General features: G+C 53.0%; 129 protein-coding genes and 1 riboswitch (2 of these 130 cut by a window edge). Of the genes, 111 read left to right on the top strand and 18 right to left on the bottom strand.

What is annotated here, in order from left to right; translation table 11 throughout:
- The 11 genes from recD2 to mtnN form a co-directional block, all read left to right on the top strand.
- Positions 1-1,950 carry the 3' portion of an SF1B family DNA helicase RecD2 gene (gene recD2 / locus QWT68_RS06045; RefSeq protein ID WP_290150181.1) on the top strand. Its footprint begins 519 nt before the window's first position, so 1,950 of the gene's 2,469 nt are visible here — the last part of the coding sequence; the start codon falls outside the window, past its left edge; it ends in the stop codon at positions 1,948-1,950.
- Positions 1,951-2,271: 321 nt separating this feature from the next.
- Positions 2,272-4,902 (top strand): alanine--tRNA ligase, encoded by a 2,631-nt coding sequence (gene alaS, locus QWT68_RS06040; protein ID WP_290150180.1) that lies wholly within the window; start codon positions 2,272-2,274, stop codon positions 4,900-4,902.
- 82 nt (positions 4,903-4,984) lie between these two features.
- Complete coding sequence (locus QWT68_RS06035) at positions 4,985-5,257, top strand: IreB family regulatory phosphoprotein (RefSeq protein ID WP_040286680.1); 273 nt, start codon at positions 4,985-4,987, stop codon at positions 5,255-5,257.
- Complete coding sequence (gene ruvX, locus QWT68_RS06030; protein ID WP_040286679.1) at positions 5,254-5,670, top strand: Holliday junction resolvase RuvX; 417 nt, start codon at positions 5,254-5,256, stop codon at positions 5,668-5,670. The genes QWT68_RS06035 and ruvX overlap by 4 nt, the downstream gene beginning before the upstream one ends.
- A gap of 13 nt (positions 5,671-5,683) precedes the next feature.
- On the top strand, positions 5,684-5,980 hold the full coding sequence (locus tag QWT68_RS06025; protein ID WP_290150179.1) for a DUF1292 domain-containing protein: 297 nt from the start codon (positions 5,684-5,686) through the stop codon (positions 5,978-5,980).
- A gap of 107 nt (positions 5,981-6,087) precedes the next feature.
- Entirely contained in the window at positions 6,088-7,212 is a 1,125-nt protein-coding gene (gene mltG, locus QWT68_RS06020) for an endolytic transglycosylase MltG (protein ID WP_040286677.1), read from the top strand.
- Positions 7,213-7,235: 23 nt separating this feature from the next.
- A complete protein-coding gene (locus tag QWT68_RS06015; protein ID WP_040286676.1) occupies positions 7,236-7,871 on the top strand; it encodes an O-methyltransferase in 636 nt (211 codons plus the stop codon).
- A gap of 38 nt (positions 7,872-7,909) precedes the next feature.
- Positions 7,910-8,548: a uridine kinase gene (udk, locus tag QWT68_RS06010; protein WP_040286675.1), complete on the top strand. Its 639-nt coding sequence runs from the start codon at positions 7,910-7,912 to the stop codon at positions 8,546-8,548.
- A 102-nt stretch (positions 8,549-8,650) separates the two neighbouring features.
- Entirely contained in the window at positions 8,651-9,124 is a 474-nt protein-coding gene (greA, locus tag QWT68_RS06005; protein WP_040286674.1) for a transcription elongation factor GreA, read from the top strand.
- Positions 9,125-9,226: 102 nt separating this feature from the next.
- On the top strand, positions 9,227-9,946 hold the full coding sequence (locus QWT68_RS06000; protein WP_290150177.1) for a YrrS family protein: 720 nt from the start codon (positions 9,227-9,229) through the stop codon (positions 9,944-9,946).
- Positions 9,947-9,974: 28 nt separating this feature from the next.
- Positions 9,975-10,670 (top strand): 5'-methylthioadenosine/S-adenosylhomocysteine nucleosidase, encoded by a 696-nt coding sequence (mtnN, locus tag QWT68_RS05995; protein ID WP_040286672.1) that lies wholly within the window; start codon positions 9,975-9,977, stop codon positions 10,668-10,670.
- A 211-nt stretch (positions 10,671-10,881) separates the two neighbouring features.
- On the opposite strand, the gene sigK is transcribed toward mtnN, so the two are convergent.
- Positions 10,882-11,586, bottom strand: a complete 705-nt coding sequence (sigK, locus tag QWT68_RS05990; RefSeq protein ID WP_040286671.1) for an RNA polymerase sporulation sigma factor SigK — start codon at positions 11,584-11,586, stop codon at positions 10,882-10,884.
- 176 nt (positions 11,587-11,762) lie between these two features.
- Here sigK and QWT68_RS05985 point away from each other — a divergent pair, with 176 nt between their 5' ends.
- The 11 genes from QWT68_RS05985 (at position 11,763) to QWT68_RS05935 (ending at position 20,404) form a co-directional block, all read left to right on the top strand.
- Positions 11,763-12,281 carry a YqeG family HAD IIIA-type phosphatase gene (locus QWT68_RS05985; protein ID WP_040287257.1) on the top strand — a complete coding sequence of 173 codons (519 nt, stop codon included), beginning with the start codon at positions 11,763-11,765 and terminating at the stop codon, positions 12,279-12,281.
- Entirely contained in the window at positions 12,278-13,381 is a 1,104-nt protein-coding gene (yqeH, locus tag QWT68_RS05980; protein ID WP_040286670.1) for a ribosome biogenesis GTPase YqeH, read from the top strand. Before QWT68_RS05985 ends, yqeH begins: the two co-directional genes overlap by 4 nt.
- Before the next feature lie 15 nt (positions 13,382-13,396).
- On the top strand, positions 13,397-14,239 hold the full coding sequence (aroE, locus tag QWT68_RS05975) for a shikimate dehydrogenase (RefSeq protein WP_290150175.1): 843 nt from the start codon (positions 13,397-13,399) through the stop codon (positions 14,237-14,239).
- Complete coding sequence (gene yhbY, locus QWT68_RS05970) at positions 14,226-14,516, top strand: ribosome assembly RNA-binding protein YhbY (protein ID WP_290150174.1); 291 nt, start codon at positions 14,226-14,228, stop codon at positions 14,514-14,516. The genes aroE and yhbY overlap by 14 nt, the downstream gene beginning before the upstream one ends.
- Positions 14,513-15,109 carry a nicotinate-nucleotide adenylyltransferase gene (locus QWT68_RS05965; protein ID WP_290150172.1) on the top strand — a complete coding sequence of 199 codons (597 nt, stop codon included), beginning with the start codon at positions 14,513-14,515 and terminating at the stop codon, positions 15,107-15,109. The genes yhbY and QWT68_RS05965 overlap by 4 nt, the downstream gene beginning before the upstream one ends.
- Positions 15,087-15,641 carry a bis(5'-nucleosyl)-tetraphosphatase (symmetrical) YqeK gene (yqeK, locus tag QWT68_RS05960; protein ID WP_040286666.1) on the top strand — a complete coding sequence of 185 codons (555 nt, stop codon included), beginning with the start codon at positions 15,087-15,089 and terminating at the stop codon, positions 15,639-15,641. The genes QWT68_RS05965 and yqeK overlap by 23 nt, the downstream gene beginning before the upstream one ends.
- 15 nt (positions 15,642-15,656) lie before the next feature.
- Positions 15,657-16,007 (top strand): ribosome silencing factor, encoded by a 351-nt coding sequence (gene rsfS, locus QWT68_RS05955; protein WP_040286665.1) that lies wholly within the window; start codon positions 15,657-15,659, stop codon positions 16,005-16,007.
- Entirely contained in the window at positions 16,004-16,738 is a 735-nt protein-coding gene (locus QWT68_RS05950; protein ID WP_290150171.1) for a class I SAM-dependent DNA methyltransferase, read from the top strand. The genes rsfS and QWT68_RS05950 overlap by 4 nt, the downstream gene beginning before the upstream one ends.
- Positions 16,739-16,811: 73 nt before the next feature.
- Positions 16,812-17,483: a helix-hairpin-helix domain-containing protein gene (locus QWT68_RS05945; protein WP_290150170.1), complete on the top strand. Its 672-nt coding sequence runs from the start codon at positions 16,812-16,814 to the stop codon at positions 17,481-17,483.
- 30 nt (positions 17,484-17,513) lie between these two features.
- Positions 17,514-18,077: a ComE operon protein 2 gene (locus QWT68_RS05940; protein ID WP_040286663.1), complete on the top strand. Its 564-nt coding sequence runs from the start codon at positions 17,514-17,516 to the stop codon at positions 18,075-18,077.
- 248 nt (positions 18,078-18,325) lie between these two features.
- Complete coding sequence (locus tag QWT68_RS05935) at positions 18,326-20,404, top strand: DNA internalization-related competence protein ComEC/Rec2 (protein ID WP_290150169.1); 2,079 nt, start codon at positions 18,326-18,328, stop codon at positions 20,402-20,404.
- A 33-nt stretch (positions 20,405-20,437) separates the two neighbouring features.
- On the opposite strand, the gene QWT68_RS05930 is transcribed toward QWT68_RS05935, so the two are convergent.
- Entirely contained in the window at positions 20,438-20,572 is a 135-nt protein-coding gene (locus QWT68_RS05930) for a YqzM family protein (protein WP_025784809.1), read from the bottom strand.
- A 154-nt stretch (positions 20,573-20,726) separates the two neighbouring features.
- Here QWT68_RS05930 and holA point away from each other — a divergent pair, with 154 nt between their 5' ends.
- Positions 20,727-21,737 carry a DNA polymerase III subunit delta gene (gene holA, locus QWT68_RS05925; protein WP_290150168.1) on the top strand — a complete coding sequence of 337 codons (1,011 nt, stop codon included), beginning with the start codon at positions 20,727-20,729 and terminating at the stop codon, positions 21,735-21,737.
- Positions 21,738-21,776: 39 nt separating this feature from the next.
- Here the strand turns inward: holA and rpsT are convergent, their stop codons facing one another.
- Positions 21,777-22,028, bottom strand: a complete 252-nt coding sequence (rpsT, locus tag QWT68_RS05920) for a 30S ribosomal protein S20 (RefSeq protein WP_040286661.1) — start codon at positions 22,026-22,028, stop codon at positions 21,777-21,779.
- A gap of 190 nt (positions 22,029-22,218) precedes the next feature.
- Between rpsT and gpr the strand changes: the two genes are divergently transcribed.
- The 25 genes from gpr (at position 22,219) to recO (ending at position 46,932) form a co-directional block, all read left to right on the top strand.
- A complete protein-coding gene (gpr, locus tag QWT68_RS05915; protein ID WP_040286660.1) occupies positions 22,219-23,262 on the top strand; it encodes a GPR endopeptidase in 1,044 nt (347 codons plus the stop codon).
- Positions 23,263-23,307: 45 nt separating this feature from the next.
- Positions 23,308-24,114: a stage II sporulation protein P gene (gene spoIIP, locus QWT68_RS05910; RefSeq protein ID WP_040286659.1), complete on the top strand. Its 807-nt coding sequence runs from the start codon at positions 23,308-23,310 to the stop codon at positions 24,112-24,114.
- 161 nt (positions 24,115-24,275) lie between these two features.
- Entirely contained in the window at positions 24,276-26,099 is a 1,824-nt protein-coding gene (gene lepA / locus QWT68_RS05905) for a translation elongation factor 4 (protein WP_040287254.1), read from the top strand.
- Between the two features lie 67 nt (positions 26,100-26,166).
- Entirely contained in the window at positions 26,167-27,300 is a 1,134-nt protein-coding gene (gene hemW, locus QWT68_RS05900; RefSeq protein WP_290150166.1) for a radical SAM family heme chaperone HemW, read from the top strand.
- 95 nt (positions 27,301-27,395) lie between these two features.
- Positions 27,396-28,448: a heat-inducible transcriptional repressor HrcA gene (gene hrcA / locus QWT68_RS05895; RefSeq protein WP_040286657.1), complete on the top strand. Its 1,053-nt coding sequence runs from the start codon at positions 27,396-27,398 to the stop codon at positions 28,446-28,448.
- Entirely contained in the window at positions 28,445-29,035 is a 591-nt protein-coding gene (gene grpE / locus QWT68_RS05890) for a nucleotide exchange factor GrpE (protein WP_290150164.1), read from the top strand. The genes hrcA and grpE overlap by 4 nt, the downstream gene beginning before the upstream one ends.
- A 50-nt stretch (positions 29,036-29,085) precedes the next feature.
- On the top strand, positions 29,086-30,915 hold the full coding sequence (gene dnaK, locus QWT68_RS05885; protein WP_040286655.1) for a molecular chaperone DnaK: 1,830 nt from the start codon (positions 29,086-29,088) through the stop codon (positions 30,913-30,915).
- A 129-nt stretch (positions 30,916-31,044) separates the two neighbouring features.
- Positions 31,045-32,178 carry a molecular chaperone DnaJ gene (gene dnaJ, locus QWT68_RS05880; protein WP_040286654.1) on the top strand — a complete coding sequence of 378 codons (1,134 nt, stop codon included), beginning with the start codon at positions 31,045-31,047 and terminating at the stop codon, positions 32,176-32,178.
- 15 nt (positions 32,179-32,193) lie between these two features.
- Complete coding sequence (gene prmA / locus QWT68_RS05875; protein WP_290150162.1) at positions 32,194-33,138, top strand: 50S ribosomal protein L11 methyltransferase; 945 nt, start codon at positions 32,194-32,196, stop codon at positions 33,136-33,138.
- A gap of 2 nt (positions 33,139-33,140) precedes the next feature.
- A complete protein-coding gene (locus tag QWT68_RS05870) occupies positions 33,141-33,881 on the top strand; it encodes a 16S rRNA (uracil(1498)-N(3))-methyltransferase (protein ID WP_040286652.1) in 741 nt (246 codons plus the stop codon).
- Positions 33,882-33,897: 16 nt separating this feature from the next.
- Entirely contained in the window at positions 33,898-35,241 is a 1,344-nt protein-coding gene (mtaB, locus tag QWT68_RS05865) for a tRNA (N(6)-L-threonylcarbamoyladenosine(37)-C(2))-methylthiotransferase MtaB (RefSeq protein ID WP_040286651.1), read from the top strand.
- A 95-nt stretch (positions 35,242-35,336) separates the two neighbouring features.
- Positions 35,337-36,011: a deoxyribose-phosphate aldolase gene (gene deoC / locus QWT68_RS05860; protein WP_040286650.1), complete on the top strand. Its 675-nt coding sequence runs from the start codon at positions 35,337-35,339 to the stop codon at positions 36,009-36,011.
- Positions 36,012-36,111: 100 nt separating this feature from the next.
- Entirely contained in the window at positions 36,112-36,285 is a 174-nt protein-coding gene (rpsU, locus tag QWT68_RS05855) for a 30S ribosomal protein S21 (RefSeq protein WP_025784794.1), read from the top strand.
- Positions 36,286-36,506: 221 nt separating this feature from the next.
- The gene (locus tag QWT68_RS05850; protein WP_040286649.1) at positions 36,507-37,850 is read left to right on the top strand and encodes an NfeD family protein; all 1,344 of its coding nucleotides are present in this window, start codon (positions 36,507-36,509) and stop codon (positions 37,848-37,850) included.
- Positions 37,847-38,851, top strand: coding sequence for a flotillin-like protein FloA (gene floA / locus QWT68_RS05845; RefSeq protein ID WP_290150158.1), 1,005 nt, complete (start codon positions 37,847-37,849; stop codon positions 38,849-38,851). Before QWT68_RS05850 ends, floA begins: the two co-directional genes overlap by 4 nt.
- A 36-nt stretch (positions 38,852-38,887) precedes the next feature.
- Complete coding sequence (locus tag QWT68_RS05840; protein ID WP_040286647.1) at positions 38,888-39,391, top strand: hypothetical protein; 504 nt, start codon at positions 38,888-38,890, stop codon at positions 39,389-39,391.
- 53 nt (positions 39,392-39,444) lie between these two features.
- Positions 39,445-39,711 carry a hypothetical protein gene (locus tag QWT68_RS05835; RefSeq protein ID WP_040286646.1) on the top strand — a complete coding sequence of 89 codons (267 nt, stop codon included), beginning with the start codon at positions 39,445-39,447 and terminating at the stop codon, positions 39,709-39,711.
- The gene (locus QWT68_RS05830; RefSeq protein ID WP_290150156.1) at positions 39,692-40,783 is read left to right on the top strand and encodes a sporulation protein YqfD; all 1,092 of its coding nucleotides are present in this window, start codon (positions 39,692-39,694) and stop codon (positions 40,781-40,783) included. The genes QWT68_RS05835 and QWT68_RS05830 overlap by 20 nt, the downstream gene beginning before the upstream one ends.
- Entirely contained in the window at positions 40,784-41,740 is a 957-nt protein-coding gene (locus QWT68_RS05825; RefSeq protein WP_290150154.1) for a PhoH family protein, read from the top strand.
- Positions 41,741-41,814: 74 nt separating this feature from the next.
- On the top strand, positions 41,815-43,932 hold the full coding sequence (locus tag QWT68_RS05820; RefSeq protein WP_040286643.1) for an HD family phosphohydrolase: 2,118 nt from the start codon (positions 41,815-41,817) through the stop codon (positions 43,930-43,932).
- A 39-nt stretch (positions 43,933-43,971) separates the two neighbouring features.
- On the top strand, positions 43,972-44,424 hold the full coding sequence (gene ybeY, locus QWT68_RS05815) for an rRNA maturation RNase YbeY (RefSeq protein ID WP_290150457.1): 453 nt from the start codon (positions 43,972-43,974) through the stop codon (positions 44,422-44,424).
- 7 nt (positions 44,425-44,431) lie between these two features.
- Positions 44,432-44,782 (top strand): diacylglycerol kinase family protein, encoded by a 351-nt coding sequence (locus QWT68_RS05810; RefSeq protein ID WP_040286642.1) that lies wholly within the window; start codon positions 44,432-44,434, stop codon positions 44,780-44,782.
- Between the two features lie 31 nt (positions 44,783-44,813).
- A complete protein-coding gene (locus tag QWT68_RS05805; protein WP_040286641.1) occupies positions 44,814-45,221 on the top strand; it encodes a cytidine deaminase in 408 nt (135 codons plus the stop codon).
- Entirely contained in the window at positions 45,208-46,116 is a 909-nt protein-coding gene (gene era / locus QWT68_RS05800; protein WP_040286640.1) for a GTPase Era, read from the top strand. Before QWT68_RS05805 ends, era begins: the two co-directional genes overlap by 14 nt.
- A 30-nt stretch (positions 46,117-46,146) precedes the next feature.
- Complete coding sequence (gene recO / locus QWT68_RS05795) at positions 46,147-46,932, top strand: DNA repair protein RecO (RefSeq protein WP_040286639.1); 786 nt, start codon at positions 46,147-46,149, stop codon at positions 46,930-46,932.
- Positions 46,933-46,960: 28 nt separating this feature from the next.
- Here the strand turns inward: recO and QWT68_RS05790 are convergent, their stop codons facing one another.
- Positions 46,961-48,340, bottom strand: a complete 1,380-nt coding sequence (locus QWT68_RS05790) for a glycine--tRNA ligase (protein WP_040286638.1) — start codon at positions 48,338-48,340, stop codon at positions 46,961-46,963.
- 326 nt (positions 48,341-48,666) lie between these two features.
- On the opposite strand from QWT68_RS05790, the gene ccpN reads away from it, so the two are divergent.
- The 9 genes from ccpN to QWT68_RS05745 all read left to right on the top strand — a co-directional run bounded on the left by ccpN (position 48,667) and on the right by QWT68_RS05745 (position 57,289).
- On the top strand, positions 48,667-49,296 hold the full coding sequence (gene ccpN, locus QWT68_RS05785; RefSeq protein ID WP_040286637.1) for a transcriptional regulator CcpN: 630 nt from the start codon (positions 48,667-48,669) through the stop codon (positions 49,294-49,296).
- A 13-nt stretch (positions 49,297-49,309) separates the two neighbouring features.
- Positions 49,310-50,149, top strand: coding sequence for a pyruvate, water dikinase regulatory protein (locus QWT68_RS05780; RefSeq protein WP_290150147.1), 840 nt, complete (start codon positions 49,310-49,312; stop codon positions 50,147-50,149).
- A gap of 176 nt (positions 50,150-50,325) precedes the next feature.
- A complete protein-coding gene (gene dnaG / locus QWT68_RS05775) occupies positions 50,326-52,137 on the top strand; it encodes a DNA primase (protein ID WP_040286635.1) in 1,812 nt (603 codons plus the stop codon).
- Between the two features lie 33 nt (positions 52,138-52,170).
- On the top strand, positions 52,171-53,289 hold the full coding sequence (gene rpoD, locus QWT68_RS05770) for an RNA polymerase sigma factor RpoD (protein ID WP_040286634.1): 1,119 nt from the start codon (positions 52,171-52,173) through the stop codon (positions 53,287-53,289).
- Between the two features lie 57 nt (positions 53,290-53,346).
- Positions 53,347-53,904, top strand: a complete 558-nt coding sequence (locus QWT68_RS05765; RefSeq protein WP_040286633.1) for a hypothetical protein — start codon at positions 53,347-53,349, stop codon at positions 53,902-53,904.
- Positions 53,905-53,985: 81 nt separating this feature from the next.
- The gene (locus QWT68_RS05760; RefSeq protein ID WP_290150144.1) at positions 53,986-55,128 is read left to right on the top strand and encodes an acyl-CoA dehydrogenase family protein; all 1,143 of its coding nucleotides are present in this window, start codon (positions 53,986-53,988) and stop codon (positions 55,126-55,128) included.
- Between the two features lie 139 nt (positions 55,129-55,267).
- Positions 55,268-55,642 (top strand): cytochrome c550, encoded by a 375-nt coding sequence (gene cccA, locus QWT68_RS05755; RefSeq protein WP_040286631.1) that lies wholly within the window; start codon positions 55,268-55,270, stop codon positions 55,640-55,642.
- A 142-nt stretch (positions 55,643-55,784) separates the two neighbouring features.
- Positions 55,785-56,483 (top strand): tRNA (adenine(22)-N(1))-methyltransferase, encoded by a 699-nt coding sequence (locus QWT68_RS05750; protein WP_290150142.1) that lies wholly within the window; start codon positions 55,785-55,787, stop codon positions 56,481-56,483.
- Positions 56,480-57,289 (top strand): Nif3-like dinuclear metal center hexameric protein, encoded by an 810-nt coding sequence (locus tag QWT68_RS05745; RefSeq protein WP_290150139.1) that lies wholly within the window; start codon positions 56,480-56,482, stop codon positions 57,287-57,289. Before QWT68_RS05750 ends, QWT68_RS05745 begins: the two co-directional genes overlap by 4 nt.
- 81 nt (positions 57,290-57,370) lie before the next feature.
- Here QWT68_RS05745 and QWT68_RS05740 read toward each other — a convergent pair whose 3' ends face one another.
- Together QWT68_RS05740 and vrrA are read right to left on the bottom strand one after the other, a co-directional pair.
- Entirely contained in the window at positions 57,371-58,342 is a 972-nt protein-coding gene (locus QWT68_RS05740; RefSeq protein ID WP_040286628.1) for a 4-hydroxy-3-methylbut-2-enyl diphosphate reductase, read from the bottom strand.
- Between the two features lie 66 nt (positions 58,343-58,408).
- Positions 58,409-58,891 (bottom strand): VrrA/YqfQ family protein, encoded by a 483-nt coding sequence (gene vrrA, locus QWT68_RS05735; RefSeq protein ID WP_290150136.1) that lies wholly within the window; start codon positions 58,889-58,891, stop codon positions 58,409-58,411.
- Between the two features lie 110 nt (positions 58,892-59,001).
- Here vrrA and QWT68_RS05730 point away from each other — a divergent pair, with 110 nt between their 5' ends.
- Both QWT68_RS05730 and QWT68_RS05725 read left to right on the top strand, forming a co-directional pair.
- Positions 59,002-60,297, top strand: a complete 1,296-nt coding sequence (locus QWT68_RS05730) for a DEAD/DEAH box helicase (protein ID WP_290150134.1) — start codon at positions 59,002-59,004, stop codon at positions 60,295-60,297.
- Complete coding sequence (locus QWT68_RS05725; RefSeq protein WP_179860770.1) at positions 60,294-61,211, top strand: deoxyribonuclease IV; 918 nt, start codon at positions 60,294-60,296, stop codon at positions 61,209-61,211. Before QWT68_RS05730 ends, QWT68_RS05725 begins: the two co-directional genes overlap by 4 nt.
- A gap of 48 nt (positions 61,212-61,259) precedes the next feature.
- On the opposite strand, the gene QWT68_RS05720 is transcribed toward QWT68_RS05725, so the two are convergent.
- A complete protein-coding gene (locus QWT68_RS05720; protein ID WP_040286626.1) occupies positions 61,260-61,508 on the bottom strand; it encodes a hypothetical protein in 249 nt (82 codons plus the stop codon).
- A gap of 99 nt (positions 61,509-61,607) precedes the next feature.
- Between QWT68_RS05720 and QWT68_RS05715 the strand changes: the two genes are divergently transcribed.
- The 3 genes from QWT68_RS05715 to QWT68_RS05705 are packed head-to-tail and all read left to right on the top strand — an operon-like array spanning position 61,608 to position 63,644.
- A complete protein-coding gene (locus QWT68_RS05715) occupies positions 61,608-62,381 on the top strand; it encodes a metal ABC transporter ATP-binding protein (RefSeq protein WP_040286625.1) in 774 nt (257 codons plus the stop codon).
- Positions 62,374-63,237, top strand: coding sequence for a metal ABC transporter permease (locus QWT68_RS05710; RefSeq protein ID WP_040286624.1), 864 nt, complete (start codon positions 62,374-62,376; stop codon positions 63,235-63,237). The genes QWT68_RS05715 and QWT68_RS05710 overlap by 8 nt, the downstream gene beginning before the upstream one ends.
- Positions 63,234-63,644: a Fur family transcriptional regulator gene (locus tag QWT68_RS05705; protein ID WP_040286623.1), complete on the top strand. Its 411-nt coding sequence runs from the start codon at positions 63,234-63,236 to the stop codon at positions 63,642-63,644. Before QWT68_RS05710 ends, QWT68_RS05705 begins: the two co-directional genes overlap by 4 nt.
- Positions 63,645-63,704: 60 nt before the next feature.
- Here QWT68_RS05705 and QWT68_RS05700 read toward each other — a convergent pair whose 3' ends face one another.
- The 4 genes from QWT68_RS05700 to QWT68_RS05685 form a co-directional block, all read right to left on the bottom strand.
- Entirely contained in the window at positions 63,705-64,289 is a 585-nt protein-coding gene (locus QWT68_RS05700; protein WP_040286622.1) for a 5' nucleotidase, NT5C type, read from the bottom strand.
- Entirely contained in the window at positions 64,286-65,410 is a 1,125-nt protein-coding gene (ispG, locus tag QWT68_RS05695) for a flavodoxin-dependent (E)-4-hydroxy-3-methylbut-2-enyl-diphosphate synthase (protein WP_290150129.1), read from the bottom strand. Before ispG ends, QWT68_RS05700 begins: the two co-directional genes overlap by 4 nt.
- 82 nt (positions 65,411-65,492) lie before the next feature.
- Positions 65,493-65,828 (bottom strand): hypothetical protein, encoded by a 336-nt coding sequence (locus tag QWT68_RS05690; protein ID WP_040286620.1) that lies wholly within the window; start codon positions 65,826-65,828, stop codon positions 65,493-65,495.
- Between the two features lie 52 nt (positions 65,829-65,880).
- On the bottom strand, positions 65,881-66,396 hold the full coding sequence (locus QWT68_RS05685) for a DUF1189 family protein (protein WP_290150125.1): 516 nt from the start codon (positions 66,394-66,396) through the stop codon (positions 65,881-65,883).
- Positions 66,397-66,592: 196 nt separating this feature from the next.
- Here QWT68_RS05685 and QWT68_RS05680 point away from each other — a divergent pair, with 196 nt between their 5' ends.
- The 4 genes from QWT68_RS05680 (at position 66,593) to QWT68_RS05665 (ending at position 71,721) form a co-directional block, all read left to right on the top strand.
- The gene (locus QWT68_RS05680; RefSeq protein ID WP_290150124.1) at positions 66,593-68,224 is read left to right on the top strand and encodes a Na/Pi cotransporter family protein; all 1,632 of its coding nucleotides are present in this window, start codon (positions 66,593-66,595) and stop codon (positions 68,222-68,224) included.
- 22 nt (positions 68,225-68,246) lie between these two features.
- Entirely contained in the window at positions 68,247-68,729 is a 483-nt protein-coding gene (locus QWT68_RS05675) for a DUF456 domain-containing protein (protein WP_290150123.1), read from the top strand.
- Positions 68,730-68,811: 82 nt separating this feature from the next.
- Positions 68,812-69,420, top strand: a complete 609-nt coding sequence (sodA, locus tag QWT68_RS05670) for a superoxide dismutase SodA (protein WP_040286616.1) — start codon at positions 68,812-68,814, stop codon at positions 69,418-69,420.
- A gap of 171 nt (positions 69,421-69,591) precedes the next feature.
- Complete coding sequence (locus QWT68_RS05665; RefSeq protein ID WP_082023385.1) at positions 69,592-71,721, top strand: peptidoglycan D,D-transpeptidase FtsI family protein; 2,130 nt, start codon at positions 69,592-69,594, stop codon at positions 71,719-71,721.
- Positions 71,722-71,764: 43 nt separating this feature from the next.
- On the opposite strand, the gene QWT68_RS05660 is transcribed toward QWT68_RS05665, so the two are convergent.
- Both QWT68_RS05660 and QWT68_RS05655 read right to left on the bottom strand, forming a co-directional pair.
- Complete coding sequence (locus QWT68_RS05660; RefSeq protein ID WP_052461778.1) at positions 71,765-72,262, bottom strand: MltG/YceG/YrrL family protein; 498 nt, start codon at positions 72,260-72,262, stop codon at positions 71,765-71,767.
- Positions 72,259-72,618 carry a hypothetical protein gene (locus QWT68_RS05655; RefSeq protein WP_040286614.1) on the bottom strand — a complete coding sequence of 120 codons (360 nt, stop codon included), beginning with the start codon at positions 72,616-72,618 and terminating at the stop codon, positions 72,259-72,261. The genes QWT68_RS05660 and QWT68_RS05655 overlap by 4 nt, the downstream gene beginning before the upstream one ends.
- Before the next feature lie 166 nt (positions 72,619-72,784).
- On the opposite strand from QWT68_RS05655, the gene rpmG reads away from it, so the two are divergent.
- From rpmG to QWT68_RS05635, 4 genes are all read left to right on the top strand, one after another.
- Positions 72,785-72,934 (top strand): 50S ribosomal protein L33, encoded by a 150-nt coding sequence (gene rpmG, locus QWT68_RS05650; RefSeq protein WP_082023335.1) that lies wholly within the window; start codon positions 72,785-72,787, stop codon positions 72,932-72,934.
- 66 nt (positions 72,935-73,000) lie between these two features.
- Positions 73,001-73,573, top strand: coding sequence for a 5-formyltetrahydrofolate cyclo-ligase (locus tag QWT68_RS05645; protein WP_040286613.1), 573 nt, complete (start codon positions 73,001-73,003; stop codon positions 73,571-73,573).
- On the top strand, positions 73,555-73,761 hold the full coding sequence (locus QWT68_RS05640) for a YqgQ family protein (protein ID WP_040286612.1): 207 nt from the start codon (positions 73,555-73,557) through the stop codon (positions 73,759-73,761). The genes QWT68_RS05645 and QWT68_RS05640 overlap by 19 nt, the downstream gene beginning before the upstream one ends.
- Before the next feature lie 136 nt (positions 73,762-73,897).
- Positions 73,898-75,799 carry an LTA synthase family protein gene (locus QWT68_RS05635; protein WP_290150114.1) on the top strand — a complete coding sequence of 634 codons (1,902 nt, stop codon included), beginning with the start codon at positions 73,898-73,900 and terminating at the stop codon, positions 75,797-75,799.
- Between the two features lie 112 nt (positions 75,800-75,911).
- On the opposite strand, the gene QWT68_RS05630 is transcribed toward QWT68_RS05635, so the two are convergent.
- Complete coding sequence (locus QWT68_RS05630) at positions 75,912-76,091, bottom strand: DUF2759 domain-containing protein (RefSeq protein WP_025784750.1); 180 nt, start codon at positions 76,089-76,091, stop codon at positions 75,912-75,914.
- Between the two features lie 160 nt (positions 76,092-76,251).
- On the opposite strand from QWT68_RS05630, the gene QWT68_RS05625 reads away from it, so the two are divergent.
- Entirely contained in the window at positions 76,252-76,887 is a 636-nt protein-coding gene (locus QWT68_RS05625) for an MBL fold metallo-hydrolase (protein ID WP_290150109.1), read from the top strand.
- 28 nt (positions 76,888-76,915) lie between these two features.
- On the opposite strand, the gene QWT68_RS05620 is transcribed toward QWT68_RS05625, so the two are convergent.
- On the bottom strand, positions 76,916-77,158 hold the full coding sequence (locus QWT68_RS05620) for a DUF2626 domain-containing protein (protein ID WP_040286609.1): 243 nt from the start codon (positions 77,156-77,158) through the stop codon (positions 76,916-76,918).
- A gap of 263 nt (positions 77,159-77,421) precedes the next feature.
- Here QWT68_RS05620 and comGA point away from each other — a divergent pair, with 263 nt between their 5' ends.
- The 11 genes from comGA (at position 77,422) to gcvPB (ending at position 85,958) form a co-directional block, all read left to right on the top strand.
- A complete protein-coding gene (gene comGA / locus QWT68_RS05615; RefSeq protein ID WP_290150107.1) occupies positions 77,422-78,423 on the top strand; it encodes a competence type IV pilus ATPase ComGA in 1,002 nt (333 codons plus the stop codon).
- Positions 78,386-79,471 carry a competence type IV pilus assembly protein ComGB gene (gene comGB, locus QWT68_RS05610; RefSeq protein ID WP_290150105.1) on the top strand — a complete coding sequence of 362 codons (1,086 nt, stop codon included), beginning with the start codon at positions 78,386-78,388 and terminating at the stop codon, positions 79,469-79,471. The genes comGA and comGB overlap by 38 nt, the downstream gene beginning before the upstream one ends.
- A 12-nt stretch (positions 79,472-79,483) precedes the next feature.
- Complete coding sequence (comGC, locus tag QWT68_RS05605) at positions 79,484-79,810, top strand: competence type IV pilus major pilin ComGC (protein WP_040286606.1); 327 nt, start codon at positions 79,484-79,486, stop codon at positions 79,808-79,810.
- Complete coding sequence (gene comGD / locus QWT68_RS05600; protein ID WP_040286605.1) at positions 79,811-80,248, top strand: competence type IV pilus minor pilin ComGD; 438 nt, start codon at positions 79,811-79,813, stop codon at positions 80,246-80,248.
- A complete protein-coding gene (locus QWT68_RS05595) occupies positions 80,241-80,537 on the top strand; it encodes a hypothetical protein (protein WP_290150100.1) in 297 nt (98 codons plus the stop codon). Before comGD ends, QWT68_RS05595 begins: the two co-directional genes overlap by 8 nt.
- Positions 80,534-80,977: a competence type IV pilus minor pilin ComGF gene (gene comGF / locus QWT68_RS05590; protein WP_290150097.1), complete on the top strand. Its 444-nt coding sequence runs from the start codon at positions 80,534-80,536 to the stop codon at positions 80,975-80,977. Before QWT68_RS05595 ends, comGF begins: the two co-directional genes overlap by 4 nt.
- On the top strand, positions 80,958-81,134 hold the full coding sequence (locus tag QWT68_RS05585; RefSeq protein WP_179860769.1) for a hypothetical protein: 177 nt from the start codon (positions 80,958-80,960) through the stop codon (positions 81,132-81,134). Before comGF ends, QWT68_RS05585 begins: the two co-directional genes overlap by 20 nt.
- Positions 81,135-81,139: 5 nt before the next feature.
- Positions 81,140-81,658 carry a shikimate kinase gene (locus tag QWT68_RS05580; RefSeq protein ID WP_040286602.1) on the top strand — a complete coding sequence of 173 codons (519 nt, stop codon included), beginning with the start codon at positions 81,140-81,142 and terminating at the stop codon, positions 81,656-81,658.
- Between the two features lie 132 nt (positions 81,659-81,790).
- A riboswitch (glycine riboswitch) is annotated at positions 81,791-81,882 on the top strand.
- Between the two features lie 87 nt (positions 81,883-81,969).
- Entirely contained in the window at positions 81,970-83,085 is a 1,116-nt protein-coding gene (gene gcvT / locus QWT68_RS05575; RefSeq protein WP_040286601.1) for a glycine cleavage system aminomethyltransferase GcvT, read from the top strand.
- A gap of 49 nt (positions 83,086-83,134) precedes the next feature.
- Entirely contained in the window at positions 83,135-84,481 is a 1,347-nt protein-coding gene (gene gcvPA, locus QWT68_RS05570) for an aminomethyl-transferring glycine dehydrogenase subunit GcvPA (RefSeq protein WP_040286600.1), read from the top strand.
- Positions 84,474-85,958 (top strand): aminomethyl-transferring glycine dehydrogenase subunit GcvPB, encoded by a 1,485-nt coding sequence (gcvPB, locus tag QWT68_RS05565; RefSeq protein ID WP_040286599.1) that lies wholly within the window; start codon positions 84,474-84,476, stop codon positions 85,956-85,958. Before gcvPA ends, gcvPB begins: the two co-directional genes overlap by 8 nt.
- 37 nt (positions 85,959-85,995) lie before the next feature.
- Here gcvPB and QWT68_RS05560 read toward each other — a convergent pair whose 3' ends face one another.
- On the bottom strand, positions 85,996-86,361 hold the full coding sequence (locus QWT68_RS05560) for a rhodanese-like domain-containing protein (protein ID WP_425313930.1): 366 nt from the start codon (positions 86,359-86,361) through the stop codon (positions 85,996-85,998).
- Positions 86,362-86,483: 122 nt separating this feature from the next.
- Here QWT68_RS05560 and QWT68_RS05555 point away from each other — a divergent pair, with 122 nt between their 5' ends.
- Positions 86,484-87,317 (top strand): lipoate--protein ligase family protein, encoded by an 834-nt coding sequence (locus QWT68_RS05555; protein ID WP_040286597.1) that lies wholly within the window; start codon positions 86,484-86,486, stop codon positions 87,315-87,317.
- 46 nt (positions 87,318-87,363) lie between these two features.
- Here QWT68_RS05555 and QWT68_RS05550 read toward each other — a convergent pair whose 3' ends face one another.
- Entirely contained in the window at positions 87,364-88,344 is a 981-nt protein-coding gene (locus QWT68_RS05550; protein ID WP_290150093.1) for a DUF1385 domain-containing protein, read from the bottom strand.
- A 285-nt stretch (positions 88,345-88,629) separates the two neighbouring features.
- Between QWT68_RS05550 and QWT68_RS05545 the strand changes: the two genes are divergently transcribed.
- From QWT68_RS05545 to QWT68_RS05420, 26 genes are all read left to right on the top strand, one after another.
- On the top strand, positions 88,630-88,908 hold the full coding sequence (locus QWT68_RS05545; RefSeq protein ID WP_040286596.1) for a hypothetical protein: 279 nt from the start codon (positions 88,630-88,632) through the stop codon (positions 88,906-88,908).
- A gap of 60 nt (positions 88,909-88,968) precedes the next feature.
- Positions 88,969-89,418, top strand: coding sequence for a type II 3-dehydroquinate dehydratase (aroQ, locus tag QWT68_RS05540; protein WP_040286595.1), 450 nt, complete (start codon positions 88,969-88,971; stop codon positions 89,416-89,418).
- The gene (locus tag QWT68_RS05535) at positions 89,415-90,473 is read left to right on the top strand and encodes a M24 family metallopeptidase (protein ID WP_040286594.1); all 1,059 of its coding nucleotides are present in this window, start codon (positions 89,415-89,417) and stop codon (positions 90,471-90,473) included. The genes aroQ and QWT68_RS05535 overlap by 4 nt, the downstream gene beginning before the upstream one ends.
- Before the next feature lie 20 nt (positions 90,474-90,493).
- Positions 90,494-91,051: an elongation factor P gene (efp, locus tag QWT68_RS05530; RefSeq protein ID WP_040286593.1), complete on the top strand. Its 558-nt coding sequence runs from the start codon at positions 90,494-90,496 to the stop codon at positions 91,049-91,051.
- 111 nt (positions 91,052-91,162) lie between these two features.
- Positions 91,163-91,372, top strand: coding sequence for a SpoIIIAC/SpoIIIAD family protein (locus tag QWT68_RS05525; protein WP_040286592.1), 210 nt, complete (start codon positions 91,163-91,165; stop codon positions 91,370-91,372).
- Positions 91,372-91,749: a SpoIIIAC/SpoIIIAD family protein gene (locus QWT68_RS05520; protein ID WP_040286591.1), complete on the top strand. Its 378-nt coding sequence runs from the start codon at positions 91,372-91,374 to the stop codon at positions 91,747-91,749. The genes QWT68_RS05525 and QWT68_RS05520 overlap by 1 nt, the downstream gene beginning before the upstream one ends.
- A 9-nt stretch (positions 91,750-91,758) precedes the next feature.
- Complete coding sequence (locus QWT68_RS05515) at positions 91,759-92,661, top strand: stage III sporulation protein AE (RefSeq protein ID WP_052461775.1); 903 nt, start codon at positions 91,759-91,761, stop codon at positions 92,659-92,661.
- 28 nt (positions 92,662-92,689) lie between these two features.
- Positions 92,690-92,836, top strand: a complete 147-nt coding sequence (locus QWT68_RS05510; protein WP_179860768.1) for a hypothetical protein — start codon at positions 92,690-92,692, stop codon at positions 92,834-92,836.
- Between the two features lie 75 nt (positions 92,837-92,911).
- Positions 92,912-93,331 carry a hypothetical protein gene (locus QWT68_RS05505; RefSeq protein ID WP_040286590.1) on the top strand — a complete coding sequence of 140 codons (420 nt, stop codon included), beginning with the start codon at positions 92,912-92,914 and terminating at the stop codon, positions 93,329-93,331.
- Entirely contained in the window at positions 93,318-93,863 is a 546-nt protein-coding gene (locus QWT68_RS05500; RefSeq protein WP_040286589.1) for a SpoIIIAH-like family protein, read from the top strand. Before QWT68_RS05505 ends, QWT68_RS05500 begins: the two co-directional genes overlap by 14 nt.
- Before the next feature lie 150 nt (positions 93,864-94,013).
- Positions 94,014-94,556, top strand: coding sequence for an acetyl-CoA carboxylase biotin carboxyl carrier protein (gene accB / locus QWT68_RS05495; protein WP_040286588.1), 543 nt, complete (start codon positions 94,014-94,016; stop codon positions 94,554-94,556).
- 15 nt (positions 94,557-94,571) lie between these two features.
- Positions 94,572-95,924: an acetyl-CoA carboxylase biotin carboxylase subunit gene (gene accC / locus QWT68_RS05490; RefSeq protein WP_290150084.1), complete on the top strand. Its 1,353-nt coding sequence runs from the start codon at positions 94,572-94,574 to the stop codon at positions 95,922-95,924.
- A 16-nt stretch (positions 95,925-95,940) separates the two neighbouring features.
- Complete coding sequence (locus QWT68_RS05485) at positions 95,941-96,330, top strand: Asp23/Gls24 family envelope stress response protein (protein ID WP_040286586.1); 390 nt, start codon at positions 95,941-95,943, stop codon at positions 96,328-96,330.
- A 121-nt stretch (positions 96,331-96,451) separates the two neighbouring features.
- Positions 96,452-96,823, top strand: a complete 372-nt coding sequence (nusB, locus tag QWT68_RS05480) for a transcription antitermination factor NusB (RefSeq protein WP_040286585.1) — start codon at positions 96,452-96,454, stop codon at positions 96,821-96,823.
- 24 nt (positions 96,824-96,847) lie between these two features.
- The gene (gene folD, locus QWT68_RS05475) at positions 96,848-97,717 is read left to right on the top strand and encodes a bifunctional methylenetetrahydrofolate dehydrogenase/methenyltetrahydrofolate cyclohydrolase FolD (RefSeq protein ID WP_290150080.1); all 870 of its coding nucleotides are present in this window, start codon (positions 96,848-96,850) and stop codon (positions 97,715-97,717) included.
- A gap of 76 nt (positions 97,718-97,793) precedes the next feature.
- On the top strand, positions 97,794-99,146 hold the full coding sequence (gene xseA, locus QWT68_RS05470) for an exodeoxyribonuclease VII large subunit (RefSeq protein ID WP_290150078.1): 1,353 nt from the start codon (positions 97,794-97,796) through the stop codon (positions 99,144-99,146).
- Positions 99,147-99,389: an exodeoxyribonuclease VII small subunit gene (locus QWT68_RS05465; RefSeq protein WP_290150077.1), complete on the top strand. Its 243-nt coding sequence runs from the start codon at positions 99,147-99,149 to the stop codon at positions 99,387-99,389.
- A complete protein-coding gene (locus QWT68_RS05460) occupies positions 99,382-100,269 on the top strand; it encodes a polyprenyl synthetase family protein (protein WP_098060127.1) in 888 nt (295 codons plus the stop codon). Before QWT68_RS05465 ends, QWT68_RS05460 begins: the two co-directional genes overlap by 8 nt.
- Before the next feature lie 97 nt (positions 100,270-100,366).
- Positions 100,367-102,265 carry a 1-deoxy-D-xylulose-5-phosphate synthase gene (dxs, locus tag QWT68_RS05455; RefSeq protein ID WP_290150073.1) on the top strand — a complete coding sequence of 633 codons (1,899 nt, stop codon included), beginning with the start codon at positions 100,367-100,369 and terminating at the stop codon, positions 102,263-102,265.
- On the top strand, positions 102,262-103,086 hold the full coding sequence (locus QWT68_RS05450; RefSeq protein ID WP_040286580.1) for a TlyA family RNA methyltransferase: 825 nt from the start codon (positions 102,262-102,264) through the stop codon (positions 103,084-103,086). The genes dxs and QWT68_RS05450 overlap by 4 nt, the downstream gene beginning before the upstream one ends.
- 121 nt (positions 103,087-103,207) lie before the next feature.
- Complete coding sequence (gene ahrC, locus QWT68_RS05445; RefSeq protein ID WP_040286579.1) at positions 103,208-103,657, top strand: transcriptional regulator AhrC/ArgR; 450 nt, start codon at positions 103,208-103,210, stop codon at positions 103,655-103,657.
- Between the two features lie 17 nt (positions 103,658-103,674).
- A complete protein-coding gene (gene recN / locus QWT68_RS05440; protein WP_040286578.1) occupies positions 103,675-105,369 on the top strand; it encodes a DNA repair protein RecN in 1,695 nt (564 codons plus the stop codon).
- A 129-nt stretch (positions 105,370-105,498) separates the two neighbouring features.
- Positions 105,499-106,470 carry a SpoIVB peptidase S55 domain-containing protein gene (locus QWT68_RS05435; RefSeq protein WP_290150069.1) on the top strand — a complete coding sequence of 324 codons (972 nt, stop codon included), beginning with the start codon at positions 105,499-105,501 and terminating at the stop codon, positions 106,468-106,470.
- Positions 106,471-106,659: 189 nt separating this feature from the next.
- Positions 106,660-107,454, top strand: coding sequence for a sporulation transcription factor Spo0A (gene spo0A / locus QWT68_RS05430; RefSeq protein WP_290150067.1), 795 nt, complete (start codon positions 106,660-106,662; stop codon positions 107,452-107,454).
- Positions 107,455-107,699: 245 nt separating this feature from the next.
- Positions 107,700-109,262, top strand: coding sequence for a flagellar assembly protein A (locus QWT68_RS05425; RefSeq protein ID WP_290150456.1), 1,563 nt, complete (start codon positions 107,700-107,702; stop codon positions 109,260-109,262).
- 27 nt (positions 109,263-109,289) lie between these two features.
- On the top strand, positions 109,290-110,006 hold the full coding sequence (locus QWT68_RS05420) for a glycerophosphodiester phosphodiesterase (protein ID WP_290150066.1): 717 nt from the start codon (positions 109,290-109,292) through the stop codon (positions 110,004-110,006).
- Positions 110,007-110,075: 69 nt separating this feature from the next.
- On the opposite strand, the gene QWT68_RS05415 is transcribed toward QWT68_RS05420, so the two are convergent.
- The gene (locus QWT68_RS05415; RefSeq protein ID WP_040286573.1) at positions 110,076-110,306 is read right to left on the bottom strand and encodes a DUF2627 domain-containing protein; all 231 of its coding nucleotides are present in this window, start codon (positions 110,304-110,306) and stop codon (positions 110,076-110,078) included.
- Between the two features lie 117 nt (positions 110,307-110,423).
- Here QWT68_RS05415 and QWT68_RS05410 point away from each other — a divergent pair, with 117 nt between their 5' ends.
- Positions 110,424-112,418: a sigma 54-interacting transcriptional regulator gene (locus QWT68_RS05410; RefSeq protein ID WP_290150064.1), complete on the top strand. Its 1,995-nt coding sequence runs from the start codon at positions 110,424-110,426 to the stop codon at positions 112,416-112,418.
- 18 nt (positions 112,419-112,436) lie between these two features.
- Positions 112,437-113,134 carry the 5' portion of a bifunctional enoyl-CoA hydratase/phosphate acetyltransferase gene (locus QWT68_RS05405; RefSeq protein WP_290150062.1) on the top strand. Its footprint extends 235 nt past the window's final position, so the window shows 698 of its 933 coding nt (coding positions 1-698); it begins with the start codon at positions 112,437-112,439; the stop codon falls past the right edge of the window.

Below are 113,134 nucleotides of genomic sequence, written 5' to 3'. Positions count from 1 at the left end.
CAGATTGCGATGCGGATCTATCAGACGTATCAGGAAGATACGATCGAGAAGCTGACCGAAAACCCGTACCGTCTGATCGAAGACGTCGAAGGGGTCGGGTTCCAGAGGGCGGACGAACTCGGCAGGCAGCTCGGCATCACAGGAACGCATACGGCCAGAATCCAGGCGGCGGTCCTCCATACGATCAGCACAGCAACGCTGTCATCGGGCCATGTCTACCTGGATGCCGCACAAGTGATGCCCGAATCGAAAAAACTGCTCGAGATGAGCCAACCTTTCGAAATACCGTTTAAGCTCCTTTCCGAAGCGATCATCATGCTTGTGGAAGAAGGGCGTCTCAGCGCGGAACAGCGCCGGCTATACATGCCGTCCCTTTATTTTTCGGAACTTGGCATCGCTGCAAAGATGGCCATGCTGCTGGATCAGGACAGGGACGGGGCGTTCCCCTCCTCGGAAATACGCAAAGCGATCGGTGAAACGGAAGAGCGTATCGGCGTCAGTTATGCGGAGACACAGGCGGATGCAATCGAGAAGGCGCTCAACTCACCTGTCATGATCTTGACCGGCGGGCCGGGAACCGGCAAGACGACAGTCGTACGGGGTCTGGTTGAAGTGTATGCCGAACTGCACGGACTGTCGCTCGATCCGAAGGAATATGCCAAGAAAGAAGAACCGTTCCCGATCGTCCTCGCCGCTCCGACCGGCCGGGCGGCAAAACGTCTTTCCGAATCGACTGGCCTCCCTGCGATGACCATCCATCGTCTGCTCGGTTTCACAGGACAGGAGAAGGAAGAAGAGACGGAGCGGGAAATCGAGGCAGGTCTGGTCATTATCGACGAAGCCTCCATGCTCGATACGTGGCTGGCCCATCAGCTTTTGAAAGCGGTCGGCAAAGGGGCGCAGCTGCTGTTCGTCGGCGACCAGGATCAGCTGCCATCCGTCGGTCCGGGGCAAGTGCTCCGTGATCTGCTCACTTCAGGTGTCATTCCGGTCGTCGAGCTGACGGAAATTTACCGTCAGAGCGCGGGATCGACGATCATCGAACTCGCCCATGCCATCAAACAGTCCGAACCGCTTGGGGATATCACCGGCAAGACAGGGGACCGTTCCTTCATCCGGACAGATGCCGAACAGGTGACGGCCGTCGTCAGCCAGATCGTCAAGAATGCGATGAAAAAAGGTCAGGCCATCAAGGACGTCCAGGTCCTCGCTCCGATGTACAAGGGTCCGGCAGGCATCGACGCGCTGAACAGGGTCATCCAGGAGATGGTGAACCCGCCTGCCGCAGGGCGCAAGGAAGTGACGTTCGGTGATGTGACCTACCGGATCGGCGACCGGGTGCTGCAGCTGGTCAACCAGCCGGAGAGCAACGTATTCAATGGGGACATGGGCGAAGTGACCGCCATTCTGAAAGCGAAAGAGACGGTGGAAAAGAAGGATCTGATGGTCGTCTCATTCGACGGTATCGAAGTTTCGTACGAGCGGCCGGATCTGAACCAGCTGACGCTGGCCTACTGCTGTTCCATCCACAAATCCCAGGGAAGCGAGTTTCCGACGGTGATCATGCCCGTCGTGCGCAGCCACCGCAAAATGCTGCGGCGCAACCTGCTGTACACCGGCATCACCCGCGCCAAGAACTTCCTGATCCTCTGCGGCAGCCCGCAGGAATTCGCCGAAGGCATCGCCAGAGTGGACGAGAGGGAGCGGCAGACGACGCTGAAAGAACGGCTGAACGGCGAGACACCGCCTGCCCAGCCGGCAGAGGAACCGCAGAAAGCCGGCCTGGATATGGATCGGGCGCCTGAACAGGCACAACCGGCCGGAGATGAAACGGAAAGCACACCGGAAGTCCTGCCGGAAGAACTGACAGCGGAAACCGTCCTGCATGTCGACCCGATGATCGGTATGCAGGGTGTAAGTCCGTATGATTTTCTTGAAACCGCGGATTGACAACGTGCGGATGCTTCCTTATAATCCAAGTAGACATGTAAGACCAACACGTTGATGGAGGAAGTAGGCATTCGCCTGCATGACCAGAAAGGCATCCCCTGGCTGAAAGGATGCTCATGCGGCATTTGCTGAAAGCTGCTCCGGAGTGCAGGGGGAAAACCCTGCCGTCTGCTGCGTTAAAGCAACTCAAGATACCGCCAGTCACGACCGGCGGCAACGAGGGTGGTACCGCGAATCGAGCTTCGCCCCTTTCCAGGGGGCGGAGTTTTTTGTTTTTTGCGGATTTACAGCCGAACAGCATATCTTTTAGGAGGAATACAGATGAAATCATTGACCGCTTCGGAAATACGAAACCTGTTCTTGGAGTACTTCCAGTCGAAAGGCCACGCCGTGGAGCCATCCGCCCCGCTCGTGCCGATCGACGATGCTTCCCTGCTATGGATCAACAGCGGAGTCGCAACTCTGAAGAAATATTTTGACGGCCGGGTCGTACCGGCCAATCCGAGGATTGTCAACGCACAGAAATCGATCCGTACGAATGATATCGAGAATGTCGGGAAGACAGCCCGTCACCATACATTCTTTGAAATGCTCGGAAACTTTTCCATCGGAGACTATTTCAAGAAGGAAGCGATCCTGTACGCATGGGAATTCCTGACACATCCTGACTGGATCGGTTTCGACAGCAGTCTGCTGTCCGTCACGGTCCATCCCGAGGACGAGGAGGCATACTCCATCTGGAAAGACGAAGTCGGCATCCCTGAAGAGCGGATCATCCGGCTCGAAGGGAACTTCTGGGATATCGGGGAAGGACCGAGCGGACCGAACTCCGAGATCTTCTACGACAGAGGTCCGTCCTATGGAGACGATTTCTCGGATCCGGAACTGTATCCGGGCGGCGAGAACGACCGCTACCTTGAAATCTGGAATCTCGTGTTCTCGGAATTCAATCACAACCCGGACAACACATATACCCCGCTTCCGAAGAAAAACATCGATACGGGAATGGGGCTCGAGCGGATGGCGTCCGTCATACAGGGCGTGCCGACCAACTTCGACACGGATCTGTTCCTGCCGATCATCCATGCTGTGGAGAAGGTTTCCGGTGAAAAATACGGCGAGACGGCAGAAAAAGACACGGCATTCAAAGTGATCGCCGACCACATCCGTACTGTGGCGTTCGCCATCGGGGACGGTGCGCTGCCGTCCAACGAAGGAAGGGGCTACGTGCTGCGCCGCCTGCTGCGCCGTGCAGTCCGCTTCGCCAAGCAGCTTGGCATCGACCGGCCATTCATGTATGACCTTGTACCGATCGTGGCGGGCAAAATGGCCGACTTCTATCCGCAAGTGAAAGAAAAACAGGAATTCATCATGAAAGTCGTGAAAAACGAGGAAGACCGCTTCCACGAAACACTGAACGAAGGGCTCAGCATGCTGAACGGTATTCTGGCGGAAGCAAAAAAATCTGAGCATCCGATAGTGTCAGGGACAGATGCATTCCGGCTGTACGACACATACGGATTCCCGTTTGAACTGACTGAGGAGTTCGCAGAAGAAGCCGGTATCGCGGTGGATGAGGAAGGGTTCCGCAGCGAGATGGAAGCGCAGAGGGACCGGGCGAGGAAAGCCCGGCAGGATGTCGATTCGATGCATGTCCAGTCGGGAGTCCTCGGAGAAATCCAGGAGCCGAGTGAATTCGTCGGCTACGAACAACTCGAAAGCGAATCGAAGATCATCGTCCTGCTGAAAGACGGCCAGCTTACGCAGCAGGCTTCCGAAGGGGATGAATTCCAATTCATCCTCGACCGGACACCGTTCTACGCAGAGAGCGGCGGTCAGATCGCGGACAAGGGGACCATCATGAATGACTCGTTCACAGCAGACGTCACATCAGTGAAGAAAGCGCCGAATGGACAGCATCTCCACACAGCGGTCGTGCGTTCTGGTGAAGCGTCACCGATGACGTTCGTCCGTGCACAGGTGAATCGTGCAGATCGTGCGCTGACTGTGAAGAACCACACGGCGACCCACCTGCTGCACCGCGCGCTGAAAACCGTATTGGGTGAGCACGTCAATCAGGCAGGCTCCTACGTCGGACCTGACCGGCTGCGGTTCGACTTCTCCCACTTCGGACAGGTCACGAAAGAGGAGCTCGAGCAGATTGAACGCATGGTCAATGAAAAGATCTGGGAAGATATCGCTGTGACGATCGAACAGAAAGGGATCGAAGAAGCGAAAAACATGGGAGCGATGGCTCTCTTCGGCGAGAAGTACGGCGACGTCGTGCGGGTTGTTTCAGTCGGTGATTATTCTCTGGAACTATGCGGCGGCTGCCACGTCCATTCGAGCGGGGAGATCGGTGTCTTCAAAATCGAATCGGAAGGCGGCATCGGGGCAGGCACCAGACGGATTGAAGCGGTCACAGCCAAGCAGGCCTACCGTTCATTCAAAGAGGAGGCGGCAGTGCTCTCTCAGGCGGCGGCCCTCTTGAAGGCAAACCCGAAAGAACTGGCAGGCAAAGCCGAAGCGCTTATGGCGGATATGAAAGAGCTGCAGCGGGAAAACGACTCCCTGACTGCGAAGCTCGGCAACAGTCAGCTGACCGACGTTCTGGCGAATGCAAAGCAGATCGATGACATGACCGTCATCGCTTCCCGTGTGGACGCGAAAGACAACAATTCACTCCGCCAGATGATCGATGAACTGAAACAGAAAGTGGAAAAAGGTGTCATCGTCCTCGGAGCGGCGGCCGACGGCAAAGTGATGCTTGCTGCCGGTGTCACGGACGATCTGAAAGGACAGCAGCACGCCGGTAAAATCGTCAGCCACACCGCATCACTGTGCGGCGGGAAAGGCGGCGGCCGTCCGGATATGGCGATGGCTGGCGCAAAAGATGCCTCTAAACTTGATGAAGCGCTGCTTTCCGTGTATGATTATGTCAAATCTGTTTAACTGATTTCGGCTGCCGTCCCAGCGGCCCGCAACATGCTGGGGCGTCCGGCGGATCGGATGAATTGAAAGCGGGGTGTCGATTGTGAATTCATATGACAAAACGATGAAGTTCAATTTTCCTGAGGAATCGATGGAGCAGGAAGTGCAGCAGGTCATGCTCCATGTTTACAGAGCATTAGAGGAAAAAGGATACAATCCCATCAATCAGCTTGTTGGCTATTTGCTTTCAGGCGATCCTGCTTACATTCCGCGTCATGAGGATGCTCGCAACATGATCCGCAAATTGGAACGGGATGAGATACTGGAGGAACTGGTCAAGTTCTATATCCGTGAAAACGGAGGCGGTGCGAAGTGAAGGTGATGGGGCTGGACGTAGGCTCCAAAACCGTCGGTGTGGCGGTCAGTGACGCCATGGGCTGGACTGCCCAGGGCATCGAGACCATCAAGATCGATGAAAGCATCGGAAACTTCGGCATGAAACGGATAAAGGAGCTTGTGAAGGAGCATGATATCAGTTCCTTCGTCGTCGGCTATCCGAAGAATATGAACAACACGGCAGGCCCGCGTGCTGAGGCATCCGAACGGTATGCAAAGGCACTCGAAGAGAAGTTCGGGCTGCCGGCCATATTGTGGGACGAGCGTATGACGACGATGGCTGCGGAACGGATGCTGATCGAAGCGGATGTCAGCCGGAAGAAACGCAAGACAGTCATCGATAAGATGGCAGCTGTCATGATTCTGCAAGGATATCTTGACTCAAAAAACTAGATGAGGTGATCGCATGGAACACGGAATGGAAACAATGACTATTGTCGATGAAAACGGAACGGAGCATGTGTGCGAAGTGATTTTCACATTTGAATCCGAAGATTATGGAAAATCATATGTCCTGTACCACGTACTCGGTGACGAGCCGAAAGATGACGACGAGGAGATCGAAATCTTCGCTTCCAGCTTCGTCCCTTCAGAAGACGGGGAAGACGGCGATCTGATGCCTGTCGAAACCGACGAAGAGTGGGAAATGATCGAAGAAGTTTTCGGTACATTCCTTGACGAGCAGGACGAAGAAGACGAGTAAGCCATATGCGCACGTACGGAACGGTGCACACCGTTCCGTTTTTTTCTTTGCTGGCAAGCTGCTGATCGCAACTGCAAGTGATCCAACAAGAAAGAGGTGACACCCGGATGGCGAAAGGGTCAAAAAAGGAAGTCATGTTCGAACGAATGCAAGAGCAGAAGAGAGAAGTCCGCACTGTCCGCAAGATCGTATTGTGGATTGCTCTGGCGATTATTCTGGTTACCGCCATAACAGGATTTTTCGGATACCGATACATAAAAAGTGCACTGCAGCCGATGGATGAAAACACCGAGAAGACCGTGCAGGTGGAAATCCCCATAGGATCAGGGCTCGATACGATCTCCGATATACTGGAGGAAAAAGGGCTGGTCAAAAACTCCAGGATCTTCAAGTATTATGCGAAAGTGAATAACGAAGCGGATTTCCAGGCCGGTACGTACGAGCTCTCGGCTGCAATGACGCCGGATGAGCTGCTGCAGAGTCTGAAGACAGGGAAAGTCTACCGGACTCCTGTATTCACGATGACAATCCCTGAAGGCCTGACGGTCGATCAGATCGCGGAACGGGTAGCAGCGAAAACGGATATCACGGCTGAGGAATTCATGGATTATGTCGATGCGGATGCGACGATCGAGAACTTGCAGGCCGCCTATCCTGAAATCATCACGGACGAGGTCAAGAACGAAGAGATCCGGCATCCGCTTGAAGGCTATCTGTTCCCGGCGACCTATCCGTTCTACGAGGAAAAGCCGACCGTCCAGACGATCGTGGAGACAATGGTCGACGGCACGCAGGCGAATGTGACGCCATATCTTGCCACTCTTGAAGAGCAGAAGAAATCCGTCCACTGGCTTCTGACATTCGCCTCCCTGCTGGAGAGGGAAGCGACAGCGCAGGCGGACCGGCAGACGATTGCAAGTGTGTTCAACAACCGTCTGGAGGCCGAGATGCCGCTGCAGACGGATCCGACCGTCCTGTATTCACTCGGTGAGCATAAGGACAAAGTGACCCATAAGGACCTCGAAGTGAAGAACGCTTACAATACGTATCAGAACAAAGGACTTCCGCCCGGTCCGATCGCCGCTCCGGGGGCTGAATCGATCGAAGCGGTCATCGATCCGTCCGATACGGGCTATTTCTACTTCCTGGCTGACAAGACAGGGAAGAACCATTTTGCCAAGACGTATGACGACCACCTGAAACTGAAAGCGAAATATATCGACGGCAAGTAATTGCATGGAATGGAGTGCGCAGCATGTCCGATTATGTAACATACCGGAAACGGTTTGATAATGAAACCGATCCCCTGATCGGGGAGATGGAAACGTATGCGGAAGAGAATCGTGTCCCCATCATGGATCGGGAAGGTCTCGACACGTTCATCGGTCTCCTGACGATCCAGCAGCCTGGACGGCTGCTGGAAATCGGCAGTGCGATCGGGTACTCGGCAATACGCCTTGCCCGCGCAGTCCCCGGACTGCATGTCTCGACGATCGAGAGGGACAGCGATCGGCATGCAAAAGCTGCCGAATATATCACCCGGGCAGGTCTGTCCGGCAGCATCCGTCTTTTCCTGGATGATGCCTTGCTGTTCGATGACTCCGAGTTGCCGTTCCGCCAGTACGACGCCCTTTTCATCGACGCGGCCAAAGGCCAGTACAAGCGTTTCTTTGAAAAGTACACGCCGGCTGTCCGTGAAGGCGGGATCATCTACTGTGACAATATGTTCATGCACGGGCTGGCGTTCCTCGAAGATGGAGAGATCCCGAAGCGCAGCAGGACAATGATCCGCAACTTGAAGTCGTTCACCGAATGGATCATGGCAAATCCGGCATTCGCCACATCGCTGATCCCGGTCGGCGATGGTATTTTAATTGCCCGCAAGCTGTAAACTTGCCGAACGGGCCGGCAGAGGAGGAAACTGTACAGATGGGAACACAGAAACCGCTAGTCATCGGCATCGCAGGCGGCTCAGGGTCTGGGAAAACAAGTGTTACGAAAAAGATCCACAACGTCTTCAAGGAGCATTCCGTCGTCGTGATCGAACAGGATTTCTATTACAAGGACCAGTCGCACCTCCGATTTGAGGAGCGGCTTGCAACAAACTATGATCACCCGCTCGCATTCGATACGGATCTGCTGATAGAGGATATCGAAAAACTTCTCGTCCGGCAGCCGATCGAGAAACCGGTCTATGATTACGAGCTCCATACACGCGCAGCGGAGACGATCGCAATCGCCCCGAAAGATGTCATCATCTTGGAAGGTATCCTCATTTTGGAGGATCAGCGGCTCCGAAATCTCATGGACATCAAACTGTTCGTCGATACGGATGCGGATCTGAGGATCATCCGGCGGATCCTGCGGGACATCAACGAACGCGGACGGACAATCGAATCTGTCATCGATCAGTACATGAATGTCGTGCGGCCGATGCATAACCAGTTCATCGAACCGACGAAGCGTTATGCTGATATAATCATCCCGGAAGGCGGACATAACGAAGTCGCAATTGACCTCATGGTAACGAAAATAAAAACAATTCTTGATTCTGGCAATGATTTGTAATATGATGTTGTCAGATATTCATATAATAGACGCTATGTCGCATACCTTTTCCTAGGTGCGACATATTATTTTGATGATTTTGCAAATTGAGGAGTGAGATAAATGGTTTCTGAAAAAAAATATCCGATGACAGTTGCGGGGAAACAGAAATTACAAGAAGAACTTGAGCTGCTGAAGACGGTCAAGCGTAAGGAAGTCGTCGAACGCATCAAGATTGCAAGAAGCTACGGGGACCTCTCTGAGAACTCGGAGTATGATTCCGCGAAAGAGGACCAGGCGTTCATCGAAGGGAAGATCTCGTCTCTTGAGTCGATGATCCGGAATGCGGTCATCATCTCGGAGGACACGGTGACAGACGAAGTGCAGCTGGGCAGCACAGTGACCTTCAAGGAAATACCTGAAGGCGATACTGAAACGTATACGATCGTAGGATCTGCTGAGGCGGATCCGCTGGAAGGGCTCATCTCCAATGACTCACCGATCGCAAAAGGGCTTCTTGGCCATAAAAAGGGCGACCAAGTGAAAATCACGACACCGGGCGGCGAAATGCAAGTTGAAATAACAGAAGTGAAGTAATATAGAGATGCCGCCTTCTCACCAAGGCGGCTTTTTACGTGAAACATCGGATGCCGCCGGACGTCCAATCGGATAGGCGGACAGGAATGGAGTTGAAGACAGATGAGTGAGCAGAAGCCGGAATTCTCGAGAGTGCGCCGCAAGCGGCAGAACAGCAAAGCGAATAAAATGCTCAATTGGATGATTGCGATTGTTGTCCTGCTGATCGTTCTGGTCGGTGTCAAGATCATCACAGGCGGAAATGCACCTGATGACAATCAGGCCGCCGTCATAGATGATTCTCCTGAAGAGAACACCGTGCTGGACGATCAGGATGGGCTGGCTGAATCGGATTCAGGCGAGACTGATGACGGCGATGAGGAAACTGCGGACAATCAGGAAGAAGGGTCCGACACGGCAGAAGGCACAGTGAAGGATGAGTCCGAAGATGGTGAACAGGACGCAGAAAGCTCAAAGGACGAGAAACACGAAGGAACGGTTACATACAGCGCAAGTGAAGATGCGGTAGTCGATGAGACGATGACCAATACATCATGGGAGCCGATCGGCACATCACAGACCGGAAACCATGTATCCCGGTATGACGGCAGTTCTGCCGACTGGAAGGAAAAACAGAAGGCGCTTGCGTATGCAACCGGGGTCCCGGAAAGCGATCTGATCTTCTGGAAGATCAAAAACGGCGGCAGCCCGCAAAAGTCGATCGGCATCGTCTCGACAAAAGACAAGTCGAAGAAATACAGAGTCTATCTGGAGTGGGTGGACGGAGAAGGATGGAAGCCGACGCAGATGGACATCTTGAATACGTTGGATTTCAATTATTAAAGAGCCGGACAGGACGGAGGACATAACTATGAAGATAGGGATCATCGGCGCGATGGAGGAAGAGGTCGCGATATTGAAAGACCGGATGGGGCAGCCCGCAGAAACAGTGATTGCAGGCTGCAGATTTTATGAGGGAGATATTGCCGGCTGCAAAACAGTCCTGGTACAGAGCGGGATCGGAAAAGTGAATGCTGCAGTGGCGGCAACGCTTCTCATCCAGCTGTTCAAGCCGGATGCTGTGCTGAACACCGGTTCGGCAGGCGGTATCGGTGAGAACCTGGAAGTCGGCACAGTTGTGCTTTCGAGTGATGTCACGCACCATGATGCCGATGTGACAGCGTTCGGGTACGCACGGGGTCAAATACCGGGCGGACCGGTCACATACAAAGCCGACGAGCGGCTCCTGGCAATTGCAACAGAAGCTGTCGGAACGGTCGGCAAGCATCCGTCCGCAACAGGTCTGATCGCCTCAGGTGACGTATTCATGAGCGACCCGGCACGCGTGTTCAAAGTGAAGGAGCAGTTCCCTGAACTGATTGCAACAGAGATGGAAGCGGCCGCAGTGGCGCAAGTCTGCCATGAGTTCGGTGTCCCGTTCGTCGTCATCAGGGCGCTGTCCGATATCGCCGGCAGGGAATCATCCGTATCGTTCGATGAATTCCTGCCTGCAGCGGCACTGCATTCATCTGAAGTTGTGGAAGAAGTCCTCTCGAAACTTTCCTGATTTCGTGGTAGACTGGTATCAGAGAGAACACAATTATTCCTTAGCGCAAGGAGGAAACCTGAATGCTGTATCTGATGTTAGGAGTTTTTGTCGTCATGTCCGCGATTGCCGGCGTGATCATGTGGGAAGTCAAAGCCAACTGAGCCAATCAGTGAAGACGTCTCCAGCGAGGGTACGACCGCTGGAGACGTCTTTTTCTCATGCTGGCTGTTCAGTCGGCGGGCTGTTCCCGTTTGAACAGCTGATACAGCTTCACGATTGCCCGTTTTTCAATTCGCGAAACGTAACTTCTTGAAATGTTCAGCTGCTCTGCAATCTCTTTCTGTGTCATCGGTGTGTCATCACGGAGGCCGAATCGTTTCTCAATGATCTCCATTTCACGGGCATCCAATTTGTCCAGGTGGCGGTAGAGCCGCTCTTTCTGCTCGTTGAACTCTGCATGCTCGAAAGGCGTCTCCTCGTCAGTCTCCAGCAGATCGCCGATTTCAAGTGACTGCCCCTCGCTGTCGGTACCGATCGGCTCATGCAGGGAGATATCCTTCTGCGTTTTTTTCTGCGTCCGGAGGAACATCAGGATTTCGTTCTCGATACAGCGTGCAGCGTACGTGGCAAGCTTCGTCTTCCGGTCCGGTGTGTAACTGGAAATAGCTTTCATGAGACCGATCGTGCCGATTGAAATATAATCATCCAGCTGCTCATGCTTCGGATGGAATTTCTTGACGATATGTGCGACCAGCCGCATGTTATGCTCGATCAGTTCGTCACGGGCGTCCTCATCCCCCTCGGAGAGCCGCCGCAGGCAGTCCGCTTCCTGCTCTTTGGAAAGGGGACGTTTAAAAGCCTGGCCGCGGATGTATCCGAGCATCGCGGGGATCTCCAGCCAAAATTGGACAAACGCCATCACCAAGCCGCTCAAATGATCCACCTCCTGTGTCGTTGTCTGACATCCTATGCACCGGAAACTTGGCGTATCACCGGTCATTTTGACGGACGAGCAGTTTTCGGATCCAGCGGCTGGTGCCGGCCGGTCTTAGAAGGTTCATGCAAGATTATGATATAATGAGTGCGAAACTGCACAGTAACGGAGTGGATATGATGTACAACTATTTCCTGCCTGACGAATACATTAAAGACGTTTATCAGCTGTCGGCTGAGGCGCTTAAAGAAAAAGGTATCAAAGGGATCATCACGGATCTGGACAACACACTGGTTGCGTGGGACCGTGCTGACGCAACCCCTGAAATCGCTACGTGGATAAAGGACATGCAGGAAGCCGGTCTCCAGGTCACCATCCTGTCCAATAACAACGAACTCCGTGTTAAGTCATTTTGTGATCCGATCGGGACGCCGTTCATCTTTTCTGCAAGAAAACCGATGAAGAAGGCGTTCAGGAAGGCGATCAATCAGATGGGCCTGAAAAAGGAGGAAGTCGTCATGATCGGTGACCAGCTGATGACGGATGTCCTCGGCGGCAACCGGTTCGGACTCCATACGATCCTTGTCGTGCCTGTCGCAGGCTCGGATGCCAAGATGACAAAATTCAACCGGCAGATCGAAAGACGCATCATGAACAAGCTCAAGCAAAAAGGGCTCATATCTTGGGAGGAATGAATTTGGAACTTACGTGTATTGGCTGCGGTATTGCAATCCAGACCGAGCAGCCCGGCAAAGAAGGTTATGCACCGCCAGCATCCCTGGAGAAAGAAGAAGTCATCTGCCAGCGCTGTTTCCGGCTGCGGAATTATAACGAGCTGCAGCCTGTGTCATTATCAGGGGATGACTTCCTGGCAATTCTGAACGGTATCGGCGACAGGAGCGGTCTCGTCGTCCTGGTTGTCGACATCTTCGACTTTAATGGAAGCTGGATCCACGGCCTGCAGCGATTCGTCGGGAAGAAGGATATCCTGCTGATCGGCAACAAAGCCGATGTGCTGCCGAAGTCCGTCAAACGGACGAAGCTGATCAATTGGATGAAGGAAGCGGCCGCGAAACTCGGACTGAAGCCCGCCGATGTCCTGCTGGTGTCCGCGGCGAAAGGCCAGGGCGTTCCAGAGGCGCTGGAGCGCATCGAGGAACTGCGGCGCGGCAAAGATGTCTATGTCGTCGGCTGCACAAATGTCGGCAAGTCGACATTCATCAACCGGATCATCAAAAATGCAACAGGCACAGGCGAAGTGATCACCACTTCCCACTTCCCGGGGACTACACTCGATCTTGTGGAAATCCCGCTTGATGACGGAAAGGCGATCTATGACACACCAGGTATTATCAACGACCATCAGATGGCCCATTACCTGGACCCGAGCGAATTGAAGGCGATCACGCCGAAAAAGGAACTGAAGCCGACAGTGTTCCAGCTGAATGCCGAACAGACGCTGTTCATCGGAGGTCTTGCGAGGTTCGATTTCCTGCAGGGCGGACGCTCTTCCTTCAACATCTACGCGGCGAATGGCCTGAACGTTCACCGGACAAAACTCGAAAATGCTGATGAACTGTACGCATCGCATCTTGGAGAGCTTCTCTCTCCCCCGGGACCACAGTCGCTTGAACGCTTTCCCGAACTCGTACGGCATGAATTCTCCATCAAGAAACCGAAGACCGATCTGGTCATTTCGGGTCTCGGCTGGATCACAGTTCAGCATGCGGACGTCGTGGTGGCTGTTCACGCGCCTCGCGGTGTCGATGTTGTCGTGCGCAATTCGCTGATCTGACAAGGAGGGATCTTGATGAAGAAATGGTTCGCAGTTATCGGAGATCCTGTTGCGCAGTCGCTTTCGCCATTCATGCATGAGGAATGGTTCCGGGAAAACGGCATCGATGCCGCCTACATCCCGATTGCGGTTCCGCGCGGACAGATCGCTGAAGGGATCCGGAGCCTCCAGTTTCTCGGCTGCAGCGGCTGGAATGTAACCGTACCCCATAAAAGCAGCGTTCTGCCGACTCTCGGGCATATCGACAGCCTCGCAGAGCAGATGGGCGCCGTCAATACCGTCTCGGTCGGTCCGGCTGGTGTACTTACCGGCTTCAACACAGATGGTGAAGGATTTGTGCGGGCGCTTGAAGAAACATTCGGCAGCGATCGTAAAACCGATGAAATCCTGCTGATCGGCGCGGGCGGCGCCGCCCGGGGCATTGCGCTGGCGCTTGAACAAAATGGCTATGGACCGATCACCGTTGCGAACCGGACTGTTGAACGGGCGGCCGGCGTAAGCGGGTTGCTGAAACAGGCATCGCCAGTCTCCCTCGAAGACATCTCCGGGAAGCTCGGCCGCTTCGGCATCATCATCCAGACAACAACAGTCGGCATGTCGTTCGCGGAAGAGGGAACGCCCCTCGCTCTCGAAGGACTGCAGCCCGGCACAGCAGTCATCGATATAATCTACAATCCGCTGGAAACGGAGTTTCTCGCGGAGGCCGCAAAGCGCGGTGCTGTTACAGCGAATGGAATCGGTATGTTCGTCCATCAGGGCGCGCTCGCGTTCGAGAAATGGACGGGCATCAAACCGGATACAGCAGGCATGATCCGGCGACTAACTCAATTATTGGAGGAAGACCATGTTAACAAGTAAACAAAAAAGTTTTCTGCGCAGTCAAGCGCACCACTTACAGCCGATATTCCAGATTGGGAAAAGCGGCTTGACCGATCCAATCATCAAGCAGATCGAAGAGGCGCTGGAGGCGAGGGAACTCATCAAAGTATCCGTCCTCCAGAACTGCGAACAGGACAAAGATGAGGTTGCAGAAATCCTCAGTGAGCAGGAAGGAATCGACGTCGTCCAGGTGATCGGCAAGACAATCGTGCTCTATAAGGAATCGAAAGAGAAAAAGAAGATCGTTCTTCCATGAAGGACACCGTTAGGAAGAAAGTCGGAATTCTTGGCGGGACATTCAATCCGCCGCATATCGGCCATCTCATTATGGCGGACGGGATCTGCGATGCACTCTCCCTCGACGAAGTGCGGCTGATGCCGACTGCAATCCCTCCCCATAAAGTCATGACAGACACGGCGACGCCCGAACAGCGTCTCGCGATGTGCGAGCTTGCCGTGCAGGGGAATGCGAAGCTTGCCGTATGTGATGCAGAAGTGCGCGCAGGCGGCGTCTCCTATACAGTCGATACGATGGAGCGGCTAACAGCGGCTGAACCCGACGTGGATTTCTGCTTCATCATCGGCGGAGATATGATCGATTCCCTTCATACATGGCACGAAATTGACCGGTTGCTCGGACTTGTCCGGTTTGTCGGTGTCCGGCGTCCCGGTACCAGCAGCCAGACCCGCTATCCTGTCGACCTCGTCGAAACGCCGCTCGTCGAGGTCTCCTCGACAATGCTGCGCATGAAGTACAGAATCGGGAGGTCGACAGCCTATCTTGTCCCGCGGAAGGTCGATGAGTATATCCAGAAGGAGGGTCTATATGGAGCCCGCACAGCTGATTGAGGAATTGAAGAGCAGGTTGTCCATACAGCGTTTCCAGCACGTCCTCCGTGTTACGGAAACGGCAAAAGCGCTGGCCATGCTGAATGGAGTACCTGTGGAAAAAGCGGAGGCGGCAGCGCTCTTCCATGATATTGCAAAAAACATGGATGCAGAGTCGCTGCAGGACCTGCTCGTCTCGCACGGAGCCGGCGGGGAAGTGCTCGGTTATAATAAAGAACTGTGGCATGCCCCTGCTGGAGCGATCATTGCCGAAGAGCAGTTCGGCATCGCGGACAGTGACATCCTGAATGCCATCCGGTTCCACACGACAGGAAGACCTGACATGTCACCGCTCGAGATGGTCATCTACGTAGCGGATATGACAGAGCCTGCAAGGGATTTCCCAGGTGCGGACGGACTTCGCCTGAAGGCGGAAGGGCCGGTCCGTGACGCCATGAAGGAATGCATCATCCATTCCGTGGAGCACCTCATCAGCAAGCGTGTGCCCGTGCATCCCGACTCCATCAGGTGCTATAATTACTTTGTAAAATGAAAGGAAAGTGACAGAATGCCAACACTACTTGAAACAACTTTCAAAGCTGCGGATGATAAACGGGCTGAAGATATTGTCGTATTGAATATGGAAGGTGTCTCCCTTGTGGCTGATTTCTTCGTCATCTGCCACGCGAATTCCGAGCGCCAAGTACAGGCGATCGCCCGCGAGATTGCGGACAAAGCATCCGAAGGCGGTCATGATGTTAAACGGATCGAGGGCATGGATGCCGGCAGATGGGTTCTCGTCGACCTGGGTGACGTTATTGCGCATGTCTTCCATAAGGATGAGCGCGGATTCTATAACCTTGAAAAACTATGGGGAGATGCCCCGTCGATCGAAGTGGCAGAAGACTCTGCCCGATGATGTATGCACGATTTGCATCCGTCTACGATGAACTGATGTCAGACATCCCTTATGGAGCGTACATCAGTCTTCTGGAAACGGCAGTGGGCCCTATTGGTAACAAGAAAATCCTGGATGTCGCTTGCGGCACTGGGATTCTCTCCGTCCTGCTGGCAGAACGCGGAGCGGATGTAACCGGGATCGACCTGTCCGAAGAAATGCTCGATATTGCCAGGAGACGGTTGGAAGACAGGCGGCTTTCAGCAGTCTTCCTCCATCAGGCGATGCAGGATCTGGATGCCGGTACGGGTTTCGACGCGGCGATCATTCCGATCGATTCACTGAACTACCTGGAAAGCGAGCACGATGTCAGCAGGACGTTCCAGGGGATCCACAAAGCCTTGAAACCCGGCGGGACCCTGCTGTTCGATGTCCACTCGACCTTCAAGACGGACATCCTGTTCCCGGAGGGCCCCTTCACGTATGACAGTCCCGGGATTTCATACATATGGGAAACCGAGCCCGGCGCGGAAATGCACTCCGTCCATTCGGAACTTGCATTTTTCGTCAAGGGAGATGACGGACGATACGATCGTTTCGACGAAGTCCATTATCAGAGGACATTTCCAATCATGACGTACGCGGAGCTGCTTGAAAAAGCAGGCTTCTCAATCGAACGCATCTTTGCGGATTGGGAAGAGGAAGCGCCGGAAGAGGAAAGTGAAAGAGTCTTTTTCCAAGTGAGAAAATAGCGGTTCCTCTTCATAGGGAAATGAGGTATAGTGGAGGGGGCTCGTCAAGGCGAGCCAAGCTATACAGAAAGGGATGACGCCTCTGTTTTCTGAATTGCTTTTCGGAAAATGGCGGAAAGTCACCACTCCTCTCGCGATAGCAGCGGTGATTTCGGCAATCCTGTTCTTTCCCCGAGGACAGGCGGATACCGGGCTGCTCCCTCAAAATGATAATTTCAACACACCCCAGGCTGCCCTGCCTGAAGACGGCAGACCGGAAGATCCCGCCGAAACAGCGGAGGATGCAGAACCCCTTGTCCCTCCGCCTGTGATGGTGGATGTCAAGGGTGCTGTCCTGCACCCGAATGTCTATACCTTCGAAGAAGGCCAGCGGGTCATCGATGCCATCACAGCAGCAGGCGGCTATGCAGAGTCTGCGGACAGCCGGCTGCTCAATCATGCACAGCTGCTGGCCGACCAGATGGTGATCTATGTTCCGGCAGAAGGTGAAGAGATGCCGGTGTTTGAATCTGCAGGCATATCGGAAACGGTCCAGGGCAGCGGGTCTTCTGCACTCATCAACATCAACACGGCGGACGAAACCGAGCTGATGACGCTGAACGGCATCGGTCCTGCCAAAGCGTCCGCCATCATCGCCTACAGGACCGACAACGGAACTTTCCAGACTGCGGAAGACCTGATGAAAGTTTCAGGAATCGGGCAGAAGACGTTCGATGCACTGGCGGATGCCATCACGGTGAAGTAGACCATTCCAATAGAGAAGGGAGATGGAAGCATGGACCGAATCACCTGGGAACAGTTTTTCATGGCGCAGTGCAGTCTGCTTGCCGTCCGGAGCACCTGCACGAGACTCGCAGTCGGCGCAGTCATCGTACGTGACAACCGGATCATCGCAGGCGGTTATAACGGATCTGTGTCCGGCGGAGATCATTGCATCGACCAAGGCTGCTACGTTGTCGATAATCATTGCATCCGAACAATCCATGCAGAGATGAATGCCCTACTGCAATGCGGGAAGTTCGGGATCCCGGCGGCGGGCTCCACGCTGTATGTGACACATTTCCCGTGTCTGCAATGCTCCAAAGCCATCATCCAGGCCGGTATTTCAAAAGTGTTCTTTGGCCAGGATTACCGGAACAATGAGTATGCGATCGAACTGTTCCGCCACGCAGGGATCGATGTGCATCGGATACCATTCGACGCAGGAAGTCTGGATTTTGAAAGAGCACCGAAACAGGAGCTGTTCGAAGAAATGCTCATGACAATGGAGCAGGCGGGCATCCCGGAAAACGACCTGAGACGTTTCACTGAGAAAGCCCAATCGTTATTTGGCGGCTGATCCGTCCTTCCCGTTATATCTATTACACGATTTCAGCTGCCGTATCAGTGTTTGCTGCGTACGGCTCAGCTGAACTGCTGTGGCTGCAGCTTCCCCTCATCCCCCTTCTCATGAAACACAGAAAAGATTTTCCAGCGGTCCTGCTGTTCGGGTTTTTTGTGTTTCTATCCTTCACTTTTTTCCACAACCATTCATCAGTAAGCAATGCTTCCAGCAATTCCGGCGCGGCGGAAACCGGAAGGGAGATCATGCGCTTCAAAGAACAAGTGAAAATCGACGGCGCAAGACTGAAAGGTTTCGCTGAAACAACGGATGGCATCGTCTATTATGTGCTGTATACGATTTCGGATGAACAGGAAAAACAGATACTCCAAAACTATGTCTTGGCCGGAAGGGCCATCACGGTGACCGGTTCAGCGGAACCGCCTGAGGCTCCGGCACATCAGTATGCTTTCGACATGGCATCCTATTTGCGCATGAATGGCGCCGCCCTGCTGTACAAGGCGGACAGCCTTAAGATCGCAGGGCAACGGGATACACGCCGACTGGCACGGCTGCATGCGCAGCGGCAGAAACTGAAACAGCATATCCGGAAGGTTTTTCCTGAATCGCTCAGGACGGAGGCGGAGGCTCTCCTGATCGGCGACCGGAGCAGCATGGACGAGGAAGTATCGGCACAATACCGGACGCTCGGCATCACCCACCTGTTTGCGATATCCGGTCTCCATGTCGGACTCCTTACAATCCTTTTCCGGACAGCGGCGAAGCGCCTGCATATCCGGATTGAAACAGTCGACTCGCTGCTGCTCGTCCTGCTGCCCTGCTATGCACTTTTAGCTGGAGGTGCGCCGTCCGTGTGGCGTGCCGTGACGGTGACGATGCTGATCCTGCTGACGCTGACAGGGAAGATCCGCCTGCCGATGGATGATGCATTGGCGCTCAGCGCGCTCGGTTTCCTCATCCTGAAACCGTATATCCTCTTCCAGCCGGGTTTCCAGCTGTCCTATGGGGCAGCCTTTTCACTGATCTATTCCGCCCGGTTCCTCCAAAGCCGCACATCCGCCCTCGGTTTATCCGCAAGTGTCACAGCGATCACGCAGACGGCTCTTGCCCCGATCCTGCTGTACCATTTCTATGAGCTGTCGCTGTCATCATTCGTGGTCAACTTGGTGTATGTACCGCTTTACTCTGTCATCATCCTGCCCGCGAATATCATCCTGCTTGCCGTTTCACTTGTATCCGGTACAGCAGCGCTCCCTCTGTTTGCGCTCTATGAACCGCTCAGGTCCCTGCTCACCGTCTGCACTGCCTGGCTTGCAGATCTGCCATACCAGATGTGGACGGCCGGACAGCCGTCAGGCGGGTGGATCGGCCTGATGGTGCTGGCTGTCATGCTGGGGTTCGTCAATATTGAAAGGACCGGACGCATATCCAGCGGGATAGTGATCCTGGCTGCACCCATGCTGCTGTTCCATCTGAAACCATACCTCGATCCTGCACTGCATGTCACGTACCTGGATGTCGGGCAGGGGGACAGCATCGTCATCGAGCTGCCGCACCGCAAAGCGGTGTATGTCATCGATACGGGAGGGAATGTTCCGTACAGTGACCCCGATTGGCGGACTCCCGAGAAGCCGTTCCAGATCGGCAGCCAGCTTGTCGTCCCGTTCCTGAAAGGCAGAGGGATCAGCCGGATCGATACGCTGGTCATCACACATGCGCATCTGGATCATATGGAGGCGGCGGATGAAGTGCTCCGGGACATAAGGACAGCGGCAGTCCATGCGCCCGCCGGCAGTCTGCAGGAAGAGCAGATGATCCCGGTTGCTGCTGAAGCGGAACGCCGCCGGACGGAGCTGCTCAGCAGGCAGTCCGGAGATGCCTGGCACGCCGGAGACATCCGGTTCACCTACTTGTCGCCGTTCGATGATCAGTACACGCATAATGACAGTTCCCTTGTATTGCTGATGGAAACGGGAACGCATAGATTCTTGTTCACCGGAGACCTGGAGACTGATGGGGAACATAGGATCATCCGCAGCTATGGCCATATGGACTGGAGGGGGGTCGTCCTGAAGGCGGGGCACCACGGGAGTGATACATCGACAACCGCGGAGTTCCTGGAATTCCTCCAGCCGCGGCTCGCAGTCATTTCAGCCGGCCGGAACAACCGGTACGGCCATCCGCATCCGAATGTGACCGCACGGCTGGACGAGCAGCAGATTCCATACTTCGTGACGGCCGACCATGGGACTGTCGGCATATCGGTCCGGGACGGGCAGCTCGATATCCGATTGACCAGAAAAAAAAAGGAAGACCCCGGCTGACGGGGTCTTCCTTTTCATACTGCTATTGTCTGATCAGCGCGCAGCGACTTCGACAATCGTAGCAATTACCCAAATTAAAGAGAAACCTACGAAAGATACGATGAAGCCGACACCTGAGTCAAGAAGATCATTACGTTTGGACTGAACGTCCTTTTCGAATTCGTTCATTGCTACACCTCCTGATTCAACTTCAAGTATAGAGCAACCGTCCGCAAAAATCCACAGGAAAACGGATATATGACAATCGTGTTCCGATTTGTCACAATTTCTTCATCAGCAGCGGAGTTGAGGTATAATGGATGACAGAGTGAGGTGAGGTTCCATGGTAACAGCGGCATGGAAAGAAATCGAGAAGAATGCCGGACAGGCAGTCTATCTGCTGACGGGCAGCGAGCACTATCTGCTGCAGCAGACGGTGGACAAAATCATCAGCGGACTGGAAGGGATCACGGAGGAGGATGTCACCTATATCGATTTGGAAGAGCAGTCTGCCGGCCTCGTCATCGAGGAGGCGGATACGCTGCCATTTTTCGGCGACCGTAAAGTGATCGTCGCGAAAAATGCGTCATTCCTGAAGGCCAAAGACAAAGGGAAAGAGAAGATCGATCATCCGCTGGACAGGCTGGCGTTATGGCTGGAACATCCGTCGCCTACAGCGACCGTCATCTTCACTGCGCCTTACGAAAAGCTGGATTCCCGCAAAAAGATCACGAAGCTCATGCAGAAACACGCGGTGGTCGTGGAAGCGAATAAGTTATCGGGAAGTGATCTGACAGTGTGGGTGCAGCATCAGGCCGGTTCGCTGCATCGCAGCATCGACCGGCAGACGGCTGATTATCTGATCGGAACGGCAGGGGAAAATATGATGCAGCTGTCGAAGGAACTTGAAAAAATCGCTTCCTATCTGGATGAAGGAAAAGAAATCACGGAAGAGGTCATCGATCTTCTTGTTCCCCGGTCGCCGGAAACGGAAATTTTCCGTCTGACGGATGCTTACATTTCAGGCAGCCGTCCGAAGACGTTGGCGGTCTACCATGATCTGCTGCGGAATGGGGAAGAACCGATCGCGATGACGTCGCTGATCGCGGGACAGGTACGTCTCATGCTCCACGTCGGCACGCTCAAGAAAAAAGGGTATCATCAGCAGCAGATTGCAAGTATGCTCAATGTGCACCCCTACAGGGTCAAGCTGGTCATGACGAGCCGTTCGATGCCGCCGGAACACCGGCTGCTCCAAGTGCTCGACCGTCTGGCGGCTGTCGACCTGAAACTGAAAACGACGTCCGTCAGCCGCGAACGCGTATTGGAACTGTTCTTCATGGAACCGTTATAACGAAAAAAGCTGCCCGTCATTGACGGACAGCTTTTACCATTACAAAGCTTTTTTTGTAAGGCGTGCTTTTTGACGAGCAGCTGTGTTTTTATGGATAAGGCCTTTACCGGCAGCAGTGTCCAATTGTTTGATCGCAGCGCGCTTAAGTTCCTCAGCGTTGTCAGCGTTGCTGCTGATCGCAGCATCTGCTCTCCGAACTGCAGAGCGCATTGCAGCTTTTGTGCTTGAGTTCTGCTCATTCGCAGCGTTGCTTTGCTTTACGCGTTTGATGGCACCTTTAATGTTTGGCATTTCATTCACCTCCAAAAATCAGGTAAGAAGAGTGTTTCCATTATTTCTCGGATATCTCTTTATAACAAAAGTAATCTTATCAAATTGACGCCGTTTATGCAACAAGAAAAGTATAGGGCATATGTTTGAACAAAATGAGAGAGCATAAAAAACCTGTCCCGCGTCCAGAATGGACAATGAGGTGATGAATATGGAGAGCCATGACTTTTACCGTACGGATCTGGTTGTCGAAAGCGAAGAGATGGTGAGACATAGAACTGAAGATGAAAAAGAGACGCTGGATAACTCACGGGGCGTCGAGTTCCGAGAAGACAAAAAAGGCAGGATGCTTGTGACAACAGTGCGGATCGACAAGAAGGGCGAAGAGCGGATCGGGAAAAAGGAAGGGACCTATATCACCCTGACAGATCCGCTGCTGCATGCCGATGACAAGAGCGGACTGGCGAAGCTCACGAAAGAGATGGTGCGCCAGCTGAAGAGTCTGACAGAGCCGCTTGCATTGAAAGACGACAGCAAGCTGCTGTTCGTCGGTCTCGGAAATCGGGATGTGACACCTGACGCAGTCGGACCGCTGACGATGGAGCGCCTGCAGCCGATTGTACCGGATTACTACCAGGAAACCGGCGCGGAAATCTACCTGTACGCACCGGGTGTCACGATACAGACTGGGCTGGAGACAGCGGATTTCATCAAAGGGATTGCAGACGTTATCCGCCCGGATCTGCTGGTGGTTATCGATGCACTTGCCGCCCGTGACAGCGGCCGGCTTTGCCGGACCATCCAGATCACTGATACAGGCATCCATCCGGGTTCGGGTGTCGGCAACAGCCGGAAGGAAGTGTCGCAGGAAACGCTCGGTGTGCCTGTAATTGCAATCGGTATCCCGACAGTCGTCGATGGGCCTGTACTCATCGCGGATGCGATCGATACATTATTCGGCTACATGGCAGCTAAAATAGAGGAAGAGAGCAAACCGTCCGCCAAGCTGTCCGTAGCTCCCTGGCTGCACAATGAGAATAAGGGTGCCGACCGGAAGACCCTGATTCCGATATTCGGTGACTGGGCATCATGGCCGCACGAGGAACGCGTCCAGCTGTTCGAAGAGGTTCTGTCGAATCACCAGCTGAAGACGTTTATCTCCCCGAAGGAGATCGACGGATGGGTGCAGCTGTATGCATCTGCACTCAGTTCGGCACTTGCTTCCTGGATCCATTCGTTCAAGAAAAGTTCTTGAATCGCCGTCTCCGGCATATAGTAGCCGGAGACGGGGGGATGACTCTTGAAAAAAACACTGTATATCTGGACTTTTGCCGTATTAGCACTTTTTCTGTTCCCGATCCTGCTCCAGCTGATTCCCGCCAAACAGCCGGGCAGCGCGCCTGCCGCATTGAAACAGAAAGCGTACATCGTCTATGCATCGAATGTACTTGAACCGCCGAAAGCTGCAGACCGGAAAAAGATCCTCCTCCACTTCACCCATTCGGAGGAAGCGTATGAACCGATCACCAAGGCTGCAGATGGGAAAGTGGCCGTTTCCCATAAAACAGAAAACATCACCAAGTTCGGTGAAACGCTCCGTCTTCAGCTGGATGCCATGGGTGCGGAAGCGGATATCCTGCCTGTCGACATCCAAAAAGAGATGGTCAAACAGAAAATCCCTTATCACCGATCATACAAAGCAATACGTCCGTATCTGGAAAAAGCACTGGCAGGCAAAGAATATGATTTTGTGTTCGACATCCATAGGGATTCTGTGCCCGCAGGGAAGACAACCGTGGAATACGAGGAGAACCGCTATGCAAAGATTGCAATGGTCGTCGGTCAGGAACATCCCCAGTATAAGAAGAATTACCGGGCAGCAAAGGATCTGGCCGCTCAGATGGAAGCGATCGTCCCCGGAATCACGCGCAACATCCTGCTGAAAGGCGGACCGGGGGTCGATGGGAAATACAATCAGGATCTTCATCCTGGCTTCATCCTGATCGAGCTGGGCGGCATCGGCAATACGGAAGACGAACTCAACAGGACGATCGCCGTGATCGCCGAGGCGGCAAACCTTCTGCAAACGGAGGAACAGGCAGATTGATAAGTAGTCCTGCGTGTGCAGGTAACGAACAAGACGGCTGGATATGCGGCCGTCTTTTTGGCGTGGGGCAGGCGGACTACTCACTTCCGGATGAAATGTCTAACACCGGTGCCGGGTTTCTGCTATAATTCATACTAGCCGAATTAGGAGTGAAAATTATGATGAATCATCAGCAGAAACTGGACAGACAGAAAAACATACGGAACTTCTCGATCATTGCGCATATCGACCACGGGAAATCCACTTTGGCCGACAGGCTGCTCGAACAGACAGGCACGATCACTGCACGGGAAATGAAAACCCAGACACTCGACTCCATGGATCTCGAGCGCGAACGGGGAATCACCATCAAACTGAATGCCGTGCAGCTGATGTACAAAGCGAAAAATGGCGAAGAGTATACATTCCACCTGATCGATACACCGGGGCATGTCGACTTCACATACGAAGTGTCACGAAGCCTTGCCGCGTGCGAAGGCGCCATACTGGTTGTGGATGCCGCGCAGGGAATCGAGGCACAGACGCTTGCGAACGTATATCTGGCACTTGATAACGACTTGGAAATCCTGCCAGTCATCAATAAAATCGACCTTCCGGCAGCCGATCCCGACCGCGTCAAGGATGAAATCGAGAACGTCATCGGCATCGATGCATCCGAAGCAGTTCATGCATCCGCAAAATCCGGGATCGGTATCGGAGAGATCCTGGAACAGATCGTCGAGAAGGTGCCTGCACCATCTGGCGATCCGGACGCACCGCTGAAAGCGCTGATTTTCGACTCCCATTATGATCAGTACAAAGGGGTCATCGTTAATATTCGTATAATGGAAGGTTCCATTAAGCCGGGAGACACAATCCGCATGATGGCAACAGGAAAAGAATTCGAAGTGGTGGACCTCGGTGTCTTCACTCCGAAAATCTCGCCGCGCGACGAATTGACCGTCGGCGATGTCGGGTATCTGTCAGCGGCCATCAAGACGGTCGGAGACACTCGAGTGGGGGATACGATCACCCTCGCGGACAACCCGGCTGAAAAACCTCTGGCAGGCTACCGGAAGATGAACCCGATGGTCTTCTGCGGGCTGTATCCGATCGATACATCCAAATATAACGATCTCCGGGAAGCGCTGGAGAAACTTGAATTGAACGACTCCGCCCTGGAGTATGAAGCGGAAACATCCCAGGCACTCGGCTTCGGATACCGGTGCGGATTCCTCGGCCTCCTCCATATGGAAATCATCCAGGAGCGGATCGAGCGGGAATTCAATATCGATCTCATCACGACGGCACCGAGCGTGATCTACAATGTCGTCTTGACGGACGGCAGCGAAGTGAAAGTGGACAACCCGTCCATGATGCCGAACGCCCAGAAGATCGAGTACGTCGAGGAGCCGTATGTCAAAGCATCCATCATGGTTCCGAATGACTATGTAGGGGCGGTCATGGAATTGTGTCAGAAAAAACGCGGGAATTTCCTGACGATGGATTATTTGGATGCCTCCCGTGTCAATATCGTATATGAACTGCCGCTTGCTGAAATCGTCTATGACTTTTTCGATCAGCTGAAGTCCAGTACGAAAGGATACGCATCACTCGATTACGAACTGATGGGATACAAGACGTCGAAGCTTGCCAAGATGGATATCCTCCTGAACGGAGAGACTGTGGATGCGCTCAGCTTCATCGTCCACAAGGACTTCTCTTACGAACGCGGGAAAGCGATTGTCGAAAAGTTGAAATCCCTGATTCCGCGCCAGCAGTTCGAAGTGCCGGTCCAAGCGGCAATCGGCCAGAAGATCATCGCGCGTTCGACGATCAAATCCATGGGGAAGAACGTCCTGGCGAAGTGCTACGGCGGCGACATCTCACGGAAACGGAAACTGCTCGAGAAACAAAAAGAAGGCAAAAAGAGAATGAAGCAAGTCGGCTCTGTCGAAGTGCCGCAGGAAGCCTTCATGGCTGTATTGCGGATGGACGAAGAATAAGTATGAACTGCGCAGACAGGGGGCTTCCATGCCCTCTGTTTGGCGTTTACAGGAGGAAACCCAGCAAATGAGAGGTCTGTACATCCATATCCCGTTCTGTCACCAAATCTGCCACTATTGTGATTTCAATAAGGTCTTTGTCAAAAACCAGCCGGTCGATGCCTATCTAGAATCGATCCGGGGAGAACTATCCATACTGAAACAGGCAGGTGCCGACTTCAGCACAGTGGAAACCGTCTTTTTCGGCGGCGGTACGCCGACTGCCCTGACAGCCGGGCAGCTCGACACACTGCTGGAAATCGTCGGCTCATTCGTGGACACTGCCCGTCTGACGGAGTTCTCGACGGAAGCCAATCCGGACGAACTGACGACGGACAAGTTGCGCGTGCTTAAAAACGGAGGCATCAAGCGGCTCAGTCTTGGTGTCCAATCGTTCGATCCAGCACTGCTGAAACGGATCGGCCGCTCCCACAGTCCTGAACAGGCAGTGCAAGTCATCGCGGATGCACGTAAGAATGGATTCGATGACATCAGCATCGACCTCATCTACGCACTGCCGGATCAGACCCGCAAGCAATGGGAGACGACACTGGATCAGGCACTCGCTCTCGATCTCCCTCACTACTCCGGGTATTCGCTCATCATCGAACCGAAGACTGTCTTCTATAATCTCATGAACAAAGGGCGGCTGCCGCTTCCCGGGGAGGATGCGGAAACAGCGATGTTCGAGTCGTTGATCAGCAGGATGGAACAAGCGGGCCGCGGACAGTACGAAATCAGCAATTTTGCAATCCCCGGCCATGAGTCCGTCCATAATATGATCTATTGGGAGAACGATGAATATGCAGGCGTCGGTGCGGGTGCCCATGGTTACCTGGACGGTGTCCGGTATGCGAACCTCGGCCCGCTGAAAAAGTATATGGCGGCGGTGGACGAAGGACGGCTGCCTCGGCTGGAGGAGCATGAAGTGACCCAGCAGGAGAAAATGGAAGAGGAGATGTTCCTCGGTCTGCGGAAGCTCGACGGGGTCTCCGCCGGCAAGTTCGCCCTCAAATTCGGTATACCCTTGGAAGAGAAATACGGCAGCGTGGTGGATGATCTGGCCGCCAGGGGCCTTCTGGAACGCCGGGGAGACCGTGTCCGTCTGACAAAGGACGGAGTTTTCAAGGGCAATGAAGCATTCCAGCAATTCCTCTTGTAAAAGCGATCCAATCGTTTGACACTGCTTTCGCATTTTGGTAAATTGAATATAGTATTAGCACTCGTTCTACTTGAGTGCTAACAGGAGTGATGATCATGTTGACAAACAGGCAATTGCTTATCTTGCAACTGACGGTTAACGACTTCATCGAATCCGCTCAGCCTGTGGGCTCCAGACAGCTTTCGAAAAAAAAGGAAGCGCCTTTCAGTCCGGCCACGATACGCAATGAGATGGCAGACTTGGAAGAAATGGGTTTTTTAGAAAAGACCCATACGTCATCCGGGAGGGTCCCTTCTGAGAAGGGATACCGATTTTACGTCGACCACTTGCTGACTCCCCAAAAGCTTAAGACGGAGGATAACCTCCAGCTCCGTTCGGTATTCCGGGAAAGGGCGCTGGAAGCGGAAGTGCTGATAAGAAATTCTGCGTCCATCCTGTCTGAACTGACGGATTACACGACGGTTCTGCTCGGGCCGGATACAAAAGCGCATAAGGTAAAACGTTTTTCGATCGTGCCGCTGTCGGATGACAAAGCTGTCGCCATCATGGTGACCAATACAGGAAGAGTGGAGAATCATGTCGTCGATATTACGGACGGCCTGTCACCATCTGATATTGAACGGATGGTGAATCTTCTGAATGAACGGCTCGTCGGAACGCCGCTGTCGGACATTCCCAGAAAGCTCGCTGCTGAGTCGAAACAGCTGTACGAGCGCCATGTGAGCAATGCAGGAGCAATCCTTTCGTCCATACAGGACGCCATGGCCGGAAAGACGGATGAACGGCTCTTCCTGAGCGGTCAGATGAACATGATGAAACAGCCGGAGTTCAATGACATAGAAAAAGTGAAGTCCTTTCTCGAGGCTATCGAACAGGGCGTACCGCTGCGGCTGTTCGAACAGACTTTTGCGGGCATCCAAGTCCGCATAGGTTCCGAAAACAAGGAGCATACGCTCGATGATTTCAGTGTTATCTCCACCGCCTATGCCGTTGGTACCGACATGACCGGTTCAATTGCCATCATCGGTCCGAAACGGATGGACTACGGCAGAGTGATCACGCTGCTCGATATTCTCAGCGAAGACTTGTCGGCGGCATTGGAAAAACTCACGATTGATGGAAGAACGGATAGGAGGAACAAACCATGACAGAAAAAGAACCAGTTTCCGAAGAAGTTGAAAACAGCAGCGGTGCGGTGAACGATACCGAAGAAGAAAACGCTGTGCAGCCTGACGCTGAAAATGGCACTGCAGATCAGACAGACGGTGCAGAGGCGGATGAAAGAGATCGGCGGATTGCAGATCTCGAGAACAGGCTGGAAGAAGAGGAGAACCGCCGGCTGCGGATTCTGGCAGACCTCGATAACACCCGCAGGCGGGCGAACCTGGACAAAGAGGCGATGCAGAAATACCGCGCCCAGGAAGTACTGACGCACCTCATACCTGTTCTCGATAATTTCGAAAGAGGTCTGTCCGTCCAAGCCGAAAGCGAAGATGCGAAAAGTCTGATGACGGGTATGCAGATGGTGTACCGCAGTCTTGACGATGCACTGAAATCCGAAGGTCTTCAGGAGATCGAGGCGGCTGGTCTCGACTTCGATCCGAACTTCCATCAGGCCGTCATGACCGGTACGGATGAGGAAAAGCCATCCGGCATCGTGCTTGAAGTGCTGCAGAAGGGGTATATGCTGAAAGATCGAGTACTCCGTCCGGCGATGGTGAAAGTGAACGAATAATCGAGTCTGACAACCTACTATAACGAACACATTTTAGGAGGAATTTTTCTATGAGCAAAATTATCGGAATCGACTTAGGAACAACGAACTCAGTAGTGGCAGTTTATGAAGGCGGAGAAGCGAAAGTGATCCCGAACCCGGAAGGCAACCGCACAACACCTTCAGTCGTAGCGTTCAAGAACGGCGAGCGGCAGATCGGTGAAGTCGCAAAACGCCAGTCCATCACGAATCCGAACACGGTCATGTCGGTCAAACGCCACATGGGTTCTGATTACAAAGAGAAAGTCGACGGCAAGGAGTATTCACCACAGGAGATCTCAGCAATGATCCTCCAGTACATGAAAGGCTATGCGGAAGACTATCTCGGCGAGAAAGTGACGAAGGCTGTCATCACAGTTCCGGCTTACTTCAACGACGCACAGCGCCAGGCGACGAAAGACGCCGGTACGATTGCCGGTCTCGAAGTCGAGCGGATCATCAACGAGCCGACAGCAGCGGCGCTTGCATACGGTCTTGACAAAACGGAAGAAGACCAGACAATCCTGGTCTATGACCTTGGCGGCGGTACATTCGACGTATCCATCCTGGAACTCGGAGACGGCGTCTTCCAAGTGCGCGCAACTGCGGGCGATAACAAACTGGGCGGCGATGACTTCGACAATATCATCATCGATTACCTCGTCCAGGAATTCCGCAAAGAGAACGGCATCGATCTGTCAAAAGACAAAATGGCGATGCAGCGCCTGAAAGATGCGGCTGAAAAAGCGAAGAAAGATCTGTCGGGTGTTACATCGACCCAGATCTCACTTCCATTCATCACAGCAGGGGAGGCCGGACCGCTACACTTGGAAGTGAATTTGTCCCGTGCGAAATTCGACGAACTGACAGCATCCCTCGTGGAGCGCTCGATGGTTCCGACACGCCAGGCCATCAAAGACGCCGGCCTGTCAGCTTCAGAATTGGACCGCGTCATCCTTGTCGGCGGATCCACCCGTATCCCGGCCGTCCAGGAAGCAATCAAGAAAGAAACAGGCAAAGAGCCGTTCAAGGGCGTCAACCCTGACGAAGTCGTTGCGATGGGAGCTGCTGTACAGGGGTCGATCCTGACAGGGGACGTTAAGGACGTCGTGCTTCTCGACGTGACACCACTGTCGCTCGGCATCGAGACGATGGGCGGTGTCTTCACGAAGCTGATCGAGCGGAATACGACTATTCCGACAAGCAAGTCGCAAGTATTCTCGACAGCTGCGGACAATCAGCCTGCAGTGGACATCCATGTCCTTCAGGGAGAGCGCTCCATGGCGAGCGGCAATAAGACGCTCGGCCGTTTCCAATTGACGGATATCCCGCCGGCACCACGCGGAGTCCCTCAAATCGAAGTGACGTTCGATATCGACAAGAACGGTATCGTAACCGTCAAAGCGAAAGATATGGGCACTCAAAAAGAACAGAACATCACCATCCAGTCGAGCTCAGGCCTTTCTGATGATGAAATCGACCGCATGGTGAAAGATGCCGAAGCACACGCGGAAGAGGATAAGAAGCAGAAGGAAGAAGCTGATCTCCGTAACGAAGCGGACCAGCTCGTATTCATGGCTGAAAAAACCGTGAAGGACCTGGAAGGAAAAGTTTCCGAAGAGGAGATCAAAAGCGTAGACGAAGCGAAGGAAGCGCTGAAATCCGCAATTGAGGCAAACAACTTGGAAGACATCAAAGAAAAGAAAGATGCTCTCGAACAAGTCGTCCAGCAGATGACGATGAAAATGTATGAGCAGGCACAAGCCGAAGCGAACGCACAAGGCGGAGACCAGCCGGGTTCGGACGACGACGGAGTTGTTGACGCCGATTTCTCTGAAGTGGACAACGACAACAAAAACTGAACCGATACTTGATTGACGGAAAAGTCAAAGTCCGATATTCCGGCTTTGGCTTTTTCGTTTGTACCCAAACAACCTCTTTTAGTGTTACAATGCACTCAACGCTAAATGAGTTTTCAGGAGTGTGGACCAATGAGCAAACGTGATTATTACGAAGTGCTTGGCGTGTCGAAGTCGGCAACCAAGGAAGAGATCCGGAAAGCGTACCGCAAGCTTTCCAAGCAGTATCACCCTGACTTGAACAAAGAGGCAGGGGCGGAAGAGAAGTTCAAGGAAGTGACGGAAGCCTTCGAAGTGCTGAGTGACGAAAACAAGCGGGCTTCCTATGACCAATACGGGCACGCAGATCCGAACCAGGGCTTCGGAGGGGGCGGCTTCGGCGGTTTCGGCGGAGGTGACGGTTTCGGGTTCGAGGATATTTTCAGTTCGTTCTTCGGCGGTGCCGGCGGCAGACGGCGTGATCCGAATGCACCGCGCAAGGGAGACGATCTCCAGTATACGATGACAGTCGACTTCATGGAGGCGGCCTTCGGAAAAGAGACCGAGATCGAAATTCCGCGTGAGGAAGTTTGTGAAACGTGTCATGGCAGCGGCGCCAAGAAGGGCACCACTCCGAAAACGTGTACGAATTGCGGTGGAACCGGTCAGATTTCCGTCACCCAGAACACACCGCTCGGACAGATGGTCAACCGCAAAGTCTGTAACGTGTGCGGAGGAACGGGCAAGATCATCCCAGAGAAATGTGAAACGTGCCACGGTTCAGGCCGCGTGACCAAGCGCAAGAAAATAAAAGTCACCATCCCGGCAGGTGTCGATGATGGCCAGCAGCTGCGGGTGGCAGGCCAGGGTGAAGCCGGCGTGAACGGCGGTCCGGCAGGAGACCTGTACATCGTGTTCCGTGTACGCCCGCATGAGAAGTTCATCCGTGAAGCGGACGACGTCATCCTGGAAGTCAACCTGACGTTCCCACAGGCGGCACTGGGTGACGAAATCGAAGTGCCGACGATCCACGGGAAAGTGAACTTGAAAATCCCGGCAGGCACGCAGACCGGCACCACGTTCCGCCTCCGAGGTAAAGGGATCCAGAACGTCCACGGCCACGGAATCGGTGATCAGCATATCATCGTCAAGCTTGTGACCCCTAAGAAATTGACAGAGAAACAGAAGGAACTGCTGCGTGAATTTGCATCGATCGACGGAGATTCGCCGGGCGAATACTCAAGTTCCCTGTTCGATAAAATCAAGCGGTCATTCAAAGGCGACTGAAAGGATTGAGTACACGTGAAATGGTCTGAAATTACAATCCACACAACAAACGAAGCGACGGAAGCAGTCGCGAACATTCTCCACGAAGCAGGTGCCAGCGGTGTCGTCATCGAAGATTCCGTTGAGCCGGAGCGGGAGCACGAAGACCGGTTCGGTGAAATCTATGATCTTGATCCCGGAGATTACCCTTCGGAAGGCGTGCTCGTGAAAGCATACCTGCCTGCGAACAGCTTCCTGAAAGAGACGGTGCAGGAAATCAGTGAATCGATCGATAAGCTGAAGGAATTCAACCTCGATACAGGGAAAAAAGCGATCACGACAACTGAGGTGGATGAAGAGGACTGGGCGACCGCCTGGAAGAAATACTATCATCCTGTCAAGATTTCAGGCCGTTTCACGATTGTACCGACGTGGGAGTCGTATGAACCCGTCGAGTCGGATGAACTGATCATCGAATTGGACCCGGGTATGGCTTTCGGGACAGGTACGCATCCGACGACGGTCATGTGCTTGCAGGCGCTGGAGAAGTATGTGAAGCCTGAGGACTATGTCATCGACGTAGGAACAGGTTCGGGTGTGCTGGCGATCGGGGCTGCCCTGCTGGATGCTAAGGAAATACTGGCGCTGGATCTGGACGAAGTGGCGGTCGCTGCAGCGAAAGAGAATATTTCCCTGAACAATTGTGACGAAAAGATAGAGGTCATGCAGGGGGATCTGCTGGAATCTGTAAATGAGCAGGCCGATGTCATTGTCGCCAACATCCTTGCGGAAGTCATTGTCACCTTTTCCTCAGATGCACACGAACTGCTGGCTCCGGGCGGCCTGTTCATCGTCTCGGGGATCATTTCCGCAAAGAAGGACCTGGTCAAAGAGGACCTGATCGGAAAGGGCTTCGAACTGGTCGAATCGGTCGTCATGGAAGACTGGGTCGCATTGATCGCCCGTAAAAAAGAGGTGTAATCATGCAGCGCTATTTTCTGGATGCTCCATTCGATGAAACAGGTGCAGCCGTCATCACTGGCGAAGACGAGAAGCATATTACACGTGTCATGCGGATGTCGCCGGGGAACACGATCTGCTGTGTGTACGACGGCATCGGTCATATCGCCGATATTACGCATATCGACGAAGCCGGTGTCCATGTCCAGGCGGCCGGCCGCACTGCACAGAAGAGTGAGCTGCCGGTCCGTGTGACGCTGGCATGCGGGCTTCCGAAAGGCGATAAGCTGGAACTAATCGCCCAGAAAGGGACAGAGCTCGGAATGGCCGGCATGATCCCTTTCCAGGCTGCGCGTTCGATCGTCAAATGGGATGAAAAAAAAGGCGGCAAAAAAACAGCGAGGCTTGAAAAGATCGCGAAAGAAGCAGCAGAGCAGTCACATCGCACGGAAGTGCCCGTGATCAGTGAACCAGTCAGTTTCCGCCACATACTCGGCATCGCCGGTCAGTTTGATGTATGCCTCTTTGCGGACGAGGAGGATGCGAAGGAAGGCATGTCAAATAAGATTGCAGTGCGTCTGCAAAAGGTGTATCATGGACAATCGATACTGGTCCTGTTCGGGCCGGAAGGCGGTCTGTCACGCAATGAGGCGGAACAGCTTGAAGAGTCCGGCTTCCTGCCGATGTCACTCGGGCCCCGCATCCTGCGGACGGAAACTGCACCTTTGTATGTCCTATCCGCCGTGTCCTATGAATTCGAATGAAAGAGGTGAGCAGCTGATGTCATTGGTTGCCTTCCATACATTGGGCTGTAAAGTGAACCACTATGAGACTGAAGCGATCTGGCAGCTGTTTAAAGAAGCCGGCTATGAGCGTACGGAGTTCGAGAAGAACGCCGACGTCTATGTGATTAATACGTGTACTGTCACGAACACAGGGGACAAGAAGAGCCGTCAGGTCATCCGTCGGGCTGTCCGACAGAATCCGGACGCGGTCATCTGCGTCACTGGCTGCTACGCGCAGACATCCCCTGCTGAAATCATGGCAATCCCCGGAGTCGACATCGTTGTCGGCACCCAGGACCGCACCAAACTGCTCGGACTGATCGAGGAGTACCGCAGCGAGCGCCAGCCGATCAACGCTGTGCGGAACATCATGAAAAACCGTGTGTACGAAGAGCTGGATGTTCCTGCATTCACTGACCGCACACGTGCTTCCCTGAAGATCCAGGAAGGCTGCAACAATTTCTGCACATTCTGCATCATCCCATGGGCCCGCGGCCTGATGCGCTCCCGGGATCCGGAAGAAGTCGTCCGGCAGGCACAGCAGCTTGTCGATGCAGGCTATCTCGAAATCGTATTGACCGGCATCCATACCGGCGGATACGGGGAAGACCTGAAAGATTACAACCTTGCGAGACTGCTGACAGATCTTGAAACGAAAGTCCATGGTCTCAAACGGCTCCGCATCAGTTCCATCGAAGCGAGCCAGCTGACGGACGAAGTTATCGAAGTGCTGAAGAATTCGGAAATCATCGTACGACACCTGCATATCCCGATCCAATCCGGCTCGGACACAGTCCTGAAACGCATGCGCCGTAAATATACGATGGAATTCTTCGCGGAGCGTCTCGACCGCCTGCGTGAAGCACTGCCGCACTTGGCGATCACGTCGGACGTAATCGTCGGATTCCCGGGGGAGACGGAAGAGGAATTCATGGAAACATATAATTTCATCCGTGATCACCGGTTCTCCGAACTGCATGTATTCCCGTACTCCAAACGGACCGGTACGCCGGCTGCCCGGATGGAAGATCAGGTCGATGAAAACGTCAAAAACGAGCGTGTCCACCGTCTGATTGAACTGAATGATCAGCTTGCCAAGCAATATGCTGCCGAGTTCGAAGGTGCCGTGCTTGAGGTCATCCCTGAAGAGAAATTCAAAGAAGATCCGGACAGCGGTCTGTATGAAGGGTATACCGACAACTATTTGAAAGTGGTGCTGCCGGCTGCTGAATCCATGGTCGGCAAGATTGTCCGCGTCAAATTGCTGAAAGCAGGATATCCTTACAACGAAGGCCAGTTCGTCAGGGTTCTTGAAGAGACGAAGGAATTGGTTCACTGATCGCAGAGAAGCTGCCGGATTGACGGCAGCTTCTTTTTTATCCGTCTTTCTGATAAGATGGAAGAGGTACATACAACCTTCAGGAGGTCATAGAAATGGAAACGACTGCTATTGCTAACATGATCGATCATACGCTGCTGAAAGCGGATGCAACGGAATCACAGGTCACATTACTGTGCCAAGAAGCAAAAAAGTACGGGTTCGCCTCTGTCTGCATCAACCCCGCATGGGTGAAAACGGCTGCAGCTGAGCTGGAGGGCTCCGCAGTGAAAACGTGTACGGTCATCGGTTTCCCCCTCGGCGCATCCACTTCTGAAGTGAAAGCGTTCGAAACGAAAGACGCCATCCGCAATGGAGCCGGCGAAATCGATATGGTCATCAATATCGGAGCGCTGAAAAGCGGAGATACTGAAACTGTCCGCAAAGACATCGAAGCGGTCGTGGATGCCGCTGGTGATCAGGCAATCGTGAAAGTCATCATTGAAACGTCACTTCTGTCGGATCAGGAAAAGCGGGCTGCTTGTGAATGTGCTGTGCAGGCGAACGCTGATTTCGTAAAGACGTCCACCGGCTTTTCAACGGGGGGAGCGACTCCGGAAGACGTCAAGCTCATGAGATCGGTAGTCGGACCTGAAATGGGTGTGAAAGCTTCCGGCGGTGTGCGGAGTCTGGATGATCTGAAAGCCATGAAGGAAGCTGGCGCTACACGTATCGGTGCAAGTTCTGGAGTTGCAATCATGCAGGGACTCCAATCTGAAAATGATTACTGATTTCTAGTTTTTTATTGACGGTTCTAAAATAATAGGATATAATTTTCAAGTACATAGCAGTGTGCTATGTTCGAAGTGTGTTCGGAGGGAGGGACAAGAGATGACTAAAACAACTGTTCGTAAGAACGAATCACTTGAAGATGCTCTTCGCCGCTTCAAACGTACCGTATCTAAGAGCGGTACGATTCAGGACGTAAGAAAGCATGAGTTTTATGAGAAGCCAAGTGTTAAGCGGAAGAAGAAATCCGAAGCTGCTCGTAAACGCAAATTCTGATTAACTCCAATATTGATTGCCTGCGGCAATGTTAAACCAGTAAATGCGCGTAAGCCGGAAAACCCTCAGTGGTTTTCCGGCTTATTTTTTTATTCCTTAAAGGTTTGGCTGTGTAAATGAATTGTTTCTGCAAAAACTTTCAAGAGAATGAAACTTACGTGAGTTTCATCCGTATAACAGGTATACTGAAGAGACAATCATCCAGGAAAGCAGGTGATAATTTGCATAAATGGGTTCGTATTTTGCTGCTCTTAACACTGATTGTTTCAGCTGTATCGCTGCCGTTTTCCATCCACGCTTCTGCTAAAAAGGAAACCGTTTACAAAGTTCCTGTACACGGCGAAGTCGAGAAAGGGCTGTACGCGTTCCTGAAACGGTCTTTCACGGAAGCTGACGAATCGGACGCGGATGCGATCATATTGGATATCAACACACCAGGCGGTTTCACGGAAACTGCCGGCGAAATCGCAAAACTGATGGATGAGACGGAACTTCCGATCATCGCTTATGTCAATACACGGGCGATGTCCGCGGGGGCGTTTCTTGCGCTCCATGCCGATAAGATCTACATGGCGCCAAGCTCCAAGATCGGTGCTGCAGCGGTTATCGACGGGTCAGGAAACGCAGCCGGCGTGAAGGCGCAGAGTGCATGGTCCGCCGACATGCAAAACGCTGCCGAATCACACAATCGGGATCCGAAGTTTGCACTTGCAATGGCGGATGCTGATATCGACCTGAGCGAGTTCCGGGCCGGTAAAGGGGAATTGCTGACGCTGACGGATAAGGAAGCCGCCCGGCCGGACGTCAAGTACAGTGAAGGCACAATCAAGGACTATGATGCCCTGCTGGCGGAAATCAAACTGGACAATGCGGATATCATCACATCGGAACCGGCGTTCAGTGAGAAGCTTGCAAGGTTCATCACGAATCCGGTCGTAGTCCCGATCCTCCTGTCAATAGCAGGACTCGGGCTTGTCGTCGAATTGTATTCACCAGGCTTCGGCGTGTCGGGGACAATGGGGCTGTCGGCACTGCTGCTGTTCTTCTACGGTCATCTGATCGCCGGACTGGCAGGATATGAAGCACTTCTGCTGTTCCTGCTCGGTGCTGCTCTGATCGTTGCCGAGCTGTTCCTGCCCCATGGCATCGCAGGCGTGCTCGGAGCGGTGGCAGTCACCGCAAGTATCATAATGGCCGGCGCGAATCCGATGTATATGGCAGTCTCGGTGCTCATCGCAATTGCTGTAGCAATTATGGGGATGGTGGTAATCATGAAATTCTTCGGGAAACGGCTGCATCTGCTCAACAAGATGATTCTGCTGGATGCAACCGATACGGAAAGCGGATATGTGTCCAATGTGAACCATATCGACTGGATCGGCAAAACAGGTGTCACCATCACGGCTCTCCGGCCGTCAGGCGCCATCGTCATGGACGGCGATCGGATCGATGTAGTTTCAGAGGGAAGCTACATCGACAAGGGGAAGCATGTTAAGATAGTGAAAGTTGAAGGCTCCCGCACCGTAGTACGGGAACTTCAGGAAATGGAGGGAAATGAATCATGATCAGTGGCGGTCTTGTAGGGATTGTTGTGATTGTCGTTGCGGCGATCATCGTCCTGTCTGTATTTTTCACGTTCGTCCCAGTCGCATTGTGGATTTCCGCGCTGGCGGCAGGTGTACGGGTCAGTATTTTCACACTAGTCGGGATGAGACTCCGGCGGGTTATTCCGAGCCGGGTGGTCAACCCGCTCATCAAAGCACATAAGGCCGGTGTCGATGTGACCATCAACCAGCTGGAGAGTCATTACCTTGCAGGCGGGAACGTCGACCGTGTCGTCAACGCCCGGATTGCAGCCCAGCGTGCGAACATCGAGCTGTCATTCGAGCGTGCTGCAGCGATTGACCTGGCAGGACGGGACGTTCTCGAAGCGGTCCAGATGTCGGTCAACCCGAAAGTGATCGAAACGCCATTCATCGCAGGTGTTGCCATGAACGGTATCGAAGTGAAAGCGAAAGCGCGTATCACGGTCCGTGCAAACATCGACCGGCTCGTCGGCGGTGCGGGTGAGGAGACGATTGTTGCGCGTGTCGGCGAAGGGATCGTTTCGACAATCGGTTCCTCGGTCGACCACGCCAAGGTGCTTGAAAATCCTGACCTGATTTCTCAGACGGTCCTGACCAAAGGGCTCGATTCAGGGACTGCTTTCGAAATCCTGTCGATCGATATCGCCGATGTGGATATTGGCAAAAACATCGGTGCCGAGCTTCAGACCGAACAGGCGATGGCGGATAAGAGCATCGCACAGGCTAAGGCGGAAGAACGCCGGGCGATGGCTGTTGCGAACGAACAGGAAATGAGTGCGAAAGTCGTCGAGATGCGCTCGAAAGTCGTGGAAGCCGAGGCGGAAGTGCCGATGGCGATGGCGGAAGCTCTCCGCAGCGGAAATATCGGTGTCATGGATTACATGAACTATAAAAACCTGCAGGCCGATACCGGCATGAGGGATTCAATCGGAAAGATCGGCAGCACTGAAAGTAAAGATGACAAACCGAAAAAACCGTAATGAGAAGCTTCAGCTTCCCGGAAAGGGGATGCGCTGATGGAACAGATTATAATTTTAGCAGTGATCGGCCTTCTCAGCACACTGTTCAGTAAAAAGAACAAAGGGGATGCCGGAACGAAAGACGTCCAGGAAACACGGCGTATGCCTGAACCACAGCAAAAGACGCCGCGCCCGGCTTCCCAGCAGCCGGATCCATTCAAACGGCTGAAGGAACTGACGGGTGATATCTACCGCGAAATCCAGGAGGAACAGCGGAAGACGGTGGAAGAACAACCCCCGGCCAGGCCGGAAATCGTTCGGCAGCCGCCGGGCGCTGCCAAAACTCCTAAGCCTGCGCCTCGGGCTGCCGGTTCACCGGTCAAGAACGAGGGCCAGCGGAATTCCGCTCCAAGGAGCGGCAGACTGTCCGCACACAATCCTGCTGCAGCTGCTGAAGAGAGCGCAAATGCTGTTCGGCTGAGCCTGACGGACGAAGAGGATATCCTGAAAGGGATCATCTTCTCTGAAATCCTCGGGCCGCCAAAATCCAAACGAAGATGAATACGCATTGACCCCCTGTGCCAAGCATACATTTGGTATAGGGGGTCTGTGCTTTGAGAAAACTATTTGAAATGGGTTCATTTGTCTCAGTCGAAGATTGGGCGTCCTTCAAACTGCTGGGCGGATATGAACTTGTCAAGATCACTGATAGTAACGTTACATTGCGCAAGGAAGGCTACAATATAGAATTGCGGGGGACCGGACTTGAGTTCGATATGCTTCTCGAACATTCTGCATTATTATCCTTTTCCGAGCTGCATGAACTCCATATAGTGAAACAGGGAGCCGGAGGGGAAGCGCATGAAAAAAAGACTGTTTGATGTGGAGCTCAGCGGCTCCTCCTGCACATCCTTCATCAATGAAATGGTGCGCAGCCGCAGGAAAGTGACACGGGTGGAACAGCAGGCAGGGAAAGTCTGGCTGAGGACGGACAGCAGGGGACTCCGCTACATAAGGGCGAACCGCAGGCGGCACCGTCTGAAAGTCCATATTGTCCGTCTGGAAGACGGACTGCCCGCTGAGCGGCTGTTCCGGTCGTGGAGCCTTTTGCTGTTTGGTCTCATCCCGTTCGCGGCTTCCTTATTCCTATGGCAGGTGACGGTCGACGCGGAACACCCGGAGACAGCAGAAAAGGTCCAGCAGGCCCTCGAACGGTCGTCTGTCAAACCGATGCAGCTGCTTGGCGGCATACCGGCGGAGGATGCCCTCCGGACGCAGATCATGGCGGTGGACCATGATCTGTCATGGGTGCGGTTTGAAAAGAAAGGGACTACACTGCATGTCATTCCGATGCTCTCGCCGAAAACCGCGCGTGTACAGGAATCCGACGGAAAACCCAGCGAACTCGCTGCACGTACAGGCGGGGTGGTGACAGGGTTCAGGCTGTCCAGCGGTGAACCGGTCGCCCACCGGAACCAGACGGTGAAAAAAGGCGACTTACTCGCGACAGGGGTCCTCGTCCAAGGTGATAAAACAGCTGTCGTCGGTGCAGAAGGAGCGGTCTTTGCTGATTACTGGCTGGAATACCGCTTCAGCCTGCCCCGAACCGTCCGGTACAGGAGCGCAGGGGAAACGGAAACAGTCATTGACTGGCAGGCTCCATGGTCGGACAAACGGCAAAACGGACGGCCATGGTGGAAAGTCGTCGAGTGGAAAGAGATGACCGACTATCCTGTCAGGGAAGTGGAATTGAACGAAGGGATGGAGGAGTCATTTCTGATTCCTCTCCTGAAACACAAGCTGCTGTCTGAAACGTCCTATGAAAAAGAGATTAAGGATGAAAACATTTTACAGGTGACGTTTGACAGTGATAAAGTAACAGGGACTGTACTTTTTTTGATAAATGAAAATATCGCGGAAAAAAGACCGATATCCCAAGGGGGAGACGATTGATTGAGTGAACAAATGCTGCAACTTCATTTGGAAGACCCGAACGAAGCCGTCATGCTGCTCGGTATTTCCGATCAGAACATCAAATTGATCGAAGAGCAGCTCGGCGCTGCCATTGTCACGAGAGGCGAGACCATTTCCCTGAAAGGCACAGAAGAAAGCACAGAGGCCGCCAAACAGCTCTTGGAGCAATTGCTCAAAGTGATCCGGAAAGGCATCCAGATCAATCAGAGGGATGTTGCAACTGCGCTTGAGATGGTGAATAATGGTACTATCGAATATTTTGCCGAACTGTATGATGCAGAAATCGCACGCAACAGCAAAGGGAAGGTGATCCGGGCCAAGACGATAGGCCAGCGGGAATATGTGCAGGCGATCCGTCACAACGACCTGACGTTCTGTATCGGACCTGCAGGGACAGGAAAGACCTATTTGGCGGTCGTGCTGGCCGTGCATGCCATGAAAACGGGTGCTGCCAAACGGATCATCCTCACCCGGCCCGCTGTCGAAGCAGGTGAGAGTCTCGGGTTCCTGCCGGGTGATCTGAAAGACAAAGTTGACCCGTATTTGAGGCCGTTGTATGATGCCCTCCATGACATGCTGGGTGCCGAACATACCGAACGGCTCATCGAGCGGGGGGCGATTGAAATCGCACCGCTCGCTTATATGAGGGGACGCACATTGGATGATGCGTTTGTCATCCTTGACGAAGCTCAGAATACGACCCATGCGCAGATGAAGATGTTTCTGACACGCCTCGGATTCGGCTCCAAAATGGTCATCACCGGTGATAAGACGCAGATCGACCTGCCAAAAGGCGCAAAGTCAGGACTGATCGCGGCTGAATCCATCCTATCCAAGGTGCCGGAGATCCATTTCCAGTATCTCGAACCCGCTGACGTCGTCCGGCATCCGATCGTTGCGAAGATTATCGATGCCTACGAGGAAGAGCAGTCCTGACCGGGCTGCTCGTTACATATTGTAAGAATCACTTAACTGACTGCATTTCTTTTGGCTGAAAGGGGATTCAAGGGATGCACAAGCCGTTGATCCGACTTATCAAGTCCTTGACATTTCAAGTAACTGCATCGTTCGTGGTCGGCCTGTCCGCCGTCCTTCTCTTTTTCCTGCTCCTGGAAGACGTCCGTCAGGAAACCTACGAACTTTCGCCCTTCGAGATTGCACCGAGCACGATACGTTCCCTGAAAACAGTTGAAGATACGGAACGCACTGAAGAAGAACGGGAACGGGTGGCGGACGAGCAGCCGCCTGTCTATCAATTCAACGAAGAGATAGCGCCGAACCGGCGGATGATCGCCCGATCGCTGTTCGATGATATTCTGGAAGTGAAGCAGTCGGTGCTTGCAAAAGAAGAGCACGTCACAGACACCGTTCTGAAGAAATCGGTGGATGAGATGAAAAAGAAACTGAAGGTGCTGAAAGAAAAGGAACCGGATTTTTACCTGAATGATACGGTACTCCGCAGCCTGCTCCTGGAAAACGAAAGCGTACTCCTGAACATCCGTCAGGAGACCGACAGCATCCTGGAGTCAGAGCTGACAAAGCCGTTCAAAGCAAAGGATCTTGCAGCCGTGCTGTACGATGCGGAACGCAAAATCAGGATGTCCGAGGACGTACCCGAAGAGCAGATCCAGACGATGATCCAGCTGATCAGGCCGCTGATCGTCCCTACTGAAACAGTCAATGAAGAACTGACTGAGCAGCGTATCAAACAGGCGAGGGACAGCATCGAGGCGACGCGGATCCTGCAGGGACAAGTACTCGTGCGGGAAGGTCAGGTGATCGACAAGGAGACGTACCGGCAGCTTCAGCTGACCGGACTGCTGACAAATCAGAGCTCCGCAAAACCGATTGCGGGTCTGGTCTGTTTCCTGCTGCTCTTGTCAGGCCTGATCTACGGATACTTCATGTTAAGCCGTGAAGACAGCGCCGTCAGGAGAAAATACTTGTTCATCTTTTATGCGGTCTTATTCCTGACAGTCATCGTGATGAAACTGGCAGGCGTGCTCGAAAAGGAATTCGACGTGCAGGTCGCCTTCATGTTCCCTGCCGCCATGGCACCCCTGCTGGTGAAACTGCTGACGAACGACCGTCTTGCAATCCTGTCGATCGTTGTCACATCCGCACTTAGCGGACTGATCCTGCAGGAAGGCGTTGCGTCGATCATGCAGATGGAAGTGGTGCTGTACTTCCTGCTCAGCGGGGTGACTGCCCTGCTGGTGCTCGGCGACAGCGGCAGGCGGACTGCTATCCTCCGTACAAGTCTGGCGGCTGCAGTCGTCAATGTGTTGTATATCGCTTTCTATCTGCTGATGACACAGTCTTCCTATACGATAGCGGAGATCATTTTCTATGCCGTCGCTGCTGTCAGTTCTGCTATCCTTGCAGCAGCGCTTACGATCGGGCTGCTCCCATTCTTCGAGTCGGTGTTCAACGTCGTCTCGGATATGCGCCTGATTGAGCTGTCGAATCCGAATCATCCGCTTCTGAAAAAAGTGCTGACGGAAACACCGGGAACCTACCACCACAGCGTGATGGTAGCAAACCTTGCCGACGCGGCATGCGAAGCGATCGGCGCTCACGGACTGCTGGCGAGGGTCGGCAGCTATTACCATGATATCGGTAAAACGGTGCGGCCGATGTACTTCATAGAAAACCAGCATGGCAAAAATCCGCATGATCAGTTGACGCCGGAAGAAAGCCGGGATATCATTATTGCCCACGCAACCGACGGTGCGGATATACTGGCGGCTCACAAAATGCCTTCACATATCATCGACATCGCCCGCCAGCATCATGGCACTAGCTTTTTGAAATTCTTTTTCCACAAAGCGAAAGAACAGGACCCCGGCGTCCGGGAAGATGACTTCCGATATGCAGGACCGAAACCGCAGACGAAGGAAATCGCTGTTATTTCCATTGCGGACAGCTGCGAAGCTGCCGTCCGTTCCATGAAGGAACCGACACCTGAAAAGATTTCCGCGCTCGTGAAAGCGATCGTCAAGGAAAAAGTGAACGACGGACAGTTCGATGAATGCGACCTGTCGCTCAAAGAGATCCGTAAAGTCGAGCAGGTCATCTGTGAAACATTGAACGGCATTTTCCACAGCCGTATCGAATACCCGAAATAACTTACATTAAGGAGGGAGCCTGTGCTTACCATTGACTTCATGGACGAAACAGACGGAGCCGCTGCCGGTGCCGCGGAATTGATCGAGCGGCTGCTCGCGTTCGCTGCAGATAAGGAAGCGGTAGCGTCCGGCACTGAATTGTCGGTAACCTTTCTGGACGATGAGTCCATCCGGGACATTAACCGGGAATACCGCGGGAAAGACACACCGACTGACGTCATTTCGTTCGCCCTGGAAGAAGAAGGCGAAGGGGAGACGGCGATTGTCGGTGCAGCGGACATGCAGCGCCATCTCGGCGATCTCCTTATCTCCGTCGAAACCGCAAAACGGCAGGCAGAGGAATACGGCCACAGTCTGGAGCGTGAACTTGGGTTCCTCGCACTGCATGGATTCCTCCACCTGCTTGGCTATGATCATATGACAGAGACCGATGAAAAGAAGATGTTCGGCCGGCAGGATGAGATCCTGCGAGAATACGGTCTCGGACGGTAATATAGCTATGAAGAAGTACCTCATGGCGTTTACGTACGCATGGATGGGCATCTGGCATGGTGTCCTGTATGAACGAAATGTCAAATCCCATCTGGCTGCAGCGGCTGCTGTCCTGGCTGCCGGCTTATGGACGGGCCTGAGCCGGACGGAGTGGATCATCATCGTCATCGTCATCGGACTGATGATAGCACTGGAGCTGATGAATGCAGCCGTCGAGCGGACTGTGGATCTTGTGACTGGTGAATGGCATCCGCTTGCGAAGCAGGCCAAGGATCTGGCTGCCGGTGCTGTCCTTGTTTTCGCGATAGCAAGCGCTGTCACAGGCGCGATCATATTTTTGCCGAAATGGTTTGATTAAGCGGCTTAATTACTAGATTGGAGTGGGATTTTTGGATAAACAGAAACTGATAGATCATGCGATACACGCTATGGAGAACGCCTATGTGCCGTACTCGAAATTCCCAGTGGGTGCAGCACTCCTGACTGCGGATGGTGACATCATAGAAGGCTGCAACATCGAGAATTCAGCATACAGCATGGCGAATTGTGCCGAACGGACCGCTTTCTTCAAAGCGATCTCGGAGGGAACCCGGTCGTTTGCTGCATTGGCCGTTACTGGGAATACGGAAGGCCCCATCTCACCCTGCGGTGCATGCCGACAGGTCATTGCAGAGTTCTGCCCGAGCGACATGCCGGTCTTCCTGACCAACACGACAGGAAGCATCCTGGAAACGACGGTTGGCGGGCTCCTTCCCGGAGCGTTCAGCAAGGAGGATCTCGACTATGGAGCACAATGATTTCAAGTCAGGCTTTGTCTCCATCATCGGCCGGCCGAACGTCGGAAAATCGACATTCATGAACCGGGTTGTCGGACAGAAGATCGCCATCATGAGTGATAAGCCGCAGACAACACGCAACAAAGTGCAGGGTGTCGTCACAAACGAAAACTCGCAGATGGTGTTCATCGATACACCGGGCATCCATAAGCCGAAACATAAGCTCGGCGACTTCATGATGAAATCCGCCAAGAATACGCTGAAGGAAGTCGATGTCATTCTTTTCATGGTCAATGCCAACGAGAAAATCGGACCCGGCGACAGATTTGTCATGGAAATGCTGCAGGGGACGGAGACACCTGTATTTCTCGTCATTAACAAAATCGACCTAGTGCATCCTGATGATCTGCTTGGCATCATCACCTCATATACCGAGGAATATGACTTTGCGGAGATCGTGCCGCTGTCCGCCCTGAATGGCAACAACGTGGAACGACTGATGGAGACGCTGCTGACCTATCTTCCGGAAGGACCGAAGTATTATCCTGATGACCAGGTGACCGATCATCCCGAACGCTTCATCGTCTCGGAACTGATCCGTGAAAAGGTGCTTCACCTGACGCGCGAGGAAGTACCCCACTCGATTGCAGTTGTTATCGACAAAATCTCGCGGGAGTCCGACAGGGACCTGGTCAATGTCATGGCCACCATCATCGTCGAGCGGGATTCCCAGAAGGGGATTGTCATCGGTAAGCAGGGCGCCCTGCTGAAACAGATCGGTTCGAAGGCCCGTCGTGATATCGAAATGCTACTTGGTTCGAAGGTCTATCTGGAACTCTGGGTGAAAGTGCAGAAAGACTGGCGCAATAAGCCCGGGCAACTGAAGGAGTTCGGATTCAGGGAAGACGAATACTGACCGTTCTGCAATTGAGTGGAGGCGAACGTCATGATGAACAAATGGGAAGGGATCGTGCTTCGTACAATCCCATATGGCGAGACGAATAAGATTGTCACCATACTAACGAAGGAAGCGGGCAAGCTGACAGCGATGGCCCGCGGCGCAAAGAAACCGGCGAGCCGGCTTTCTTCCGTTACGCAGGTGTTCGTCCATGCATCCTTCCTGCTGCGGACCGGGAAAGGGATGGGCGCGCTGGAACAGGGGGAGACGATCGATTCCATGCGGCACATCCGTGAAGACCTGGAAGCGACTGCGTATGCCAGTTATATTGTCGAATTGACCGATAAGCTGACAGAAGACGGAAGCCGCCTGTCAGGTGTCTTCGATTTGCTCTACGACTCCCTGCATGCGATCGATGAAGGGTATGATCCTGAAGCTGTTGCACTGTTCGCTGAGTGGAAGATGCTGCCGGTCGCCGGAATATACCCTGTACTCCACCAATGCGCCTCCTGTGGTGCCACGGAAGGTGAATTTGCGTTCTCCTTCCAGGAGATCGGTTTCCTCTGCCACCGCTGCTTCCACAGGGATCCCTATATCGTCCGGATCACACCCGCACAGCTGAAACTGATCCGCACATTCGCCGCCGTGCCGATTTCCCAAGTGGGCTCGCTGATACTGAAGAAGACGACCAAGCAGTTCATGAAGAAATTGGTCCGCCAGATCTATGATGAGCAAGTCGGGCTGCGGCTCAAGTCACGTACCTTCCTCGACCAGATGGACAGGACTCCTGCACTGACACGGAAAACTGAAAAACCGGAGGAACCAGATGAGTGATCTGGTTTCTCCGGTTTTTTCACGGCTGTCAGAATGTGATGCGTTCTTCGATGTATTGCTGCAATTCACTGATCGGCATCCGGACCTGATCCATCGAGTCCCGATGGCGGACGGTCACTTGACGGTCCTCTTCGGAATCGAAATCATAGGTGATGCAGAAAGGCGTGCCGATTTCGTCCTGGCGGCGGTACCGCTTTCCGATCGACTGGGAATCGTCATATTGGACGGCAAAATGTTTCCGCAGCCCGGCGAACACTTCCTCCGCGCCGGCAGACAGTTTCTTGGACAGCGGCAGCACGGCAGCCTTGACCGGCGCGAGTGCTGGATGGAAGCGCATGACAGTCCGCTTGTCATCCCCTTCGAGATCCTCTTCGTCGAATGCGTCACAGAGGAAGGCGAGCGTGACACGGTCGGCCCCGACGGAAGGTTCGATACAGTAGGGTACGAATTTTTCGTTCGTCACAGGATCCTGGTAATGGAAATCCTCATTGGAGAATTCCATGTGACGCTTCAGATCGAAGTCTGTCCGATTGGCGATTCCCCAAAGTTCGCCCCAGCCGAACGGGAACTTGAACTCGATATCAACTGTGCCTTTTGAGTAGTGGGACAGCTCATCCTGATTATGTTCACGCAGGCGGATGTTATCTTCTGTGAGCCCGAGAGCGAGCAGCCAGTTCTTGGATGCTTCCCGCCAGTATGCGTACCAGTCTTCGTCTTCACCCGGTTTGCAGAAGAACTCGAGTTCCATCTGTTCGAATTCCCGTGTGCGGAACGTGAAGTTACCGGGAGTGATCTCATTCCGGAAACTTTTCCCGATTTGCGCGATGCCGAATGGAAGCTTCTTTCTCATGGAACGCTGGACATTTTTGAAGTTCACGAAAATCCCCTGTGCCGTTTCCGGACGGAGGAAGATTTCGTTGGCGGACGAGTCCGTCACCCCCTGTGTCGTCTTGAACATCAGGTTGAACTGGCGGATGTCCGTATAGTCGAGTGCTCCGCATGACGGACAGACGATATCATGCTCGACGATCAGTTCTTTCATCTTTTCGAATGGCATGCCGTCGACGACGACCTCCATTCCTTTTGCTTCGAGAGCGTCTTCGATCAGCTTATCCGCCCGGTGGCGTGTTTTACACTTCTTGCAGTCGATCATCGGGTCGTTGAAATTGCCGATATGGCCGGATGCTTCCCAGACTTTCGGATTCATGAGGATTGCTGCGTCCAAGCCGACATTGTACGGGGACTCCTGGACGAATTTCTTCCACCAGGCCTGTTTGATATTGTTTTTCAATTCGATGCCGAGCGGCCCGTAATCCCACGTATTTGCAAGTCCTCCGTAGATTTCCGAGCCCGGAAATACGAATCCCCGCTGTTTTGAGACGTTGACGATCTGCTCCATTGTGTACATAAGAATCCCTCCAATTAAAATAAGCACCCGTCCCCGGACATATACTGTCCGAGGACGGGTGCGACATGCCCCGCGGTTCCACCTCGATTGGCTGTGAGTCACAGCCCGCTTTCCAAATTGCAATGGCTCCGGGCTGCCGTTTCATGTCCGCTGCGGGCTTGCACCATCCCCGCTCGCTGTCTTCGTGACACTAGTTATAGGCCCTTCTTCGCCTTTTATTCAGCTGGATACAGTTTAGCACGGTTCTTCATTCTTCGCAATAGAACATGATTTGTTATATACTAGAGGGAGATTTGTTGAATTGAACGCTTAGGACGGTGACATAGATGGAACTCAATAAGCGCCAGACGGAGATCGTTGCCATCGTCAAGGCGGATGGCCCGATAACCGGGGAGCATATCGCAGACCGGCTGCATCTGACACGTGCTACAATCCGTCCGGACCTGGCCATCCTGACAATGGCCGGATACTTGGATGCCCGGCCCCGTGTCGGCTACTTCTATTCGGGGAAAAAGCAGGCGGCATCTGTCGGCGACGAGATGATCGGCATGAAGGTCGGTGATTTCCAATCCACACCCGCAGTCGTCACGGAGCAGGATTCCGTGTATGATGCCATCTGTCAGATGTTCCTGCAGGATGTGGGGACATTGTTCGTCGTTGACGGGAATTCCTGTCTGACAGGTGTCCTTTCACGCAAAGACCTGCTTCGGACAAGTATAGGGAATACCGAACTTGAAAAGATGCCGGTGCATGTCATGATGACACGCATGCCGAATATCATCTACTGCCATAAGCAGGATACACTCCTGTCCGCGGCTCGGAAGATGATAGATAAGCAGATAGATTCCCTGCCCGTCATCAGTTCCGCGTCCGTTGGGCTGGAAGTTGTCGGGCGGATTACGAAGACAAACATTACGGCTGCTTTTCTGACACTCGCACAAGACCATGAGCTATGAGGTGACCCATTCTATGAACAAACTCAAATTCTTCATCGTATCGGATTCTGTCGGTGAAACTGCGGAACTCGTCGCAAAGGCAGCGGCCAGTCAGTTCCGGCAGGACTTGGAGACGGTATCGATGACCCGTTTCTCACATATCGAAGAGGAGAGCCAGCTGAAGGAGATCGCCTGGCTCGCCCAGCAGCAGCATGCGATCATCATCTATACACTTGTCAGAAGCAGCATGCGTGAATCGCTGGTCCGTCTTTGCGGCACGCACAGTATCCAGTGTGTCGATCTGCTCGGTCCGATCCTGCATTCCATCGAGCATATGACAAGAGAACAGCCGATCGAGGAGCCGGGCCTGGTCCGCCAGCTGGACGACGATTATTTCAAGAAAATCGAGGCGATCGAGTTTGCGGTGAAGTATGATGACGGCCGGGACCCGCGGGGGGTTTTGAATGCGGATATCGTATTGGTCGGAATCTCGAGGACATCCAAAACACCGCTGTCCCAGTACTTGGCGCATCAGCGTTTCAAAGTGGCGAATGTCCCCCTCGTCCCTGAAGTCGAGCCGCCCTCTGAGCTGTACAGTATTGACCCGGGCAAGTGCTTCGGGCTCGTGATTTCCCCGGAAGTCCTGAATTCGATACGGAAAGAGCGGCTGATCGCACTCGGCCTGAAAGATGATGCGAACTACGCCAAAATCGACAGGATCGAGCAGGAGATTGCCCATTTCTATAAAGTGGCGGACAAAATCGGCTGTACCGTCATCGATGTTTCCAACAGGGCAGTCGAGGAGACCGCCAATGTAATCATCGCGCAGCTGAATAACAGGAAATTCGAACAGATTCGGAAGGACCTCCAATGATTGGAACGGTCCCTCTTTTTTCGTTTTGGACTTCCTGAAGCGGGAAAACTATTTTGTATTGGTATTGTTCTGCAGAATGGTGTAAACTAGAAATTTCCGTATAAAATAAAAAATTGTCGAATTAAGAAGGGTTTTTCGGCACGATATCGAATTAAAGACTGTGAGATGGTGAGCATATGTCTAAAATACCTGAACAGACAATAGAGGAAATCAGATCCAAGACGGACATTGTCGATCTGATCGGCGAACATGTCCGCCTTACGAAGCGGGGAAAGAATTGGTTCGGACTCTGTCCGTTCCACGGTGAGAGCACGCCGTCTTTCTCGGTCTCGGAGGACAAACAGCTTTTTCACTGTTTCGGCTGCGGAGCGAGCGGCAATGCAATAACATTCATCATGGATATTGACGGACTCCCTTTTACGGAAGCGGTCGTCCAGCTCGCTCAGCGGCTGGACATCCCGATCGATGCATCCGTGGAGATGGGGAACCGCTCTGAAAAGAATACGGTCCACAAACAAATGTATGAAGCCCATGAGTTCGCGGCAAACTTCTATAACCATCTGCTTTTGAATACGGTTGAAGGTGAAAAAGCATACGAATATTTGCTGGAAAGAGGGTTTACGAGGGAAACTATCGAAAAGTACAGCATCGGCTTTGCCCTGGACGACTGGGAAGCGCTGACTTCACTGCTGGCACGTCAGGGATTCGATCCGGAAGAGATGGTCGCTTCAGGGCTTATCATACAGAGGGAGGACGGCACAGGCTGTTTTGACCGGTTCAGGGGGCGGGTGATGTTTCCGCTGCACGATGACAATGGCCGGATTGTCGGTTTTTCCGGCCGCGTCCTCGTCAAAAATGATAAGGAAGCGAAATACCTGAACAGCCCGGAGACACCGATTTTCCAGAAAAGCCGTCTGCTCTATAATTTTCACAGGGCGCGAGTCAATGCACGTAAAACGGGTAATGTCATAGTATTCGAAGGTTTCATGGACACGCTGTCGGCGGATCGGAATGGGATCGGAAACACGGTGGCGGTAATGGGGACGTCACTGTCCGACCATCAGCTTATCAAGCTGAAGCGGATCACCAGCGACCTGATCATATGCTGTGACGGGGACAGCCCTGGCTGGGAAGCCGCGAAACGTTTTGCCGACCTTTCCATGCAGAAGGGATTCAATGTAAGGGTAGCCCTGCTGCCGGGAAAGATGGATCCCGACGATTATATTTCCGAGTACGGCATCGAAGCCTTCGAAGATAAGATCATCGGCAATCCGCATACGTATATGTCATTCATACTGGCTTATTCAAAACGGTCCAAAAACCTGTCACAGGAAAATGACATTCTCCAATATATCCACGAAGTCATGGAACAATTGGCGGCTGTCCTGACACCTGTCGAAAAGGATATCATGCTGCGGCAGCTGTCTGCAGAGACGAACGTCTCGGCGGACGCACTTGCACAGGCATTTGCAAAAGCCGCCGGAAAAGCTGCCAAACATACACAGAGCAGCACAGCTGCAGTCCAGGCGCCTCCTCCGGTCCAGCAGCCTTCCAAGAAGACGCTGTCTGCAACGGAACGGGCGGAACGGCTGCTGTTCGGACACATCGTGAACGATGGTTCCCTGTTCGATACGGTACGGCAGCATGATAATGTCTTCATCCATGACGAGTATGCAACGCTTTACATCCGCCTCGCAGGATTTTATGAACAGTACGGCAGTCCGGACTTCCACCGTTTCTCTGAAATGATCGAGGAACGGGAACTGCGCCGTCTGGTCCTGGAAGCTGCATCGGCGGACCGTGACCCCGAGCATGCCGAACAGGAAGTGGAAGATTGTGTGAAACACCTTAAGAAATACAGGATCCAGCAGCTGATCGAACAGAAAATGCACGAATCGAAAGACGCGGAAAAAATGAACGATCATCCAGCAGCTCTTGAGCTTGCGCGCGAGATCATACAGCTCCGGAAATCATTATCGGCAATGTAAGCCGACCGGCGTACTAAGGAGGAACAGGTTATTATGGCAAAAAAAGAGGAACTGACTGGCGAGACTGAAACTACATTGGAGGATGCCAAAGCGGCCCTGCTCGACAGCGGCAAGAAAAGCGGAGAGCTTTCTCTGGAAGAGGTTACAGAGAAACTTGCAGCCTTTGAAATGGAACCCGACCAGTTTGAGGAGTTTCTCGATCAGATCGAGGCAGCCGGCATCGAGATGGAAGGCAAAGAGGACAGCGCGGAAGATGCACCTGATAAGCCGGCTGCCGATGAGGAACGGTTCGATCTGAACGATCTCAGTGTTCCGCCGGGTGTGAAGATCAATGATCCTGTCCGTATGTATCTGAAAGAGATCGGCCGTGTCGACCTGCTTACCGGTAAAGAGGAAGTCGAATTGGCGAAGCGGATCATCGCTGGCGATGAGGAAGCGAAGAAAAGGCTTGCGGAAGCGAACTTGCGGTTGGTCGTCAGTATCGCAAAGCGCTATGTGGGCCGCGGAATGCTGTTCCTCGACCTCATCCAGGAAGGTAACATGGGGCTTATCAAAGCTGTTGAAAAGTTCGACCATACGAAAGGGTTCAAGTTCAGTACGTATGCGACTTGGTGGATCCGCCAGGCCATCACCCGTGCGATCGCGGACCAGGCGCGTACGATCCGGATTCCTGTCCATATGGTGGAAACCATCAACAAGCTGATCCGTGTCCAGCGCCAGCTGCTGCAGGATCTCGGCCGGGAACCATCGCCTGAGGAGATCGGCGAGGAAATGGAACTCACACCTGAGAAAGTGCGTGAGATCCTGAAGATTGCGCAAGAGCCCGTCTCTCTCGAAACACCGATCGGGGAAGAGGATGATTCCCATCTTGGTGATTTCATCGAGGATTCGGAAGCGCAGTCCCCGTCTGACCATGCAGCCTATGAACTGCTGAAGGAACAGCTGGAAGATGTGCTCGATACGCTGACCGACCGGGAAGAGAACGTCCTGCGTCTCCGCTTCGGACTGGATGACGGCAGAACAAGGACACTCGAGGAAGTCGGGAAAGTATTCGGCGTCACCCGGGAACGGATCCGGCAGATCGAAGCGAAAGCACTCAGAAAGCTGCGCCACCCATCCCGCAGCAAGCGTTTGAAAGACTTCCTGGAATGATTGCCGAGGTGCCGGACAAGCTGCCGGCGCCTTTTTTGAAAGAGAAGGAGAACGGTTATGAACCCACAGCGCAAACGGATCATCATTTCTGAAATACAGTATTGGAAGAAAAACCGACTCCTTCCCGAGCATTATTGTGATTTTCTGATCACGCTGTACGCCCAGGGTGAATCGGAAGGACAGGAAGAGATGAAGGCAGAGACGTCCGTTCTTGAGAAAGAACGGTCTCCCGTTTCCGGCAGACTGATTCTGCTTCTCCTGGCAGCCGGCGGGCTCGGAGCAGTACTGTTTTTCGTCAAAAGTCATCCGCTGGCAGCAATCGCAGCCACTTGTCTGTTCACGGCGATGCTGCTAGTCCGGCTGATGACCAGCAAGGCAGTCAGGAATTCCCTGCTGCCATTTACCTACATAATTGCGGCGTTTCTTATTCTCGGACTCTCACTGAAAGTATGGTTTTCATATTTTGAGGGGGAGACCATGCTGCTTCTCGGTCTGCTGATGCTCAACAGTATCCTTTGGCTGTTTGCGGGCCGGCTTCTGAAACTGATGTATTTCACGATTTCCGGTTCAGCCGGACTTTTAATGATTATCGGATTCCTGCTCATGACCTATTGAGCAGGGATTCTTTTTTCTGTTAACCTATCCGTAAATTCGGTATAATGAATCATGTAAGCGTTCACAAAGGGGGAATGAGAGATGGATTTTAACTTAACTGAAGAACAGCAGATGATACAGAAGACGATCCGGGAATTCGCCAGTGAGGAAGTCGCTCCCGGCGCGATTGAACGGGACCGTACAAATGAGTTTCCGAAAGAGATTTTCCGCAAACTTTCAGACATGGGGATGATGGGCCTGCCGTTTTCGGAGGAGTATGGGGGCGCCGGTGCGGATACGACCAGTTTTGCAATTGTCACGGAAGAGCTGAGCCGTGCCTGTGCTTCGACAGGGATTACATACTCCGCACATATTTCACTTGGCGGTGCGCCGCTCAATCTGTTCGGGACGGAAGAGCAGAAGCAGAAATATCTGCGCCCGATCTGCGAAGGGACATCGTTCGGCGCGTTCGGTCTGACAGAACCGAATGCCGGCTCGGATGCCGGAGGCACACAGACAACTGCCGTGCTGGAAGACGGCACCTTCACGATCAATGGGTCGAAGGTGTACATCACCAACGCCAGCTATGCAAAGAATCTGGCATTGACCGCAATTACAGGGAAGGATGAGTCAGGCGGCAAAGAGATCAGCGCCATCATCGTACCGACGGATGCGGACGGGTTCACAATCATCGACAATTATGAAAAGATGGGGCTTCACGCATCCAATACGACGGAGCTCGTACTGGATAATGTCCGGGTGGCGGAAGAAAACCTGCTCGGCAAGAGAGGGAACGGTTTCCGTCAGTTCCTTGTCACATTGGACGGCGGCAGGATCGGAATCGGAGCGATGGCTGTCGGAATCGCCCAGGCAGCTTATGACAGGGCCCTCCGCTATTCAAAAGAACGGAAACAGTTCGGTAAGACGCTGTCCGAATTCCAGGCGACGCAGTTCAAGCTCGCAGACATGGCGCTGAAGATCGAGCTCGCACGCACAATAGTGTACAAAGCCGCCTGGCTGAAAGACCAGGGCAGGCCGTTCACAAAAGAAGCGGCGATGTGTAAACTGTATGCGTCCGAAATTGCGATGGAAGTCGCCGATCAGGCGATCCAGATTCATGGCGGCTATGGCTATATGCGGGAGTACGAAGTCGAGCGCTATATGCGGGACGCCAAGCTGCTTGAAATCGGGGAGGGAACTTCCGAAGTCCAGCGTATGGTGATCGCCCGGCAGATCGGCTGCTGAAAATCTTCACAAAGTATGGCGAAATTGTCACAAAATCGAAAAGTAGAATGATAAGTCTTTCGGTTTCGCCGCGAATACAGTACAATGAATGTGTGCACTATATACTACAGAATTGTTTCTGGTGAAGGAGGTTAGTTCGTTGGGTAAAAATCCTGTTGTTCCTTATATTCTGATTTTCGCGCTTGGAATCGGACTCATTTTCTTCATGTCCTTGTACGGGATTCCGCAGCAGAAGGAAATTGCCGGTTCGGATGATGAAGCAACTGAAGAAGGTACGAAAGACGAAGGCGCAGATTCCGGTGATTTCGATCCGGAAGCGGTCGCTCAGCAGAAATGTATTACATGTCATGGTGAAAACCTCGAAGGTAACATTGGGCCGAGCCTGCACGGTGAAGGCAAAGATGCCGATGAGCTCCATGAAATCATCAAGAATGGTAAAGGCGGCATGCCGGGTGGACTTATCGAAGATGCTCACATCGACGACATGGTCGACTACATTCTCTCTTTGAAATAATCCATGTGAAAAGCGACCGGGGGTATCCATACTTCCCGGTCGCTTTTTTGTGCGGTACTGCGTGCAACCGCTGTCCATTTCCGATATGATGGGGAGTAGGAATCAGCGTCATGTGCAGATGACGAAAGGTGGAACACTATTTATGAATGCAAAAAGATTATCCGAACGGCTGGCGTGTGTCGCATCGTTTGTTAAGCCGGGGTCGGTGCTGGCCGACATTGGCAGCGACCATGCGTACCTGCCCTGCTGGCTCATACAGAACAGCCGGATCGATAAAGCGGTCGCCGGTGAAGTCGTGCGGGGGCCGTACGAATCGGCAAAACGGAACGTCGCAAAAGAAGGTCTGGGTGACCGGATCACCGTCCGTCTTGCAGACGGTCTCCAGGCGATCATGCCGGAAGACGGAGTGGATACAGTAACGATTGCAGGGATGGGTGGAACACTGATCGCTTCCATTCTGGAGGCGGGAGCCGGCCGGCTGGCGGACGTGAACCGGCTGATCCTGCAGCCGAACGTCCATGCCAAGGCGATCCGGGAATGGGGCGCTGCGAACGGTTGGCGGCTTATCGGCGAAGCGATCCTGAAAGAGGACCGCAAGCTGTATGAAGTGCTTGCCATGGAACGCGGACATGCAGCATACTCGCCGGAAGAAATGTTCATGGGTCCGTTCCTCATGAACGAACGGACAGAGCCGTTCCTCGAGAAATGGCAGGGGGAAGCAGCAGAAATCTCCCGCGTCCTGGATCGGCTCTCTTCGTCCGCACAAAGTCCGGAAGCTTCGGAAAAGCACCGGCAGCTGAGTGAAACAAAAGAATTGATCGAAAGGGTGCTGACAGATTGAAGAAGGTCAACGGTCATGAAATCATACAATTGTTCGAGTCATGGTCACCTAGAAGGCTTGCGATGGAAGGCGATCCCGTCGGTTTGCACATCGGCCGGCTGAACCGAAGGGTGGAAAAAGTGCTTGTGACACTGGACGTGAATGAGCAGGTTGTCGAAGAGGCGATCGGCAGGGGGGCGGCTTTGATACTCGCGCACCATCCGCCCCTATTCCGGCCGGCTAAGCATATCTGGACAGACACACCGCAAGGCCGGATGATCGAGCTGTGCCTGAAGAATGATATCTCGGTCTATGCCGCCCATACGAACCTTGATATCGCAATCGGCGGCGTGAATGACCTGCTTGCACAGAAACTGGGACTCGCCGATCTGGAAATCCTGCAGAAGACGGAAGAGGGGACGGGCGAAGCAATGGGCCTCGGCCGAGTAGGGAAGCTGCCGGACAACATGACATTGAGGGAGTTTGCCGAGCATGTGAAGGAATGCCTGGATGTTCCGATGGTCCGCGTCGTAGGAGACACGGAGCGGACTGTGCGGAAAGTCGGCGTTCTCGGAGGAGATGGGAACAAGTATATCCATGCGGCGAAACGGGCAGGTTCTGACGTGCTCGTGACCGGAGATATGTATTACCATACAGCACAGGACGCTGAAGCCATCGATCTGTGCATCGTCGATCCCGGCCATAACGTCGAGAAAGTGATGATCCGCGGCGTTGCGGAAAAAATGACACGCCTCTGCGAAGCTGAAACGTACGATGTTGAATTCCTCGAGTCCCAAATCCGCACAGAACCCTTCACCTTCATCTGAGCGAATGCCGGCAGAAGACAAAGGAAAAGGCTGTTACTGACCGTCAGCGGACTGACGGGCCGGCAACAGCCTTTTTGGAGTTTAAACGTACGGTTCGATCCGTGTGACAGGCGTCGGTTTCTTGATTTTCGGAAGAAGACGGCTGAGTTCGAATTTCCGTTCCGCACTGTGCGTCGATGGGTCTTCAGGGTTGTACTTCGTGAGGAATTCAATAACTTCCCGGACAATCAGTGTCGGCGTGGAAGCACCTGCAGTCACAGCTACACGCTCGACGCCTTCGAGCCATTCCAGCTGGATTTCGGAAACGTCAGAGATCCTGTAGGAAGGGGTTCCGGCGATCTCGACCGACACTTGTGTCAGACGGTTTGAGTTGTTGCTTTTCGGATCCCCGACAACGATGAGCAGCTCGGCCTCGCCCGCCTGCTCTGCGACAGCTTCCTGCCGTACCTGGGTCGCCATGCAGATTTCCTTGTGCACTTCGATCTGGGGAAACTTCTCTTTCAGCAGCTCCATCATGTGGGCGACATCCCACTGGCTCATGGTCGTCTGGTTCGTGACCAGCAGCTTATCATTGTGCAGATCGAGGTTTTCGATGTCTGCCGTATTTTCAACTAAATGCACTTTCCCCGGAGCGACACCGAGGGCGCCTTCAGGTTCCGGGTGATGCGATTTGCCGATATAGATGATTTCATATCCGTCGGCTGTCTTCTCGCGGATCAGGTCATGTGTGACAGTGACATCCGGGCACGTCGCATCAATTGAAACAAGGCCCTTCTTTCTTGCCAGCTCCCGTACTTCGGGGGAGACGCCATGCGCGGTAAAAATGACTGTTCCTTTTTCCACCTGGCTCAGAATATCCAGCCGGTTGTTCCCTTCAAGTGTAATGATGCCGTCCTCTTCGAATGCATCGGTCACGTGCTTGTTATGGACAATCATGCCTAATATATAAATCGGTCTCGGCAGCGATTCGTCGAGTGCCGCATTCCTCGCGATAACCATTGCATCGACGACCCCGTAGCAGTAGCCCCTCGGGGAAATCTTCAATACTTCCATTTACGTTCACTCCTCTAAAGGGATCTACAGTCCATTATAGCGGAGTTGAGGGAAAGGTTCAAAGTCTTAGATCGGTGGCTGGAACACTTTCGGAACAGAAGGCCGCGGTCCGGCTGCAGCTGCCGTCCGGTTCACCGATGAGGCAGCACTTGCGGCACTTGCTGCAGCGCCCGTATCAGGCAGGGACTGGAACCCGCGATACAGCTTCCACATCGCCGGGATGTTCTGGATCATCGGTGCAAACTGCTGGACGATCGGGGCATACTGCTGGACTGTCGTGATGAGACGGTTGGCGGTCTCCATATACATCTCCGGTTTTGAAGATCCGCGGGCCTGCGGAGCATTTCCGGGCTGCTGGGGCGCTCCTCCCATCAGATGGTTCATGCTGAAAGGGGAAAACCCCTGAAATGCATTCTGCTGATCCGGCTGTCCTGGCTGGGACTGAGACGTATATGGCTGGTGCTGCTGGATAGACTGCTGATAAGGCTGCGGACTTGCCTGTGCGTAGCGCTGCTGGTTCGCAAATGGATAAAACGACTGATATCTCATAACAGACTCCTTTCTGAAGCATACTGGCTTTATACGGTATCCTATGCGAAAAAACGAACAGACGTCACCATTTCATGCTACAATGAACGAATGATAGGAGGACATCGAACATGTCTAGATACACTGATTACCAATTCAAGCCATTCCTTCGCGACGCGATCGAATCACTCGGATTCACAAGTCCCACTCCCATACAGAAAGAGATGATCCCGCTGATCCTGAAAGGGACGAGCGCAATCGGACAGGCACATACAGGAACAGGGAAGTCGCATAGTTTCCTGATTCCGATTGCAGAGCGCATCATTCCAAATGAAGACCAGCTGCAGGCAGTGATCACCGCACCTACACGGGAACTTGCAATCCAGCTGTCCGACGAATTGAAGAAGCTTACGGAAAACTCCGGAATCCGCTCCCTTCTCCTGATCGGCGGGACGGATAAGAAACGATCCGCGGACAAGCTGAAATCCAATCCGCACATCGTGATCGGAACGCCGGGACGGATCCGGGATATGGCCGAGACGGGATCCCTCGCAATCCATACAGCCAGCATCCTGGTGATCGATGAGGCCGACCTCGCATTCGACATGGGGTTCATCGAAGATATCGATCAATTCGCTTCCAGAATGCCGAATGATCTGGAAATGTACGTCTTTTCTGCGACCATTCCTGAAAAACTGAAACCTTTCCTCGGGAAATACATGGATTCACCGATGCACGTCCAGCTCGATGCGAAAAAGCCGCTGACGGAAGGGATGCATTATTCACTCGTGCCCGTACGGGGGATGGACCGGAGGAAGAAACTTGTCCAGGTACTTGAAAGCATCAACCCATACCTTGCGATCATCTTCACCAATACGAAACAGAATGCGGACGAACTGGCATCCTACCTTTCGGGCCAGGGCATTAAGACCGGGAAACTGCACGGTGACCTGAATGCCCGGGAAAGAACACGGATGATGAAGCAGATCCGTGACCTGGAGTACCAATTCATCGTGGCGACCGATCTCGCAGCACGCGGAATCGACATCCCCGGGGTCAGCCATGTCATCAATTATGAGCTCCCCGAAGACCTTGAATTCTACATTCACCGTGTCGGCAGGACGGCACGTGCGGGCTTAGAAGGGATTGCCATCACACTCTACGACCCATCCGAAGACGATGCGATCGTCAAAATCGAGAAACTCGGCGTGCCGTTCGTCCATGAAGATGTGAAGAACGGTGAATGGGTGCAGCTGAAAGAACGCCATTCCAGGAAGAACCGCCCGAAAGAGCAGGATGAAATCGATAAGAAAGCCGCCGCGATGATCAAAAAACCAACAAAAGTGAAACCCGGCTATAAAAAGAAACGCGCTCAGGAAGTGGAACGGTTCAAAAAACGGCAAAGGAGACTGACGAAGAAAAAATGACAGAACAGCCAATTTTAATCGGATCGCATGTATCCATGAGTGGGAAAGAGATGCTGCTCGGTTCAAGCAAGGATGCAGCCGCTTTCGGATCCTCCACATTCATGATCTATACAGGAGCACCTCAGAATACGCGCCGGAAAGCCATCGATGAACTGAACATCGACGCAGGCCGTGCACATATGGAAGCGAACGGACTGTCCTCGATGGTCGTCCATGCCCCGTATATCATCAATATTGCAAACACCGTGAAACCGGAGACATTCCGGTTAGGTGTCGATTTCCTGCAGTCCGAGATCGAACGGACCGCAGCGCTCGGCGCGGATCAGATCGTTCTCCATCCAGGTGCCCATGTAGGGGAAGGGACGGACAAGGGGATCGCCAAGATCATCGAAGGGCTGGATGAGGTCCTATCGTCGGATTCAACTGTCAGGATTGCACTTGAAACGATGGCCGGCAAAGGAACGGAATGCGGCCGCAGTTTTGCAGAACTTGCCCGCATCATCGATGGCGTGAAAAATAACGAGCGCCTTTCAGTCTGCTTCGATACGTGCCACGTGCATGACGCGGGGTACGATATCGTCAATGACTTCGAAGGTGTGCTGGAAGAATTCGATCACTTCATCGGGCGGGACCGCATTTCTGTCATCCATGTGAATGACAGCAAAAATGTGCGCGGGGCGGGGAAGGACCGCCATGAGAATATCGGTTTTGGCCACATCGGATTCGAACCGCTCCATTACATCGTCCATCATCCTTCTTTCAAATCGGTTCCGAAGATCCTGGAAACGCCGTTCATCGGAGTGGATAAGAAGAATAAGACAGCGCCTTATAAAGAAGAGATCAGCATGCTGAGAAGCGGTGAGTTCACGACTGCGCACAGGGATGCTCTTCTCGGTGAAGCATCAGACGTATGAATTTCATCAGAACAGGAGGCCCATCCCGGCTGAGGGAGGGCCTCCTGTTCACTTTTTCATGTTCAGATAGTTTTCAAGGATCTGATGGGTGCGCTGTTCCCCGATGACATTAGACACTTTCGATACGAATGTCTCCGGGACGCCCGTCAGGATCCAATGCATCGATATTTCATCCAGCAGCGGCCGGAGCTGACGGATTTCTTCTACGGAGAAATCCAGTCCATAACTCCGGGACAGCTTGAACATGTCTTCATCCGACCGTTTCTTCATCTCCAGCAATAACTTTGTATAATCCAATATGCCACCCAACTTTCTTTTTATTTGTCAGCGAACGGCCAATCGTATATAATCAGACGAGTAATCGTAACCGTTACTATTTAATAGAAGGATGATGGTATGCCAGAGAGTTTAGTGAAACTGACAGATGTCTCGTTCAGTTATGGCAGTTCGACTGTCTTGAAAGATATTACATTCTCCGTGGAGCCGGGAGAATTCTGGGCGCTGATCGGCCCGAACGGTTCAGGGAAATCCACGCTCATCAAACTGCTGCTCGGCCTTATGAAGCCAGGAAGCGGTACGATCGAGCTGTTCGGCCGGCCTGCAGGCTCCGCCGATCGCAAAGAGCGGATCGGCTATGTGTCGCAAAAGGCCAACTCGTTCAACAGCGGGTTTCCGGCAACGGTGCTCGAAGTGGTGAGGAGCGGTCTGACCAAGAAAAGAGGGCTCTTCAAACGGTTTACAAAAGAGGATACTGAGGCGGCAATCACTGCATTGCAGCAAGTCGGGATGGCGGATTTCGCCGCCCGCAATATCCGAGAACTCTCCGGCGGCCAGCAGCAGCGGGTATTCATCGCCCGCGCTCTCGCTGCACAGCCGGCACTTCTGATCATGGATGAGCCGACAGTCGGAATCGACCAGCAAAACTCGGCTTCTTTCTATACTATGCTGGAGCGGCTGAATCGTGACTCGGGAATCGCGATAATTTTGGTTTCCCATGAAATCGATCTGGTCACGGACTTGGCGTCACACGTCGCCTGCCTGAACCGGACGATGCATTTCCACGGCGGACGCCGGGATTTCGCAAAGCTCGGGGATCGTGACCTGTCGACGTGGTACGGCCATCCTGTTCGTCTCCTGCATCAGAAAGGGGGCATGGGAACCGATGATTGACGCATTGGCAACCTATGGATTTCTTCAAAATGCTTTTTTGTCAGGGATCATCATCGGAATCATCGCACCGATGCTCGGTTTATTCATTGTCGTCCGGCGCCTGGCGCTGATCGCAGATGCTCTGAGCCATGTGTCTTTAGCGGGGATTGCGGGAAGTTTGTATTTAAGCCAGCAAGTCGCCTTGTTTGCCGGACTCAATCCTGTCTATCTGGGAATGACGGCAGCGGTGGGGGGATCATTGCTCATCGAGAGGCTCCGGAGGGCGTATCGGAATTTCGAAGAGCTGGCGATTCCGATCATCCTCTCGGCGGGTATCGGCTTCGGGGCGATTTTCATTTCGCTTGCGAAAGGATTCGGCGCTGATCTGGTCGGGTATCTGTTCGGTTCCGTCTCTGCGGTGAGCCGGCAGGATCTGGCGGTCGTCACCATCTTGGCGCTTGTGGTGTTCGTGTTCATCTATCTGTTCTATAAGGAACTGTTCACCCTTTCGTTCGATGCCGATTATTCCAAAGCGTCCGGTATCAAGGGCCGCTGGATCCAGATGCTCTTCATGGTACTGACGGCTCTCGTCATTGGGGCGTCCATGAGGATCGTCGGGATCCTGCTCGTATCCTCCCTGATGACCCTGCCGGTCGCGTCTGCCATCCAGGTCGCGAAAAGTTTCAAGTCCGCTATGCTGCTGTCCGTGCTCTTCGGAGAAGTCTCCGTCGTCGCCGGATTGGTGTCTGCCTACTACTTGGATATCGCTCCGGGCGGCGCTATCGTCGTGACAGCCATCGTAATCCTGCTGGCAGTGCTATTGGGGAAACGCCTGCTCGGCATGCGTATGCCGAAAGTGGAGGAGGAAGTGCTTTGAATGTAGAGAGAGCGTGGGTCGTCCTGAAAGAACACTCGTTCAAGAGGACGAAGAACAGGGAAGCGATCTTGGAGTATTTGGCACATCAGGACGGTTACACACCTGCGATGCATGTATGTGATTTCCTGAAGAAAGATAACCCGGGTCTCAGTTTCGATACGGTCTATAGGAACCTCGCCACCTTCTCGGAGCTCGGGATCTTGGAAGAGACCGAGCTGAATGGAGAGCGGCAGTTCCGCATGCACTGTGATCCCGGTGTCCACCATCATCATTTCATCTGCACAGTGTGCGGAACGACCCGGCATATTCCGGCCTGCCCGATGGACCTTCTCGCCGTGGACCTGCCGGGTGTGGAGATTGAAGGTCACAAGTTCGAGATCTATGGGAAATGCTCCTCTTGCAAATAGCCCGTATAAAAAACTGCCCGATGCCGGATCATCATTCCGGCATCGGGCAGTTTTTATGTTTCAATTGACGTTCGCTGCGAAAAAGTGCTGTCTGATCCATTGATCCGCTTCATCCCATGTGTGCACCCGGATGACCCCTTTCGGAACCGGAAGGCGGTTGTAGGGTGTGTCGAAGAGAATGACCGGAATACCGAGTTCTTCATGGAGATCAACCGCATTGTCATGCTTGTCTTCAAAGAAGACGTCGATGCCGAATTTGCGGGCAGTTTCGATCTTCCTGTGACTGCCGATCAGTTCGATATGATCATAAGGAATCTGTTCCCGGCGGAACCATTCCGCCGTCGCATCTGTGACCTCTGCGCCGCGGGCGGAAATATAGAAGAGTTCCGCCTCATGCATGCGCCAGTCTTCCAGGATCCGTTTGGCATTCTCCTGGACAGAGGAAGCCAGGCAGATTTCCGCTTCGGTTTCTTTGTACCAGTTATGGAACTCCACCGGATCGACGTCGAAAGCGGCAGTGAGATCATACTCTTTGATATCATCCAGGACAAGATTGCAGCCGAACTTCTTATTGATATGCGGCAGGAGGGAGGACGGCGTCGTTACGGTTCCGTCTATGTCGATCCCAAAGCGGCAGCGGCTCAATTTGCAGCGCCGCTCTCCGCCAGTTTCTCTTCCTGACGTTTCTTCTCGAAGTATTCCTCTGCAAGCTTGTCGATTTCGACTTTAAGCTCTTCCACCATCGTTTCCTCAGGCACTTTGCGGACTGTCTTGCCGTGCATGAACAGCAGACCTTCTCCGCGTGCTCCCGCGATTCCGATATCTGCTTCACGCGCTTCTCCCGGTCCGTTGACGGCACAGCCGAGCACCGCGACTTTGATCGGTGCCTTTATAGTGGAAATATATTCTTCCACTTCGTTGGCGATCGAAATCAGATCGATCTCGATACGGCCGCAAGTCGGGCAGGAAATGAGGGTGGCTGCGTTGGATGACAGACCGAACACTTTCAGCAGTTCACGTGCAACCTTAACTTCCTGGACAGGATCGGCACTGAGCGATACACGCATCGTGTTGCCGATACCGGCAGAAAGAAGGGCGCCGAGACCGGCAGCACTCTTGATGGAACCGGAGAACAATGTGCCGGATTCCGTAATGCCGAGGTGGAGTGGGTAATCGAAAGCGGCCGCCGCTTTCTTGTAAGCTTCGATCGCCAGGTTGACGTCGGATGCTTTCAGTGAAACGATAATATCATGGAAATCGAGATCTTCGAGGATCTTGATGTGATGCAAGGCACTTTCCACCATGCCGTCAGCAGTCGGGTAGCCGTATTTCTCAAGGATCTTCTTTTCAAGCGAGCCTGCATTGACGCCGATACGGATCGGGATGCCTTTCGCTTTGGCCGCGTTGACAACAGCTTCCACTTTCGATTGTTTCCCGATGTTGCCCGGGTTGATCCGGATTTTATCCGCACCTTGCTCGATCGCGATCAGGGCAAGCTTATAGTTGAAATGGATATCCACGACGAGGGGGATATTGATGCGCTCTTTGATGGCTCCGATGGAATAGGCAGCACGCTCATCCGGACAGGCGACGCGGACGACCTGGACACCGGCTTCTTCAAGCCGTTTGATTTCTGCGACAGTCGCTTCCACGTCATGGGTTTTCGTGGTCGTCATACTCTGGATGATCAGCTCATTGCTGCCTCCGATCGTAAGATTCCCGACTTTAACCGGACGTGTTTTGGATCGATGTATCATTTCAGTCATTAATCTCTCTCCTTACTTCGCAATACTACTGTACATTTTATCAACCATTCGGGCTAAAAGACAAGGAACTGCCCTCAGTACGTTACTGTTTTGTGCAAGATGTGACGATTTCATCACCGAGCGGCAGCTTGACCTGCTCGCCACCGGCAGGATCCTGTTTCTGCAGATGGGGGTTCAGCTGATAGAAGGCAGTCAGGCGATCCATGAACGGCACCGCCGGATCAGGGTAGAGTGCAAACAGTGTCTCGATCGTGTCGCCTTCAGCAGCAGTGACAACAATGGAGGGGGGCTTGTCCACTTCCGGACAGCCGGCTTCTTCGGATGCAAACGCAGCGAGCTGGATTGTACCTTCCGTCAAGTCGCTTTTCAGCATATAGATGATGGCAAACAATGCAATGGCAGATAACAGAAGTCTCATTCGGCCGCCTCCTTTGCGTACTATATGCAGGAAGGTGCGGCAGGTATGCCGGTCATTTCACGGATGGGACCGGTTTTTTCGGATAATACGACACAGCCCTTCCGATATAGAGGAGGTGGACCGCTCCGGTGACCAGGAAATTCACAGTGCCCGCGACATGGAAACTGTCCAGCAGCAATGACAGCAGTATCGGGGCAGTTATGGATACAGCGGCAGTCCGCCACGTATGCCGGTACTCCCCGCGCCGCTTCATCACATACAGCAGCCCTTTGCCGAGCCAGCCGAAAAAGCTGACACGGAGGAACAGGTAGAATGTGCTGACGGCTAGCTGAAGGACGAAAGCGATCGGATACAGAAGGGCCCCGACTGTTTCTGCGTACTCTATCAAGTCATCCGACGCGCCGAACAGGTCGATGTCCCCCACAAGAAAACGGACGAACGATACGGCCGTCGACAGGAAGACGAACAGGAAGACGTATTGGAACACTTTTCCGATCGGAAGCAGCCGGAACGCTGCAAGTTTTTTCGGCTCATACAGGGAAGCCGTGAACAGCTGATGGATTTTCAAGATGATGGCTCCTTTCGATGCTACTAGTCAGTTTATCATCCGCGCAGAACTTTTGGACAGGAAATGACGGGAATCTGCAATTTGCGGCTGCCAATGTTAAAGGATTGTAAAGATTGCCGGATGTCTATTTACAACAACCTCATAAGACGCCAATAATAGAACCGTATACATATTGATATTGGGGGTTTCACATTGCATGGATATTAACTGGCAGCAAGTGGCGTTTCAATTTCTCGGGGGATTGGGGATTTTCCTGTTCGCCATCAAATACATGGGCGACGGTCTCCAGAAAGTGGCGGGGGACAGGCTGCGCTCGATCCTGGACCGGTTCACCACGAACCCTTTCATGGGCGTCCTGGTCGGGATCATCGTGACTGTACTCATCCAGTCGAGTTCAGGGACGACTGTCATCACGGTCGGACTTGTCAGTGCCGGCTTCATGAAACTCCGCCAGGCGATCGGAGTCATCATGGGGGCGAATATAGGTACGACTGTGACGGCATTCATCATCGGCCTGGATGTCGGTGCCTATGCACTGCCGATCATGGCAGTCGGTGCATTCCTCATTTTCTTCATCCAGAAACTGACCGTCAAGCATGTCGGGGAAGTGATCTTCGGGTTCGGCGGTCTGTTCCTCGGACTTGAACTCATGAGCACAGGGATGTCCCCGCTGCGGACGCTTGACGCCTTTTCCTCCCTGACCGTCTCGATGTCTGAGCATCCGATGCTCGGCGTGGTTGCGGGTACTGTGTTCACGTTGATCGTCCAAAGTTCGAGTGCAACGGTGGGGATCCTCCAGGGGCTCTATGCTGAACATCTCATCGATTTGAAGGCGGCGCTCCCTGTCCTGTTCGGCGACAACATCGGGACGACGATCACCGCGATCCTCGCATCGATCGGTGCATCCGTCGCAGCGCGGCGCGCGGCAGCGACCCATGTGCTCTTCAACGTCGTCGGGGCAGTCATCTTCATGCTTCTGCTTATACCGTTCACCGCCTACGTCGAATGGATCACGAGCGCCCTTGCAATCGAGGATAAGATGCAGATCGCATTCGCTCACGGATCTTTCAACGTCGTGAATACAATCATCCAGTTCCCGTTCATCGGTGCCTGGGCGTACTTTGTCACGAAACTGATACCAGGGGAAGATGTTACGATTGAATACAAACCGAAGCACCTCGATCCCCACTTCATCCACCAGTCGCCATCTGTTGCGATCGGACAGGCGAAGGAGGAGATCATCCGCATGGGCTCGTTTGCTGTTCAGGGATTAGGGGAGACATTCAATTACTTGAAAACAAGCAAGAAGAACCATGCAGAAACGGCTTATCAGATTGAAGACGCCATCAACAATCTGGATCGGAAAATCACCGATTATCTCGTGGAGATCTCGGCTGTCAACATCTCTCCCGTTGAATCGGTCCGGCACGTCATACTGATGGATTCCGTCCGGGATATCGAACGGATCGGCGACCACTTCGAAAATATCATCGAGCTGATCGATTTCCGGGAAGTAAACAAAGTGAAGCTTTCCGAAGATGCAATGGAGGAGCTGTCCGAGATGTTTGAACTGACAGTCGGCACGGTCCAGAAGGCGGTGGATGCACTCGACACGAATGATCTGGATATCGCACGGGCAGTTGCGAAACAGGAAGAACTGATCGACAAGATGGAACGCAAATGCCGGAAGAGCCATATCATCCGGCTCAACGAAGGCGCCTGCTCCGCACAGGCCGGCATCGTGTTCGTCGATATTGTCTCCAACCTGGAGCGGATCGGCGACCACGCCGTGAATATCGCAGAAGCTGTGCTCGGTAAGAGGGCGTAACTGACGGAAGGGAGGGCACGATATGGAATGGATTGCGTGGATTGCAGCAGCCGTATGTTTCGCTGTCGCATTTCTCGGACTCATCTACCCGGTGATTCCATCAGTGGTATTTGTCATCGGCGGCTTTCTGATCTATGGGCTGCTTGATTCGTTCGCTTCGATGGGATGGCTGTTCTGGAGTATCCAGGTGCTCTTCACGATTCTTCTGTTCGGCGCTGATACGGTTGCCAACTTGTTCGGCATCAAACGGTTCGGCGGATCGGCTGCAGGCGGCTGGGGAAGCACGTTCGGCCTCCTTGCCGGCCCCTTTGTCATACCGGTGGCGGGCATCCTGATCGGCCCGTTCCTCGGTGCTGTGCTCGCTGAGCTGCTGTTCACACGGGCAGGGTTCAGGCAGGCGTTCCGTTCGGGCATCGGGTCACTGGTCGGTTTCCTGACATCGGTTGCAGTCAAAGCTGCTGTAATGGCCGTCATGATAGGTGTATTCATACTATTCATTACTTGAAGACAAGATAATTGAATGCCCATAGGAAGTTTGTTACGCTTACAGGGCAGGAAAGAATTCAATCATTCGAGGAGGAATAGTAATGGCTTACAAATTACCCGAATTGCCTTATGCATATGATGCATTGGAGCCGCACATCGACAAAGAAACGATGGAGATCCACCACACGAAGCATCATAATACGTATGTAACGAATGTGAACAGTGCATTGGAAGGTCACGATGACCTTGCTTCAAAATCAGTTGAAGAGCTGATCTCAGACCTGAATGCGGTTCCTGAGGACATCCGTACAGCAGTCCGCAACAACGGCGGAGGTCATGCAAACCACTCCTTGTTCTGGAAGCTCCTTTCCCCAAATGGCGGAGGCGCTCCGAAGGGCGAGCTGGCAGAAGCAATCGATAAGAAATTCGGCAGCTTCGACAAGTTCAAAGAAGAATTCGCAAACGCAGCAAAAACACGCTTCGGATCAGGCTGGGCGTGGCTCGTATTGGACAACGGTGAACTTTCGATCGTTTCCACTCCGAACCAGGACAGCCCGCTGATGGAAGGCAAAACACCGCTTCTCGGGCTGGACGTCTGGGAGCACGCGTACTACTTGAACTATCAAAACCGCCGTCCTGACTACATCTCTGCATTCTGGAATGTTGTCAACTGGGACGAAGTAGAAAAACTGTACGCAGAAAATAAGTAAGACTGCATGCAACTCAGCACACATCTTGTTCGTCAAGATGTGTGCTTTTTCATTGGATAATGCTATAATTCTCATGATGTGCACTTTGCCGAAGGAGGGAAAAGCGTGAAGAAAAATCAGCGTAAAGCCGACCAGGCGAAAGTCCGACAGCGTAAGCTGACTTCCTTCCGGATGAACTTCCTGTTCTTTTCAATTTTCGTATTGTTTTCATTGCTGATTTTCCGATTGGGATACTTGCAGATTGTCAAAGGAGAAGACTATAAAAAGTTATTGGAACGGACAGAGGAAATCGCTGTGAATACGAGTGTGCCGCGGGGGCGGATCTTTGACCGGAGCGGGCATCTGCTTGTGGACAATGAGCCGCGCAACGCGATTACATACACAAAAGCAACTTCCACCACTTCAGCGGAAATGCTGGAGATCGCCCGGAAACTTTCGAAGCTGATCGAAAAACCGACGAATCGCATTACTCTCGGAGATAAGAAGGATTTCTGGATCCTCCTGCACCCTGAGGAAGCGGCCGCGAAAGTGACCAAGAAGGAACAGCTGGCAATCCAGAACAATGATAAATTGACCAAAAAAGAAGGCCAGCGCAAGATCACTGAATTGACGAGGGAACGGATCACCGACGAGGATGTGGATTCGTTCACCGACAATGAGCTTGAAGTTCTTGCAATCTACCGCGAAATGATGTCAGGCTATGCGTATACTCCTCAAATCGTGAAGAGTGAAGACGTGACGGACCGTGAGTTCGCACTGGTATCCGAGCATTTAGCATCACTGCCCGGCGTCAATACAACAACGGACTGGGAGCGCATCAAATTGTCCGACAGTGCGATCCTCGGTACGACAACGAGTCCGCTGGAAGGGATTCCCCGGTCAGACCTCGATTACTTCCTGGCGCGCGGCTACTCCCGCAATGACCGGGTAGGGAAGAGTTATATTGAACGGTATTACGAGGATCTGCTGAAAGGTCAGAAAACTGTCGTCAAGAACATCAAGGACCGTACCGGAAAAGTGGTTGAAACGAAGACCGTCCGGGAAGGTGAACCGGGGAAAGACCTGATGCTGACGCTCGATACGGAGCTTCAGGCGCATCTCGAAAAGATCGTCGAGGATAATCTGATGAAAGCCAAACGGCTGCCCGGTTCCCGATTCCTGGACAGGGCGTTCCTCGTCATGATGGACCCGAACAACGGTGAAGTCCTGTCGATGGTCGGCAAGAAGGTCGTGACGGATAAGGAAACCGGCAAGCAGAGCGTGCAGGACTACACGTTCGGCACGTTTAGCACGTCGTATGAGGTCGGTTCCACAGCGAAGCTTGCAACACTGCTGACAGGATACAAATACGGAGCTGCCCGCATCGGCGAAGTGAAAATCGACGAACCGATCTATTTCAAGGGCAGCCGGCCTAAATCCTCGCTTTTCAACCAGAGCTCCCGGATCCCGGTTGATGATGTCGAAGCAATCGGCCGATCTTCCAACGTTTACATGTTCAAGATTGCGATGAATATCGCCAACTATAATTATGTCCGCGGAAGCGGCCTGAAGATCGACTTCGATGCATTCAATAAGATGAGGGAAGGCTATGCATCTTTCGGACTCGGCACCAAGACAGGCATCGATCTTCCCGGCGAGGTGACAGGATCATCGCCGGAACCGAACCGGGCGGAACCCGGAAAACTGCTCGACTTGGCGATCGGTCAGTATGATACGTATACCCCGCTCCAGATGGCGCAGTACGTATCGACTGTTGCGAATGGCGGATACCGGATTGCGCCGCGTATCCTGAAGTCGGTGTACGAACCGTCGAAAGACGGAAAAGAATTCGGTGCACTGCTGAAGGAGATGGAGCCTGTCGTCCTGAATAAGATTGATAACACACCGGAAGAGATCGCCCGTGTGAAAAAAGGGATGAAGTATACGTACTACGGGCCCCGCGGTACAGCCAGGGATCTCTTCAAAGGGGAAGCGTTCGACGCTGCCGGGAAAACCGGTACCGCGCAATCGGGCTATTACGAAGGCGAGGACCGATCGCTCTGGGGAACGCAGACCGTTTCCGTTGCACACGTCGGATTCGCGCCGTTCGATAATCCCGAAATCGCCTATGCGGTCATTGTGCCTCATGTGTCGACCTCCACAACACCGCCGCATCCGAACAACGATATCGTCCAGGCGGCAGTGAAGGAATACTTCGAGTTGAAGAAAAAACGGGCGGAGAGTGATATCTTCTCCACAGAAACGCCGGAGATCCAGCCGCCGTACGATGCAGCAGCCGATAAAAAGGCACCGCAGCAATAAGACAGCAAAAAGCTGCAGGGGAATTAGTCCCCTGCAGCTTTTTTCATTGTCTGACGGTTGTCAGCTCTTTTGCCAATTGAGCAAAATCCATCGATGAGTCGACCTCATGGCGGCCGATCTGAATCTTCCCGGACAGCCCTTCCTTGTTCAGATACCCTTCGAACTCCGAGGCGCTTTTGACGATGCCTGCCGTCTCCAGTGCATCCGAGGCGTCTTTCGACGTGTCGCCAGGCGACAGGGATATTATCATCTTTGTGACAGTCTCTTTCTCGGGTGTCTGCTCCTTGGCCGCTTCGGTCAGAGGGGCTTTGCCGGAAGAAGTGTTCGGAGAAGCAGACTGCTTCTTCTCCGCCTGTGTCGCTTTCTGTGCATCCGCAAGTGTTTCTTTCACTGAAGACAGATTCCGCTTCAGTTCGCTGTTTTCAGCTGTGAGCCGTTTGACAGACGCTTGATCATCAACAGGGTCGCCTGCGGTAAAGAACAAGACGGCGCCGGCAGTCAGACAGATGACTCCCGCCAGCTGCATCAGCTGCCGCATCATACTCGCACACCCTTCGACTGCAGGACTGCCACTACCTGTGAGGGAGGAAGGGACGAGCGCTGTGCGATCTCCTCTACGGAGAAGCCCTGGTTATGTAATACAGTGATCTGGCTGACGATGATCGAATGCACTGGTTTTTCCTGCGCTGATGATGCGGAAAGACGGGAGGATGGCGCGCTCTCCATCATCAGCTCCTCTTCCAGTGCTTTAATCCGTTTCTTCAGCTGGCTTGTCTCCTGATGGAGGCTGATGGAGATCTGCTCGATTTCATCTGACTTCGTCTGACGCGCATTCAGCAGAAGGGAAATCAGAAGAGCAGCTGCCCCAATTGCCATGAGGGTTATCGGAAGTGACAAAGTACCCCTCCTTGAAAGTATCATTTTCCTCTATCCTACCATAATCAGATCGTTTAAGGAATTCACTTTTAGGCTGGACAAAATCTCTGAGTATGATACAATAGAACAGTCGTATAAATCATGCTCATAAAAATTCAATTATCGCTGATGAGTGGGAGGGACAACCATGCGCGTAAATATTACACTTGCTTGCACTGAATGTGGTGAGCGTAACTATATCACAAAGAAAAACAAGCGTAACAACCCGGAACGTATTGAAATGAAAAAATATTGCTCACGCGAAATGAAGCAGACGCTTCACCGCGAAACAAAATAATTGCTCATGCCAAAACCTTTTACCGGTTTTGGTTTTTTCTTTTAATAAGAAGGGAAGAGGGGTACTATGGAGAAGTCTGAAATTCGCAAAAAAGTGCTGTCACTTCTGGAAGATCTGCCCGATGAGCACTATCGCAAGATGAGCGAGGAAGTCAGCGGCCGGTTCTTCGGAACGTCAGAGTATGCAGAAGCCGAAACTGTTGCCTTGACGGTTTCACGCGGAAGGGAAATTTGCACCCGACCGATCATCGAAGCGTGCTGGCAGGCGGGGAAGCGGGTGGCTGTACCGAAATGCAGACCTGCAGACAGAACGATGCAGTTCCGGTTCATCACCTCATTCTCCCAGCTGGAAACCGTTTATTTGGATCTTCAGGAACCGATCGAAGAACAGACAGAGAGTGCAGTGGCTGACGACATCGACCTGATTGTCGTGCCTGGCGTCGCCTACTCATCTGACGGCTATCGGATCGGCTATGGCGGCGGCTATTATGACCGCTTCCTTGAGGGATATGAAGGGAATGCTCTTTCACTCGCGTTCGAGTTGCAGATTGGCCCCTCGCTGCCAGTCGAACCGTTCGATATCCCGGTCGGCAAAATCATCACGGAAGAGCGTGTGATCGTATGCAGCAGAGCGGAATAACCGAGTTCTGGGACGTCGTTCGACTCTTAAGGCGTTTCGGCGCATATATCTATACAGGTGACCGGAAAGCCGATATTCTGCTGATGCAGTCCGAGCTGAAGGATCTGCATGCGGACGCTCTGATCATGAAAGAAGACTATCTTGCTGCCTCCCTTCTTCTCCGGAGAGAACTGGCAAACTGTGAATAGGCTGCCGGAGAGTGAATGCAGGGGGCTTCCTGCCTGACCGCTTCCCCATGGTTCGGTGCAGTCTGAAACTTTTTCACATACTCGAACGTTAGTATAAAGACCGTGCATCCCGATATGGTGGAAAGGAAGAGATAGAATGGGCAAAATTCACTGGCCGAAACACTCAGTGCTCGGAATCGCAGTCATTGCAACCTGGCTGACGACATACTTCGGCTATCTGACAAGCTTCAACATGAGCATCGATAACATGGTGCAGCAGCTGATTCTCTTCATGAATCCGTTGAGTTTCCTGCTGTTGATATACGGGGCAGGCTTGTTCATCAAGACAGCGAAACGCCGTAACCAATACATCATTTTTGTAAGCGTCATCACCTCGGTGATTATGTTTGCCAACGCGGTTTTTTATCGATTCTTCAGTGATTTTATAACGTTACCGCTATTGTTCCAAACAAATAACTTCGGCGATCTGTCTTCATCCGTCATGGCGAACATCCATGGGGCGGATGTCTTCTTCTTTACAGACGTGATCATCATCGCACTGGCGGTGAAGTTCATTCCCCAGCCGGCAGAGTCGGCCGTGCAGTTCAAGATGGGACGGCGTCTGTATTTCATCGCCGCAGCGGCTCTGTTCATGGTGAATCTCGGTCTGGCTGAAGCGGAGCGTCCGCAGCTGCTGACCCGAAGTTTCGACCGTGAGCTCCTCGTGAAGAATATCGGCACGTACAATTACCATATCTATGATCTGATTGTGCAGTCTAAATCACATGCCCAGCGGGTGCTGGCGGATGGCAGCGAGCTGTCTGAAGTCGAGAACTATGTGCAGGCCAGCCGAAAGGAACCGAGCAAGGAAATGTTCGGCGCGGCGAAGGGGAAGAATGTCATCATCATTTCCCTGGAATCCTTGCAGAATTTCGTCATCAATAAAGAAATGGACGGCCATGTCATCACGCCGTTCCTCAATTCCCTGACCGAAGATCCGGACACGTATTACTTCGATAATTTCTATCATCAGACAGGTCTCGGAAAAACGTCAGATGCGGAATTCATCGTCGAGAATTCGATTTATCCCCGTAACGGCAGTGCCGTATTCTTTACGCACAGCGGCAATACGTATGATTCCCTGTCCGAACGACTCGGTGGGAATGGATATTTTACGAATGTCATGCATGCGAACAATCGCAGTTTCTGGAACCGCGACATCATGTACAAAGCACTGGATATTGACCGATTCTATGACGTGCAGAGCTATACGATCGGCGAGGGCCAGGCAGTCAACTGGGGTATGAAGGACATTCCATACTTTGAACAGTCCGTCGAGATGATGAAAACCATGCCGAAACCGTTTGCGTCCCGTATGATTACGCTGACGAATCACCATCCGTTCGACCTGGATGAAGAGGATATGCTCATACCGCCATATACATCGAATTCAAAAACACTTAATAAATACTTCCAATCCTCCCGCTACTTGGATGAATCCATCAAGGTGCTGTTTGATAAGCTGAAGGAAAGCGGCCTGTATGATGATTCCATTATCGTCATGTATGGGGACCACTACGGAATATCGGAAAACCATAACAAAGCGATGAGCATGTATCTGGACAAGGAACTCACGCCTTACGACAATACCGTCCTTCAAAAAGTCCCGTTCTTCATCCATATCCCGGGGAATGGGCAAGGAAAGGTCATGCATGAACTGGCCGGCCAGATGGATATCCGGCCGACCATCCTGAACTTAGCAGGGATCGACTCGAAAGACGACCTTCAGTTCGGTTCTGACCTTTTTTCAGACGAACACGAGAACTTTGTGATTTTCCGTGACGGACGCTTCGTAACGGATCAGTACGTCTATGCCCATGAAGTATGTTACGATGCGGAAACAGGCGAGCCGACGGACAATGAATTGTGTGCTCCATTCATGGAGCGGGCTGCCAAAGAACTCGATTACTCGGATGCCATCATCAACGGTGATCTGCTCCGTTTCAAAGATGGGGATGAGGAAAAGCAAAAAGATCAGCCGGAGATGACCGGCAAATAAAGAGAAAAGACCGTCGGCAGCGCAATTTGCCGATGGTCTTTTCTCTTGTCGGGCCAATGAAAAAAGCGCTTCCGGTTTTGGCCGGACAGCGCTTTTTCATTGGATTATGTGATTAGTGCAAGCTTGGCGGATACCCTTGGAAAACGATGGTGGCAATTGTGAACCCACCGAAAATAACGGCAGCCAGCAAATTGAATACGATACTGAGCAGGTTACGCTCTTTGAATCCCTGTACGGTTCCAACAACAGCTAAAATTGCGATAAGACCGAAAATAACCATTAAAAGATTCATAAAAGATGACACTCCTTTCGAAAAAGAACAGATGAATGCCTAGTTAGCAATACTCAACTTCCATTGTACTGTTTTGCAATCCATTTGTCGAGTTGTAAACGTGACGATTGTTTGAATTCCTATTCATCTTTCCGTATTCTAAGATGGAGGGGGAATTCTTGTGAAGATCAAAACTTTGCCGCTTGGCCCTGTCCAGGCGAATTGCTATCTCATCATCCATGATGATGGAACCTGCCTGATCATCGATCCGGGTGAAGAAGCTGGTAAGATCGAGCAGGCCGTTGAACAGGAAGGTGCTGTGCCGGCTGCCGTTTTGCTGACACACGCACACTTCGACCACATTGGTGCACTGGAGCCCATCCGCGCCCGCTACGGAATACCGGTGTACGTGCACGAAAGTGAAAAGGACTGGCTCCAGAATCCGGACCTGAATGGGTCTGCGAACTATCCGATGCTTGAGCCGGTTTCATGCAGGCCGGCGGACCGGTTTCTGCAGAAAGACGGCAGTCTGGCGATCGGTCCATTTGATATGGAAGTCCGCCATACGCCGGGACATTCACCGGGCAGTGTCTGTTATGTCTTCCATGACAACCGGTCAGCGATTGCAGGCGACACGCTCTTCAGGCAGGGGATCGGCCGTACGGACCTTCCGGGCGGAAATGCCCACCAGCTGCTGACGGCCATCGAGAAGCAGCTGCTGTCGCTCGATCCGGACTACCGGATTTATCCGGGGCACGGACCGAAAACGACGCCGCAGTTCGAGATGGACACCAACCCATTCCTGAACGGATTCTAAAAAAACAGCCGAAGTTCGGCTGTTTTTTTTAGTGTCCGGCTCCTGGGACATGGATGAACGTCGCATAGTACGTAAACCCGACTGTAAAGATCATCAAATACGCGCCGAACATGTACAAGTACATTCTTTCGGTAAGCTTCATGTAGCCAAGCAGCATGAAGAAGATAGTGCTCGCGACGAATAAAAGAGCGACCTGGTCCATGTGACCGACAAAAAACATAACTGCGAAAATCCCTGTCCAGAAACCACACAGCTTGAACATATTATCCATAAGTGCGTCCCTCCTTACCACAATACAATAAACTCCTCTTCATTATAAAGGATAGGCTGGTGAAAAGTAAACTCAAATCAGGGCGGAGGTGTGACAGATCCGTGAGGGATTGTTCACATGAAATTATCACACAGTTCAACTATTATACCCCTCAGTGTATGGAAAATGCGGGTTTGGCAAAAAGCATTCCAATTCATTTGCCAACCGTCTATACTGTGGGCAAGACATAAAGCGGTCTTATGTCCAAGAAAGAGGGGTGTGCATTGGAAACACAGGACAACCTGATTGAACAGAAATGTTTTCAGCTGCTGCAGCAGGCGATCGGAGCGGATGCAACGGATATCCACATGGTTCCGTCCGAACAGGATTATGACCTGTTCCACAAGAAGGGCAGCAGACTGGAACGGATCGGCAAGCTCCCCCCACAGCTGGCCATCCGGATGATTTCTTTTTACAAATATTTATCTTCCCTCGATATAAGCGATCGCCGCAAACCTCAGAGCGGCTCATTCCACAAACAATTCAGCGACCAGAACTTTTCTTTCCGTATTTCAACAATTCCATCAATCCATACAAATGAAAGTGCTGTCATCCGCATCCAGCAGCATAACAAAATCGTATCGCTCGATCAGTTGTGCCTGGATCCCGAGTGGTCAGGCCAACTGAAGAAGTCGATCAGCCAGCAGCAGGGGCTGTTCATGGTGACGGGGCCGACCGGGTCAGGCAAGACGACGACAATCTATTCCCTGACCGCCCATTGCGTCAACGAACTCGGCAGGCATGTGATCACCTTGGAGGACCCAGTCGAGAATCCCCACCGCCATCTGCTGCAGATCCAGGTGAATGAACGTGCAGGCATGTCCTATGCGGCCGGCTTGAAAGCCATCCTGCGGCATTCCCCCGATGTGATCATGATCGGCGAGATACGGGATGCCGAAACAGCGAAAGTCGCTGTCCAGGCCGCCCTGACCGGCCATCTTGTACTGACAACCGTACACGCAAAAGACGCAGCGGGCTGCCTGTACCGGATGATGGATTTCGGTGTCTCGGCAGAAGAGCTGCGCCAGACAGCGGTCTGCATTTCCGCTCAGCGGCTCATCCGAAAAAGCGATGGCAGGCTCGGGGCAGTGTTTGAGATCATCCAGGATGCGCCGCTTGAAGAACTGAAGCGATCCGTGAAGAACGAAGAACCAAGCTTGATCGCCGGGGAAGGGGGCGTGGAAGCCCTTGTCCGGAAATACAGCGCGTCCGTCTATTCGACTTAGACTGAATTCACTCAGGAAAACGGAACGGCCGCCTGCCGTCAAAGACCAGCCAGTATTCCTGCTGAGAGCTTCCGAGCTGCTTCAGGAAGGCTATACGATGCATGAGTGCTTCACCCTGCTGCTGCCGCATCATTGTGCGGACAGTCTGCAGGTCATCCGAAAAGTCGAGGAGGTTTTCCGGGAAGGTGAAAATATTTCAGAGATCCTCGAAATGCTCGGATTCCCGAACCGCATCCTGCTGTCCGTCAAATTATCCGAGAGTGACGGCAGACTTGCAGAAGCGCTGCGGGGGGCCTCCATACGGATGGAAGCGGCACAGCTGCGCCGGCAGAAGTTTGTACAGGCAGCGACCTATCCCGCTGTCCTGATCACCGCAATGGCGATGCTGCTCGTGGCATTCAAACTGTATTTCCTTCCGAATTTCGAAACGTTGGCAGATGCCCGTTCCGCTTCGTCAACCGGGCTGGAACGGTTCCTGCCGCGGCTTGTGGCTGCAGCACCTGATGCTGCCCTTGCCGGGATATGTGCATTGGCCGTCTGCCTGCTTGCTGCCGGGTTGCTTTACAGGCGGCTCAGCCCGGAGGATCGGATCCGCAAGATTACCAGACTGCCGGTCGCCGGTAAATTGTTCACAGAGCGTCTGACGAGACTGTTCGCCTCCGAAACAGGAAACCTTCTCGCTGCCGGGAATACGATCCAGGAAGCGATGATGATACTCGGCACCCAGAAACTTGATCCGCTGCTGGCGCACATCGCTGACACGGTCCGGAGCCATGCAGCAAAAGGCGAGCAGTTCCATATAGCTGTCCAGCTGACGGGCGGTCTGACGAAAGAATTATCTTTTTTCGCAAAACACGGAGCCGACAGCGGGCATCTGTCCAAGGAACTCCTCCTGTTCAGCGAGCAGCTTGGAAATACACTCGACAGGAAAGTGAACCGGGCGGTCGCCATGCTCCAGCCGGCGCTGTTCGTCTTGCTGGCAGTCTGTATGATCGCAGCCTACCTGGCGCTTCTGCTGCCTGTCTATGGAATGATAAAAACGATGTAAAGGAGATCCAGAATGAAGAAACGACTGAATGAAGATGGATTTACGCTGATTGAAATGATGATCGTCCTTCTGATCATATCTGTCCTGATCCTTGTAGCGATCCCGAATGTTACGAAGCATTCGAAATCGATCGATGAAAAAGGGTGCGATGCCTATCTGAAAATGGTAGAAGGACAAGTGCAGGCATACAAGATGGATACCAAGAAGATCCCTGCCTCCCTTGTGGAGTTGAGCGAAAACGATTACTTGCCTCCGGATGCAAAATGCCCTGACGGCTCGGGTCTGACAATAGACACGGCGGGCAAAGTGACAGTAAACCGTTCAGGCGCCGGAGGCTGAATGAAGTGGAAAAGTGAAGCCGGCATGACGTTCCTGGAACTGCTGCTCGTTCTCATGGTGGTGGGCGTGCTGACGCTTCTGATCATTCCCGTCGGCAAGGGCTGGTCATCCGGACAGACTGAACAGGACGGCATCGAGGCTTTCAAGGCAGCTGTCCACCATATGCAGTCATATTCCATGGCCCATAAGGCACGGACCTCCATGACATTCAGCGGTGACGGCAGTGTCTATACCATTGTCTATTCCGATAGACCGGAAACTCGGCCGGCAAGTTTTCCGACGTCCATCACTCTCGACGATTCCAGCTCGTTCCGTTCCATCGTGTTCCAGGCGAACGGTGACATGCAGAAGACGGGAACCCTTTACTTGAAGACAGACAGCGGCGGAAAGAAAATCAAGTTTCAGTTCCAGAGAGGGAGGATGATAATCGATGGATGAGACGGGCTACTCCTGGCCGGAAGCGATCCTCACACTGGCTGTCATGATGCTGATTTTCGGTACGCTCCTTCCGGTTTCCTTCAGGATGATGACCGGCCTGGAAAGCAAGAAGCATGAGATGTACGCAAAGGAGACGATGTACCAGGGAGCCCTCCTGCATCGTTCATACGGCCTGCAATCCGGGTACCGGAAAGAAGATGGCGTGCTGTTCAGCTGGACTGTGGAGGGGACAGCGATTTGCGTCAGCTATATGCGTGAACAGGAAACCCGGACGGTCTGCTCATCGTGAACACACGAACCGATGAATCTGGTTTCACGCTTCTCGAAAGCCTGTTCCAGCTGCTGATCGCCGCGGCTTTCCTTCATCTGATCGTGCTGTTCCTGTTATTCAAGGATACCGTCCACACCCAGCTGACCGACAGCCATGCCGTCGAGTGGGAGCTGTTCATGGTCGACCTGCAGCGGGATCTGTCTGACGTCATATCTGTACGGGTCTCTGCGGACGGGAAATCCTTCACTGTTCTGAACGCGTCCGATCAGACCGTCGACTACAGCACGGTCAATCATGTCATCCGCAGAAGGATCGGCCATGAAGGGCATGTCCCGCTCTTGACGTCCGTCCAAACAGCGGTTTTCAGTCTGGAAGATGAGTATATGGAAGTGTCTGTACTGACGTCCGGCAGCAGGGAACGGACAAGGAGGGTTGCGGTTGGTCTGGCTGAAGAATGAGCATGGCGTAACGATGCTGATGGCGCTTATTCTATTATTTTTCGTCACCCTCTTTCTTTTTACATTCGTTTCATGGCATAGTTATCTATATGAAACGTTCGACTCGCTGGGCACAATCTACGAGCAGGCAGCGAGAACAAAGATGCAGGGCGGATGATTTGAATGAACAAAGTATATCTTGTCGGATTCATGGGCTGCGGGAAAAGCGCCATCGGCAAACGGCTCAGCTTCTATACGAAGCTCCCTTTCTACGACATGGACCATGAAATCGTCCAGAAGACCGGTATGACGATCCCTCAGATCTTCGCGACCTACGGGGAAGAGCGTTTCCGTGATATGGAGACCGAATTCCTCCGGACGTTCCGCGACGAGAAATGTATCATTGCGACAGGCGGTGGGGCAGCGATGCGGGAAGAGAACCGGGCACTCATGCGGGCCGGCGGTCTCGTGTTTTTCCTGGATGCTCCGTTCCGCGATATCTGGCGGCGGATCGCAACCGACAAAAACCGGCCGATCGTCCAGCGATCGACGCGCGCAGAAATCGAGACGCTCTATAAGAAACGTTATCCCGCATACAAGACTTCGGCGCACTTCATCGTCCAGACGAAGAAGCGGTCCTTGAGGAAAGTGACCGAGTATATCGCCTTCCAGATGGACCGTCTGTCAGGCGGACAAGACTGAGTGACCCGCTTTCTGCCGGGCAGCCGGCGGACTCCGATTTTGATTGCGCTCCGGCTTGTAAACTGGTAAGATAGGGACGATATCAGCAGTTTTCCGAATCTTGAACTATTGGACGTAAATTAAATAGTGCGGATGAATGTATGGGGAGAGAGCGCAGGATGCGCCGCCGAAGGAGCAAGTGACCGAGTCATGAATCTCTCAGGCAAAAAGACCTGTACTGGACGCATTCCTGAACTGGGCTGCATGAATTCAGCTGGACGGACAGGGGCTCTCTTTTATCACAAAAGGGGCCTCTTTCTTTTTTTAGACGAATGGGGGAGAATGTGTTGTCTGAATCTTTGAAACGAACACCGCTTTTTGAGAGCTACGCATCACATAATGGAAAGACGATCGATTTCGGAGGCTGGGAGCTGCCGGTCCAATTCACGGGCATCAAGGCCGAACATGAAGCTGTCCGAACGGCTGCCGGATTGTTCGATGTCTCGCACATGGGTGAAGTCGCTGTTCGCGGCGCAGGGGCGCTGGCGTTCCTGCAGTCGATCGCAACCAACGATGTGTCGAAACTGAAGGACGGGCAGGCACAGTATACGGCGATGTGCTATGAAGACGGCGGCACGATCGACGATCTTCTGATCTATAAGCGCAGCGACGAAGACTATCTGCTCGTTGTCAATGCCTCGAATATCGAGAAGGATGTCAAGTGGCTGGAACAGCATGCTGCACAGGATGTCGAGATCGATGACCAATCCGACCGCTGGGCGCTGCTTGCCCTCCAGGGACCTAAAGCGGAGGCAATCCTGCAGCGGCTGACCGATGAACCGCTTGCGGACATCCGGTTCTTCCGTTTCAAGGATGATGTCTCCCTGGCGGGGGAGACCGTCATGATTTCCCGGACGGGCTATACCGGTGAAGATGGTTTTGAAATCTACTGCACACCGGAAAGTGCCGTGAACCTTTGGGAGAAGATCCTGCAGGAAGGCAAAGAGGACGGCTTGGTCCCGGCCGGTCTCGGTGCGCGCGATACGCTCCGCTTCGAGGCGGGACTGCCGCTGTATGGGCAGGAGCTGTCCAAAGATATTTCCCCTCTTGAAGCCGGTATCGGCTTTGCTGTCAAAGTCGGGAAAGAACCTGATTTCATCGGAAAAGAGGCGCTCGCCAGGCAGAAAGAGGCAGGGGTGCCAAGGAAGTTGGTCGGATTGGAAATGATCGACAAAGGAATCCCCCGCACCGGCTACCCGGTATTTGCTGACGGGCAGCCGGTCGGTGAAGTCACGACAGGAACCCAATCGCCTACATTGAAAAAGAATATCGGCTTTGCATTGGTCGGCAGGGAGTCATCCGCCGAAGGAACCGAACTGGAAATCGAAGTCCGGAACAAACGCCTGAAAGCGAGAATCATCGGGACTCCGTTCTACAAGCGCCCGTAACGATGACGCCTATCCGATACCCAACAAACAGGAAAGAAGGGATTTGCACATGCAGCACCGCTATATACCGATGACTGAGTCGGATCAGAAAGAGATGTTAGAAACGATCGGCATCACTTCCGTTGACGAATTGTTTGCAGATATACCCGAGAAGATCCGCTACACGGAAAAACTGAAGATCAAGGAAGCGAAATCAGAATCCGCACTTCTAAAGGAACTGTCCCGGCTGGCAGCGAAAAATGCGGACTCCCGGAATTATGCATCTTTCCTCGGTGCAGGTGTCTATGATCATTACAAGCCGGTGATCGTCGACCATGTGATCTCCCGTTCGGAATTCTATACAGCGTATACACCATACCAGCCGGAAATCTCGCAAGGGGAGCTGCAGGCCATCTTCGAGTTCCAGACGATGATCTGCGAGCTGACGGGCATGGACCTCGCCAACTCATCCATGTATGACGGCGGCACTGCACTTGCCGAAGCGGGTACGATGGCTGCAGGCCATACGAAACGCAAAAAGCTCATCGTTTCCGAGACAGTCCATCCGGAAGCCCGTGATGTTGTCCGTTCGTATGCGGACGGACAGCAGATCGAAGTGGTCACTGTGCCGCACAGAGACGGCGTCACAGATACGGATGTCCTGCAGGAATTGCTTTCTGACGAAACAGCGGCTGTGCTTGTCCAGTATCCGAACTTCTTCGGCCAGGTGGAAGACATCCAGGCGATCGGTAAGATGGCGCATGAAGCAGGCGCCCTCTCCGTCGTTTCTGCAAATCCGCTTGCACTCGGCATCCTGACACCGCCCGGAGCACTCGGTGCGGATATTACGGTCGGGGATGCCCAGCCATTCGGGATCCCTGAACAGTTCGGCGGACCGCATTGCGGCTACTTCGCCGTAACGAAGAAACTGATGCGGAAAGTGCCCGGCCGTCTTGTCGGCGAAACGACAGATGACGAAGGCCGCCGCGGCTATGTCCTGACTCTGCAGGCAAGGGAACAGCACATCCGCCGTGACAAAGCGACTTCCAATATCTGCTCCAACCAGGCGCTGAATGCCCTGGCGGCTTCAGTGGCGATGACAGCGCTCGGCAGACAGGGAATCCGTGAAATTGCCTATCAGAACTATGCAAAGACGCATTACGCCAAGCAGGCATTCGAGCGGGCCGGTTTCACCGTCCTTGGCGGGGACCGGCACTTCAACGAGCTCGTGGTCGACTGTGGCCGCCCGGTTGCCGAACTCAATGAGCAGCTGCTTGATCAGGGGATCATCGGCGGCTACGAGTTGAGCCGGACGTACGAAGGCATGGAGAATCACGCGTTGATCGCCGTTACGGAACAGAGGACTAAAGAAGAAATCGATGCACTTGTGCAGGAAATGGAGGCCGTCCATGCATAACGAAAACCAGCCGCTCATATTTGAAGTCTCAAAAGCCGGCCGTGTCGGCTACAGCCTGACTGAACTTGATGTGCCTGAAGTCGACCTGGACACACTGCTTCCGGAGTCGCTGCTGCGCAAGGAAGCACCGGCGCTGCCGGAAGTATCCGAACTGGATATCATGCGCCACTATACAGCGCTGTCCAACCGGAACCACGGGGTGGATACCGGATTCTATCCGCTCGGTTCCTGTACAATGAAATATAATCCGAAAATCAACGAAGCCGTCGCACGCATGTCCGGATTTGCGAACATCCATCCGCTCCAGGCTGAATCCACTGTCCAGGGGGCGATGGAAGTCGCCTATGATCTGCAGGAGCATCTGTCCGAAATCACAGGGATGGCCGAAGTGACCCTTCAGCCGGCTGCAGGCGCCCACGGGGAATGGACAGCACTGATGATGATCCGTGCGTTCCATGAAGCGAACGGTGACCACAAGCGGACGAAAGTTCTCGTTCCGGATTCCGCGCACGGGACGAATCCGGCATCCGCGACAGTCGCAGGCTTTGATACCGTCACGGTCCTGTCCGATGAAAAAGGTCTCGTCGATATCGAAGATCTCCGCTCGAAAGTGGACGAACAGACAGCAGCACTCATGCTGACGAATCCGAATACACTCGGATTGTTCGAGGAGAATATCCTCGAAATGGCGGAAATCGTCCATGGTGCCGGCGGTAAACTGTATTATGACGGTGCCAATCTGAATGCCATCATGTCCAAAGCACGTCCGGGGGATATGGGATTTGATGCAGTCCACTTGAATCTGCATAAGACGTTCACAGGCCCTCACGGCGGCGGAGGCCCGGGATCCGGTCCGGTCGGTGTGACGGAGGAGCTCGCATCGTTCCTGCCAAAGCCTGTGCTTGAGAAGCATGACGGCGTCTTCACCTTCAATTACGATCGGCCGCAGTCGATCGGCCGTGTGAAGCCGTTCTATGGCAACTTCGGTATCTACTTGCGCGCCTATACGTACATCCGCTCGATGGGGCCGGACGGACTGAAAGCCGTAACGGAAAATGCGGTGCTGAATGCGAACTACATGATGCGCAGACTTGAGCCGTATTTCGATCTTCCGTACCCGCAGCACTGCAAGCATGAATTCGTCCTGTCGGGCCGGCGTCAGAAAAAACTCGGCGTCCGGACACTGGATATGGCGAAACGGCTGCTCGATTTCGGCTTCCACCCGCCGACTGTCTACTTCCCGCTCAATGTCGAGGAAGGAATGATGATCGAGCCGACTGAAACGGAATCGAAAGAGACACTCGATTCATTCATCGACGCCATGATCCAGATCGCGAAGGAAGTCGAGGAGAATCCTGAAATCGTACAGGAAGCGCCTCATACAACGGTCATCAACCGTCTTGACGAAACGAAAGCCGCACGGAAGCCCGTGCTCAGGTATACACCGGAGACGGAGAGCGAACTTGTGAAAGCATAAGAAAAAAGGCCGGAGCTGACTGCTCCGGTCCTTTCCATTATTTCTTACTTTTCACTTTCCCCGACCACGTGCGGAATCCGCCTTGCAGGTGGTACAGCTGGGAGTACCCTTTCTTTTTCAGGAAGAGGGCGGTCCGGGCGCTTCTGCCGCCATTCTGATCATACAGGTAGACGGGCTTATCCGGACGGATTTCCTTATAACGCTGGCGGAGCTGCGTATACGGCAGGTTCCGCGCGCCTAAGATATGACCGGCATCGAAATCTTTCGGTTCCCGTACATCGATCAGCTGCGCTTTCCGGTAGCCTTCGATGAACTGCTCCTGGGATAAGTTCGTAACTGCCTTGCGCAGCCGCAGGGCTGTAATTGCAAAGTAAGCGATCAATATAACAATCAAAGCTCCCAAAACGTAGAAATTAGCGTTCACAGCATTTTTCCCCTTTCTATCTCCCTTTCATTATAAAGATTAAGTGGCACTTGTTCAATCGCAATGCTAAAATTGAGTCCGAATGAAAGGGATGTGATTGAGTGGGGAAGACGAAATGGCATTTCATCGAGTCGGGCAAATGTGCGCCTGCCTATAATATGGCACTGGACGAGGCACTCCTCGAGTGGCACAGCCGCGGGGAGATCGGCCCGGTTCTGCGATTCTATGAATGGGATCCGGCGACGCTGTCCATCGGCTATTTCCAGCGTGTCGAAAAGGATATCGATCTGGAAGCCGTTCAAGCGCACGGGCTAGGCTTTGTCAGAAGACCGACCGGCGGCCGCGGCGTGCTGCATGAACACGAACTTACATACAGTGTCATCGTTACAGAGGATTATCCGGAAATGCCGGAAACGGTGACGGAAGCCTACCGGGTCATTTCAGGAGGATTGCTGGAAGGGTTCCGCAATTTAGGGCTCGATGCCTCATTTTCCGTGCCGGGTGAGCAGCTGACGGAACAGCTGAAACGGCCGAAGAGCGGTGTCTGCTTCGATGCGCCGAGCTGGTATGAGCTTGTGGTCGAAGGGAAGAAAGTGGCGGGCAGTGCGCAGACGAGGCAAAAAGGTGTCATCCTCCAGCACGGCGCCATCCTGCTGAGCCTGGATGAGGACAAGCTCGTCTCCCTGTTCAAGTTCGATTCGGACGAAGCGAGGGAGAAAGTCCGCCGCGGTCTCCCCGAGAAGGCGGTGGCAATCGACCGGCTCACCGACCGGCCGATCAGTGCGGCCGACTGCTCCCGGGCCTTTGCGTCTGGGTTCGAAACAGCGCTTGACATCGAGCTCGTCCCGTTCGCGCTGAATGAGGAGCAGCTTCGGACAGTGAAGGAGATTGAGCGGACAAAGTACGCCAATCCTGAATGGACGTACAAAAAATAAAAGGCATTCCCGGATGTGCCATGCACACCCGGGAATGCCTTTTTTGCTATAGGTTCACTGTACTCATTTCCGCTTCCGGCGATAATGGTGACGGATCTGTCAAAACGGCTTCGCCGTGGACTTCCACTTCCAGCAGCTTATTGAAGGAAGCGATTGCGACTTCCACCTGGTCGTCGTCCGGCTCTTTCGTTGTCAGCAGCTGCAGCCACAGACCTGGATATCCGAGATACCGGAGGACAGGCACATTCCGTACAGCATTTGTAAGCTGCAGAACTTCGAACGACACACCAAGTACGACAGGGATGAGAAGGATCCTGTTGACAATCCTGAGCCAGAACGGATCTGTCGGCACAAGGAAGTAGATGAACATTCCGACAATGACCGTGAACAGCAGGAAACTGCTGCCGCACCGGTAATGCAGACGTGACTGCCGTTGGACATTCTCGACAGTCATCGGCAGACCGCTCTCGTAGCAGTTGATCACTTTGTGTTCCGCTCCATGATACTTGAACACACGTTTAATGAGCGGTGTCATGGAGATGAGCGACACATAGCTGAGCAGAAGAGCCAGTTTAAAGAAGGTCTCCAGCAGGATCTGAACCGTCTTGCCGGGCAAGATCGAATGGAACAAGCCTGCCAGGAATACAGGGAACAGTGTGAATACGAATTTGCCGAACAGGAAGGATAATACACCTACCGCGGCAACTCCCAGCACCATTGCCAGTTTGGACGATTCTTCTTCGGTAGTCTCCTCTTCTTCACCGGGCATGACGTCATACCTGTCGCTTGCAAACGTCAAATGCTTCGAACCGAGCCCTGCGGATTCAATCAGCGCAATGATTCCGCGGACAAACGGGATTTTCTTCAATTTTTGGCGGACGGGGCTCGTCTCTTTCAACGCGTGGAAATAGTCGATGGATCCGTCTTTTCTGCGGATCGCAGTGACAGTATGCTGTTTCCCCCCGAACATGACGCCTTCGATCAGCGCCTGCCCGCCGTATGCAGGAGTTTGTCGGTTTTCTTCCATACAAAGCCCACTTTCTATAGTAAGTCTATTTGTTCATGCTGATTGTTCCATTGTACAGGAAAAAGCGGTTTCCCTCCAGCATTCCCGTTTAAAAGTTCTCAATTCGGCGACACTTGAAGAAAGGAGGGAACCATCATCCATATACAATCATTATTCTGGACTTCAGCCGTTGCTGCACTGTTTAGTGCACTGTTCCTGAAATTCCTGCACATTTTCCATTTCGTCGGCTGGTCGCCGACCGGATGGACGGAGTCGCTCGTTTTGTTAGCGGGCCGCCCATGGTTTGTGAAATGGTTTGCACTTTTCGCCGTTCTCCTGATCTTCTATATTCTCGTCTATCTGATCTTTACAGCGGCCGCCTCGCTGCCCCCGTCCGTCCTTTCGATCATAGCCGCGCTGGCCGTCGTTTGTACCGCGGAATGGGTGATCTCCCCGCCTTCGGGTGCAAAAGAAGCTGTCCGCACCATTTCAATTCCTCTGCTGGCCATTGCAGCGATTATCATGCGGTTCGTCTCCGGTACGGCGGTCTTCATGCGGACTGAAGTGGATCGGAAAGCGAAATAGGTGGCCTCGTCAAAATGTTGTGATAAAATGAGGAAGAAAAAGACGAGGGGCTGATGGATTGTGAAGCTGCTGTTGCTGAATGGACCGAATTTGAACCGGCTGGGCAAACGGGAACCCGATATCTATGGTCATGACACACTTACGGATGTGGAACGCCGATTCCGTGAACTGTGTGACAGCCATGATATCGGATGTCTCTGTTTCCAGTCGAACCACGAAGGTGCGCTGATCGACCGTATTCACCAGGCTGCCGATGAAGCGGTTTCCGGCATTGTATTCAATCCGGGTGCGTACACGCATACGAGCATCGCGCTGCGTGACGCCATTGCGGGCGTCGGGATTCCTGTCGTGGAAGTCCATATATCGAATGTACATACCCGGGAACCATTCCGGCATCAGTCCATGCTGGCACCTGTATGCATGGGCCAGATCACAGGTCTCGGCACGCTTGGCTATGAGCTGGCGGCCCTCGCACTGATTCGCAAACTGGAAAGGAATGATGACAAGTGAAACTTGCAAAACTGCGCGATGTCCTGAAAGAGAGAGAATTAGATGCACTGCTGATCACGAGCGGTTACAACCGCCGCTATATGACAAACTTCACCGGGACGGCCGGCATTGCCGTCGTATCGGAAAACGATGCGGTATTCATCACCGATTTCCGCTACATGGAGCAGGCTGCGGAGCAAGTGAAAGATTTCCGGATCGTCCAGCATGAGAAGACGATCATCGAGGAAGTGGCCGAACAGGTTAAAGCGATGAAAATCAGCAGACTCGGTTTCGAGAAAGAAGATTTGACGTATGGTATGTACGAGCTGTACAAATCGAATGTCGACGCGGAACTTGTGCCGACTGCAGGTCTGGTTGAAAAGCTGAGGATCGTCAAGACGCCGGAAGAACTCGAAATCCTGCGCCAGGCAGCCAAGATTGCGGATGATGCGTTCACGCATATTTGCGGATACATCAAACCGGGTATGACGGAACTCGAAGTGGCAAATGAACTTGAATTTTTCATGCGCAAGCAGGGGGCCGCTTCGTCTTCGTTCGATACGATTGTCGCATCCGGCGTCCGCGGTGCGCTTCCGCATGGTGTGGCAAGCGACAAAAAAATTCAATCCGGAGAACTCGTGACAATGGATTACGGTGCGTTGTATAATGGGTACATCTCTGACATTACGCGTACTGTCGCAGTTGGCGAACCAACAGAACAAATGCGGGAAATCTATGAGATTACACTAGCTGCTCAAAAATTGGCAGTGGAAGGCTTCAAACCAGGAATGACTGGGAGGGAAGCGGATGCGATTGCCCGGGATTACATTACTGAAAAAGGGTACGGTGATGCGTTCGGCCATTCGACAGGCCACGGCATCGGTCTGGAAGTGCACGAAGCACCGGGGTTATCTTCTCGGTCCGACATGGTGCTCGAGCCGAATATGACGGTGACTGCGGAACCGGGCATCTACCTGCCGGGTATCGGCGGCGTCCGTATCGAAGATGACCTCGTCATCACGGAAAACGGCTGCGAGCGGCTGACGCACTCTACCAAAGAACTGCAAATTTTATAACAGCAATTGGAGGAAACAACATGATTTCAGTGAACGACTTCAAAACAGGCCTTACAATCGAAGTGGACGGCGACATCTGGCGCGTTATCGATTTCCAGCACGTCAAACCGGGAAAAGGAGCGGCATTCGTCCGTTCGAAACTGCGTAATCTCCGTTCCGGAAACGTGAACGAGAAGACGTTCCGGGCTGGCGAAAAGGTGGAAAAGGCACAGATCGACAACCGTCGGATGCAGTACTTGTACGCAAACGGGGACGATCATGTTTTCATGGATAACGAGAGTTTTGAACAGATCGAACTCCCTGCAAAGCAGATCAAGGATGAATTGAACTACTTGAAAGAGAACATGGAAGTGCATGTCATCCAGTACAAGGAAGAAGTGCTTGGTGTTGAACTTCCTTCCACAGTCATTCTGGAAGTTGCAGAAACAGAACCGGGCATCAAAGGCGACACTGCGAGCGGCGGCTCGAAACCTGCCAAGATGGAAACCGGTCTTACTGTCCAAGTTCCATTCTTCGTTAATATCGGTGACAAACTGATCATCAATACAGAAGAAGGCGAATACGTCTCCCGGGCGTAATTCCGCTCAGCATATGAAAAATCCGGCGCACAGCTGTCCATCTCGGACGGCTGTGCGTTTTTCATATTCAGGAAAGCGGCTGCGTATAGTGGAACAGAGGAGGACTGCCGGATGGAATTGAATGATCTGCTGCGAATCGCCGGCATCGGACTGGTGATCGGCTGCCTGCATATATTCTTTGAACAGACCGGAAAGAAGGAATTCTCCTTTTTCCTGTTCTTCATCGCCTATTTGTACATCGCTGTTGAGATGATCCGGTTCCTTAAAATCTTCTTCACAGAGATTTCCGAATTTCTCCAATGGCTCTCACTGGCAATGTAATGATACTGCTCTTCCAGCTTTTCACCGTGTTCCTGCTGCTATTGGCACTCCGCTATGCGGTTCCGCAGCTGCATCCGATGCTGTACAGTGCATTGTTCGTATTCTTGCTCGGGTATGTGACGATGACCGTCCTGCTACCATTCCTGAAGACTTTGAACCGGACGTTCCAGATGATCCCGGATCCCTTCGGCCCGCTGCTGATCGGCAGCGCCCTGCTGTTCTTTCTGGAGCACGCCCTCTCCAGCCTTCTGGAAGAGTCGGGATATGGATCACTGGCCACACTGGCACAGCTCGCCGTGAAAATCTCCATCCTGTCGCTGTGGCTTCCTCACCTGGCCCGTCTGATCCAGCAGCTGACACAGCTAATTACGCCCTGACCGAAGGGGATGATCGCCCTGCTCCAATTCATCCACTCGATACTCGGAAGCCTGCTGTCAAGTTTTGCGGTTGTCCTGCTCATCGCGCTCTTCGCAGCTCTTCTGAACTATCTGTTCCCATCCTACAGTGAATGGACGAAACAGCTGCTTTTCATCATCATTCTGCTGGTGGTTCTTCGGCCGGCATTCGAACAAGTACTGCTCATCCAGACGATGATGAAGTCAGTGTCCGCCCTGTTCGTTGCAAGCTATCCGGTTTTGACAGCCGGCATGGCCATCTCCGGGAATGTACTGAGCCTGATCAGCTTCCAGCCTGCCCTGCTGTTGTTTGCGCAAGGGGCCGTCTTCTTTGCAGACAGGCTGCTGCTGCCTCTGATGACAGCAGCTCTGCTCTTCGATATCATCACCCATCTGAATCCGCGTATTTCCTATGCAAAACTATCGGACATGCTCAGAACCACACTGCTCTCCATCGTGTCCGCCATTGTGGCAGCCTATTCGATCTTCATAACAGCCGGGGGAGCGGTGACGTTCGGACTTTCTGAGAGTGCGAGCGAGCCGATCAAAGAACTTATCAGCAAGAACATTCCGTTTGTAGGCTCATTTGTTACGGACAGCTTAGGCGCCTTGGGACGCTATTCATCGGGCGCCGGGACCATGGCCGGCGGCTGGCTGCTGGCAACACTCTGGGGACTCGCAGCTATGCCGGTATTTCAGACGCTGCTCATCGCATTCCTTTATAGATGGAGCGCTGCCATTATCGAACCATTCGCGCCTGAGGTGTACTCGGATGTGCTGGACGATATCGGCCGATCGCTTTTCGTGCTGAGCAGCCTGACGTTCCTGCTGATCTTCGCGTTCGTCTACACCATTCTATTTTTCATCGTCTTCCTGAAACTGATGGGGGGCTGAAAGGGAGTGACCCGCAGATGGCATCTTTTTGACCGGTGTACTGCTCATCTCCATATTGTCCGGTTTACTGCTGTTGCTGCTGCCTGAGGAGAGGCAGGGGGAATTTTCGCAGCTTGCCAGACTGGCAGCCGGCATCTGGCTGCTCGCCAACCTCTTTTCACTGTTCAGGTTATAGTTCGCCGAAACCGCGCATACATTGCAACATAGATGAACAGGCCTCATCTCGAAGACAAAACGGAATGGTGATGCTATGGAAAAACCGAGTATGAAAGCCCAAGTGCTCATCTTTGCAGCTATCACGATTCTAGCGGTCATCTTATTGAATCCTCCCTGGAAAAGCAGCACACAGGAGGAAAAGAAGGAGGGGACGACGGAAACATCTGGACTTGAACACGCGCTGAACCAAATGGAGGGAGTCGGACAGGTTGCTATCTATTTCCATCCTTCCGAACTGAAAGAGGAACGCTCGCCGCTCGCTGATTACTTCAACAAGCAGCCTTCCGCAGCAGACACCGCGTCAACCGGCGTACTGGTCGTGGCGGAAGGGGCAGGGAATCCGGGAGTGAAATCAGAACTGACACGGCTGCTGTCAGCTGTCCTGCAGATTCCCGAACATCGGATCGTAATCGTGGAAATGAAAAAAAGGGGGAACACTGATGAGAACCAATAAACGCACAGTCTGGTTTTTAACACTGATGAGCTTGGTGGCAGTTATTTCGATCTACTACATTAAAGAGAAGGCGCCTATATCATTTGATGGTATCCAGATTTTTTCCGATGATATGAAAGAGACCGCTGACGGTTCGAAAAAGGCGGACGGCGATAAAAAGACACCGGTTTTCGCGAATTCATATGTATTCGAAGAGATGCGGATGGTCGTCCGGGACGAGCGCAGCAAGATGCAGGAACAACTCAACGCTAAAATGACTTCCCCCGACTATACTGCTGAAGAGAAGAACGAAGCGTTCAATGAAATGGAAGCATTGACAAAGCGTGAATCGGCGGAAGCCCTTCTGGAGCTGCAGATCAAAGCACTCGGGTATCCGGAAGCCTTCGTGAAGGCGGAAGACGGGGAAGTGAACGTGACTGTCCTGTCGACGGAAGGGCATTCAGCGAAACTGGCAGCCGAGATCACACAGTATGTCATGGCGAGCTGGGACGGCGCACAGCGCGTTCAGGTTGAATTCACAGGTGACAAGTAAGCTGCTGAAGGCCCGATAACGGGTCTTTTTTTCTATTTTCCTTTGTTTTCCCTCGCAAATAAAGGTTAACTATTTCAAATTCCGTTAAAAACGTCTACTATAGAGAATGAGGGTGTTCAAGAAAACCATATGGAGTCAGGAGAATCATTCATGCTAAAGATCCAGGAAATCCGTGAAATCATCAAGCTGATCGACCAATCTTCGATCGACAAGTTTACGTATGAAGCCGAAGGCACAAAGCTTAAAATTGTCAAAAGTGCAGCACAGGAAGCTGTCCAGGCGCCCGTACAGGCCAAACCGGTGCAGCAAGTTCCGGATGTGCAGGATTCCACTTCAGGCATCCAGGCAGCCCGCCAGCCGGAACCGGCTGTCCAGGAAACTCCGAAAGAACCGGCTTCTGCCCAACAAGAACAGAAACCGGCACCCGCTGAGGAGAAAGCGGCCGATCCGTCTCTCAAGAGCATCGTCTCTCCGATGGTCGGCACATTCTATAAGTCTTCTTCACCGGAAGCGGAAGCTTATGTGCAGGTCGGCAAGAAGGTCGGCAAGGAAGATGTCGTCTGCATCGTGGAAGCGATGAAACTATTCAACGAAATCGAAGCGGAAGTTTCCGGGGAGATCGTTGAAATCCTTGTGCAGGATGGACAGCTTGTCGAATACGGCCAGCCGCTGTTCCTGGTCAAAGAAAACTGATAGGGGGAACGGAAGATGAAAAAAGTTCTGATCGCCAATCGTGGGGAGATAGCGGTCCGCATCATACGGGCATGCAAGGAAATGGATATCCAGACGGTAGCTGTGTACTCTGAAGCAGACCGTGATGCGCTGCATGTCAAAATTGCCGATGAGGCTTTCTGCATCGGACCGAAACTGTCAAAAGACAGCTACTTAAATTTTTCCAATATTATCAGCGTCGCAAAAATGACCGGCTGCGACGGCATCCATCCGGGGTATGGATTCCTTGCGGAGAATGCGAGTTTTGCAGAAATGTGTGAAGAGGTGAATATCGAATTCATCGGTCCTTCATCCGAATCAATTGCGAAGATGGGAGCGAAAGACGCTGCCCGTGAAACGATGCGGCAGGCAGGCGTTCCGATTGTTCCGGGTTCGGACGGTCTGGTGGCCGATGAAGAGGAAGCGCTTTCCGTAGCGGAAGAGATCGGCTTCCCGGTCATCATCAAAGCGACCGCTGGAGGCGGCGGCAAAGGGATCCGGGTCGCACGGGATCCTGAAGAACTGAAGAAGGGCATCAAGATGACGCAGAAAGAAGCGGCTGCCGCGTTCGGCAATCCGGGTGTCTATCTTGAGAAATTCATCGAAGTGTTCCGCCACGTCGAGATCCAGGTTCTCGCGGACAAGCATGGCCATACGGTCTATCTTGGCGAACGTGACTGTTCCATCCAGCGGCGGATGCAGAAGCTGGTCGAGGAAGCACCGTCCCCTGCATTGACACCTGCTCTGCGCAAAGAGATGGGCGAAGCGGCAGTGAAGGCTGCGGAAGCCGTGAAGTACCGCGGTGCCGGCACGGTTGAATTCATCTTCGACCACATCAACAAGAAGTTCTATTTCATGGAGATGAATACCCGTATCCAAGTGGAGCACCCGGTCACGGAAATGATCACAGGCATCGACCTCATCAAACAGCAGCTGAAAGTGGCTGCGGGCGAGGAACTGGCGTTCAAGCAGAAGGATATCAAAATCAACGGCTGGGCGATGGAATGCCGTATCAATGCGGAAAACCCTGAGAAGAACTTCATGCCGTCCCCGGGATTGGTCGATATGTATCTGGCACCCGGCGGATTTGGTGTGCGCGTCGATTCAGCGGTCTATCCCGGTTATAAAATCCCGCCGTTCTATGATTCAATGGTCGCGAAATTGATTGTCCATGCGGATACACGGGAAGAAGCCGTCGCACGCATGAAGCGGGCATTGGATGAGTTTGTCGTGGAAGGCGTGAAGACGACGATACCTTTCCATTACAAATTGATGGATCACGAAGTATTCCAGTCAGGAGATTTCGACACGAAATTCCTGGAAAAATATGACGTTATGAAATCCGACTGAAAAGGAGGCGGCTCGTATGTCAGAAAAACAAACTGCCTTTTTCAAAGCGAACAACTCAGCGGGAGAGAATCTCGGCAAAATTGAACTTGCACCTGAAGTACTGGAAGTCATCATCGGAATTGCCACTTCCGAAGTAGAGGGCATCGTAATGACCTCAGGGAATTTCGCAACAGGGGTTGCTGAGAAATTCGGTAAAGTCATGCACGGGAAGGGCGTCAAGACGGATTGGGCGGACGGCCGGCTGATCATCGACGTGTATTGCATCGCGGAAGAGGGACAGTTCATCCCCCAAGTGGCTGCAGACGTGCAGAAAAAAATACGGGAAGCCGTATTCCACATGACTTCGATCGAAGCGGGAGAAGTGAACATACATGTAACCGGCATCCGGTCAGAACAAAACCAATGACACATATTTCGGCAAGAGCATCATCCGCGGATGGTGCTTTTGCCGTTTCTTACTGTATCTTCATGCAGCAGATGTGCTATGATAAAGCCTAATCGATACAGCGACGAAGGAGACCATACGTATGAAACGAAGAGAAGCGAGAGAAAAAGCGGTCCAGACACTTTTCCAGCTGGATGGAATGGACTTGCCGGCTGAAGAAGCGATCGGCTATATAATCGAAGGGCCGGTTGACCCGTTTTACGAAACCCTCGTAAAGGGCACGAAAGAGCATCAGGAAGAAATTGATGAAGTCCTCATTTCGAAATTGGAGAATTGGTCACTCGCGCGTCTGCCTAAAATTGAACGGACAGTGCTCCGTCTGGCAGCATTTGAGCTGCTCTACAACGATGATGTGCCGCACAAAGTCGCTGTTAACGAAGCGATCGAGCTCTGCAAGACGTTCGGCGATGAAAAATCAGGACGGTTCGTGAACGGAGTCCTGTCGAAGTTTTAATTGAAGAAGGAAGTGTTGCGTCCGATGGGTGTAATCATTGACGGTAAAGCGATTGGTGAAAAGATCAGAAAAGAGATCAAGGCGGATACGGAACGTCTGATCGAGCGCGGCTGCAGGCCGGGCCTTGCAGTGGTGCTGGTCGGAGACGATCAGGCATCCAGAACCTACGTACGGAACAAACAGAAATCGAGCATCGAGGCAGGTATGAAATCCGAGCTGATTGAACTGCCTGTCGACGTCAGCCAGCAGGCACTCCTGAATACGGTGGACCGGCTCAATGCCGATCCAACCATACATGGCATCCTTGTGCAGCTGCCGCTGCCGCCTCATATAGACGAAAGTGCTGTCATCCAGGCGATTTCCCCTAAGAAGGACGTCGACGGCTTCCATCCTGAAAATGTCGGCAAGATGATCATCGGCCAGGATTCCTTCCTGTCATGCACGCCGGCAGGCATCTTGGAACTTCTGAAACAGACAGGTGTGGACATCGCAGGCAAACATGCGGTCATCCTCGGGCGCAGCAATATTGTCGGCAAGCCGATGGGACAGCTTCTTCTCCAGGAAGACGCGACCGTCACCTATTGCCATTCGAAGACCCGGGACCTCAAATCATTCACCCGGCAGGCGGATATCCTGATTGCGGCGATCGGCCGCGCGGAATTCATCGATGCCGACCATATCAAAGAAGGCGCGGTCGTCATCGATGTCGGCATGAACCGGGATGAGAACGGGAAACGGTGCGGCGATGTGGATTTCGAGGGCGTCAAAGAAAAAGCCGGCGCCATCACACCGGTGCCCGGCGGGGTCGGCCCGATGACAGTGACGATGCTGCTGAAAAACACACTGAAGAGTGCGCAGCGAACATGCAGCAACTATATTTCCACAAATGGCTGAATCAGCCGTTACATAGAGAACGATTTTGCTGTTTCTTCCAAAGAGACAGCTTTTTAAACGCGGGGAGGGAGTCGGCTTGGCGAACAATCCATATTTGACCGTGCAGGCGGTGACAAAGTATATAAAGAGGAAATTCGATGCGGACCGGCACCTTCGGAATGTCTATATTAAGGGCGAGCTGTCGAATGTCAAACTCCATCCGAGCGGACACATCTACTTCACGCTGAAAGACGAAAAAAGCAGAATCCAGTCGGCCATGTTCCGCGGCAATGCAGCCAACTTGAAGTTCCGGCCGGAGAGCGGCATGAAAGTCCTTATTATCGGGGATATCAATGTATACGAAAGCAGCGGTCAGTATCAGCTGTATGCCCAGTCGATGGAACCGGACGGCGTCGGTGCTCTGTTCCTCGCTTTTGAACAGCTCAAGGAGCAGCTCGGGAAAGAAGGCCTGTTCGACCCGCGCTGGAAACAGCCGCTTCCCTGGATCCCCCGGAAAGTCGGTGTCATCACCGCGAAGTCCGGTGCTGCATTCCGTGATATCTGTTCGACCATCGGACGGCGGTTCCCGATGGCTGAAATCGTCCTGTTCCCGGCCGCTGTGCAGGGAAAGCAGGCAGTGCCCTCCATTGTGGAGGCGATCGGCCAGGCAGGACAGCGGACGGATCTCGATGTCCTGATCGTCGGCCGGGGCGGCGGATCGATCGAGGACTTATGGGCATTCAACGACGAAGCGGTCGCACGTGCGCTCTTTTCCTGCAGAATCCCGACGATCAGTGCTGTCGGGCACGAAACAGATACGACGATTGCGGATTTCGTGGCGGACCGGCGTGCCCCGACCCCGACAGCGGCTGCCGAAATGGCGGTTCCTGCGCAGGATGAACTGGCAGGCCGCATTTTGGATAGGAAGCGTGTGATCTACAGGTTCCTCGCTTCCCGGCTGCAGACTGAACAGAAAAGGCTGACCCGCCTGAAAGATTCCTATCCGTTTGCCTATCCGGATCGCCTGTACCGTCCGTTCATCGAGAAACAGGCGCTGCTGGAGGAAAGACTGACCCGCAGCCGGAACGACCTGCTGTCGCGGAAAGACCAGGAGCTCGGGAGGACGGTATCCCGCCTGCAATATGTCAATCCGCTCGTCCGTGTGCAACATGGTTTGAAAGAACTGCTTGCCTCTGAAGGCAGGCTCACCCGGGCCGTCACCCATTCGACTGCAGTCCGGCAGGAGCGGTTCATGACCGGCATCCGGATGCTGCAGGCGCTGAATCCGCTCCATGTGATGGAACGCGGCTTTACGATCATCTACAATGGGCAGGACCTTGTGAAAAGCGCAACAGGCATGAAAACCGGCGATATCGTGGATGTCAGGCTGCAGGACGGACAGGCCAAGGCGGAAATCATATCGGTGACACTGACTGAGGAGGAATCTTGAATGGAAAACGAATCCATGAAATTCGAAGATGCGATGCTGCAGCTGGAAAAGATCGTCCAGCAGCTCGAAACAGGCGACGTGCCACTGGAAGATTCCATCACGTTGTACAAGAAGGGGATGGAGCTTTCATCATTCTGCCAGCAGAAACTGCAGAGTGCGGAAAAACAGCTCATTTCCATTGTCGATAAGGACGGCACTGCCACACCGTTCGACCCTTCGGAAGGAGAGAACGCAAGTGAATGAACAGCTGAAACAGTTCATGGAAGAAAAACTTCCTCTTTTACATAGCCATTTTGAGCAATTGTTCGAAAGAAAGGAAATTCCGGAGACTTTACGCAAAGCGATGGCCTATTCGGTCGAAGCAGGCGGTAAGCGTATCCGCCCGCTGCTTCTGTTTGCAATTCTGGAAGATCTGGGAAAAACGTCTGAAGACGCCGTCCGTACTGCCGGAGCGATTGAATTGATCCATACGTATTCCCTGATTCATGACGATCTGCCCTCCATGGATGATGATGATTTCCGACGGGGCAATCCGACGAACCATATCGTATTCGGGGAGGCCGCAGCTGTCCTAGCCGGCGATGCTTTGCAAACGCTTGCTTTTGAGGAGATCGCCTCGCTGCGTCATACACCTATTGAGACGGTGGTCGCCCTTCTCAAGTCGCTGGCCAAAGCATCCGGTGCCGAAGGAATGGTCGGAGGTCAGATCCTTGATATGGAAGGCGAGCGCAGGCAACTGTCGCTTGAGGAGCTTGAAACCATCCATGCACGTAAGACCGGTGCGCTTTTGTCCTGCTGTGTCGAGTGCGGAGGACTCCTCGCCCAGGCCTCTTCTGAGACATTGGAACACCTGCGCGTATTCTCATCCAATATCGGCCTCGCCTTCCAGATCAAAGACGATATCCTGGATATGACGGCATCCACTGAACAGCTCGGGAAAACAGCAAACAAAGACATGGAGAGCGAGAAGAGCACATACCCGGCGCTTCTCGGCCTCGAAGGCGCCGAAGAGAAATTGAAGCTTCATCACAGCCGTGCGGTCGATGCTCTGCAGGCAATCGGCCTCGGCAGCAATTCACTCGCCGCCCGGATTGCTGATTACATCATCGATCGTCAGGCATAGGAAAGGCGTCAAAATGGTACTGTCCCCTCGGTTGTTGATATACTAAGAACAATTAGCCGAAGACAGCGGGATTAACTTATGAAGGTGTGTGATAGAGATGGATCTTACAAAGATCAGCAGTCCATCGGATATTAAAAGTTTGAATACGGAAGAGATGAAGGAACTGGCAGCGGACATCCGGAAGTTTCTCATCAATAAATGCTCCGTCACGGGCGGCCATATCGGACCGAACCTTGGTGTTGTCGAATTGACGATCGCCCTGCACAAGTTCTTCGACAGTCCTGACGACAAGTTCATCTGGGATGTCGGACATCAAGCGTACGTCCACAAAATCCTGACCGGCCGTGCAGACGAGTTTGACACGCTCCGGAAATACAAAGGATTGAGCGGGTTCCCGAAACGGGCGGAAAGCGAGCATGACGTCTGGGAGACAGGACACAGTTCGACCTCCCTGTCCGCTGCGATGGGCATGGCTGCAGCACGGGATATCAAGGGCGGGCATAATCATGTGATCCCTATTATCGGTGACGGTGCACTGACCGGCGGGATGGCGCTTGAAGCGCTCAACCATATCGGACATGAAAAGACGGATATGATCGTCATCCTCAACGATAATGAGATGTCCATCGCACCGAACGTCGGCGCATTGCACTCCATTCTCGGAAAACTGAGAACTGCCGGGAAGTACAACAGCGTCAAGGACGATATTGAGGACCTGATCAAAAAAATACCGGCTGTCGGCGGCAAGATGGCTTCCATCGTGGAACGGCTGAAAGACAGCCTGAAGTATCTCGTCGTCTCGGGTGTGTTCTTCGAAGAGCTCGGTTTTACGTATCTCGGGCCGATCGACGGTCACGACTTCAATGAGCTGGAGCGGAACCTCCTCTATGCCAAAAAAGTGGAAGGCCCGGTACTGCTGCACGTCATTACGAAAAAAGGTAAAGGCTACCATCCGGCGGAAAACGATAAGATCGGCACTTGGCATGGGACGGGCCCTTACAAGATCGAGACAGGGGACTTCGTGAAATCCCCTGCGAAAGGTCCTTCATGGAGCGGACTTGTGGCAGCTACGGTCGCCCGGATTGCCCGTACCGATAAACGGGTGGCGACGATTACACCGGCCATGCCGGTCGGTTCGAAGCTGGAAGGGTTCGCGGCTGAATTCCCGGATCGCTTCTATGACGTAGGTATCGCAGAGCAGCACGCAGCAACGATGGCTGCCGGAATGGCGACACAAGGTATGAAACCGTTCCTGTCCATCTATTCCACCTTCCTGCAGCGCGCCTATGACCAGGTCGTCCATGATATCGCACGTCAGAACCTGAATGTATTCATCGGCATTGACCGTGCCGGACTGGTCGGAGCGGATGGGGAGACCCATCAGGGTGTATTCGATATTGCATTCCTCCGTCATGTGCCGAATATGGTGATCATGATGCCGAAAGATGAAAACGAAGGCCAGCACATGGTCAATACCGCAATTGCCTATGATGACGGACCGATTGCAATGAGATATCCGAGAGGCAACGGCTTCGGCATCCCGATGGATGAGGAGCTGCAGGTGCTGCCGATCGGTTCGTGGGAAATACTCGCAGAAGGTGCGGATGCCTCGATCCTGACATTCGGCACGACAATTCCCATGGCGTTCGAAGCGCGTGAAATACTCGCTGAACGGGGAATCGATGCAGCCGTCGTCAATGCGCGCTTCATCAAGCCGCTCGATACAGCGATGCTCGATGAGCTGTTCGCCGCCGGGAAACCGATCATCACAGTGGAAGAGGCGATCCTGGCAGGAGGATTCGGCAGTGCTGTCCTGGAATATGCTGACGACAGCGGAGTGTCTGCGCCGATTTACAGGATGGGGATCCCCGACCAATTCATTGAACACGGCGACGTCGATGCATTGCTCGCTGAAATCGGCATGACACCGGCAGTGCTTGCGGATATGACAGCAGATGCGATTGCCGCAGCCGACCGCAAAAAGGAGCTGCGATGACCAACACCGATCCGAAAGAACGGGTGGACATACTCCTCGTCCAGCGCGGTCTCGCCGAAACGAGAGAACAGGCGAAACGTGCCATCATGGCAGGCCTGGTGTTCTCGAATGAAACAAGGATGGACAAACCTGGGGAAAAGATCAAGTCCTCCTCTCCGCTGCAAGTGAAGGGGAATACGCTGAAATATGTCAGCAGAGGCGGATTGAAACTTGAAAAGGCTCTGAATGAGTTCGATACGTCCCCTTCCGGACAGATCATGCTGGATATCGGTTCATCGACCGGCGGCTTTACGGATTGTGCGCTACAGAACGGTGCCGTGCACTGTTATGCTCTGGATGTAGGCACAAACCAGCTGGCCTGGAAAATCCGGTCCGACGAACGGGTGACAGTGATGGAACAGTGCAATTTCCGCTATGCCACACCCGATATGTTCACGCAGGGATTACCGGGATTCGCGACGATCGATGTCTCATTCATATCACTGGCGCTGATCCTTCCCCCTCTTAAGAAAATCCTCGTTCCAGGCGGTGAGGTGATCGCGCTTGTGAAACCGCAGTTTGAAGCAGGCAGGGAAAATGTCGGGAAGAAGGGCATTGTCCGTGATTCCGGTGTCCATGTACAGGTGCTGAAAGATGTGGCGGCATTTGCGGCGGAAAATGGGTTCGGTCTGCGGAACATGACATATTCGCCGGTGACGGGCGGTGAAGGGAATATCGAGTTTCTCTACCACCTTGTTTCAGAAGAAGACCCCGCCACCGGATACGAGGAAGAAGATTTTAAACGGCTGTCAATGGAGGCGCATTCAGCCTTGAGCAGTTAATGTATGAAGGAGCGGCGTTTCAGGAAAGCGGAAGCAGCATCTGCAGAACAGCTGGCGGCTGGGCTGGGGATGCAGCTTTCGCTTTCCGCCCTATGAAGCAGCCGGTACTGGAGGGAAGTATATGAACAAAGGGCAGCGGCATCTCAGGATCCGTGAAATCATACTGGAACAGGAGATTGAAACGCAGGACCAGCTGGTGGAAGCGCTCAAGAATTCAGGGGCTGATGTCACCCAGGCGACGGTTTCCCGGGATATCAAGGAGCTCCACCTGTTCAAGACGCCAATGCAGAACGGTCGATATAAGTACAGTCTGCCGGCCAGTCCTCAATTCAACATTGAAGACAAGCTCCATCGAATGCTGACGGATGCGTTCATCAGCATGGACGGAGCGAGTCATTTTCTCATATTGAAAACACTGCCGGGCAATGCCCATGCAGTCGGTTCCCTTATTGATCATCTGGAATGGCAGGAGATGCTCGGCACTATTTGCGGCGATGACACGTGCATGATCATCTGCCGGACGGAACATGCAGCGGGCATAGTCAGGGACCGTCTGCTCGCAATGCTGTAAGAAAGGGGGAGCAGCCCTTGTTAAGTGAACTTTCGATCAAGAATTTTGCAATCATAGAAGCGCTGGATGTGTCCTTCGAAGAGGGACTGACAGTACTGACGGGCGAAACAGGTGCCGGGAAATCGATCATCATCGATGCAGTCCAGCTGGTCGCAGGCGGGAGAGGTTCGGTTGAATTCATACGGCACGGGACGAAGAAGGCGGAGTTGGAAGCGATGTTCTCCATTCCGGATGCGGACCATCCCGTATTCAGGAAGATGCAGGAGTTCGGAATTGAAGCGGAAGAAGGTACGATCATCCTGCGCAGGGAGCTGAACCTGAATGGGAAGACGACCTGCCGGGTGAACGGCAAGCTTGTGACCATCGCCATTCTGCGTGAAATCGGCTCCCAGCTGATCGACATCCACGGTCAGCATGAAAACCAGGAACTGATGCATCAGAAACAGCACATCCACCTGCTGGATGCATTTGCCGGGCAGCCATTCAAATCGTCCATGAAAAGTTACAGCGGTCTATATGAGGATTACGTGAAATTACGGAAGAAACTGAGCCTTGCCTCGGAAAACGAACAGCAGATCGCACAGCGTATCGATCTGTACTCGTTCCAGCTGCGGGAAATCGATGAAGCCTCCCTGCAGGCAGGGGAAGAGGAATCACTGGAGAGCGAACGGCTGAAACTCCAGCATTTCCATCGGCTGTTCGATCGCCTGACTAGTGCGTATGATGCCCTGCAGGGGGATTCACATGCACTCGATCTACTTGGCAATGCAATGAGCGATCTGGAAGACGCCGCCTCCGTCGATAAGGATCTCGCAGGCTTCGCAGAGACGGCGGGGGAAAGTTTCTACTCTCTGCAGGACATTGCTCATGATATCAAAGTCATCATTGACGAGATGGAGTACGAGCCGAACCGCCTTGAAACTGTGGAAGACCGGCTGGCACTGATTACATCGCTGAAGAGGAAATATGGTTCCTCCATCGAAGATATCCTGCTGTACCGCGACAAGATCGCGGACAAGCTGGACGAACTGGTGAACCGGGACGGCCGAATCGAAAAAGAACAGGAAAAGCTCAAGCATCTCCGGGCTGACCTGGAAATCGAAGCCGGCGAACTGTCCGAGATCCGGAATCAGTCCGCCAAAATGCTGGAAGAAGCCATTATGGAGCAGCTGAGGCAGCTGCACATGGAAAAGGCGGTATTCCAGGTGAGGATCGATCGGAAAGAGGCAGGGACGTTCGATTATAATGGATTTGACGACGTCGCTTTCTATATTTCAACAAATGTCGGGGAACCGATGAAGCCGCTGGTGAAAGTCGCCTCCGGCGGTGAACTGTCGCGTGTCATGCTCGGGCTGAAGACCATATTCTCGAAACACCAGGGGATCACGTCGATCATTTTCGATGAAGTCGACACAGGGGTGAGCGGCCGGGTGGCACAGGCGATTGCTGAAAAAATCGCTGCCGTCGCCAGGAATTCCCAAGTTTTATGTATTTCCCATCTGCCGCAAGTCGCCGCCATGGCGGATCACCATTACCTCATTCAAAAAGAGGTGACGGACGAACGGACACGGACATCGATCCGCGATGTGATGGAGGATGAACGGACACGGGAACTGTCGCGGATGCTGTCCGGAGCTGAAGTGACACCGCTCACACTGCGGCATGCAGACGAGCTGCTCCAGCTGGCGGAAGCAAGGAAATCCGAATTATGAATGTGAAGCCGACGCCGCAGCGGAGCTGCCGGCGTTTTTTTTCGATTCCACCTCTGCATGTTTTACCCTTTCATAACCGACACCGGAACGGACACTCTAACTGTAATCCCGAAACGAAGGAGGTGACGTATGGAATGGAATAGACAGCTGAAAGCGATCATGGCATCCGCTGCGGCAATGGTGATGCTGTTCACGGGGTCCATAACGGTTCTCGCTGCGCCGGCAACATTGATCCCGATGGGGAATTCGATCAGTATCCAGCTGGCACTGTCGGGAGTTTTCGTTACAAATGATATCCCATTATCCAAAGGGGACGGACTCTTGAAGGCGGGAGATCAGGTCGCTGCTGTTGATGGTGTTTCTGTGAATTCCCTGGAATCTCTGACGGATGCAGCAGCATCCCTCAAGGACGATGGGACGGTAAAGCTGTCCATCATGCGGGACGGCCGTGAAAAGGTGTTCGAAACGGATGGCTTATCCTTCAAACGGTCGCTGTCGTTCCTGAAAGACACGACGGAAGGGACCGGGACACTTACGTATGTGGATATCACAGAGAAAACATATGGCGCTCTCGGTCATCAGATCATCGACAGTTCGTTCAACAGTGCGCCGGACTTCAAAACTGGTTCAATCTATCTGTCCGAAATCGAACAGATCAAAAAGAGTTCGCCTGGACATCCAGGATATAAGATCTCTTCCATCCTCGATCAGAATGAGACACTCGGCACAATTGTGACCAACAGTGTGGTCGGTATTTTCGGTGAATGGAACGCTTCTTATAAAGAAGTCTTGACGAAACCAATGGAAGTTATGCAGCCGGACGAACTCGCTCTCGGTCCAGCCGAGATCTTGACAACCATTGAAGGGACAAAAGTGGAATCATTCAAGATCAATGTGACTGATTCGTCAGCGGATGCTTTCAAATTCACGCTGACAGATGAACGGCTGCTGGAAAAGACCGGCGGCATCCTGCAGGGGATGAGCGGAAGTCCTGTCATCCAGGACGGGAAGTTCGTCGGAGCCGTCACGCACATGTTTGTTGACCAGCCTGCAAAAGGAGCCGGTCTATTCCTCGATAAAATGACAGAGCAAGGCAGCTGAAGCTAACCAGCCGGACCTCCGGCTGGTCTTTTTTAATTTTTTGTAAAATAGGCAAGAATCCAGTCGAAATAAGAAGAAACTGTATGTCCTTGTATTCATTTTGGATACAAATGGAGGAACAGATGTAGATTTGTCGAAAAATTACACGTAGAATAACTCTTACAGCGGGTAAACAAGGGGGACGTAAAAATGGGGAAAATTAAAATAGCAATCGCAGATGATAATAAAGAACTTGTGAAAACGATGAGTGCATACTTTGAGAAACACCCCGAAATTGAAGTGATCTGGACAGCACCAAACGGGAAAATCTGCCTTCGTAGCCTGGGAGAAGCTGTTCCGGACGTACTGCTGCTGGATATCATCATGCCGTATCTTGACGGAATCGCCGTATTGGAGAATATCCGACAGCAGGAAGCGTATGCGAATGTCAAAATTATCATGCTGACCGCTTTCGGTCAGGAAGATGTCATGACACAGGCGGCGGGCCTTGGCGCTTCGTATTTCATGCTGAAGCCGTTTGAATTCGAACAGCTCGTCAACCAAGTGTTCCAGGCAGCGCAGATCCAGAAACCGGCCAAAGCGCAGGCTCCGGCCCAACAGGAGGCCCGGACTGATGAAGCTGTGTCCCAGAAGGTCCTGGATACGGCCATCACGTCCACTATCAAGGAGATCGGTGTGCCGGCCCATATTAAAGGCTATTCCTATTTGCGTGAAGCGATCCACATGGTCTATGCAGACCATGATCTGCTGGGAGCAGTGACGAAGATCCTGTATCCTGAAATAGCGGAAAAATACAAAACAACTCCATCCCGTGTCGAGCGGGCGATCCGGCATGCGATTGAAGTGGCCTGGAACCGGGGGAATTACGAAGTGATTTCAAAAACATTCGGTTACACCGTCCACCATTTGAAGAGCAAACCGACAAACAGCGAGTTCATCGCCATGATAGCGGACAAGATCCGGATTGAACACATGGCCAGCTGAATAACGTCCCGGTAAAGGGGCTGTCCTGCAAAAGTCCATCCCGGATTTTTGGAGGACAGCCCCTTTTTCAATGTCGTATTGAGGATAGTTTGCAGTCGATGGCAGTATAACTGCCCTCTTCCCGTGTGAAGAAAGTTGCAATAGATGAAAAACACAGAAAATATAAAGGCGGAAGAATAGACAAAACGCCTATTTCTAATCCAACCGTACCATCTATAATAGAAGGAGAAGAAGAGGTGAGCGAGATGCTGTATGAAAACGATTTCATAACTTTGACACTGGATGGCGAATCAGTCATCATGGAGACGATAAAGAGCGGTTTTCCGCTGAAATCTTTCGACCGGGTGACCCGCGAGCTGCCCCGGTTGAGGATCACTTCCTTCCCCGAGCTGCGCAGTGCCCTGTCGGCTGAAGGCGCCGTAACGGAAATCGGTCAATATGCACCTGAAATCGAAATCACTCTATCCGCCGATAAGATGAAAGCCGAAGCAGTCATCTTATTAACGGAGGAAGAGCTTGCTGAGAGAAAGCAATCGCTGCCGGCCTATGTGGACCGGCTGCTTGATGAGTCACGGATCATTCATGGCCGCTGCCCGATCGATTGGGATGCCGTCAAGCCCAGGCAGACCATCCTGGCAGCTAAAGGTACAGAGCCGGTCAAAGGCAGAGACGCTCAGCTCACATACATAGAAGCACCTGAAAGACGTCCCGTCATCCGGGAGGACGGATCAGCCAACTATTATGAAATGAATTTTGTCAAACATATAAAAAAAGGGGACTGGCTTGGAGAGAAACTGCCGGCACAGGAAGGTAGCTCGGGATGGGATGTTACAGGCGGCCAAATCCAGGCGAAACGTGGATTGGATGCCAAGTTGGTCTATGACCGTAAATCCGTGGAAGAAATCGAGGAAGACGGCAGAACCGTCCTGCGCGCCATCCATGGCGGCGTTCTTGACTATCACAATCAGATCGTCGGGGTCGGCAGGCAGCTGATGATCGACGGGGATGTCGGCCCGGAGACAGGGTCTGTCACCTTTGACGGCACAGTCATCATTTCCGGAACTGTCCTGGCAGGATACAGTGTCAATGCAACAGGAGATATATCGGTAGGTGCCAAAGAAGGGGTCACGAATGCAAAAGAAATCCGCTCCGAACAGGCGGATATCTACATACAGGGCGGAGTCTTCGGCGGCGGTTCGACCGTTTTGGAGGCAAGCGGCACGATATTCATCAAACACGCAAACGACTGCTGCCTGTTCGCCCACACTGTCCAGGCCGGGCTGTATATACTCGGCTCCCATGTAGCAGCAGATTACGTCCATGTCGATCGCCACAAAGGCAAGATCATCGGCGGCAAAACGGAGAGTGTATACCTGATCGAATGCGCATATGCAGGAAATCATCATGAACGGAGTACGGAACTCATAGCATGCGGTATTGATAAAGAGGCTCTCCATATCGAAATCCAGCAGCTCGCACAGACCATCAAAGATTTGCAGAAACAGATCACCACCCTTGAAAGTCATGCAGATCCCCTGGAACCGATGAAAGACACACTGCCACCTCCGCAGCGTGAGGCGTATGATAAGATCCAGCAGATGATCCGCACGAATACTGACGAAGTATTCGCGCTGGATGGAATCATACAGAAAAAGCTGCATACGATAAAAACAGCGGTCCGGCCAAAGATAGAAATCACGAAAGAAGCGAATGCAGGCGTTACAATCCAGGTGGGTGCGAAATCGACAGTTCTCACCTCTCCGACAAGAGGGGTCTTTGAGCTGACGGATGGTGTGCTGAATATTTAGAAGCGGCATATGAAAGGGGCTGAGTCCATGGAGCTCGGAAACAGGCCGAGAGTCTATGCGCACCGGGGGGCGTCCGGCGCGTACTTTGAAAATACGATGGAGGCATTCCGCGGGGCGGCGGAGGAAGGCGCAGACGGAATCGAGCTGGACGTCCAGCTGTCGAAGGACGGTGTGTTCTTTGTCATCCATGATCCGGATCTTGTCAGGCTGGCAGGCATCCGATGCCGGATTTCCGATATGGAAGCGGCCGATATCGACCAAGTGCAGATAGGCAGACGGTTCACCCGTAAATTCAGGGGCTTTCATATACCGAGGCTGTCGAAAGTCATCACCTTCGCCCTCATGGAGCCGATCGGACTCAATGTTGAAATGAAAGAGACGATTTCGGAAAATCCGGACTGCCTGCAGGCTCTGCTGAATCAGCTGGCAGTGCTGGATGATGTCCATCTGTCTTCTTTCGATTATTCACTGATCGTGAAAGCGAAGGAACTGGAGCCGTCGATGGAAACTGCATTTCTGCTGAAAAAGGCTGTGCTGAAGGAAAAGTCGCTGGCAGATTATCCTGCCGCGGATGCATTCCACTTCCATAAACGGATGCTGACCGATACCTATGCCGAGCAATGGCAGGCGGCAGATCGGCCGATCAGGATATACGGTGTGGACGGGACGGAACCCTTCATAGAGGATCCGCCGGCGTACATCCATGGCTGGATCACCGACTATCCCGGCCGCTTTTGCAAATGATTGCAAGCGGCCGGCCGTCAAACTGAAAAAGGCTGCCCCGGATAACTTTGTTATCCGGGGCAGCCTTTTTCATTGTTTTTTCTTCGGAATGCGTCCTTTACGCTGATCACGGCGGAACAGGAATCCAGCAAAGAAGCCGATACCCGCAGCCAGAAGGACCAAACCTGCAATAAATTGCAGCCATATGTATGGGAAGGGATTGAATAGTACACCAAAGATAGCATCACGCATCAGTTTAATGCCGAGAGCTGCTGCAATGCCCGGTACGATCAGGACTATGAAGGCGGCTAAACGTGCCATATGATCTCCTCCATTCGTATTTCATTTTACCTGCTGCCGAAGGATTGTCAAGAACGAGAAGATGCGGTATGATAAATGGGAAATGCAAAAGATTGCACAGTGAGGGAAGGAGATTGAATGACTTTGCAAAACATCGTTGTGATAGATCCGAATGACCAGCAGCTGAACATTTTGCAAAAGATCATCCAATCGGACTTCTGCCGGATCACTGCTATTGCCAGCCGGGAAGATTCGGCTGAGGCACGGAGTTTTGCTGCACGCCATTCCATTGCGTATGACACCGATCCTTCGGCTGTTTTAACAGATGACGTACAGACCGCGTTTGTTTTCTCGGGAATGGATGCCGCCGAATCAGCACAGCGGTTTCCTGGTATTACTGTCTTTCCTGAAGAGATCAGCACATTATATTTCCGGCTGATCGAGAGGGAGATTACACATTTGCAGACGATCCTGTCAAAAAGTTTTACATACGAGGCGATTTTCCATTCTGTCGAGGAAGGAATGATCGGAATCGACAGGAACGGAATAATTCAGCTCTTTAATGACAGCGCTTCCAAAATGCTCGGTATCCCTTTAGGAAAAGCGGCAGGGAAACCGATCTCGTCAGTAATTCCGTCTTCGCGGCTTTTGGAAGTTGCGAACAGCGGACACGGGGAAGTGAACGTCAAGCTGCAGCTGCCGAACGGGCTGGATATTTTAAGCTCCCGTTATCCGATCACCCTGGCAGATGGCACCACTGCCGGCGCATTCGCCGTGTTCAAGGAGATTACAGATGTTATTGAAACCGCTGAAGAGATCACGGACTTGAAGCGTGTGAAAACGATGCTTGAAGCGATTATCCATTCCAGTGACGATGCTATTTCGGTTGTCGACTCGAATGGCCTCGGTATTCTGGTCAACCCTGCGTACACCCGGCTTACCGGCCTGTCGGAAAAAGAAGTGATCGGCAAGCCGGCGACAGCTGACATAAGTTCAGGTGAAAGCATCCATATGAAAGTGCTCGAGACCGAGCGGCCGGTGCGCGGAGTCAAGATGAAAATCGGAGAGAATAACCGTGATGTCATTGTCAATGTCGCTCCGATCATCGTCGACGAAGAAGTGAAGGGAAGCGTCGGGGTCATCCACGATATCACCGAAATGCGCAGCTTGATGAGACAGCTGGATCAGGCGAAAGCGATGATCCGTGACCTTGAATCCTCTTATACATTCGATGACATTATCGGCGGGGACGAAGATCTGACAATTGCAGTCAGCCAGGCAAAGATAGCTGCCGGCTGTGAAATCCCTGTCATGCTGCGCGGGGAGCCGGGAACAGGCAAAGGGCTGTTCGCCCATGCTATCCATACTGGCAGCAACCGGCATGAAAGCGATTTCATCCGTGTGTCATGCAGTTCACTTGATATGGATTCTGTCGAATTGGCTCTCATCCATTCCAAATTACAGACTGATGAATTGTCAGGCACCCTGTTCCTGGATGAAATCACGGACCTGAAACCGGAAATCCAAGAGAGTCTGCTGGAATATCTCGAGTCAGGCAGGGTCACGGCAGCTGGACAGCCGAGACAGCTTGGCATGAGGATCATCGCCTCGTCATCTGCGAACCTGGAGCGGGCGGTCCACGGCGGTACGCTGAGTGAGGAACTCTATTTCCAGCTGACCCGGATATCCATCCGCATCCCGAGCCTGCGGGCACGCTCCGGTGATATCCCAGAAATGACGGAAGTGCTGCTTGCCATGCTGAACCAGGAGTTCGGGATGGCTGTCCATTCCCTGACCGGCAGCGCCCTGAAGCGCCTCCAGTCCTACGAATGGCCAGGGAATGTCCGGGAGCTGGAGAACGTGCTGAGCCGTGCAATGATCCTGTCCGAACCCGGATCTGATATTCTGGATGAAGAGGATATCATCCGCGCCCTGTCCTCAGGGAGTGAACTGACAGCAGCACAGACACTTCCTGAAAAGCGGACACTCGCTTCCCTCATGGAAGCCCATGAAAAATTACTGCTGGAAACGGCTTTGAAAGAGAACGGCGGCCAAAAAGTCGCCGCTGCCGATAAGCTCGGCATCTCGCTGCGATCGCTTTACTACAAACTGGAGAAGTACAAACTGATTTGATGGAAATGGGGGGATCGGATGAAAACGCTCGCTGAAGTGGTCAGACGTGCAGCGGAGCTGCCGGGCAGGCCATGCACTGCGGTTGCTTGTGCAGCCGACCAGGATGTTCTGGAAGCTGTGGAACACGCCGTATCCAGAGGGCTGGCTGCATTCAAGCTGTTCGATGACGGACAGGAACTCAATGAAATGGTCCGCAAGCATACACCCGAACTGATCGGCCATCCTGATGTGGAGTTCATCCAGGCAGCAGGACGGGACAATGCGGCCGCGATGGCTGTGCAATCCGTCTCATCCGGCGAGGCGCAGGTTCTCATGAAAGGGAATCTCCCGACGGCTTCCCTCATGAAGGCCGCTCTCAAGAAAGAAGGCGGGCTGCGCAGCGGAAATGTACTGTCGCATGTAGCGGCATTCGAGATACCCGGGTATGACAAGTTGATCTACCTTACGGATTCGGCGATGAGTCTTCTGCCGGACCTGGAGACGAAAGCGCAGATCATCCGGAATGCAGTTACAGTCGCCCGGGCGTGCGGACTTGAGCTGCCGGTCGCCGTTCCGCTCGCTGCCGTGGAAGCCGTCAATCCTGCCATGCAGGCGACTTTGGATGCTGCTGCCTTGACGATGATGAATCAGCGAGGGCAGCTGGACAATTGCATAGTGGACGGGCCGATGGCACTCGACAACGCAATTTCAACAGAAGCGGCCCTGCATAAAGGGCT

The organism is Sporosarcina trichiuri (genome assembly GCF_030406775.1).
GTDB lineage: Bacteria > Bacillota > Bacilli > Bacillales_A > Planococcaceae > Sporosarcina > Sporosarcina trichiuri.
Note: the sequence above shows the minus strand (reverse complement) of the source record. Positions and strands in the feature narration are given on the sequence as shown.

Bases quoted from the DNA above. Each gene is read 5' to 3' on its own strand.
- alaS (WP_290150180.1), top strand. From the start codon at position 2,272: ATGAAATCATTGACCGCTTCGGAAATACGAAACCTGTTCTTGGAGTAC.
- QWT68_RS06025 (WP_290150179.1), top strand. From the start codon at position 5,684: ATGGAACACGGAATGGAAACAATGACTATTGTCGATGAAAACGGAACG.
- mltG (WP_040286677.1), top strand. From the start codon at position 6,088: ATGGCGAAAGGGTCAAAAAAGGAAGTCATGTTCGAACGAATGCAAGAG.
- QWT68_RS06015 (WP_040286676.1), top strand. From the start codon at position 7,236: ATGTCCGATTATGTAACATACCGGAAACGGTTTGATAATGAAACCGAT.
- udk (WP_040286675.1), top strand. From the start codon at position 7,910: ATGGGAACACAGAAACCGCTAGTCATCGGCATCGCAGGCGGCTCAGGG.
- greA (WP_040286674.1), top strand. From the start codon at position 8,651: ATGGTTTCTGAAAAAAAATATCCGATGACAGTTGCGGGGAAACAGAAA.
- QWT68_RS06000 (WP_290150177.1), top strand. From the start codon at position 9,227: ATGAGTGAGCAGAAGCCGGAATTCTCGAGAGTGCGCCGCAAGCGGCAG.
- mtnN (WP_040286672.1), top strand. From the start codon at position 9,975: ATGAAGATAGGGATCATCGGCGCGATGGAGGAAGAGGTCGCGATATTG.
- QWT68_RS05985 (WP_040287257.1), top strand. From the start codon at position 11,763: ATGATGTACAACTATTTCCTGCCTGACGAATACATTAAAGACGTTTAT.
- yqeH (WP_040286670.1), top strand. From the start codon at position 12,278: ATGAATTTGGAACTTACGTGTATTGGCTGCGGTATTGCAATCCAGACC.
- aroE (WP_290150175.1), top strand. From the start codon at position 13,397: ATGAAGAAATGGTTCGCAGTTATCGGAGATCCTGTTGCGCAGTCGCTT.
- yhbY (WP_290150174.1), top strand. From the start codon at position 14,226: ATGTTAACAAGTAAACAAAAAAGTTTTCTGCGCAGTCAAGCGCACCAC.
- QWT68_RS05965 (WP_290150172.1), top strand. From the start codon at position 14,513: ATGAAGGACACCGTTAGGAAGAAAGTCGGAATTCTTGGCGGGACATTC.
- yqeK (WP_040286666.1), top strand. From the start codon at position 15,087: ATGGAGCCCGCACAGCTGATTGAGGAATTGAAGAGCAGGTTGTCCATA.
- rsfS (WP_040286665.1), top strand. From the start codon at position 15,657: ATGCCAACACTACTTGAAACAACTTTCAAAGCTGCGGATGATAAACGG.
- QWT68_RS05950 (WP_290150171.1), top strand. From the start codon at position 16,004: ATGATGTATGCACGATTTGCATCCGTCTACGATGAACTGATGTCAGAC.
- QWT68_RS05945 (WP_290150170.1), top strand. From the start codon at position 16,812: ATGACGCCTCTGTTTTCTGAATTGCTTTTCGGAAAATGGCGGAAAGTC.
- QWT68_RS05940 (WP_040286663.1), top strand. From the start codon at position 17,514: ATGGACCGAATCACCTGGGAACAGTTTTTCATGGCGCAGTGCAGTCTG.
- QWT68_RS05935 (WP_290150169.1), top strand. From the start codon at position 18,326: ATGCGCTTCAAAGAACAAGTGAAAATCGACGGCGCAAGACTGAAAGGT.
- QWT68_RS05930 (WP_025784809.1), bottom strand. From the start codon at position 20,572: ATGAACGAATTCGAAAAGGACGTTCAGTCCAAACGTAATGATCTTCTT.
- holA (WP_290150168.1), top strand. From the start codon at position 20,727: ATGGTAACAGCGGCATGGAAAGAAATCGAGAAGAATGCCGGACAGGCA.
- rpsT (WP_040286661.1), bottom strand. From the start codon at position 22,028: ATGCCAAACATTAAAGGTGCCATCAAACGCGTAAAGCAAAGCAACGCT.
- gpr (WP_040286660.1), top strand. From the start codon at position 22,219: ATGGAGAGCCATGACTTTTACCGTACGGATCTGGTTGTCGAAAGCGAA.
- lepA (WP_040287254.1), top strand. From the start codon at position 24,276: ATGAATCATCAGCAGAAACTGGACAGACAGAAAAACATACGGAACTTC.
- hemW (WP_290150166.1), top strand. From the start codon at position 26,167: ATGAGAGGTCTGTACATCCATATCCCGTTCTGTCACCAAATCTGCCAC.
- hrcA (WP_040286657.1), top strand. From the start codon at position 27,396: ATGTTGACAAACAGGCAATTGCTTATCTTGCAACTGACGGTTAACGAC.
- grpE (WP_290150164.1), top strand. From the start codon at position 28,445: ATGACAGAAAAAGAACCAGTTTCCGAAGAAGTTGAAAACAGCAGCGGT.
- dnaK (WP_040286655.1), top strand. From the start codon at position 29,086: ATGAGCAAAATTATCGGAATCGACTTAGGAACAACGAACTCAGTAGTG.
- dnaJ (WP_040286654.1), top strand. From the start codon at position 31,045: ATGAGCAAACGTGATTATTACGAAGTGCTTGGCGTGTCGAAGTCGGCA.
- QWT68_RS05870 (WP_040286652.1), top strand. From the start codon at position 33,141: ATGCAGCGCTATTTTCTGGATGCTCCATTCGATGAAACAGGTGCAGCC.
- mtaB (WP_040286651.1), top strand. From the start codon at position 33,898: ATGTCATTGGTTGCCTTCCATACATTGGGCTGTAAAGTGAACCACTAT.
- deoC (WP_040286650.1), top strand. From the start codon at position 35,337: ATGGAAACGACTGCTATTGCTAACATGATCGATCATACGCTGCTGAAA.
- rpsU (WP_025784794.1), top strand. From the start codon at position 36,112: ATGACTAAAACAACTGTTCGTAAGAACGAATCACTTGAAGATGCTCTT.
- floA (WP_290150158.1), top strand. From the start codon at position 37,847: ATGATCAGTGGCGGTCTTGTAGGGATTGTTGTGATTGTCGTTGCGGCG.
- QWT68_RS05840 (WP_040286647.1), top strand. From the start codon at position 38,888: ATGGAACAGATTATAATTTTAGCAGTGATCGGCCTTCTCAGCACACTG.
- QWT68_RS05830 (WP_290150156.1), top strand. From the start codon at position 39,692: ATGAAAAAAAGACTGTTTGATGTGGAGCTCAGCGGCTCCTCCTGCACA.
- QWT68_RS05820 (WP_040286643.1), top strand. From the start codon at position 41,815: ATGCACAAGCCGTTGATCCGACTTATCAAGTCCTTGACATTTCAAGTA.
- ybeY (WP_290150457.1), top strand. From the start codon at position 43,972: ATGGACGAAACAGACGGAGCCGCTGCCGGTGCCGCGGAATTGATCGAG.
- QWT68_RS05810 (WP_040286642.1), top strand. From the start codon at position 44,432: ATGAAGAAGTACCTCATGGCGTTTACGTACGCATGGATGGGCATCTGG.
- era (WP_040286640.1), top strand. From the start codon at position 45,208: ATGGAGCACAATGATTTCAAGTCAGGCTTTGTCTCCATCATCGGCCGG.
- recO (WP_040286639.1), top strand. From the start codon at position 46,147: ATGATGAACAAATGGGAAGGGATCGTGCTTCGTACAATCCCATATGGC.
- QWT68_RS05790 (WP_040286638.1), bottom strand. From the start codon at position 48,340: ATGTACACAATGGAGCAGATCGTCAACGTCTCAAAACAGCGGGGATTC.
- ccpN (WP_040286637.1), top strand. From the start codon at position 48,667: ATGGAACTCAATAAGCGCCAGACGGAGATCGTTGCCATCGTCAAGGCG.
- QWT68_RS05780 (WP_290150147.1), top strand. From the start codon at position 49,310: ATGAACAAACTCAAATTCTTCATCGTATCGGATTCTGTCGGTGAAACT.
- dnaG (WP_040286635.1), top strand. From the start codon at position 50,326: ATGTCTAAAATACCTGAACAGACAATAGAGGAAATCAGATCCAAGACG.
- rpoD (WP_040286634.1), top strand. From the start codon at position 52,171: ATGGCAAAAAAAGAGGAACTGACTGGCGAGACTGAAACTACATTGGAG.
- QWT68_RS05765 (WP_040286633.1), top strand. From the start codon at position 53,347: ATGAACCCACAGCGCAAACGGATCATCATTTCTGAAATACAGTATTGG.
- QWT68_RS05760 (WP_290150144.1), top strand. From the start codon at position 53,986: ATGGATTTTAACTTAACTGAAGAACAGCAGATGATACAGAAGACGATC.
- QWT68_RS05750 (WP_290150142.1), top strand. From the start codon at position 55,785: ATGAATGCAAAAAGATTATCCGAACGGCTGGCGTGTGTCGCATCGTTT.
- QWT68_RS05740 (WP_040286628.1), bottom strand. From the start codon at position 58,342: ATGGAAGTATTGAAGATTTCCCCGAGGGGCTACTGCTACGGGGTCGTC.
- vrrA (WP_290150136.1), bottom strand. From the start codon at position 58,891: ATGAGATATCAGTCGTTTTATCCATTTGCGAACCAGCAGCGCTACGCA.
- QWT68_RS05730 (WP_290150134.1), top strand. From the start codon at position 59,002: ATGTCTAGATACACTGATTACCAATTCAAGCCATTCCTTCGCGACGCG.
- QWT68_RS05725 (WP_179860770.1), top strand. From the start codon at position 60,294: ATGACAGAACAGCCAATTTTAATCGGATCGCATGTATCCATGAGTGGG.
- QWT68_RS05715 (WP_040286625.1), top strand. From the start codon at position 61,608: ATGCCAGAGAGTTTAGTGAAACTGACAGATGTCTCGTTCAGTTATGGC.
- QWT68_RS05710 (WP_040286624.1), top strand. From the start codon at position 62,374: ATGATTGACGCATTGGCAACCTATGGATTTCTTCAAAATGCTTTTTTG.
- ispG (WP_290150129.1), bottom strand. From the start codon at position 65,410: ATGACTGAAATGATACATCGATCCAAAACACGTCCGGTTAAAGTCGGG.
- QWT68_RS05690 (WP_040286620.1), bottom strand. From the start codon at position 65,828: ATGAGACTTCTGTTATCTGCCATTGCATTGTTTGCCATCATCTATATG.
- QWT68_RS05680 (WP_290150124.1), top strand. From the start codon at position 66,593: ATGGATATTAACTGGCAGCAAGTGGCGTTTCAATTTCTCGGGGGATTG.
- QWT68_RS05675 (WP_290150123.1), top strand. From the start codon at position 68,247: ATGGAATGGATTGCGTGGATTGCAGCAGCCGTATGTTTCGCTGTCGCA.
- sodA (WP_040286616.1), top strand. From the start codon at position 68,812: ATGGCTTACAAATTACCCGAATTGCCTTATGCATATGATGCATTGGAG.
- QWT68_RS05665 (WP_082023385.1), top strand. From the start codon at position 69,592: ATGAACTTCCTGTTCTTTTCAATTTTCGTATTGTTTTCATTGCTGATT.
- QWT68_RS05660 (WP_052461778.1), bottom strand. From the start codon at position 72,262: ATGATGCGGCAGCTGATGCAGCTGGCGGGAGTCATCTGTCTGACTGCC.
- rpmG (WP_082023335.1), top strand. From the start codon at position 72,785: ATGCGCGTAAATATTACACTTGCTTGCACTGAATGTGGTGAGCGTAAC.
- QWT68_RS05645 (WP_040286613.1), top strand. From the start codon at position 73,001: ATGGAGAAGTCTGAAATTCGCAAAAAAGTGCTGTCACTTCTGGAAGAT.
- QWT68_RS05640 (WP_040286612.1), top strand. From the start codon at position 73,555: ATGCAGCAGAGCGGAATAACCGAGTTCTGGGACGTCGTTCGACTCTTA.
- QWT68_RS05635 (WP_290150114.1), top strand. From the start codon at position 73,898: ATGGGCAAAATTCACTGGCCGAAACACTCAGTGCTCGGAATCGCAGTC.
- QWT68_RS05630 (WP_025784750.1), bottom strand. From the start codon at position 76,091: ATGAATCTTTTAATGGTTATTTTCGGTCTTATCGCAATTTTAGCTGTT.
- QWT68_RS05620 (WP_040286609.1), bottom strand. From the start codon at position 77,158: ATGGATAATATGTTCAAGCTGTGTGGTTTCTGGACAGGGATTTTCGCA.
- comGC (WP_040286606.1), top strand. From the start codon at position 79,484: ATGAAGAAACGACTGAATGAAGATGGATTTACGCTGATTGAAATGATG.
- comGD (WP_040286605.1), top strand. From the start codon at position 79,811: ATGAAGTGGAAAAGTGAAGCCGGCATGACGTTCCTGGAACTGCTGCTC.
- QWT68_RS05595 (WP_290150100.1), top strand. From the start codon at position 80,241: ATGGATGAGACGGGCTACTCCTGGCCGGAAGCGATCCTCACACTGGCT.
- QWT68_RS05580 (WP_040286602.1), top strand. From the start codon at position 81,140: ATGAACAAAGTATATCTTGTCGGATTCATGGGCTGCGGGAAAAGCGCC.
- gcvT (WP_040286601.1), top strand. From the start codon at position 81,970: ATGGGGGAGAATGTGTTGTCTGAATCTTTGAAACGAACACCGCTTTTT.
- gcvPA (WP_040286600.1), top strand. From the start codon at position 83,135: ATGCAGCACCGCTATATACCGATGACTGAGTCGGATCAGAAAGAGATG.
- gcvPB (WP_040286599.1), top strand. From the start codon at position 84,474: ATGCATAACGAAAACCAGCCGCTCATATTTGAAGTCTCAAAAGCCGGC.
- QWT68_RS05550 (WP_290150093.1), bottom strand. From the start codon at position 88,344: ATGGAAGAAAACCGACAAACTCCTGCATACGGCGGGCAGGCGCTGATC.
- efp (WP_040286593.1), top strand. From the start codon at position 90,494: ATGATTTCAGTGAACGACTTCAAAACAGGCCTTACAATCGAAGTGGAC.
- QWT68_RS05525 (WP_040286592.1), top strand. From the start codon at position 91,163: ATGGAATTGAATGATCTGCTGCGAATCGCCGGCATCGGACTGGTGATC.
- QWT68_RS05520 (WP_040286591.1), top strand. From the start codon at position 91,372: ATGATACTGCTCTTCCAGCTTTTCACCGTGTTCCTGCTGCTATTGGCA.
- QWT68_RS05515 (WP_052461775.1), top strand. From the start codon at position 91,759: ATGATCGCCCTGCTCCAATTCATCCACTCGATACTCGGAAGCCTGCTG.
- QWT68_RS05505 (WP_040286590.1), top strand. From the start codon at position 92,912: ATGGAAAAACCGAGTATGAAAGCCCAAGTGCTCATCTTTGCAGCTATC.
- QWT68_RS05500 (WP_040286589.1), top strand. From the start codon at position 93,318: ATGAGAACCAATAAACGCACAGTCTGGTTTTTAACACTGATGAGCTTG.
- accB (WP_040286588.1), top strand. From the start codon at position 94,014: ATGCTAAAGATCCAGGAAATCCGTGAAATCATCAAGCTGATCGACCAA.
- accC (WP_290150084.1), top strand. From the start codon at position 94,572: ATGAAAAAAGTTCTGATCGCCAATCGTGGGGAGATAGCGGTCCGCATC.
- QWT68_RS05485 (WP_040286586.1), top strand. From the start codon at position 95,941: ATGTCAGAAAAACAAACTGCCTTTTTCAAAGCGAACAACTCAGCGGGA.
- nusB (WP_040286585.1), top strand. From the start codon at position 96,452: ATGAAACGAAGAGAAGCGAGAGAAAAAGCGGTCCAGACACTTTTCCAG.
- folD (WP_290150080.1), top strand. From the start codon at position 96,848: ATGGGTGTAATCATTGACGGTAAAGCGATTGGTGAAAAGATCAGAAAA.
- QWT68_RS05465 (WP_290150077.1), top strand. From the start codon at position 99,147: ATGGAAAACGAATCCATGAAATTCGAAGATGCGATGCTGCAGCTGGAA.
- dxs (WP_290150073.1), top strand. From the start codon at position 100,367: ATGGATCTTACAAAGATCAGCAGTCCATCGGATATTAAAAGTTTGAAT.
- QWT68_RS05450 (WP_040286580.1), top strand. From the start codon at position 102,262: ATGACCAACACCGATCCGAAAGAACGGGTGGACATACTCCTCGTCCAG.
- ahrC (WP_040286579.1), top strand. From the start codon at position 103,208: ATGAACAAAGGGCAGCGGCATCTCAGGATCCGTGAAATCATACTGGAA.
- QWT68_RS05435 (WP_290150069.1), top strand. From the start codon at position 105,499: ATGGAATGGAATAGACAGCTGAAAGCGATCATGGCATCCGCTGCGGCA.
- spo0A (WP_290150067.1), top strand. From the start codon at position 106,660: ATGGGGAAAATTAAAATAGCAATCGCAGATGATAATAAAGAACTTGTG.
- QWT68_RS05425 (WP_290150456.1), top strand. From the start codon at position 107,700: ATGCTGTATGAAAACGATTTCATAACTTTGACACTGGATGGCGAATCA.
- QWT68_RS05420 (WP_290150066.1), top strand. From the start codon at position 109,290: ATGGAGCTCGGAAACAGGCCGAGAGTCTATGCGCACCGGGGGGCGTCC.
- QWT68_RS05415 (WP_040286573.1), bottom strand. From the start codon at position 110,306: ATGGCACGTTTAGCCGCCTTCATAGTCCTGATCGTACCGGGCATTGCA.
- QWT68_RS05410 (WP_290150064.1), top strand. From the start codon at position 110,424: ATGACTTTGCAAAACATCGTTGTGATAGATCCGAATGACCAGCAGCTG.